The organism is Oscillospiraceae bacterium, from assembly GCA_025758045.1.
Lineage (GTDB): Bacteria > Bacillota > Clostridia > Oscillospirales > Ruminococcaceae > Gemmiger.
Genome location: CP107208.1, coordinates 169,931 through 282,972 on the forward strand (window position 1 = coordinate 169,931; position 113,042 = coordinate 282,972).

Sequence of the window (113,042 nt, forward strand, 5' to 3'; positions counted from 1 at the left end):
CAGACAGGAACGCGGCGGCGCTTGGCGGATTTTGCACGGTGTACAGATTTTTTGCGCGGTGCTTCGCCGGATTCGACGTGTACTTTTGCCAGTACAGCATCGGCCAGGCGGTCGCTTTCGGCGGCGGTCAGCGGTGTTTCCTCGGTGGGCAGGGCGTCAAGCTCGTTCCAAAATGTATGCAGATCAGCCATGTGTATAACCCCTTTCCTGTAATTGGCGGCGCAGGCGGTCGCGCCCGCGGCTCAGCCGGGTGTTTACGGTGGATACCCGCAGATCCAGCGCGGCGGCGATCTCCCTGCTGGATTGCATCAGGTAGTATTTGCGCAGAAATATCTCACGGTCGGGCGGCTCCAGCGCTGCCACCAGCACGGCCAGCTCGTCGGCGGCATCCCCGGCCGGGTCGGCGGGCAGGTCGGCGATGGTGGCGGCCAGTTCATCGGTCAGCGGCAGAGTGTCGCGCCGCTGTAAGGCGCGGTAACGGTTGATGGCGGTATTCCGTGCTGTGACGATGAGCCAGGCCCGCACCGGTGTGCCGGTGGCTTCCAGCCGGGCGGCATTGCGCCACAGCGCCACAAATACATCGGCGGTACATTCCTCTATATCCCGGTCGTGCCCGGGCAGGATGCGGCGGGCAATGCCCCGCACCAGCGCAGCGTAGTCCCGCATGGCCCACCGCAGCCCGGTATCCGGGTCCTGCCGGATGGCCTGCAACAGCGTGGGCGTGGTGTTTGTTTGCATGAGCTTCAACTCCTTTTGTTTTGGCGCCTTTCACTCTTATAGACAAGCGGGACGGAGAAAATCTTACAGGAAAATGGGGAAAAGTTTCGGGCCGATGACGAGCATCGTCCCCTACAGAAGTGGAGCGTGAGGCAACAAAAAACTCCCCGATCTTCATCGGGGAGTTTATGTACAAATTATTGGTTATCGCCCATGCGGTCGATCTGATCCTGCAATAGCTGGGATACTGGGCGGTTCACGCTGCGCAGGCGGCGTACCGGCTTGGCGGGCGCACGGTGCGGCGTTGCCTTGACCCGGAACTTCTCCGGCTTGGGCGGTGCGGCCTGGGGCTGAGGCTGCTGCGCAGGCTGGGGAGTCTGGGGTACAGGCTGCGGCACAACCGGTACGGCGGGCGCACTTTCCGTGGGCAACGGCTCCACGGGAATATCCGTCTCCGGGGTGCCCTGGGCATAATCGCGCATTTCCACGCCCAGCTCCTTCAACTCGGCCTCGGTCTCATCCAACGCCTGGTAGATGGCCAGAGTCAGGTTATCGAGGTCCAAAGTGGCAGCGCTCAAACGCTGATCCACCCGTGCCAGGCGGTCGCGCACCAGCATTACGCCGGAGGCAATGCCCCGGGCATTCTCGGCCATGCGGGACTTCTGGGTGTCGGCCTGCTGCTTCAGCTCCTTTTCGGCGCTCTCGGCATACAGCTTGGCATCGGCCAGAATTTTCTGGGCTTCCAGCTTGGCTTCCCGCACTACATCGGGCGTGGGGGCCGGGGCTGCGTTCAACTGGCGGGCTGCAGCCAACTGCTGTGTCAGCGTTTCGTTCTGTTGCTGCAGGTCGTGGCATTTCAGCTGCCAGATGTTGGCATTTTTCTGGATCTCCCGGTGCTCGCTCTGCACGCTTTCAGCGACGGATTGAGCTTTTTGCAGCTGCTCGTCGCTTTCGTGGCGTTTGCTCTCGGCCAGGTCAGCCCGCTGGTTGGCGGCGGCTAACTCGGCTTTCAGGGCCTCGATGCGGGCTTCGGCATCACTGCGCTGGCTGCGCAGATCATCCAGCTGGGCTTGAAGCTGGCGCAGCTTTTCCTGGTATTCCAGTTCGTGCTGCTGGGCTTCGTTGGCGAGCGTGTTCATGTACGCCAGGACATCATTTTTATCGAAGCCGCCAAACATACGGGAGCGGAACCCCTGCTCCTGTATGTTCATGGAATCAGATGGCATGGCGTTTTACATCCTCTCGCGGAAAATTTAAAGTCAGGGGCGATCAGCTGCGCTTGTTCAGGATGCTGAGCAGATCGTCGAAGTAATCGCCGTCATCCTCTTCCTCGGCCGGGGCCTGCTTGGCGGCGGGCTGGGCGTCAAAGGACTGGGTGAAGATGGGGTTGGGCATGACGGGGTTGATGTCCTGCTGCGGGGCAGCGGTGCGCTGTGCGGGCTGGGCAACCTCGGCCTGAGCCGGAGCCTCAACAGGCTGGACGGCGGGGGCAGGGGCGACACCGCGCTTGGCATCGACATGGGCCTGGATGGGCTCGTCGACCTCGGGGGTGCTCTCGAAGCCGGTGGCAACGACGGTGATGCTCATCTCGTCGCTCAGGCGCTCGTCGAACGCAGTACCCCAGATGATGTTGGCATCGGGATGTGCGGACTGGGTGATCATGGAGGCAGCGGTCTCGACATCCTCCAGGCCGATGTCCGGGCTGGAAGTGATGTTGATGATGACACCGCGTGCGCCGGCGATGCTGGTCTCCAGCAGCGGGCTGGAGATGGCAGCCTTGGCGGCATTCTCGGCCTTGCCGGCGCCCTTGGCGACGCCGACACCCATGTGGGCGAAGCCGGCGTCCTTCATGATGGAGCGGACGTCTGCGAAGTCCAGGTTGATGAAGGCAGGAATGTTGATCAGGCTGGAGATGCTCTCAACGCCCTGACGCAGCACGTTGTCGGCAGCCTCAAAAGCGTTCATCAGGGTGATGCGCTCCTGGCTGATGAGCTTCAGGCGCTCGTTGGGGATGACGATCAGAGAGTCAACGTGCATCATCAGGGAGGCAATGCCCTGCTCGGCCAGGCTCATCTTGCGCTTGCCCTCAAAGGCGAAGGGCTTGGTGACGATGCCGACGGTCAGGATGCCCAGATCGTGGGCAGTCTCGGCCACGACAGGGGCAGCGCCGGTGCCGGTGCCGCCGCCCATACCGGCGGTGATGAAGACCATCTGGGCGCCCTTCAGGGCGTTGGAGATCTCATCCTTGCTCTCCTCGGCAGCGCGCTGACCGATCTCGGGATCAGCGCCGGCACCGCGGCCCTTGGTGAGCTTTGCGCCCAGCTGGACCTTCTGGGTGGCCTTGGAATTCAGCAGAGCCTGCTGGTCGGTGTTCATTGCGACGAACTCGACACCGGAGAGGCCGGACTCGACCATGCGGTTGACAGCGTTGCCGCCGCCACCGCCCACGCCGATGACTTTAATGTTGGTCACATTTTGCATTTCTTCGTCAAGAACGAATGCCATGAGTGTATCCCCCTAAGTGTTTGTTTAAAGTGGCACAGGACCCAGGGCAGGCCCTGTAAATGGGCACACTGGTCCGTGGATTTTTTGCATATAACTGATTATTAGAATACCAAATTTTCCTGTCAATTTCAATACCTGCGCCAGAATTTTGCAAAAAAATGCCCTCATCACCGCAGAATCCACCAATACGGGCCGGGGGGATGCCCGGTTTTTGGCAGGAACGTAGAAAAATTATGTCTTTTCTGTGATGCAATCGGCCCCAAGGGTGCGCAGATCGCCGGGCAAATCGGCATAACCGCGGGGAATATGGCCGGGGTCCCGCAGGAGGGTCACGCCTTCGGCCCCCAGTGCAGCCAGCAGCAGGGCGGCCCCGCCGCGCAGGTCGGGGGCAGTCACCGCGGCTCCGTGCAGGGCTGCGCGGCCGTCCATATAAAGTGTACGCCCGGCGGTGCGGCACCCTGCCCCCAGGGCGGCAAAGCCCTCGGCGCAGGCAAAGCGGCGGGCAAACAGGTGGTCGTAGATCTCGCTGGGGGCGTCGGCGGTCAGCAGCACGGCGGCAGCCAGGGGCGCGGTATCGGTGGCAAAGGCGGGCCAGGCGTTGGCGCAAAGCGTTTGCCCGCCGCGCAAAGGCCGGGCGGGGCTTCGGGCCAGCGTGACGGTGGTATCCTGGCGGGCAACATCCACGCCCGCCGCCTGCAAAAAGTCGAGAAAGGCCGCATAATAGGCGGGGGCGCAGTGGGTGACGGTCACCTCTCCCCCGGCGCAGGCCAGGGCGGCGGCGTAGGTGGCGGCGGCAATGCGGTCTGGCAGGGGCGTCCAGGCGGTGCCCTGCAAAGGCTTGCCGCCCTGTATCACCACCACCGGCGTACCGGCCCCGGTGATGTGCGCCCCGCAGGCACGCAGAAAGTTCGCTAGGTCGCATATTTCTGGCTCGCAGGCAGCCCCGCGCAGGATGGTTGTGCCGCCCGCCTGGGTCGCGGCCATCATCAGGGTCATGGTAGCCCCCACGCTGGGCAGGCGCAGGGCGAAATCTACCCCGTGGAGCGGTCCGCGCCGCCGCAGTGTCACGGCGATGCCCTCCAATTCCACCTGGGCACCCATGGCCGCCAGCCCGGCCAGGTGGATGTCGACGGGACGGGGGCCCAGCTTGCAGCCACCGGGCAGCGGCAGGCGCACCTCGCCCACCCGGCAGAGCAGCGGTGCCAGGTAGAACACCGAGCTGCGCATGGCCCCGGCGAGGTAGTCGGGAATCTCCCCTTGCAGGTCTTGGCCGGGGGCAACGAACAGGTCACTCCCCTGCCGTTCGGCCTTGGCACCCACGGATTGCAGCAGCGCCAGGCTGGTGGCGACATCGGCCAGGGGCGGCACGGCCCGCAGGCGGCTGGGGGTACGGCACAGCAGGGTGGCAGCCAGCAGCGGCAGTACGCTGTTTTTGGCGGCGGCGGGCCGTATGCGGCCGTGAAGCGTCCGCCCGCCGGTGATGGTGATAAGTTGCATGGGTACCCCCTTTTACGCTGGCTGTGCGTGGAAATTGTAGAGGATGTAGGGGCGAACAACGTGTCAAGCCCGCGGGCGGATGCGAGCATCCACCCCTACAAATCCAGCCACATGGCCTGCTGTAGGGGCCGATGCTTGCATCGGCCCGTAAACCCTGCGGCAACGCAAGGCTCTGCGGGCGACACTGCTCGCCCCTATACTTATATGTCACAAATCGCGCCGGCATTACAGCAGAATCGGCTGCAACTGCACACCGCGCAGGGCGCTTTCCAGCGTATCGGGGATGAGGGTGAAATCGCTTTTGAGGCTGCAGGGCTTTTTGTAGCTGTCGTCCTGGCCGAAGGGCACAAAGTAGTAGTTCCGCCGCTGCAGCAGCTGGGCAATAGCCGGGGCGCTGCCCGAGAGCGCATCGTTGGTGGAGGGCGCCAGAACAACGGGCCGTCCGCCCCGCAGCAGGCTTTTGGCGGCCAGGGTTACCGGCGTGGCGCTGAGGCCCGCTGCCAGCATGGCCATGGTGGTGCCCGTGGCCGGGGCGATGATAAGTGCCTGGGCCATCCCTTTTGGGCCAAGTGGTTCCACCTGCTGCAGGGTGGTCAGCGGTGTTTCGCCGGTCATCTCCTGCAATTGGGCGCGCAGGGCGGCGGCCGTGCCAAAGCGGGTATCCAGCGCGGCGGCGCTGCAGCTTAAAATGGGCAGCACCCGCCAGCCCAGCGCCCGCAGGCGGCGCACCTGGGGCAGCACAGCCGAAAAGCTGCAAAAACTGCCGCATAAAGCAAAGGCCACGGTGCGGGGGCCGTCAGGCCGGTTCATCATGCAGATCACCTCTTTCTTGCAGGATGGTCAGTACGGTTTGGGCGATGAGCGCCCCGGCGGTATCGGGGGCGCACTTGCCGGGCAGGGCCAGGGCGTGTTCGGCCCGGATGCCCAGGGCTTCGGCGGCGTCAAAGTCGGTGCCGCCGGGTAGGCTGGCCAGGTCGATGACCAGCGCCCCGCGGGGCAGCTTTTCCAGCATTTTGCGGGGCAGCACCGGCGCGGGGATGGTGTTGATGACGGTATCATGCTTTGCCAGCAGCACGGGCAGGCGGTCCAGCGGGGCAGCGCGGTGCCCGGCACACCGGGCGTTGGCCCGCTGCACGGCATTGCGGGCGGCAACGGTGGTATGCCCGCCCAGCAGGTCCAGCCGCCGCGCTACCGCCCGGCCGATGCGTCCGTAGCCGAGAACCAGGAAGTCGCTTTCCCAGATGGTGCGGCGGCGCAATTGCAGCAGCAGGGCAAGGCAGCCCTCTGCGGTGGGCACGGCGTTTAAACATTCCAGCTCGGGCCGCTGGAAGTAGTCCAGCAGCGGCAGACTGGCCTGCCGGGCGGCGGCCTGGATGGGTGAACCGGGGCGTCCGGCCAGCAGCAGGGTGCCGGGGCGCACCCCCTGCAGGGTGCGGGCGACGGCATCGCTGACACGTTCCTGGGACATGGGCAGCAGGACAAAATCGGCCTGGCAGGCGGCCTCCGGCCCGATGATGCGGAACCCCGCGGCCTGCAAAGTCTGCGCCGCCGCCCGCTGGCGGGCATCATGCCCCACCACGCAAAAGGTTTTCATAGGCTGTTCCCCCTTTGGGTGTGCTTTCGCCATAGTATGCATGGATTGAGGCGGATGGTGCGGATACAAAAAAGCTCCCTCACAGAGGAGCCTTTTGCGCCGCGTGCAAATAAAAAATCCCGACCCCTCAAAAAGGGATCGGGAAAAATCGAATGGTTTAATAATACTTCAACCCGTTGCACTGGCCACGCCAGACGGCGATGGGGTCGATGGGGACGGTGCCGATGCGCATTTCCACAACGGTGGTCTTGCCGCAGGTGGCAAGGGTCTGGCCTTGCTTGACCTGCTGCCCGGCCTTGATGTCAATGTCGCTCAGCCCGTAGAAGATCGTGCGCACGCCCGCGCCGTGGTCGATGACCAACGTAGTTCCGTAGTCGCCGCCCAGGTCCTCGGCCAGGTCGATCTTGCCGCTGGCGGGGGCAATGACCAGCTCACCGCGGGTGGTGGACAAAATTACGTTCGTACTGGTGCGGCCGCCTGCGCCGGTGTTGGTGCTGCGCTCACTGTAGCGGCGGCCCACATACTCGGTCGCGCCGAAGGTCAGCGTGGTGTTGAGGCGGTTGAGGAACGGCTGTACGAACCCGGCATCCGCCCAGCTGATGCCGGTGGGCGCTGCGGTGAACAGCTTGCTGACCTTGGTGGGGGCGTCGTCTTGCCCGAGGTAGGGCGTGGCGCGCTGGGACTGCGAGGAGTAATCCTTGTAGCTGAATCCGCCGTCGGTCACTTTCAGGTACAGTGTGGTGGAGTAGCGGCCCACCTGCACGTCGATGGTCTCGGTGCCTAAGGCTGCGTTCCAGGGGATGGGCAGGTAGCACACCCAGCCGTTGGAGGACTGGATAAAGCCCTGATTTTTCAGCGTGGTGGTCAGGGTGGGGGCGTCGTTCTCGTAACTGCCGGTCACACGGATGGCGGCTACGCCGCCCTGCTCGATGGTATTCTCGCTTAAATAAACGGACGGCTCGATGGCAATATCGAAGGTGAACAGCCAGGTCTCGGAGCCGGTGATGTCGGCGGCGCCTGCTGCGCGGGAGCCGGTAACGCTGGCCACCAGCTTGGCGGTGTAGGTGCCGGTCTCGTCAAAGCAATAGCCGCTGAACTCCGACAGCGTACCCTCGAACACGGTCTCCTTATTGGCGTCGGTCACGGTCAGCTGGGTGGCATAGTTGGTGGAGCTGATCGTAATATCCGGCGACAGCGTGGAGATGGGATCCTCCAGCACAGCGGGGACGGAACTATAAGTTTCGGCGTAGGTACGCTTGAACCAGTTGCCGATGACCGGCACATGCCACTTGTAGGCCGAAGGCTCCAGTGTCTGCCCGGCGAAGGTCACGCTGATGGAAGGCAGCATATCGGGGGTGGCGCTGCGGTACAGGTAGGCCACGCCGATGCCGGCCACCACCAGCACAAACACCACCACCAGCAGCAGCCACCTGGCCATGCCGGTCACGCCGCTGCGCACAACATCCCCCACGGTGGCGGGGGTGTCATCCTCCGCCGCATCGTCTTCGGACGAGGTGTCGGTATCCTCCCCGGCGGGAATATCCATGTTGGCGGTGATCTGCTCCACCGAGAGCTGCACCGTGCGGGTCATGTCCAGCAGGCGCTTTTCATCGATGGACGGCAGCTCCACGGTCTCCTCGTCGGCCTCAGCGGCATCCAAGGCAGCGTCTTCGTCAGCTGCGGCCTCCTCCGTGGGGGCCTCTGCGGGGGCATCCTCCTCTGCGGGGGCGCTGTCCTCAGCAGGCGTTTCCGGCTCTGCTTCGGGTTTGCCTTCTTCGGCGGGGGCTTCCTCGGGTGCTTCCGGCGCTTCGGGGGCGGCATCTGCCGCTTCTTCAACAGGTTCCGCTTCGCTCTCCCCTGCCGGTTCGGCGGGGGCATCCTCGGCAGCGGCCGTAGCGACGGCTTCTTCCGCCGGCGCGGTCTCCGCAGGGGGCGCGGCTTCGGGCTGCGGGGCTGCCTGGGGGGCAGTATCTGGTGCGGCCTGGGCCGGGATGTTGTCGTTTTTCTTGCTCATCTGTACTCTTCCCAAAATCCTCTTGGTGTTGCCCCATCGTGGAAAAACAGGCGGTAGCCGGGGCCGGGCTGTACCCAATGAAAAATTTATTCAGACTCGCGGTATTGCAGACCACTGCGGCCCGCCATGGCGGGCTCCGGGTCTACCGATTTGCTGCCGATGCGCAACTCAAAGATCAGGTCGTGGTCGGTGCCCGCCATGCCTACGGGGGAGCCGGCTTCGATCGTCTGGCCGCGCTGGGCGGTGACGGTCTTTAACCCGAACAGATAGCTTTTCACGCCGCAGCCGTGGTCGATGACCACCGTGCCGCCGGTCAGGGTCAGGGTATCCGCCAGCACGACGGTGCCGCTCTGGGGTGCGGTGATGGTCTCGTTGTCGGGGGCGGAGTAGGTCAGCCCGGTGGATTGGCCGCTGCGCTGGCCGTCCCGCATCTGGATGTCGCCGTAGTGCACGGCAATGGCGCTGCTGCTGGGGGCCACGAACAGCCCGTTCCACAGCTTTTGGCCGGTGCTGTTGGTGTACAGCGGCCAGATGGCGTTGCGGTACTCCTCGGCCCCGCCCACGTCTTCCTCGGCGGGCAGTTCCACCGTCTTGTGCTGGGTGTTGGTCACGGTCAGGGTCAAGTCGCGGGTCAGGCTGCCGCAGGTCAGCTGCAGGGTATGGTCGCCGCCCTCGGCGTTATAGGTGATAGGGATATACCCCATGTAGCCGCCGGCGGTGCGGCGGAACCAGACGGTGCCCAGGTCGGTCTCCAGGCTCGGCTCACCATCCAGAATACCGGTGAGATACAGCGCCACCACGCTGCCCTGGGCGGCGCGGTCGCTGCTCAGGGTCACGGTGGGGGCCATCGACATGGTGTACCCGGCGCGGTAGGCGTACCAGCCCTGGGCGTCGGCGGGGGGCTCGTTCTCCTGGTGGTAGGCTTTTACAATAATTTGGTAGTCGCCGTTGGCGGCGTAGGTATAGGTGTTGCAGGTGGAGGCATCGCCGGTCCAGGCCGTGCCGTCGGGCGCGGTGATGGTCACTTCGGCGCGGGTGACCCAATCCGGCAGCACCAGCTGGGGCGCGGTATCGGTAAAGGCGCCCAGCTTTTGCACGGTCAGGTTGGTGGGGCTCTGGTAGTGCTTGCTTACTTTGTCGCCCAGCACGGGGATGGTCCAATCCCACCCGTTGGGGGTGAGGGCGGTGTCCCCGAAGGTGACAGCCTCCTGCGGGAGGTCTTTTTCGCCGGTGCGGCTGTAGAGAAACGCGGCGGTGCCGCCTAAGATCAGCGCGACCATGGCAATGACCATAGCAAGCCAGAGCAGCAGTTTGCGCATAGTTTTCTCCTATAGGCAGTAGCGATGGAAAAGCCGGACGCACAAGGCGGCGCCCGGCTGAGAGACTCAGTTTTTACTCGGCGTCAGCGGCGTCGGCTGCGGGCTGGGCGGGGATCTTTTCGTAGACGGTGTCGTCCTGGAAATCGTCATCATCGTCGTAATCGTCACCGTCATCGCTGAACAGCAGGCGCTCGTACTCGTCCAGCTCCTTCTCGCGGTGATAGAGGTAGAGGGCGGCGGCGGTCAGGGCACCGGCAGCAGCAAAGAAAAAGGCCAGCACAGCACCGAACGTGGATTTCTTCATCATGGGGAAAACTCCCTTCCTGGCGGTAAGAATACCGTAGATTCGTAATTTTTTCTTTCGGGCGGTCTGCGAGGCAGATACCGCTATGCCCCTATTATACCCGACCCGGGGCCGGAATACAACACAAGAATTGTAAAATTTGAAAGTTCCTTGGTTGTGCCATGCCTGCTTTAACGATTTAAAGAGCTGACTTGACATTCGTGGGAAAATGGGGTTTACTTTACTATAGTAGATTGTTGAAAGCCTCCCTCTGTGAGGGAGGTGGCCCGAAGGGCCGGAGGGAGAGACAATTCCTATATTGCCTGCTAAATCGTAGGCTCTCTCCCCCCACCGCCTATCGGCGGAGCCCCCTCCCAGGGGGCCTTTTCAAGCATCCGCTTGGACCCACGTATGATATATTATACTTACAAAGGATTGAAAATCTATGCAAAAAGACCTGACCACCGGCAGTGTATTCAAAAATGTGCTTTATTTCTCGCTGCCCTACCTGCTGTCGTATTTTTTGCAAACGCTGTACGGCATGGCAGACCTGTTCATCATTGGCCAGTTTGAGGGCACAGCCAGCATCACGGCGGTGTCCATCGGCAGCCAGATCATGCACATGATCACGGTCATGCTGGTGGGGCTGGCCATGGGTGTTACCGTGGGCATCGGCCGGGCAGTGGGCGCCCACGATGACCGGGGCGCAGGCGCGGTCATCGGCAACGCGGTCATGCTGTTTCTGGCGGTGTCGGTGGCTATGGCCGCAGTGCTGACGGCGCTGGTGCAGCCGATTTTAAGCATGATGTCCACCCCGGCCGAGGCTGTGCCCGGCGCGGCGGCTTACCTAACCATCTGCTTCATCGGCATCCCCTGTATTACGGCGTACAATATTATTGCGTCCATCTTCCGCGGACTGGGCGATTCCCGCAGCCCGATGTACTTTATCGCGGTGGCCTGCGCGGCCAACATCGGGCTGGACTACCTGTTTATGGGGGCACTGCACATGGGCCCCGCCGGTGCGGCGCTGGGTACCATGCTGGCCCAGGGTATCAGCGTTGTCGTCTCGCTGGCGGTCATTCTGCGGCGCAAAAGCGGCATCCGGCTGTACAAAAGTGACCTGCAGCCGCAGAAAAACGTCATTGGCCGCATCCTGCGCATCGGCGTGCCGGTGGCCTTGCAGGACGGACTTATCCAAATCTCGTTTTTACTCATCACGGTCATTGCCAACCGGCGCGGCCTGACGGACGCCGCCGCTGTGGGCATCGTGGAGAAGATCATCAGCTTCATCTTCCTGGTGCCGTCCTCGATGCTGTCCACGGTGTCGGCGCTGGGGGCCCAGAACGTGGGCGCAGGAAAGCACGACCGTACCGCCGGGACACTGTACTACGCCATCGGCATTTCGCTGGCCTTTGGGGCTATCGTGGGTGTGCTGGTGCAGTTTATCGCCCCCAATGCCGTGGCTCTGTTTACCAGCGACGCGGCTGTGGCTGCGGCGGGCGGCTGGTATCTGCGCGGGTATATCTGGGACTGCTTCTTTGCGGGTATCCATTTCAGCTTCAGCGGGTATTTCTGCGCTTACGGCCGCAGCGAGCTTTCGTTCCTGCATAACATTTTGGCCATCGTGCTGGTGCGTGTGCCGGGGGCCTATTTCATGTCCAAGCTGTTCCCGGACAACCTGCTGCCCATGGGCCTTGCCACGGCGGTCGGCTCGCTGCTGTCGGTGCTCATCTGCCTGACAGCCTACCTGCTGCTGAAACGCAAAGGCACCTTTGGAGGGAAAGCAGCGTAAACTACTATCATCACTATCATTTTCATCATTATCATCATTTGCATCATCACCAGCATAGTTTGCTTATTATCCATATTATCCTTACTATCCAAACTATCCTATCCATCCTACCCATCACAACCATCCTATCCCGCATCATATAGAATTATTATATAATATAACATAAGTTACAATAGGATACTTATGATGCTTAGGAGGGATGTGATGGGTAAAGATGGAAAGGATAGTAATGATAGTAATGAAAATGATAGTAATGATAAATAGGATAAATAAGCGAAATAGGATAGTGAATTTATAGTAGGCATATAACTGCAAAAAGCTCCCTCAATACGAGGGAGCCTTTCTGTTTTATTACCGTTTTACATATGCCCCAAACGCGTTGGGCACGGGGTACACCTCGGCCAATTGTTCGGGGGCGGCCCAGACGAAACCGTCCGGCAGTGCGCAGGCATCGGCTCGTCCGCGCCAGCCGGAAAGCTGCCACACCCGGTGGGTGAACACATGCTTCGCGGGCGGCAGCGGCTCGGTCAACGTGGCCTGTACGCCCAGCTTCGCCAGCGCGGCGGTCAGCTCGTCCTTGGTCAGTGCCTTTTCCCAGGCGGCGGGCTGCCACAAACCGGCCAGCAGCCCCTTGGCAGGGCGGCGCTGCAAAAGCAGCCCTGCGTCGCTCTCCACCAAAGCCACCGTCACGGGCACCGTCGTCTTGGCCTTGGGGGCGGGCTTTACCGGCAGCTCCCCTGCCCTGCCGGCGGCGTACCCTAAGCAGCGGTCGGCCAGCGGGCAGGCCTCGCAGTGGGGCGTGCCGGGGATGCACACCAGCGCCCCTAACTCCATCAGCGCTTCGTTGTAAGGGCCGGGCGTGGCCTTGGGCATCTGGTCCAGCACACGTTGGGTAAACAGCCGTTTGGCGGCAGGGGTCATCACGTCGGCGTCATCGTTGTACAGCCGGGCAAACACCCGCAGCACGTTGCCGTCCACGGCGGGTGCCGGGATGCCAAAGGCAATGCTGGCAATGGCCCCGGCGGTGTAATCCCCGATGCCGGGCAGGCTGCGCAGGGCGTCGTAATCGGCGGGCAGGTCGCCGCCGTACTGCTCGCAGACGATGCGGGCGGCCTTTTGCATGTTGTTGACGCGGTTGTAGTACCCAAGCCCCTGCCACAGCTTGCGCAGGGCGTCCGGCTCACAGACGGCCAGGTCGGCGGGGGTGGGCAGTGCCGCGATAAAGCGGTTGTAATACGGGATGGCCGCGGCTACGCGGGTCTGTTGGAGCATGATCTCGCTGACCCAGATATGGTAGGCAGAAGGCTCCTGCCGAAACGGCAGGAGCCTTTTATTAGCCTGAAACCATTGCAGCAGCGGTGCAGCAATGGGCTGCATTAAAAACCACCGCAGGTACGGGGGAACGGGATGACATCGCGGATGTTGGGGATGCCGGTGACATACATCAGCAGACGCTCAAAGCCCAGGCCGTAGCCGGCATGCTTCACACTGCCGAAGCGGCGCAGGTCGAGGTACCAATCGTAGTCAGCGGGGTCCATGCCCAGCTCTTTGATGCGGGCGGTCAGTACGTCGAGGCGCTCCTCGCGCTGGGAGCCGCCGATCAGCTCGCCGATGCCGGGCACCAGCATATCAGCGGCGGCCACGGTCTTGCCGTCCTCGTTCTGGCGCATGTAGAAGGCCTTGATCTCCTTCGGGTAGTCGGTGACAAAGACCGGCTTCTTGAAGATCTGCTCGGTCAGATAGCGCTCGTGCTCGGTCTGCAGGTCGGTGCCCCACTCGACTTTATACTGGAAGTTGTCGTTGTTCTTCTTCAGCAGCTCGATGGCGTCGGTGTAGGTGACGCGAGCAAAGTCAGAACCGGCGACCAGCTCCAGGCGCTCGATCAGGCCCTTGTCAAAGAACTGGTTGAAGAAAGCCAGCTCATCGGGGCAGTTGTCCAGCAGGTAGCGGATGACGTAGCGGGTCATGGCCTCGGCGGTCTCCAGGTAGGTGTTCAGGTCGGCAAAAGCCATCTCCGGCTCGATCATCCAGAACTCGGCCGCATGGCGGGTGTCGTAGCTCTTCTCGGCGCGGAAGGTGGGGCCGAAGGTGTAGACGTTGCCCAGGGCCATGGCCATGGCCTCGGCCTCCAGCTGGCCGGAAACGGTCAGGTTGACGGGACGCTTGAAGAAGTCCTTGGTGTAGTCCACGCCGCCTTCTTCGTTGCGGGGGATGTCGTTGAGGTCGAGGGTGGTCACCTGGAACATCTCGCCGGCACCTTCGCAGTCAGAGCCGGTGAAGATGGGGGTGTGTACGTAGGTGAAGCCGTGCTCATGGAAGAACTGGTGCAGGGCAAAAGCAGCCTGGCCGCGCACACGGAACGCCGCGTTGAAGGTGTTGGTGCGGGGGCGCAGATGGGTCATGGTGCGCAGGTAGTCCATGCTCATCTTCTTTTTCTGCAGCGGGTACTCGGGACCGCAGGGACCCAGCACGGTGATGGTGTCGGCGTTGATCTCAAAGGGCTGCTTGGCGTTGGGGGTCAGCACCAGGGTGCCGGTGACCTCAAAGCTGGTGTACAGGCCGCACTTGGCGATCTCGGCATAGTTGGCCAGTTTGTCAGCCTGGAAAACAATCTGGACGGGCTTATAGCAGCTGCCGTCGGACAGCGAGATAAAGCCGATATTTTTAGAATCGCGCACAGTTTTGGCCCAGCCGCAGACAGTGACCTTGGTACCATCGGCAGGGGTAGCGGTGTACAGCGATGCAAGTTCCGTTCTCTGCATGGAAATTCCTCTCCTCTATAACAATAATTATATTTATTATAACTAGTGTTGCAGGAAAAGTAAAGAACTGATTTTTACGGCTGCTGTCCGCCCAGCAGCTCCGCCAACGCCAGCGCAGCGAATTCCCCGGCCCGGAGGGCCTCCTCCAGCGTATTTCCGTGGCCGCCGATCTCGATCAGCAAACTGCCGGTGGTCAAATCCTGGTTGTAAAACCGGTAGCCGCATAACACCGGCCGCGTCAGGCCGGGAAAGCGGCTCTCCATGGCTTCCTCCCAGGCGGCGGCAAAGCGCAGGTTCAGCCGCCAGTTGGGCAGGTTGATGGTGCTGCCGTTGTCGCACCCGGCAATGATCATCACCTGGGCGGTGCTTGCGCCGTCGATGGTGCACACCGGCTTGACCAGCGTGCCGTCGGCATCCTCGATGGCATCCCGGTGGACGTCCAGCACCACTTTGATCGACGGATACTGCCTCAGATACTCCTGGGCCGTGGCGCGGCTGCGGTCGTAACTCTCGGTGTAGCTGGGGGAATCGTGCAGCGTTTCGTCGTGCAGCGTGTGGATGCCCGCCGCGTTCAGCACCTCGGCCATGCGGGCACCCACGGCGCACATGTTCAGCGCGGTGTTGCGGGTACGGGCGGCAGCACTGCGGTCGTATAGTAAATCGGGCCAGGTCTGGTAGGTCTCGGTGGCGTGGGTGTGCAGGATCAAAACCTGCGGCTCATCGCTGTTTAGTTCCACGGCAAAAGGCAGGTTGGCGGTGGTCACTGCCGCCCGCAGGTCGGCGTCGGCGCAGGCGGTGCTGTTGCGGATGCTGCCCGCCGAAAGTGAGATGCTGCCCTCTCCCCTGCCGTGGCGGAACTGCTCGGCCCGGATAAGCCCGGCGTCCTCGATTTGCGGTGCGGTGCTGGGCTGCGGCGTAGGGCTTGGTTCCGGCGTGGGCGAAGCTGTGGGTGTTGGCGCCGGGGCCGGCGCAGGCGTAGGCTGTACCGGTGCCGTTGTGGGGATGGGCTGCGGCCCGGGGCGCGGCAGGGCGCAGGCCACTGCGGCCGCCGGGGACTGCATGGCCAGCAAGGCATGCTGCAAAATAGCCCGCTCCGGCAGGCAGGCCGCTGCCGCCAGCACCGAGGCGCAGGACGCGGCAAACACCACCCCGCCCGCCAGCCAGGCGGCGGCACGGTGCATAAAATCCATGCGGGCACCCCCTTTCCCAACCAATTTATGCGAAAAATCCGATTTTCATGAAGTTTTTTTTGAAAAACACTTGCAAGACCGAAAAAAATGTGGTAGGATAACTTGTACTGTTATGGGGAACCAAGGAGGTGGAACGAATGCCTAACATTAAGTCTCAGAAGGATCGTGTTGTCCAGTCTCAGAAGGAGGCCATGGCCAACAAGGTCGTCAAGTCCAACCTGAAAACAGTGATCAAGAAGGCAGACGCTGCCATCGTCAGCAACGCCGCTGATAAGGACGCTGTTATGAAAGCCGCTGTCTCTGCTATCGACTCTGCCAAGAGCAAGGGTGTCATCCATAAGAACACCGCTGCCCGTAAGGTCAGCCGTCTGGCTAAGCGCGCTAACAAGGCCGCTCAGTAATTGATCGCATGAACAATGCCCGCCGAGAAATCGACGGGCATTTTCATTTGTATATGGAGTTTGTAGTGGATTGTGCCTTCAGAGCGAATCTTTATGTCATCATTTCATCTCAAACAGCGCTTTCTTCTTCATCCAGTAATACACCCCGCCCACGGCGTCGGCCAAAAACCAGCCGATGGGCACGCTCCACCAGATGCCTGTCACCCCGATTGCCGGGATGGCGGACAGCGCATAGGCCAGCACCACGCGGGTGCCCAGGGATACCACCGTCAGCACCACCGACATACCGGGCCGCCCCACAGCGCGGTACAGCCCGTAGAACAGGAACAGACAGCCGATGCCCGCATAGAACGCGCCCTCAATGCGCAGGTAGTGTACGCCCTCGGTGATGACGGCGGTCTCCGAGCCGTCGATAAAAATGCGCATCAGCAGCGCGGCAAACACAAACACCAGTGCGCTGACCGCGATGCTGAACCCGATGGCCGCCGCAAACGCGCCCCGTATCCCCTTGTGGATGCGGTCAGTCTTCTGTGCGCCGTAGTTCTGGGCAATAAAGATGGAGAACGCATTGCCGAAATCCTGCACCGGCAGATAGGCAAAGGCGTCGATTTTGACCGCCGCTGCAAACGCCGCCATGACCACCGTGCCAAAGCTGTTGACCAACCCCTGCACAGCCAAGATCCCTAAGTTCATGATGGATTGCTGGATGCAGGTCAGCGCCGAGAACCCGGCGATCTCCTTCATGCGGTTGGCCTTGAACTTGCTGTGGGCAGCCTGCCGCACCAGCGGGAACCGCACCCAGGTGTACACGGAAATGCCCACGCCGGAGACATACTGCGCAATGACCGTCGCCTCGGCCGCGCCGCCCACACCGCGCCCCAGTCCGCAGACGAACCACAGGTCCAGCGCGATGTTCAGCCCGGCGGACAGCGCCAGAAACAGCAGCGGTACCATCGAGTTGCCCAGCGCCCGCAGCAGAGAGGCAAAGTAGTTGTACAGGAAAATCGCCGCCAGCCCGGCAAACACGATCTTTAAGTAAGTGCGCATCAGCGGCGCAATCTCGGCGGGCAGGCGCAGGAACCAGATAATGCCCTCAAAACCCAGGTACACCGCGCCGGTCAGCACGGCGGTCACGATGGCCAGCAGCACAAAGGCGGCCAAAACGCCCTCCCGCAGGCCGGTGTCGTCCTTTTGGCCAAACTTGATGGAAAACACCGTGCCGCTGCCCATGGCCAGCCCCAGCAAAATGGACGTGAGAAAGGTCATCAGCGTAAAGGCCGAGCCGACCGCCGCCAGCGCGTTGGTGCCGATGAACCGCCCGACAACCAACGTATCAGCGATATTATAGCATTGCTGCAGCAGGTCGCCTAAAATCATGGGCACCGCAAACCGCAGCATCGTGGGCATAACAGGCCCCTGGGTAAGTCGCTTTTGCATGGGAGTGGGTTCCTCTTTTCCTATAAATACACTTTTTCCAGTATACCACAAAGCTGCATAAAAAGCGAATTTTATTAAGGAAAGCGCCCTGCCTGCCCGGCAGAGCGCCTATAACGGCAAAATTTAATTCTGGTCCCTGCTCTTTCCCACCAGCGCCGCCGCCACGGCAAAAATCAAACTGGCAGCAATCCCCCCGGCGGCAGCGGTCAGCCCGCCGGTAAAGGCACCCGGCAGACCGCACCGATCCACGGCCTGCACCACGCCTTGCGCCAGCAGATGCCCGAACCCCAGCAGCGGCACACTGGCCCCGGCCCCGGCGAACTCGGCCAGGGGCTTGTACACGCCCACGGCGCTTAACACTACGCCCGCCACCACGTAGCCGGTCAGGATGCGCGCCGGAGTCAGCTTGGTATAATCAATAAACAGCTGGCCGATGACGCAGATCGCGCCGCCCACCACGAACGCCCAAACATAGTTCATACAAGTCCCCCCAACTCCACGCAGTGGGCGATGCCGGGGATGGTCTCGCCCTGCAAAAAGGTCGTCTGGCTCATCAGTGCGCCGGTGGATAAGAACAGCACCCGCTTGAACCGCCCGTCAAACAGCCGGGGCAGCACCCAGGCACACAGCACGGCGGCACTGCACCCGGCCCCGCTGCCGCCCGCCTGCACGTTCTGGCTGTCCACATCGTACAGCAGACAGCCGCAATCGTAGTGGTTGGGCAGGGGCACGCCCTCTTTCTCCATCTGCTCGCATAGCAGATCGCTGCCCACCTGGCCCAGATCGCCGGTAAAGATGGCATCAAAATCCGCAGGGGCCGCGCCGGTGGCGTCAAAATAGCGCAGCAGCGTGCTGGCGGCTGCGGGCATCATGGCGGCGCCCATGTTGTTGATGTCGGTCACGCCGTAATCCTGCACCCGGCCAAAGGTGGCGGACAAAATCTGCACGCCCCCCTGCCCCGGCCCCCGCAGCAGGCAGGCCCCCGCCGCCGTGGCGGTCCACTGGGCCGTGGGGGTGCGCTTGGCGCCGTACTCCAGCGGCGTGCGGAACTGCCGCTCTGCCGCGCAAAAGTGGCTGCTGGTCATGGCCAATATCTGCCGCCCCAACCCGGCAGCCGCAAAGGCGGCCCCCAGACAAAGTGCCTCGGTCATGGTAGAGCACGCCCCATACAGCCCCGCAAAGGGGGTGGCCAGCGTGCGCAGCGTATAGTTGCTGGCTGTGCACTGGGCCTGCAGGTCGCCCGCAAAGGTCAGGTCTACATCCTTGGCCGCAATGCCCGCCTTGCGCAGGCAGATGCCCGCGGCTTTTTGCTGCAGCATGCCTTCGGCCTGCTCCCAGTTGGCGCAGTTTTCATCGGCAAAGGCGGCGTCCTGGGTCAGGTAGTCAAAGGCCGAGGCCAGTGGGCCTTCACCCTCCTTTTTGCCGCCCGCGCTGCCCCAGGCAGAGATCACCGGCGGTGCATCAAAAAGGATGACATCCTTGCGTCGTTTCGGCATATCAGCCCACCTTTCCCACCAGCCAGTACACCACGCCCCACACAAAGGACGCCAGCGTGCCAAAGGCAATGACCGGCCCCGCGATGGTAAAAATTTTGGCCCCCACGCCGGTGACCCAGCCCTCGGCCTTGAACTCAATGGCCGGGCTGACGACAGAGTTGGCGAACCCGGTGATGGGCACCAGCGTGCCCGCGCCCGCCTTGGCTGCCAGTTTTTGGTACCACCCCGGCAGGGTGGCCAGCGCCGATAAAAATATGAGCGCAATGCTTGTCAGCATACCGGCCATCGTTTTGTCGTACCAAAGTAAAAACAGCTGGCGCAGTGCTTCACCCAGCAGGCAGATGGCCCCGCCCACAAAAAACGCCCACAGGCAGTCCTGCACAACGGGCGATGGGGGCGAGGCACGGCGTACCATTTTATCATACTCTTTGGGGTCCAGTTTCATCCCGTTTCCACTCCCTTTCGGGGGTAGTATGGGCTTAATTGCCGTAAAATATTACGCTGCCGCGGTAATAAGGCTGGGGCACCATGCGGCTGTACAGGGTTTGCAGCGCGGTATTTAACGTGCCGTCAGTCAACAGTGTCTCGCCGCAGGGCAGCTGCAAAATGCTGTACCGCTCACCGAACACCCGGCTTTCCAGCGCCGTAGCCCGTGCCCCGGCCCGCAGGTAAAACCCGATGCGCCGCCGGGCAATGGCCGCATCCGGGGCTTCGGCGGGGTGCTCGCACTCCAACAGCAGTGCGGCCAGCCGGGGTGCGTAGTGGGCCTGCAGCAGGTGCAGCGCCCGGGTGCCGATGCCGCTGCCCCGCAGGTCGCTGCGCACGGCAAAGTAATCCACCAGCCCGGCCTGCTGCCCCGGCAGTACCACCTGCCAGGCGTAGGCCAGCACGGCCCCGGCGTCATCGGTAAAGGTCAGCGGTTCATACAGGCCGACGGCCAGCAGTTCTTCCATCGCCGCAAAGGGCTTCAGCTCCCCCGGCGGAAAGTCCCGCGCCATGCGGCTCTCATACAATTGCCTGGCCCCGGCAGCATCCAACAGACGAATTCGCATATCCGTACCCCTTTCTGATTGAATTACAACGCGAAATCTTGTATAATACAAACAAGCATACGTGCAAGTAGGGGCGGATGCTTGCATCCGCCCGCAGGGCGATGCGGGCATCGCCCCCTACAGAAGTGAAACATAGAATATAGGAGGCTCTTTCTTATGGAATGGACCGACATCAGCATTACCGTTGCCAAGCGCGACGCCGATACGGCCGAGGCTATCGCCACCATGGTAGCCAACGGCGGCATTTATATTGAGGATTACAGCGACCTGGAACAGCAGGCGTGGGAGATCGCCCATGTAGACCTGATCGAGCAGGAACTGCTGGACAAACCCCGGGACGTGGTCATCGTACACATGTACCTGGCCCCCGATGAAAACCCCGCCGAAGTGCTGCCCCTGTTTGAGGAGCGCCTGAAAAACAGCGGCATCGACTACCAGCTCAACACCACCGGCGTGGAGCAGGAAGATTGGCAGAACGGCTGGAAAAAGTTCTACCACGCCATGGATATTGGCGAGCGCCTGGCCATCGTGCCCGGCTGGGAGGACTACGACACCGACCGCATCAAGATCGTCATGGACCCCGGCATGGCCTTTGGCACCGGCACCCATGAGACCACCTCCCTCTGCCTGGAAACGCTGGACAGCCTGGTCAAGGGCGGTGAGCGCGTGCTGGACATCGGCACCGGCTCCGGCATTCTGGCCATTGCCGCGCTGAAACTGGGCGCTGAGGTGGCCGAGGGCGTGGACATCGACCCCATGTGCGTGCGCACCGCGGGCGAGAACGCCCAGCGCAACGGCGTGGCCGACAAGTTCACTGTGCTGGTGGGCGACCTGTCCGACCAGGCCAGCGGTGAGTACAACATCATCACCGCGAACATCGTAGCCGCGGCGATCCTCTCGCTGGCACCCCACGTGCCCGTGCTGATGGCCCCCGGCGCCCGCTTTATCGCCAGCGGCATCATTGACGAGCGCAGGGACGAGGTGCTCACCGGCCTGAAAGCTGCCGGCCTGACCCCCATCGAGGTCAAGGAGAAGCGCGGCTGGGTCTGCATTATCTGCAAAAAGTCTGACGAGAAAGAGGCGTAAACCATGCCCCACCGTTATTTTACCAATGAACTGGCCGCCGGCCGTGCCGCGCTGACCGGCAGTGACGCCCACCACCTGGCGGATGTTATGCGCGCCAAACTGGGTGAGGAAGTGGTGCTTTGCGGCCCCGACGGGCTGGAGTACCTGGGCACCGTTACCGCCATCCAGTCCGGCCGGGTGGAGTTCACCGTGACAAAGGGCACCACCAGCAAGGCCGAGCCGGACGCGGCCGTGACGCTGTTTGCGGGCTACCCCAAGCAGGGCAAGCTGGAGGAAGTCATCCGCCACAGCGTCGAGCTGGGCGTAACGGAAATCGTCCCGTTTTTCAGCCGTTACTGCGTAGCTACGCCGAAAAAAGAGGACGCCAAAAACGAACGCTACAACCGTATCGCCGCCGAGGCCGCCAAGCAGGCGGGCCGCGCCATGCTGCCCCATGTGTCCATGCCGCTGCTGAACTTTGCCGCCGTCTGCGATGCCTTGCAGGAAGATTACGACCTGGCACTGTTTTTCTATGAGGGCGGCGGCGCTCCCCTGCGTACCGTGCTGCGGCCCGGCTGCGCCAAGAAAATTGCCATCGTCACGGGCAGCGAGGGCGGCTTCTCGGTAGAAGAAGCCGAGGCCGCCAAGGCCGCCGGGGCTGTCACGGTGGGCTTAGGCCCCCGCATCCTGCGGTGCGAGACCGCTCCCCTCACCGCCCTGACCGCCGCCATGCTGCTGACCGGCAACCTGGAATAAGCGGCACCCCATACTATTCTTCTGCCGCCGCACGCGTGAAACAAAGGAGAACGCTATGGACAAGAAAAAGCTGTACACCGTTCTGAAAGCGGTTTTCTGGTGTGTGATCGGCGCGTTTCTAGGCTCTACGATCTATACCTGCTGGGACTACCACGCCCGTCCCGGCCTGTACGCGCTGACCTCCGCACCGTGGTATACCTCCATTGTGATGTATGGCATCCTTACGGCCATTGCCGCTGCCGTGCTGCTGGCGGCGATGTACATGGTAAAAAAGAAGCTGAAATAAAAGCAAGCCCCCGGCCATCGGCCGGGGGCTTGCGCGTTATATAGGCAATATAGGTAATAATCACCCAAACAGCTTATCTTTAGGGTACAGCCCGTCCTTGCTCATCCGGCGCAGGGCGGCTACCAGTTCGGGCTTGTCCTCGCGGTAGGTGATGCCGTGCCACTTGTCGGGGCTGGTTAGTACATGTACGTCGGCATCGCCGCGCTGCAAAGCGGCGGTCACCACGCTGGGTAAGTAGTACTCGCATTTCAGCGGGTTCACCGGCAGGTTCTCCTTCAAAAAGGCCACAAACCCGGCCTTGGCCTCGGCCACGTAACCGGGGGTGAAGCCCCACAGATTCATCGAGACGACCGTGTCGGCGGGCAGGTCGGTCCAGTTGGCACCGCCATCCTCGGTATAGTGGATGCCGCCGTCGTAAGGCTCGATGCAGGTGCGCTCGGTCACGCTGACCAGGTTGCTGTTCTCATCGGTCACGCAGACGCCGCGGCTGACACTGCCGTTGGCGCTGACCGTGTTGCCCAGCAAAAAGCCCACCATGCTCCACGCATAGCGGTCGCCGTCGGCGTGGCTGCTCAGGTAGTCGTACACCAGCTTAAAGCCTTGCGGGCCGTAGTAGTCGTCGGCGTTGATGACCGCAAACGGTGCGCTGCCGATGGCCTGCTCGGCAGTCAGGATGGCATGGGCAGTGCCCCAGGGCTTCACGCGGCCATCGGGCACGGTAAAGCCTTCTGGTAGGCAGTCCAGCTGCTGGTAGGCATAGCGCACCTCAAACCCGGCCTGCAAAGCGCGGGCACCCACGGCGGCCTTGAACGGCTCCTCAATCTCGTGCTTGATGATAAAGACGACGGTCTCGAACCCGGCGCGGCGGGCATCGTACAGGCTGTAGTCGATGATGGCCTCCCCGCTGGGGCCGACCGGGTCGATCTGCTTCAGCCCGCCGTAGCGGCTGCCCATACCGGCAGCCATAATGACAAGAATCGGTTTTTCGCGCATGGGAAAAACCTCCTTTATACAAAATCATTCCGGCTTCTATGATACACTCTTTTGGCGGCGGGTGCAACCCCCGGGGCAAAACCGGGCAGCTTCGGCAAAATGTTTGGTGCTTCCCTATGGCAGTGCAGGGCAGAAGATGCTATAATAAGGCCATAGAGTAATGGGAGGAAGTTACCATGCAGCAAACACGAAAACCCGGCCCGCAGCGGGCCCTTGTGCTGGCCGGCGGCGGTGCCAAAGGCAGCTACCAGGTGGGTGTGTGGCAGGCGCTGCAAGAGCTGGGCTGGACGCCGGATATTATCACGGGTGCCAGCGTCGGTGCACTGAACGGCTGCCTGTTTACAATGGGAAAAAGCAAGGAGGCCGAGGACCTTTGGCGCAGGCTGGAGATCCATGACGTGCTGGAAGTGCCCGACAGCCTGAAGCCCGAGGAATTGAACAACTTCTTTCTCGACGTGGTGCGCAGCGGTGGCCTGAACGTGGAGCCGCTGGCCGAGACCATCGACCGGCTCATTGATGAGGACGCGGTGCGCCGCTCCCCCATCCGCTTCGGCCTGGTGATGACCGAGCTGGGCACCATGCGCCGCGTGCAGTGCCCGGTGGAAAAGATCCCCGAAGGCCGGATGAAAGACTACCTGCTGGGGTCCAGCGCCTGCTTTCCGGCGCTGCGCCCGCGGGAGATCGACGGCGTGAAGTACATCGACGGCGGCTGGCGCGACAATATGCCGCTGGACCTGGCCGCCGCCATGGGCGCCGGGGAACTGCTGGCCGTGGACGTGAACGGCGTGGGCATCACCCGCCCCAATACCACCGGCCTGCCCACCCGCATCATCCGCAGCCATTGGAATTTAGGCCCCACGCTGGATTTTGCCCCCGAGCGCGCCGCCCGCAACATTGCCCTGGGCTACTTTGATACGATGCGGCTGTTTGACCGCATGGGCGGCACAGCCTACGGCATCCTGCCGGACAGCAGCGCCTTTTTGAAGAACTTCGCCGAACGTTACCAGCTGCGCCTGGCCGAGGTCGCCGCCCGCTCCCCGGCTATCGACCTGGTGGAAAAGACTGCGCGCCAGCTGGCCAACTACCCGGCCCCCTTTGCGCCGAACCCCAGTGCCCCCACCGCGGCTGCACTGGCCCCGCTGGAGCTGGCCGCCGAGCACCTGAACGTGCCCGCGGATATGCCCTACACCCCCAAGCTGCTGGCTGCTACAGTAATGGGCAGCTTTGAGAAAGACCCGGCTGACCGCTTCCCCGCCCTGCTGGACGGCAAGGACGGCAGCCTTGTGGCTGAGAAAGCCATGGCGGCCGCCGCGCCCGAGGAATTTGTAACGGCGCTGGTTAGCCGTACCCTGGCGGATGTGCCGCTGTTTTAACAAAGGACGATGCTGCGCATTTTTGCGGCGGCATCGGAAAAAACAAGGAGGTCTGCATGCATATCTTTACTGGTGTTTCGGCATCGCCCGGCGTTGTGATCGGCCCTGTGGAACAGATCGACCACGGCACCACCGGACTGCACCGCATCGTCTGCGACCCGTTTCGGGAGCGCGCACTGTATGACGTAGCGGTGGTGCTGGCGAAAGATGAGCTGCGCCGCCTGAGCCAGCGCGCCAAAGGCCCCGATGCGGACATTCTGCTGTTCCAGATCGCCCTGCTGGAGGATGAGTCCTTCACCAATGAGATCGGCGATTACATAGCCGCCGGTGCGGGCGGTGCTGCTGCTGTCGAGCGGGCCGAGCAGATCTTTGCCCGCCGCCTGCGGGACGTGGACGATGAGTACATCCAGGAGCGCAGCGTGGATGTCTGCGATGTCTGCCGCCGCGTGGTGGATATTCTGGACGGCCGCCCGCGCCGCCGCCTGCACTTGAAGCGCCCCAGCATTCTGGTGGCGGACCGCTTCTTCCCCAGCGACCTGTTCAGCCTGGACCGCCGCATGATCCTGGGGCTGGCCAGCAACCAGGACAGCACCATCAGCCACGCGGCCATCATGGCCCGCAGCATGGGCCTGCCTGCTGTGCTGCAATTGGGTGACGGCGTGGCCGCGCTGGCCGCCGGCAAACGGGCCATTCTGGACGCCAACCTGGAGGACGGCACCGGCAGCCTGATTGTGGACCCGGACGGCGCGCATATCGCCCAGGCGGATTGCAAAATTGCGCTGAACCGTCTGCACGGCAGCGTGGCCGACCCCGTGGCGGCCCAGCCCTGCCTGACCAGGGATGGCACGGCGTTCCGCCTGCTGACGATGACGAACCTGTACGGCACCGAGGACAAGGCCCTGCCGTTGACCGCGGTGGGCACCGGCCTGCTGCGCACCGAATCGGTGATCTTGAACGAGCTGTCCGAACAGGAGCAGTTGAACCTGCTGAAAGAACATCTGGAAGCAGCTAATGGGGCCATGCTGGCCGTACGCACCTGTGATTCCAACGCCGACGATGAGGCCCCCTGGACCGCGACCGTCAAGGACAGCCTGCAAAACCACCGTCTGCTGTGGCCGCAGATACGGGCGCTGCTGCAAGCCGCGCCCTGCGGCGACCTGCGTATCCTCTTTCCCATGATCGCGGGGGCCGAGGACTGGGACGCCTGCCTGCAGGAGGTCACCGCCTGCCGCGATGAACTGCAAAGCCGCGGTGTCGAGGTGGATCGCCTGCCGCCGATGGGCTGCATTGTGGATATGCCCTCGGCTGCACTGCTGGCCGGGGAACTAATTGCCCACGGGGCGCAGATTCTTGCCATTGATATTGAGGATCTTGCCCGCTACACGCTGGGCCTTGTGAAGGACCCCGCCGCCGCGGCCCGCCGCGCCGCCAGCCCTGCTGTGCAGCGCCTTGTCAAAGAGGTACTGCGCCAGGCCGAGGGCACTAGCGTGCGGGTCTACCTCTGCGGCATCACAGTCGCCTCGGTAGACCAGATGCCCGCCTACCTCCACCTCGGCGTCCACCACTTCGCCGCCGAACCCGCCGCCCTGCTTCCACTAAAAAAGCGGCTGATGGAAGAGGATTTGAGTAAAAAATAATTACATTGAAACTGGCTTCCTTATCACGGGAGCCAGTTTACTTTATTTATATGGCAAATTCAAGAATTCATCAAGTGTTTGTGATACAAGCAAAATAAAAAAGGCTCGGACAAATTCTTGAAATTTGTCCGAGCCTTTTTTACGAATGGTTAAGACGTAAACCGATCCTTCAAGTTCTTGAAGAAGCCTTTGCGCTTTTCGTAGTTGTCGTCTTTCAGGCTGTCCTCAAAGGCTTTCAGGGCTTCGCGCTGGGTGCGGTTCAGCTTCTTGGGAATCTCCACATCCACGATGACGTACTGGTCACCGCGGCCGCGGCCGTTCAAATACTGGATGCCCTGGCCGCGCAGGCGGAACTTGGTGCCGCTCTGGGTGCCTTCGGGGATCTTCTGGGCGACCTTGCCGTCCACGGTGGGAACCTCGATCTCGGCACCCAGCACAGCCTGGGAGTAGGTGATGGGCACGCGGACGTACACATCGTAGCCGTCGCGCTCAAACACGGCGTCGGTCTTGACCGTCACATGTACGATCACGTCACCGGCAGGGCCGCCGTTGCTACCGGCATCGCCTTGGCCGCGCAGTGCAATGTTCTGATCGTCATCGATACCGGCCGGGATCTTGACCTCCAGCGTCTTGCGGGCGGAAGTCTTGCCGGTGCCGCGGCAGGTCTTGCAGGGGTTCTTGATGATGGTACCGCGGCCGCCGCAGTGCGGGCAGGGCTGCTGGCTCTGCATCACACCAAAGGGGGTGCGCTGCTGGGTCACAACATAGCCGCGGCCGTTGCACTGGGTGCAGGTCTCGGGGCTGCTGCCCGGCTCACAGCCGGTACCGTTACAATCGGGGCAGGTCTGCTGCCGGTTCAGCGTGACCTTCTTGGTGCAGCCGTGAGCTGCTTCCTCAAAGGTCAAAATCACGCTGGCCTGGATGTCGTGACCTTTGCGGGGGGCGTTGGGGTTCGCGCGGGAAGAACCGCCGAAGCCGCCAAATCCGCCGCCGAACAGGTCGCCGAAGATGTCGCCCAGGTCTACGCCGCCGGCACCGCCGAAGCCACCGCCAAAACCGCCACCGAAGCCGCCGCCGGGCTGGCCGGCCCCATAGTTGGGATCGACCCCGGCAAAGCCGAACTGGTCATAGCGCTTGCGTTTTTCCGGGTCGGAAAGTACATCGTTCGCCTCGTTGACTTCCTTGAACTTCTCCTCGGCGGTCTTGTCGCCGGGGTTCAGGTCGGGGTGGTACTTTTTGGCGAGCTTGCGGTAGGCGCTTTTGATCTCGGCATCGGTGGCGTTTTTGCCGATCCCCAGCACCTCGTAATAATCACGTTTTTCTGCCATAGAATCTATCCCCTCTATTTGGGTTTAATGTTTATCTGCCGTACTGTAGGGGTGGATGACGAGCATCCGCCCCTGCAATATTGGAGCAGAAAAAATTTTCTCTAAAACCCCCAAGGGCCGCCGCCGGGGGTGCCTGGCGGCGGCCTAAAGGGGTTACTTTCTTACAGATCAGACCTCGTGGAAGTCAGCGTCAACGGCGCCGTCATCCTTGGGCTGGGCACCGGCATCGTTGCCGGGCTGTGCACCGGGCTGCTGGCCCTGTGCCTGGGCGGCCTGCTGGTAAACCTTCTCGCTGATGGCGTAGAAAGCCTTCTGCAGGTCATCCTGCTTTGCCTTGATGTCGTCCACAGTGCCGGACTTCAGGGCTTCTTTCAGGGCAGACAGCTTGGTCTCGACTTCGCTCTTCTCAGAGGCGGAAACCTTGTCGCCGAACTCGCCCAGAGCTTTCTCGGTCTGGAAGACCATCTGGTCAGCGTTGTTGCGGACGTCGATCTCTTCACGGCGCTTCTTGTCCTCGGCGGCATACTGCTCAGCGTCCTTGACAGCCTTGTCGATGTCGTCCTTGCTCATGTTGGTGGAAGCGGTGATGGTGATGCTCTGCTCCTTGCCGGTGCCCAGGTCCTTAGCGCTTACGTGCACGATACCGTTGGCATCGATATCGAAGGTGACTTCGATCTGCGGCACGCCACGGGGAGCCGGAGCGATGCCGTCCAGATGGAAGGTGCCCAGGCTCTTGTTGTCGCGGGCAAACTCACGCTCGCCCTGCAGGACGTTGACCTCAACGCTGGGCTGGTTATCAGCAGCGGTGGAGAAGATCTGGCTCTTCTTGGTGGGGATGGTGGTGTTGCGGTCAATGATCTTGGTGCAGACACCGCCCAGAGTCTCGATGCCCAGGCTCAGCGGGGTAACATCCAGCAGCAGCAGGCCCTTGACATCGCCCTGCAGAACGCCGCCCTGAATGGCAGCGCCGACAGCGACACACTCATCGGGGTTGATGCCCTTGAACGGCTCGCAGCCCAGTTCTTTCTTGACTGCATCATAGACAGCGGGGATACGGGTGGAACCGCCGACCATCAGAACCTTGGCCAGATCGGAAGCCTTCAGACCGGCATCGGCCAGAGCCTTGCGGACAGGGGTCATGGTGCGCTCGACCAGATCAGCAGTCAGTTCGTTGAACTTGGCGCGGGTCAGGGTCATATCCAGATGCTTGGGGCCGTTGGCATCAGCCGTGATGAACGGCAGGTTGATGTTGGTGGTGGTAGCGCTGGACAGCTCGATCTTGGCCTTCTCGGCAGCTTCCTTCAGGCGCTGAGCCGCCATCTTGTCCTTGCGCAGGTCGATATTGTTCTCGCGCTGGAAGTCCTCAGCCATCCAGTTGATGATGCGCTCGTCGAAGTCATCGCCGCCCAGGTGGGTATCACCGTTGGTGGACAGAACTTCGGTAACGCCGTCGCCCATCTCGATGATGGAGACATCGAAAGTACCGCCGCCCAGGTCGTAGACCATGATCTTCTGGTCGGCTTCCTTATCGATGCCGTAGGCCAGAGAAGCAGCAGTAGGCTCGTTGATGATACGCTTGACGTTCAGGCCGGCAATGGTACCGGCATTCTTGGTGGCCTGACGCTGGCTGTCATTGAAGTAAGCAGGAACGGTGATGACGGCCTCGGTGACAGGCTCGCCCAGGTAAGCTTCGGCGTCAGCCTTCAGCTTGCTCAGGATCATAGCGCTGATCTCTTCGGGGGTGTAGTCCTTGCCGCCGGCGTGGACCTTCTCGGCAGTGCCCATCTTACGCTTGATGGAGGAGATGGTGTTCTCGGGGTTGGTGATAGCCTGGCGCTTTGCAACCTGGCCAACCAGACGCTCACCGGTCTTGGTGAAGCCGACAACAGACGGGGTGGTGCGGGCGCCTTCAGCGTTCGCGATAACAACGGGCTCGCCGCCCTCCATAACAGCTACGCAGCTGTTGGTGGTGCCAAGGTCAATACCAATAATTTTACTCATACTATAAAACTCCCTTCAAATTTGCTTTGAATGTGGTGAATGTCTAAATTTATGTGAACGGGCCTTGCGGCCCAATCAGGCTTATTCTGCAACGACGACCGTTGCGTGGCGGATGATCTTATCGCCGATCTTGTAGCCTTTCTGGAAGACCTGCACGACGTCGCCGCTCTCCTGCCCTTCGGCGGGCGGGACCTGCTGCACGGCGTTCATGAAGTTGGGGTCAAAGGGCTTGTTCAGCGCTTCAATCTCGGTGATGTTCAGGTTCTCCAGCGCTTTGGCGGCTTTGTCCAGCGTCATCATGACGCCTTTCTTGTAGTTCTCATCGGCGCACACGGCGTTGGCGGCCATGTCCAGTGTGTCCAGAATGCCCAAAATCTGGGTGACAGCGTGGGAAACGCCATCATTGAACTTCTGGTCAGCTTCGCGTTGGCTGCGCTTGCGGTAGTTATCGTACTCGGCAGCGGTGCGGAGCAACTGGTTCTTCAGCTCCTCGTTCTTCTTTTCGCTGGCTTCCAGTTTGGCTTCCAGCGCAGCCTTTTCGTGGTGGTGTTCGTGTTTGCTCTCGTGCTTCTCTTCATGCTTGCCCTCGGCCTTAGGTTCGGTCTCAGGGGTCACGGTCTTTTCCGCTTCGGATGCGGCCGCAGCTTCTTTTTTATTTTCTGCTTCGTGGCTCATTGCGGGTCCTCCTTACAAATTTGTTTATTGGCCCTGCCCGGCCATGCTCTGCCCTAACTTGGTGGCAAAGTAGTTCAGGATCGGCAGCAGGCGGTGGTATTCCATCCGCGTGGAACCGATCAGTGCGACCGACCCGGTCAACCCGCCGCCCGCTAAGTACCGCTTGCTTACGATGCAGGCACCCGGCATCGCGGGATCAAGGTCGCTGCCAAGCGTTGCGGTGATCTTGCCGCCCTCGGGGCGGATCAGCTCAGCGGCGGCCTCGTTATCGGAGAAGATCTCCAGCAGCGTACCCAGGTTCTGGCGGACATCCGGCATCTTTGCCAGATACTGCGCGCCTTCCAGGCAGGCTTGCGGGCCGGTGGTTACCAGCGCACAGGCGGCCATCACAACGGGCGCCAGCCGCTCCCCTGCTGCCAGTACCATGCTGGCGGTCAGCATCGGGTTCAAGTCCTGCGGGGCCACAAAGGTCAGCCCACGGTTGAGCAGCTGCGCCAGATTGGCGGCGTCGTCCCGGGTCAGGCCGGTGTCCACCCGCGCCACGCGGGTACGCACACCGCCTGCGCTGGTAACGGCCAGCACCGCGGCGGAGTAGCGGCCCACCTGCACGACCTCAAAGTGGGCGATGCAGAGATCCGGCGCCTGGGGCGTGGTGGCGGCGGCGGCGCAGCCGGTCAGATCAGCCAGGCTGCGGGCGGCTGCGGGCACCAGCTTTTCAGGCTCGGCATCCATGCAGGCGAAGAGGTCATCGATGTGCCGGCGGTCGTCATCGCTCAGCGTGGTGGCGGAAGGGGCATCGATCAGGTGATCGAGGTAGTAACGGTAACCCTGTGCGCTGGGCACCCGCCCGGCACTGGTGTGGGGCTGCTCCAGCAGGCCCAGCTTTGTCAGGGCGGCCATCTCATTGCGCAGGGTGGCACTGGACAGTGCCATGTCAAAGTAGTTTGCCAGCAGGCCGGAGCCGACAGGCTCGCCATCGTTGGCATACAGGGCAACAATAGCTTCTAGGATACGCTGCTTGCGGGCATCCATGGCCATGCTGCTCATCTCCTTTGCTGCGAAGTTTCAATTTTGTTTAGCACTCTTTATCTCTGAGTGCTAAATTTATTATATGCCAGTTTTACAAACTGTCAAGGGGTTTCGGCAAACTTTTTTCAAGTTTAACAGTTTCGTCACAAACCGCGCAGCTTCTTGACTTTTCCCGGCTCGGGCACTACACTGGATTTAACCGGGACGTCCTATATAAATAAGGAAAGCGTAAAAAAATCCGCCCTGTGCAGTGGGTACTGCCAGGGCGGGGGCGGCGTTATTCTTCCATCCACTTGGCCAAAAAGGCGGCCGCCGTGGTCACAGCGTGTACGGCTTCTTCCTCCGGCAGGGCGTCCCGCCCGGTGCCGGGCAGCAGCACGCCGCCCTCGATGTCGCCATGTGCTAAGATCGGTGCGGCGCATAAAATCGGCCGCTCGCTGCGTTCCAGCATCGGTAGGCGGCGGGTGCGGTCGGCGGGGGCTGTGTAGACGCTGCGCGCCGCCAGCAGTTGTTCCAGCTCCGGCGAGATGGCGCGGCCCAGCAGCTCTCCCCGGCCCGGCCCGGCAGCCGCTACGATCTGGTGGGTGTCGCACACCACCACCGGCCGCCCCAGGCTTTTGGCCAGCACCTCGGCATACACCTTGGAGAGCGACCCCAGCCCCGACAGCGGCGAATACTTTTTAAAAACGACCTCGCCGTCCGCTGCCGTAAAGATCTCAAGGGAATCACCCTGGCGTATCCTCTGCGTCCGCCTGATCTCTTTTGGAATGACGATGCGGCCCAATTCATCGATGCGGCGCACAATTCCGGTTGCTTTCATAAAACGTCCCTCCGTTGCGGTTTTGTTGCGATTTGTGGTAGTATTTGCTAAAACCGCTGGATTATGCGGTATTGCCGAAAGGAGTTCTCCCCATGGATTTTTTGCAGACGACCCTGTGTTACCTGGAAAAAGACGGCTGCTATTTGATGCTGCACCGTGTAAAAAAGAAAAACGACGCCAACCACGATAAGTGGGTCGGCGTCGGCGGAAAGTTTGAACCGGGCGAGGATGCCCTTGCCTGCGTAATGAGGGAAGTGACCGAGGAGACCGGCCTGACGATGCAGGCCCCGGCCTACCGCGGCATAGTGGATTTTTATTGTACCCCCTGGCCAGCTGAGCGGATGCACCTGTACACCTGCACCCAGTTTGCCGGCACCATGACCGATTGCAGCGAGGGCACGCTGGAATGGGTGCCCAAGCAGGCCGTACAGGATCTGCCCATCTGGCAGGGCGATAAGATTTTCTTCGACCTGCTGGCGAAGGATGCTCCGTTTTTCCATCTGGAGCTGCATTATGAGGGGGATACCCTGACCAAAGCAATATTGGACGGAAAAGAACTGTAATTTGGCCGCATGGATTGAATTGCACGCCTGTATGGGTCGATGCTCGCATTGCGAGGTCGCGCAGCGATCAATGCTCCGGTGGAACATTGAACCGCACGAGCGCACCGGCTATGCTGGTTGGCGTTCATCGTTTTGACCGCCAAGCGGACCCGCGGGCGGATGCAAGCATCCGCCCCTGCAAAGCACGGACCCGTTCCGTTACTCCATCCCCTCCAAAAACTTCTCGATCTCCCGCACATAGTCCCCTGCTTTCAGCGCCCTAAAATCCGCCTCGGTCACGGGAGTCTGGTTCATCAGGTCTGCCAGCAGGCCGGTGATGTGTACGTCCTTTGCCTGCTGGAAGTCCTTGAAGATCGTTTCAAACATATCCCGCGCGTAGGCGGCTCCGTCCATCGTCACGGTCTGTGCAGGGTGTTTCGCCGTAAAGATGGGCATTTTCTCTGAATACAACATCACATATCCCTCCCATTAGGTGGGCAAATCGTGAATTAGTGCAAACTAACTGCATTGCCCCTATTATACGTCACCTCCCCCGTCGTTTCAGCAACAAAATAACACAAAAGGGCCGCCGCACAGGGAAAAATCCCCGCGCAGCGACCCGTTTATTATAATAAGGTTACGCCATGGCGTTGCGCACGGCGGTGTAGTCGTCCATGGCAGCGCCCTCGGCGTACAGCGAGTACTGCATGTCGCCGTCAAACCAGCGGGACCAAAGGCCGCCGTTTTCGGTGGTGATGGCGGTCACATCGCCCTCGCGGCCGTTGCCTAAGGTCGTGCCATTCTCCCACACGCCGGAAATATCGCCGGTATCCTTGGCGGCGCGCAGCGTGTAGGTGCCGCCGTTGTAGGTGAAGGTATACTGGCCGATAGGGTTCTTCTCTTCGTCGTCGATGGTCGCCCAGGCTTCGTCGGTCAGCTCCAGGTCGGCGGGGTGCTTCATGGCCGAGCCGATGGCCTCGTTCACCTCGTCCAGGCTGGCGCGGTCGGTGATGGGGCTGGGGATCTGGGTGTTGTCCGCGGCATCCTCGGCGGTCTCGGTCACGCTAGACGTGCTGGTGCTCTCGGGGGTAGTCGTGGAGGAGTCGGCTGTTTTGCTGCTGCAGGCGGTTAAGACAATGCTCATTGCAGCGGTGCAGACAGCGGTAGCAAGAAAAGCGGAAATAATACGTTTCATAGTTGTGTTCTCCCTACTGATGATAAAAATTCCTCATACCCTGCATTGTGTGCAGGAGGTTGCGGTTTATGTATTCGATAGGGCCCTTACACACCTATAAACCGAAAAATTCCGCCCGGCGTTACACCAAGCGGAAAACTTTTTTATAAAATTTTTAGCGGGCCAGCCAGCCGCCGTCCACGGCCAGGGTGTAGCCGTTCACGTAAGCGGCGGCGTCCGACGCCAGGAAGATGGCCGCGCCGCCCACATCGGCAGGGGTGCCCCAGCGGCCTGCCGGGATGCGGGCTAGGATCTCCTCGCTGCGATCTTCATCCTGGCGCAGCTGGTTGGTGTTGTTGGTGGCCATGTAGCCCGGTGCGATGGCGTTTACGTTGATGCCGTACTTGGCCCACTCGTTGGCCAGGGCTTTGGTCATGCCCATGACGGCGCTTTTGCTGCTGGTGTAGGCGGGTACGCGGATGCCGCCCTGAAAGCTGAGCATCGAGGCAATGTTGATGATCTTGCCGCCCTTTTTGTCGGCGACCCACTGCTTGGCCACGGCCTGGGAGAGGAAGAACACCATCTTCTCGTTCAGGAAATCCACGGCGTCCCAGTTCTCGGGGGTGACGTCGATGGCGTCGCACCGCTTGATGATACCGGCGTTGTTGACCAGAATGTCGATGCGGTCAGCGTGGGCGTGGACCTGCTCCAGGATAGAATCGATGGCGGCAAAGTCCGAAAGGTCGGCGCGAACCTCGGTAAACTGGCCGCCCTCAGCGGCGATCTTGGCGGCGGTCTCGTCGCAGCTGCGGCGGGCTACGCCGAAAACGTGGGCACCGGCAGCTGCCAGCGCCACGCAGATGCCCTGGCCCAGGCCGGTGTTGGCGCCCGTGACCACAGCGTTTTTACCGTTTAGCGAAAAGAGATTCATAATATCATTCATTGTGTTTTCCTCCTGTAGTGCTTGACCTTTGTACTGTCAACATGGTACTATTATAAAAAGATAAAGTACGAAATACAAACAAAACAGGGCAATAAACTATCAAAAATGTACCAAACACAAAATTCGAACAGGCGGGGGAAAATGGAACAGATCAAAGCGAACGAAACGCTGGTAGACAGTTCTCTGCGGGAGACTAAGATGCACGGCACCGTGGATTTCCCGGTGGGCGTGTATCTGGACGACTTCTCGGACTTCAAAAACGGTTACATCTGCTGGCACTGGCACGAGGAAATTCAGATCTCCTGGATCATCGAGGGCGAGTTCCTCTGCCAGATGGAGGGGCGCACGGTGCATCTGCACCCCGGCGAATTGATATTCGTCAACCGGGGTGTGCTGCACCAGATCTACCCGGTGCAAAAGGGGTACGGCAAGCTGTACGCCTTTATATGGGACCCGGAGTTCCTCAGCGGCAGTGCGGACGGTGCGGTGTATCAGGAGGCCTTTGAGGCGATGCTGAAAAGCGGCCCCCGCTGCCTTACCCTGGTCGAGACCGCGCAGGCTCCCGGCAGGCAGGCCGTGGGCGAAGCACTGCGGGCCATTGTGGCGCTGTACACGCAGCACCCGGTACTGTATCATTTGCAGATAAAAATTTTGCTTAGCCAGATCTGGCTGCTGCTCTGCCGCCAGGAAGGCGAAGCGCCCGAACCGATGACCCCGGAGCGGGAACGGGACGAGGAACGCTTGAAGCGCGCCATGAACTACATGCACGCCCACTACGGCGAGCATTTCAGCCTGGAAGAGCTGGCCCGGCAGGCCTTGACCAGCCGCAGCGAGTTATGCCGGTGTTTCCGCCGGATGCTGGGGATGCCGCCCAAGGAGTTTTTGATGCAGTACCGCATCCAGCAGGCGGAAATTTTGCTGAAGAATTCGGCGTACAGCATCGCCGAGGTGGCGGAGTTTACGGGCTTTAGCAGCCCCAGCCATTTTGGAAGCTGCTTTTTGCGGTATGTGGGGTGTACACCGAGGGAGTATAGGAAAAATTTGTAATTTTTTGCTTGCGCGGCTTTGCGGCCCTGCCTACCTTGCGGCAGGGCCTTTTATAACGGCATCTTGCCTTTAAGCCTTCCTTTTTGGACACCCAAAAAGGAAGCGAAAAAGGTGCCCGCTACTTCCGATAGCGCGGGAGGCCCGGCTTAGGGGCTACTCGCCCCTAAGAACCCCAATAATGTGGTCGAGCGGCCCAAAAGCTAAAAATTGCAGGAGTGCTGAATTTTCTTAACGCTTTTAGACCGCTCTCCTTATTGACCCCTTCAGGGCCTAAATTCCTCTATAAATCTGCCAATTACCCCCGCATAAACCCGCAGCACCCAAACTCTGCAAAATCCAGAAAGCCCAGTGATTTATAAAACGCCACAGTTTTAGGCGTATTATCCGTCACCAATTGGATCTGCCGGACATTCTTATATCGTTCCAGCACCGCCTTAAGCAGCGCAGTGCCGATGCCCTGTCTTTGTCTTACCGGGTACACCAGAATATCCTGCACAAGCACAATGGTGGTACCATCGCCCACCACCCGCACAATGCCGAGCAGTTCCCCGTTTTCATATGCCGCCAAAACAAGCAGAGAATTTTTGTACCCGCACTCCAATGCAGGCATATCTTCCGTATACGCGGTCCAGCCAACTTGCGTATACAGCTGCAAAATTTCATCGGCCTTGAATTTAGTATATTCTTTTATTTCCATGTTTCTCTCCGTGATTCCTAAATTATATTCCCAGTATACCATAACCCCCTATACAACGCAAAAAATCTCCCTGGCTGCATCGTCTCAAACACAGCCAGGGAGATTGCAATTTTACAAAATCTTACAGCTCGCAGGGGGTAAAGCCGTTCTTGCCCAGCACCTGCACCTTGGTGTAGCCAAGCTCTTTCAGGTGGGCGGCGGCTTCCTCGAAACCGTAGGTCAGGGCCTTGGTGTCGTGGGCATCGGCGGTGATGACCACGTTGCCGGAGAGCACCAGCCACTCCTTCAAGATAGCGTCCGAGGGAAAATAATCCTTGCGGAAGCCGCGGTAGGCGGCGGAGGTGTTTACTTCCAGCACGCAGCGGCTGCGGGCTGCGGCCATCAGAGCCGAGGTAGCCGCAGCGGTGTAGCGCGGGTCGTTCTCGTCAAAGAACTTGTTGCCGTCATTGATCTTTTTGATCAGGTCAAAGTGGCCCAGGATGGTGGGCTTCTTCTCGGCAACCTTGGCTACGTTGGCAAAGTAGGCCTCAGCCACAGCCAGACCGTCGCCGTCAAAATCGTCGTCGATGCAGGCGCGCAGGTCTTCCTCGCGCCAATCGATCTCGTAATATTTGCCGGTTTTGGGGCCCTTGACATAGTGAGCACTGCCGATGAAGTAATCGTAAGCATAGGGGTCGTCGTCACTGAAAAGATCCCATTCCAGCCCGCACAGGATGTCCATTTTGCCGGCATAGCGCTCTTTCAGCTTGGTGATCGTTGCCTTGTACAGCGACGTGCGGCTCTGGGTCATGCAATACTCCAAGTCGCAGGGGGTGTGGCTGTGGCCGCTGAAACCCAGCGTCTGCAGGCCAGCCTTCCATGCGGTTACTGCCATTTCCTCCAGCGTATTTTTGCCGTCGCACAGTTTTGAATGAACGTGAACGGAACTTTTCAGGTACTCCCCGGTCATATTACTGCATCCTTTCCTGCTTAACCTTATGGTCGATGACATGCCGCTTTTCCAGCTCTTTGGTAATATCCTCGACCGAAATGCCCAGTTCGATCATCAGCACCATGACGTGGTACGCCAGGTCGCTGATCTCGTAAATCGTCTCTTCTTTATCGCGTTTTGCGCCGGCGATGATGACCTCGGTGGATTCCTCGCCGACCTTTTTCAGGATCTTTTCCAGACCCTTATCAAACAGATAGGTGGTGTAGCTGCCCTCTTTCGGGTCGGTCTTGCGGCCCTCGATGAGTTCGTACAGCCCCTGCCAAGTGAACTGCTTCAGCTCGTCCGACACATACACCGGGTTGAAGAAGCAGCTCTCGGCCCCTGTGTGGCAGGCGGGGCCGTTTTTGATAACGTCAATGACCAGTGCGTCCTTGTCGCAATCGGCAGTGATGGATACCACACGCTGCACATTGCCGGAAGTCTCGCCCTTACGCCAAATTTCCTGGCGGCTGCGAGACCAGAACACGGTGCGACCCTCGGCAATCGTCAAGGCCAGGGTCTCGGCGTTCATGTAAGCGAGGGTCAGTACCTCTTTGGTGTAGTGATCCTGCACGATGGCGGGGATCAGACCGTTCGCATCAAATTTCAGCGTCTTAGTGTTTTCCGTAATTTCCATAGCGAAATACTCCTAACAATAAGATAGTTTTATTGTACTATTTTCTGTGCATTTTGGCAAGTGGTTTTCGCGGTCATACCCGCATTTCTATACCATTGCTTCGCAGGTACTGTTTCAGCGCGCCAATCTCCACCTGCTTGGTGTGGAAGATGGACGCCGCCAGCCCGGCATCTACGGCGGGGTGATTGCGGAACAGCTCCACAAAGTCGTCCATCTTACCTGCGCCGCCCGAGGCAATGATGGGCACCGCGCACCGCGCGGCCACGGCGTCCAGCAGCTCCAAATCGAAGCCGTTCTTCACGCCGTCGGTATCGATGGAGTTGACCACCAGCTCACCTGCACCGTTTTTGACGCCCTGCTCCAGCCAATCCAGCGCATCGATGCCGGTGTTCTCGCGCCCACCTTTGGCGAACAGCATAAATTTGCCGTCCACACGTTTAATATCGGCGGAAAGCACCACGCACTGGTTGCCGTATTTCTGCGCTGCCGCCGGGATGATGCCCGGGTTGCGGATGGCGCCGGAATTTACGCTGACCTTGTCGGCACCGCATTTCAGCACGCGGTCGAAGTCGTCCAGCGTGTTGATGCCGCCGCCCACCGTCAGCGGGATAAAGATCTGGCTGGCAACTTCCCGCAAAATATCGGTGAACAGGCCGCGGCCCTCAACGCTGGCGGTGATGTCGTAAAACACCAGCTCGTCTGCGCCGGATGCGTTGTAGTAGCGCGCCATTTCGACAGGGGCGGCCATGTCCTGCAGGCCCTCAAAATTCACGCCCTTGACAACGCGGCCGTTTTTGACGTCGAGACACGGAATAATTCGCTTTGTTATCATACAACTTCCCTCCCCTGCCGATTTAGTCCTGGTACAGGCGCACGGCCTGCGCCAGGTCGATGGCCCCGGTGTAGATGGATTTGCCTAAAATGGCGGCGTGGCAGTGCATTTTTTGCAGCTCGGCCAGTTCGTCCAGCGCCGCAATGCCGCCGGAAGCGGTAATTTCCAGCCCGGGGATGGTCAGCAGTTCGCGGTACAGGTCCATGTTGGTGCCCTGCATCGTGCCGTCCCGGGAAATATCAGTGGCGATGATAGCCTTGACGCCCACCCCGGCGCAGCGGCGGCAGAACGTCACGCCCGGTTCGGGGGTGACTTCCTTCCAGCCATTCACGGCTACCAGGCCGTTTTTCATGTCGACGCCCACGGCAATCTGTGCGCCGTACTTCTGCGCCATCTCGGCGGTAAAGGCAAAGTTTTTCACGGCGATGGTGCCCAGGATGCAGCGGTCCACGCCTAAATCCAGGTAGCGCTTGATGCGCTCCTCGTCCCGGATGCCGCCGCCGACCTCGATCTTTAAGCCGCCCTGTTTGGCAATGGCGGCGATGGTCTGCAGGTTGGCGGTGGTGTCGTCCTTGGCGCCGTCCAGGTCAACAACGTGCAGGTACTTGGCTCCGGCGGTCACAAAGGCTTTGGCCTGGGCCACGGGGTCGGCGTTGTAGACGGTCATCTGGTCGTAGTCGCCCTGGTAGAGCCGCACGGCCTGGCCGCCCCGCAGGTCAATGGCAGGATATAATTTCATAGTGTCCCTCCGTTCAGCTTACAGTTCGGCAAAGGCTCTCAGCAGCCGAAGGCCGGTATCGCCGGATTTCTCCGGGTGGAACTGGGTGCCGTAGACATTGCCGCTGCGCACCGCGCCGGTGACAGGGATGCTGTACTCGCTGGTGGCAAGGGTCGAAGCAGCGCAGTTTTTGGCGTAGTAGCTGTGCACGTAGTAGACGTACTCGCCGTTTTTCACGTACTTGAACAGCGGGTCGTTCTCGCGTCCGGGCACGATGTCCAGTGCGTTCCAGCCGATGTGCGGTACTTTTAAGCTGGCATCGGTCAGGTCGTCCGCCAGTGGGCAGACCTCGCCGGGGATGAGGCCCAGGCCGATGTGTTCGCCGTACTCGAAGCTTTTGTCAAACAGCAGCTGCATGCCTAAGCAGATGCCCAGCAGCGGCTTGGTCTCAACTTCCTTTTTTAGTACGGGCACCAGGCCGGTAGCCTCCAGCTTGGCCATGGCGTCGCCGAAGGCACCCACGCCGGGCAGCAGGATATGGCTGGCGGCATGCAGGTCGGCGGCTTCATGGGTCACCCGCACCTCAGCCCCCAGGCTCCGCACGCTGGACGACAAGCTGAACAGGTTCCCCACGCCGTAATCAACAATAGCAATCATATAGTTCCCTCCCCTATGGTAAAGCTAAAATTGCAGCGATTTCCGTAAACAGCAATTGGGCGGTATCATATTGATAAATTCGCCCGTCAGCATCGGCATAGCGGATAAAAGTGCCAGTAGGGTTGGCCGCATTTTTTTCAGGAATATCTACCTGCCACATGGTCAGCGAAGCGCCATCGCCAAAAACGAGTTGGCATTCGTCGCCATCGGGGACGTCCTTTTGCACCTTCCCCGCCCCGGCCGTCGTGATGCGGCGGCACAGGCGGCTGGCCTGGTCCGTGGTGACGGGCACATCCTTGTCCTGCCAGGTCATGCGCAGGGACATTTTGTTGGATGCGGCCAAACTGGCGGAAAAATCATTGATAAAACGTCGATACAGCAATTGATACCGTGCCGCATACACCAACATGCCGACGCAGGTTGCTGCCACCAGAAACCCAAAGGCCCCCAGAACGGCCGCACCCGGCGTAATGTGCTGCCGCCGGGCCGGTCGGCGCTGGATGCGGTCATACATGTCCATATCAGGCACCTAAAATCTCATCCAACGCCGCAAAGAAGCGCTGCATTTCGGCGTCGGTGCCGATGGTGATGCGCAGGTAGTTGGAAATGCGCGGTGCGTTGAAATGGCGGATGAGGATGCCCTGCGCCCGCAATTTTTCAAAAATTTCCTTGCAGGGCATGCGGTCGGTGGTGGCAAACAGGAAATTGGCGGCCGAGTCGAACACGGTAAACCCGCGCTGGCGCAGGCCTTTGGTGGCGGCGGTGCGGGTGGCCAGCAGCTTGGCGGTCACCTCGTGGAAGTAGGCCTCGTCCCGGATGGCGGCCGTACCTGCGGCCTGGGTCATCGAGTTGACGTTGTAGGGACTGTAGCTGAACTTGACGCGGTTCATGTCGGTGATCAGCCCCGGCCGGGCGATGCAGTAGCCCAGCCGGGCGCCCGCCAGGTTGTGGGTCTTGGAAAAAGTGTGCGTGATAACGAGGTTCTCGTACTTTTCCAGCAGCGGCAGGCAGCTGGACCCGGCAGGGGCAAACTCTACATAGGTCTCGTCCACCACCACAATGTTGTCGGGATTGGTACGCAGCACTTCCTCAATGGCGGCTACAGGGGCCAGCAGGCTGGTGGGGGCGTTGGGGTTGGCAATCACGATCGTCTCGTGCAGGCCGCAGTACTTTTTCAAGTCGATGGTCAGGTCGTCCTCCAGCGGGATGACATGCTGCGGAATGTGCAGCAGATCGCACAAAACCGGGTAAAAACTGTAGGTTACATCGGCAAAGGCCAGCGGCGTGTTTTCATCGCAGAACGCCCGCAGGGCCAGCAGCAGGTTCTCGTCGCTGCCGTTGCCGCACAAAATATTCTCCGGCTGCACGCCCCAGTGGGCAGCGATGGCCTCGTTCAGTGCGCGGTTGGACAGGTCCGAGTACAGCCGCAGCCCCGGCACCGCCGCCGCCACCGCCGCCGCTACACCGGGCGCGGGCGGGTATGGGTTTTCGTTGGCGTTGAGCTTGACAAGGTTGTCAATTTTCAGCTGCTCGCCGGGCACATACGGCTCCAGCGCAGCCAGCGTTTTGGTAAAATAGCGGCTCATGGGCTCACTCCCCCTTTTGCTCATCCTCAAACCGGATGGTCACGCTCTTGGCGTGGGCGTGCAGGCCCTCGTGCTCGGCAAAGTTGGCGATGCGGGCCTGGACCTCGCCCAGGGCTTCGCGGGTGTAGTAGATGAAGCTGGACTTCTTGACGAAATCATCCACGCCCAGGGGGCTGCTGAACCGCGCGGTGCCGCTGGTGGGCAGGGTATGGTTGGGGCCGGCAAAGTAATCGCCCAGGGCCTCGGGCACGTTCTTGCCCAGGAAAATGCTGCCCGCGTTCTGGATGTCGTTCAAAACGGCAAACGGGTCGTCCACGCAGATCTCCAGATGCTCCGGCGCAATAATGTTCACGGCGTCGATGGCCTTCTTCATGTCATCGGTGACGATGATCTTACCGTTGGTGTCCACGCTGGCGCGGGCAATGGCGGCGCGGGGCAGCTGCGGGATCTGCACTTCCAGCTCGGCCTGCACGGCCTTGGCCAGGTCCCAGCTGTTGGTGACCAGCACCGGCGTGGCCAGCTTGTCGTGCTCGGCCTGGCTCAACAGGTCGGCGGCGACCCAGGCGGGGCTGCAGGTGCCGTCGGCCAAAACCAGTATTTCCGACGGGCCGGCAATCATATCGATGCCGACTTTACCAAAAACCTTGCGCTTGGCGGTGGCCACGTAAATGTTGCCGGGGCCGACAATCTTATCCACAGCGGGCACGCTCTCGGTGCCGTAGGCCAGGGCGGCCACGGCTTGGGCACCACCGGTCTTAAAGATGCAGTCGATGCCGGCAATCACCGCCGCCGCCAGGATACCGGCGTTGACCTTGCCGTCCTTGCCGGCGGGGGTGGTCATGACGATCTGTTGCACGCCCGCGACCTTAGCGGGGATGACGTCCATCAGCACGGTAGAGGGGTAGGCTGCCGTGCCGCCGGGCACGTAAACGCCCGCGCGCTGGATGGGGGTGTACTTCTGGCCCAGCACCATGCCGGGGCGGTCGTTCAGCACAAAGTTCTTGTGCAGCTGCTGCTCGTGGAAGTGGCGGATGTTGGAAACAGCCATTTTCAGTGTGGTAATAAATTCCGGGTCGCTGGTTTCCAGTTCGGAAAAGGCCTCGTCGATTTCGGCCTGGGTGACCTGTACGCTGGTTAGCTGGGCGTGGTCAAACTTGGCGGCGTAATCCAGCAGGGCGGCATCGCCGCGGGCGCGCACATCGGCAATGATGGCGTCTACGGTGGCCTCCACGTCGGCTTCGGCGCGGATGTCACGGTTCAAAATTTCTTCGGGCTTTACTTCATCAAAATCATACAGGCGAATCATTGTGCAAGGGCCTCCTTCATTTTGGTAAGCAGCTCAGTAAGCTGGGCGTATTTGAACTTGTAGCTGGCTTTGTTGGCGATAAACCGGGCCGAGATAGGCATGAATTCTTCAATCACGGTCAGGTCGTTTTCCTTTAAGGTGGTGCCCGTCTCGACAATATCGACGATGACGTCGGAGAGCCCTAAAATCGGCGCAAGCTCGATGGAGCCGTTGAGCTTGACAATGTCGATATCGCGGCCCCGGCGCTCGTAGTGGTCGCGGGCAATGTTCACGAACTTGGTCGCTACCCGCAGGGCGCGGCTTTCGTCGTCCACAAAATTCCTGGGGCCGGCCACACACATGCGGCACTTGCCCATGCCGGTGTCCAGCAGCTCGTAGACGTCCGCGCCGGACTCGGTCAAAATATCCTTGCCCACGATGCCGATGTCGGCCGCGCCATGTTCGACGTAGATGGCTACGTCGCTGGGTTTGACCAGGAAGTACCGCACCCCGGCTTCGGGGTTCTCCACCACCAGTTTGCGGGTGTCGTTGTAGTCCTCGTTGGCGCTGTAACCTGCCCCGGCCAGCAGAGCGTAGGCTTTGTCGCCCAGGCGCCCCTTGGGCAGGGCAATGTTCAGCCAGGTCTTTTCCCCGCCCTGCTGCTGTACTGGCGGCAGCGGTGCGGCCAGACGTTCCAGCTCGTCTAAGTACATCGCAAAGCCGATGGCCTTAGCGCCGGGGGTAAAGCGCTGCATCAGGTAGTCGTACTGGCCGCCTTTGAGCACCGCGCGGGGGATGCCCGCCGCGTAGCCGGTAAAAACGATGCCGTTGTAATACTCGGCTTCATCGGCCATGCTCAGGTCCAGCTGCAGGCCGCGGCCGGCTTCGCCCAGGGCGTTTTGCAGAGCCAGCAGTTCGGCCAGTGCGGCTTTCTGCGCGGGGCTGATGGCGGCTGCCTTGGCGGCGGTAAGGGTGGCCCCGAACGGCCCGTGCAGGGTAAGCAAACAGCAAAGGGCATTGGCTCCGGCTTCATCAGCACCGGCCTGCAACGCAGCCTTGCGCAGCTCGTGTTCGTTTTTGGCGCACAGCAGTTCCACCAGCCGGGCGTGGGCCGTGGCAGGCACATCCAGCACATCCAGCAGGCCGGTCACAAAGCCCATGTGGCTGACTTCCAGTACGGTGGGAACATCCAGCGCGGCCAGGCTGGCCAGTGCCAGGCGCAGCACCTCGGCCTGGGCGGCTTCGTCCACCTCGCCCATGCACTCCAGGCCCATCTGGTGGATGGTCTGGAAGGTGTGGCTCTCGCGGCTGGCACGGCAGACTTCCTCATTATAATAAAAGCGTTTGCACTCGCCGGGGGCGGGCTGGGCCGTCTTGGCGATGGACAGCGTCACGTCCGGCTTGATGGCCCGCAGTTTGCCGTCCAGGTCGGTAAAGGTGATGACCTGCGGGTCCGGCAGAAAGCGCTGGTACTCCTGATACAGGGCGTACTCCTCAAACCGGGAGGCGCGGTATTTGCGATAGCCGCCCTGCTCGTACAGGGCACGCAGGCGGAAGGTTGCCTGCTCGGCGGGGGTGAAATTTTGTAAAGTCAGCTCCATAATACGTCTCCTACCTCTCTTTTCCATAACAACATTATACTTTAGCGCAGTAAAGATGTAAAGCGTTAAACAAGAAACCTGTACAAATTTGGGTGCGGCTGCTTGGCGAAAACGGCAATAAAATAGCAAAAAGGCGCACCTTTGCAACCAAAGATGCGCCTTGCGGTTTCTTATCAGCCCTTGCAGCCCTGTTCGTCCCAATCACCAAAATCAGCCGGGTCGGCAATCTTGGTAACGTCCAGCTTGCCGTCCTCGGTCTTGGGAACTTCCACGGCACCCAGCTCAACGGGGTTGGCGTTGGGGGTGTCATCTCCAGCGGGGGCCTGCACAGGGGCGGCCTCCGCTTCGGGAGCTTCTTCTACGGGAGCGGCAGAGGTTTCTTCAGGTGCAGCGGGGGCTTCTTCGGCCTCGGCAGACGCATCGTCAGCGGGCTCGGCGGTCTCGGCAGTGCCATCCTCGGCGTCTGCTTCATCCTCCGGGCCCCAAATATGCTCGTACTCCTCGGTATGCTCGTTACGGTTCAAAAAGTAAGCCGCGGCGCCCACAGCGGCAGCGCCAATCGTCAGTCCAACCAGCTTTTTCAGTAAAGACATCGTATGATCCTCTCAATCGCCTTACGGCACGGCATTTTCCGGGAAAACATCTGTGTTTCAACGGAATACGTACATCATAGCGCAAACACCGCCATTTTGCAAGGGGCTATTTTTAAAATTTGTGCAAAAAGTTTGCCTTTAGTTTTGCCCATGCTCCTGCAGCCAGGCGCGCAGTTCAGGGGTATCGGCCCAGTAGCGGCTGCCCCAATGGGAAAAATCCCACTGTGCATCGTAAGGATTGCACTCGTAATCCACATAGTAAAGCACGCCGCCCCACAGGATAAAATTGGTGGGGAAGTAATCGATATTCAGCCCGGCAGGGTACAAAAGGCGGCACAGCGCCCGCATCTGCTCTTCGGCTTGCGGCGGCAGCGTGCCCGTTTGCAGCTGTTCCAGCACCGTTGGGCCGGGGATGTACTGCTTCACCAGCCGTTCCTGTACTTCGTCCACCGCCAGCAGACGCGGCATCGGGATGCCCAGGGCTGACAATGTGCGGTAATCCCGCAGCTCGCTTTGCAGCTTATCCCCAAACTGGTAGTAGCTGCACGGCTCATGGTGGATCTGTTTGACCACTACAGGCCCCTCGCTCCCCTGCGCCAGATAGGAGTAACCGCCTTTCCCCTTGCCAAGCAGTCGCGTTACCGTATAGGGTTGCCCGTTTACCTGTAATGTATCCATGCTGCACCTCCGTTACAACTGCTGCATCCAGCTGCGCTTTTTGAACAGCCGCAGCGAGAGCGCCAGGCGGACACATTCTTCCAGCGAGAGTAAAAAGTACACCGGCGCGACGGGCAGTTTCAGCACAAAGGCCGCCAGAAACCCCAGCGGCACACCGAAGCCCCAGGTACCAATGAGGTCGATGGCCAGGGTGTAGTTGGTCTTGCCGCCGCTTTTTAAAATGCCGCCGCCCAGGATCATGTTCTGCACCTTGACCGGCGAGATGACGGCGAACACTACCAGCAATAAGTAGGCCGTGGCTCGCACCTCCGGCTCGACACGGTAAATCGTGGTGTACAGCCGCCCGAACACCAACAGCAGCGCCGACAACACCAGCGAGGCCGCCAGCCCGCAGCGCATCAACCGCTGGGCGTCGCGGTAGGCGCGGTCGTACTCCTGCGTGCCCAGCGACTTGCCAATAAGGATGGCCGCCGCCTTGGACAGACCAGACAGTGCGCCCACCATCAGGCATTGGATGGGCGTGGTCATCGTCATAGCGGCGCAGGCCTGGGTGCCGATGTTGCCGTAGATGGCGGAGTAGACGTTCTCGCCCAGGCTCCACAAAAATTCACTGGCCAGCAGTGGCAGCAGAATTTTAGCGTAGGTAAGCAGTTCCGGCCGGGTGAAGCCCAGCGTGAACCGCAGCCGCCACTGCTTTTGCCGCAGCCGCACGGCCAAAAACAGGTAGACAAGTAAGCAGGACACCACCTGCGCAGCCACGCTGGCTACTGCCGCGCCCTGCACCCCCAGTGCGGGCAGCCCGCCGTGGCCGAAGATAAGCAGGTAGTTCAGCCCCGTGTTGATGCACAGCGAGGTCATGCTGGCAATGAGCGGGAAGACGGCGGCCTCCATGCAGCAGAGCAGCGTCTCCGCCATGCCGGACAGCGCCGCCGGGAAGAACGACCAGGCGTAAGTCTGCAAATACGTCTGCCCCAGCGCGCGGGTGGCATCGTCCTGGGTGTAGAGGCTCAGAATCGGCTCGGCAAACCGGGTGGAGACCAGCGTAAACACCGCCGCAATGGCCAGCGACACCAGCAGGTTGACGCTGTAGCTGCGGGCTGCGTTTTTACGGCTGCCCTGCCCCAGATATTGGGAAATAAGGATGGCCCCCGCTGCCGTGACGGCGCTGAGCACCACATTATGAATAGATGCAAACTTGCCGCCCAGCCCGATGCCCGAAATGCTGGCGCTGCCCAGCTGGCCGATCATGACCTGGTCAATGATGCTGAAGGAGGCCCGCAGCATGCTTTGCAGCGTGACCGGCAAAGCAATGTGCATCAGGCTGCGGGCAAAGGCGCGGTCGCCAAAAAAGCCGGTAATCCCGCCCCCGGAAACAGAAGAAGAACGAAAACCCATACAGACACCTCTTACGAATTACTACGCTGTCATTATACTATGATTTTCCTTGCATTTCATCCATAAAAGTCTTATACTTATAACAAAATCCTATGTTTTTGCAAACGAGGTGCCGCCTATGTCCTATCTGCCCCCAAACCCTGCCATTCTGCCCGATGGGCAGGAGGTAAAAGTCCACGGCAGCGAAGCCTTCCCTTTTGCCGTCTACTGCGGTATCATCCCCACGTTTATCCCGGCCTATCCCCTGCACTACCACGAGGAAATGGAGCTGATTTACTGCGAAACCGGCAGCGGCAGTATCACCATTGACCGGGCGACGGTTACCCTGCACCCCGGCGATGTGGCAGTGATTTTACCCGGGCAGATCCACGCCATCGCGGCGGCGGAGGCCGGGACGTTCCGCTATTACAACATCCTGTTCCGCTTCTCGCTGCTGGAGCCGCCGGACAGCGAGACCTACCGCCGCTTTTTGGCCCCGCTGGCGGACGGCCGCATGGAAGTGCCTGCCCATATACAAAAAGACAGCCCTCTGGGCAGGGAGCTGCCTGTAAACGTAAAAATGCTGATTGAAAACCGCAAAGAAAACACGGCACTGCGCATAAAAGCCTGCCTGTACGGCGTGATGGATGCGCTGTGCAAAGCTGCCACGCCTGCCCGGCACCCGGCCGGGGCCGAGCACCGGGACACCCGCCTTCTGCGCCAGACCGTGCAGTACGTGGACCGTCACTATGCGGAGAAAATCACGGTGGCGGCCATCAGCGCCCAGTGCGGCTACAGCAGCAGCCACTTTATGAAGCGGTTCCACGACCTGACCGGCACCAGCTTTGCGCAGTACCTCATCCACTTTCGGCTGGAAAAGGCCGCTACCCTGCTGCGGGGCAGCCGGTACACTGTGCTGGAGATCGCCGCACGGTGCGGGTTCAGCAATGCATCCTACTTTACGCGGGCGTTCACCCGGCAGTATGGGGTGTCCCCCACCGCTTATCGGCAGGGCGGCGATAGAACAGACGATTAGCCAATCTTTTCTACCTTGATAACCGTAACGGCGATGGGCGTATCGTCCAGCGCGTGGACGGCGGTGCGCCAGTAGTAGAGCGGCTCGCCGGTGGAAAACTCAAACACCATCTCATCCGGGGCAATGCCGGTAAAGTTGACCTCCATCTTGTAGGTCTCCTGGTTGATAAGCCCGTGGCGGGCATAGATATAACTGTGGTCGAACCCACTGCCCGTCAGGGTGACGCGGTAGCTGCCGGGGAAGAGCATCCAGGCTTCGGTCAGCAGTTCGCCGCCCTCGTTCAGGGTCACGGTGTCGGCGTCCGCCGTGCCGTTGATGACGCTGGATTTTTGCAGCGCCATCGTGTGGGCGGGGATGTCAACAGCAGGCTCCTCGGTCAGGCCATGGATCGGCTCCACGCTGCCCAGCAGGATGCCGTCCAGCCGGTAATAGTGCAGCGCGTAGTCGCTGCGGGCCAGCTCGTCCTCATCGATAAAGGCGTAGAGCGTGTCCGGCGCGAGGGTGTTCATCTCCCCTGCCAGCGTCACCGCCGCCAGGTTGCCGTCCATGTGGCCCATGTAGAAGCTGTTGGAGGTCCAGCCGTGGTCGGCGGCAAAGGCAACGAGGTCCCAGAAGTCGTCGTGTTCAAAGTCGAAGCTGGCAAAGGCCAGGCGGCTGAACTGCCCGCTGGCAGCCAGTTGCTCCCAGGCCGGGTCGGTCAGTTGGGTGGTGTCCTCGTAATAAGCGGCATCGTGGTAGGTGGTGTAACGCTTGGTAAGCTCGGTACGCAGGCCAAAGCCCTGGGCGGCAGCGCAGACAGCCAGCAGCACAGCGGCCGCGGCACCGTTCCAGAACCGCAGCACCAGCCCGCAGGCCGCCACGGCCAGCAGCATGCCGGCCAGCCAGGCCAGACGGGCGCAGCTGGAGAACATGGCCCAGAAATCCATCAGCACCTGCGGGATGGGCACGGTAAACAGCGTGCGGCCCCCGAAGGTGACGGTGTTGCCCATCGAGGCGACGGCGTCCAGTACCAGCAGCACAACAGCGGCAACCACAATATGGGTATGGCGGCGGAAGAACTCTGCCGCTTTTTTGCGTTGTACCAACAAACCGGCCAGTGCCAGCACGACGGCCGCGGTGGTGCCCAGGCCCGCGTACACTTCCTGTTCCCAGCTGGCACCCAGACCCGGCACAAACAGGTTGGCTAGGTCGGCACCGCTCAAATAGCCGTTGGAGTAGCCCGCAAAGTTGGCGGCAAAGGCTCCCAGCACAACCAGTTCGGCCAGCGCCACGGCGCAAAAGCTGACGATGGGCAGTACAACGGCGGCGGGGCCGCGCTTTTCCAGCCCGCGCTGCACACAGGTGGCCACCAGCACCATACCCACCATGGGCAGATAATACAGATGGATGCCCGCACACAGCAGCCCCAACACACCCCACCACAGGCAGAGTTTTCCGGTGGACGGCCTATTTTCGGATTGCTCGGCACACAGCCACACCCACAGGGCCAGCAGCACCAGCCAGTTGGCGGCCAGCGCCGTGTGGGCAAACATGCGGATGTTCAGCGCCGGGAACAGCACCAGCACCCCGGCGCCCAGTACGCTGGCCCGGTTTTTTGCGGTATCCTGCGGGCGCACGCCGCCGATGCGGGCAATGAGCGCCTGGGCCAGACCGCCCTGCATGGTATAGCAGAACAGCCCCCACAGCCCTAAGTACTGGAAACGCGCGGGCAGCACCCCGCCCAGCAGCTTGCAGACCACGGCCAGCAGCGGGATGGAATCGGTGTACAAAATGCTGGTGCGGTAGGGGTAAATGGCACTGTAGTTTGCGCCCAGATACGGCAGGTGCCAACCGCTGCGGCGGTAAAACACCCAGCCCAGATAATGCTGGGACGGGTCCGGGCTGGGATTGTTCAAGATCCAGTCCACACAGACAGGATCCAGCACCCGCACGCCGTATAGTACGAGAAAAACCAGCGCCCCAAGCAGGGCGCCGGTCAGACTCCAGCGATGTTTTTGCAAAAATGCCTTTGTCTTTGTCATACGGTCCCCCGCTTAGCGCACAAAGGTGGTGGAAAGGGTGGTGGACCAGCTTTCGCCCTTCTTCAGGCTGGCGGCGCAGGGGCGCTGCTCCCACTCCAGGGGGCCGTTCTCCTCGCCGGGCAGGCTGTGCCAGGGCTCGATGCAGATAAAGTGCAGCGGCTTTTTGGCGGCGGACCAGATCAGCACGTAGGGGTAGCCCTCCACGTTGCAAATCACGCTGCGGCCGGTGTCCTTCTCCACAACGGAGACATGGGCGGTCTTCAGGTTGACCATGCAATGGCTGTCACTGTCGAACAGGTCGTCGGTCAGGGGGATGGTCTCGGTGTTGCGGGCCAGATAGTAACTCTGGCCATTCAGCAGGCCATTGGGAATGGCGCTGACGCACAGCGGGGACTCCAGCCCGTCAAAGCGGATCTCGTAATCCTCGGTGGTATGGCGGTCGTCAAAGGGCAGCGCAAAGGCGGGGTGATAGCCGATGCCAAAGCGCAGCTGCTCCTCCACGGGGTTCTCCACAGTCAGGGTGTGGTGGATGGTCTCGCCGTCCAGCACAAAAGTGGAGCGCAGCACAAAGGCGTAGGGCCATTTGGGCAGCGTTTCGGGGTTGGCGTGCAGCTCAAACTCCAGTGTGTCGGCGGTGTGACGGGTCATGGCGTGCTCCACATCGCGGGCAAAGCCGTGCTGGCCGCCGGCGTATTCCACGCCCTTGGCAATCATCTTGCCGCCGGTCAGCTTGCCGGTGTAAGGGAACAGAATGGGCGCGTGGCGGCCCCAGACGGAGGGATCGCCGGACCAGAGCAGCTCGGCTCCGGTGGGCTTGTGGATGACGCTGACAGCCTCGGCACCGTGGGTGTCGACGGTCAGACGCAGGGTATCATTTTCGATCGAGTACCGCATAGGATAAGTACCTCCTGCCGAAATTTTTACGGTTTTACTATAAAACCGCACAGCCCCGCGGGGCGGGAATTGTGCGGTATGGCCTTAGAAAATCAGTTGCAGCACCATGCCTGCCGCGGCGCCAACGGCCCACAGCAGCCCGGTCATAAACAGGTTTTGCTTCCAGCTGGGGTTCACACGCCACAACACGGCCAGGCCCACGCCTGCGCCGGCGGTCAGCCCGGCAAACAGGCTGCCAAAGGTGATGGCCCCCTCCATATACAACTGGGCCAGCAGCACACTGGCGGCGCAGTTGGGCACAAGGCCGACCAGCGCGGTCAGCATCGGCTGGAAGATGCCCATGCCGCCTAAGATACCGGTGATGGCGTCCTCGCCCACGGACTCAAAAATAAGCCCGATCAGGAAGCTGAAGAGCAGAATGAACACGAAAATTTCCAGCGTGTGGCGCAGAGCGGCCAGGAAGATGCTGCTGGTCTCCTCGTGCTCCTCGTGGCAGTCCACCTCATCGGCGTGGCCCTCGTACCCGCCGTACAGCGAGTGGGGCAGCACCTTGCGCAGCGGAAAGTCCAGCAGCACGCCGCCTACGATGGCAAAAATGATCTTGCAGACGATCAGCAAGACCAGGGTGGTCCACTGGCTCGGCTCAGCGGCCAGCAGCGGAATGGCCTCGTCGCTGGTGGCGATAAATACGGCCAACAGTGTGCCAGGGGTGATGACCCGGCTGGCGTAAAAGTTGGATGCGACTGCGCTGAAACCACACTGGGGCACACAGCCCAGCAGTGCGCCGGGCAAAAAGCCCCAGCGACCGCCGCCGGCGAGGGCGTTTTCAATGTTCTCGCCGTGGTGGCGCTCCAGCCATTCGATCAGCAGATACGCCAGATACAAAAAGGGCAGCATTTTTACGCCGTCGATCAGCGCATCCAACAGTGCATCAAGAAAAATTTCCATTCAGACCTCACTATATACTTTTTATGGGATTTGCGGTGCCGTAGTATTGTTTGTGCAAACTACAGCTTTATACAAAGCTGCGCAGCAGCCTTACGGCCGGGCGCACCACTTTATCGGGGATACGGGCGCGGAACCGCGCTACCGTGCGGGCAGAAAATGGCATCTCATCGCTGAAAGTTTCCATGCCTAAAAAATACTGCAGGTAGGGGCTTTCCCGCACCAGCTGCACCACCTCGCGGTCCGAGACCTCGTAATGCAGCTGGATAACACGGCAGCCCAGCGCGATGCGGGCTGAGATGGCCGCTTTGCCGCTGGGGGCAAACAGTTCACTATAGCCCTGCTCAAAACGGTCCCAATCGATGGCTTCGGCCAGGCGGACCCAGCGGTTTTTATCGCGCAGTTCTCCATGGTACGGCGGCAGATAGTCATAAATCGACATCTGCTTTTCTTTGGCACGGTACACAGGCGTAACCCCTCTCTACAACAATACGGAAATTTAATACCGCTGGAACAGCGGGAAGATCATAGCCAGCACGCACCACGCGGCCTGGTACAATACCAGTGCGGGCAGCGGCAGGGTGGCCAGGCCGCCGGTCAGGGTCAGCAGTACGCCCAAAACGCAGCTGATAAGCACCGAGGCAGTGACGACGACGGCGGACTTGCGCTCGCCCTCGGCAGCACCGGCGGCAGCTTCCAGGCCGCCCACAAAGCTGGCAAAGCTGCCCAGATGCAGCATGTTGCCGTCGCTTTCCGGCAGCCAGGCGGTGGCCGGGTTCATCAGCTCATGCTCGGCGGTGTTCAGCACCTTCACGGCCCCGGCGGGCAGGCTGTAGGCAGCCTCCAGCAGGGCGGTATCGCAGTTGAAATCGTCGCAGTCGACGATCAGCGACAGGCCGGAATGGCGCAGGCTGTCCAGCACGGCGGCGGTGTCCGGGTCACGCTGGTAGGCCACCTGGAACATGGCAAACAGTTTGCCGGAGACGGCCAGGTAGATCATGCGGCGCTGGTTGACGGTATGGTGCTGCTCGTACTCCAGGCTGGGCAGCTTGACGCCGTAATCCTGCATCAGGCTGCGGTTGCCTACCAGCACGCGGCGCTTGTTGACCCAGCCGATGTAGCCCTTGCCGTAGACGGCCTCGCGGTCATCCACCTTGGCAATCATGCTGCGGTCGCCCAGCATATTCAAGAAGACATCCCGCAGCGTGGGGCAGGCCTCAGCCATGATGGAGGCGGCATAGACGATGGCCAGGTCGATGGGGGCGTTTTTGATGGGCTTGATGCCCGCCAGTGTGACGCACCCCTGGGGGAAGAGATCCCGCGCGGTGACCTGGATGACGTTGATGCGGCCCAGCTGACGGATGTCACGCCAGCCCGGCACGACCGCGCCCACCTGGGCGGCGCTGCGCTGCATCAGGCGTGCGGGCAGGGCGGCCAACAGCGTGCCCGCCAGCGGCGCGGCCAAGCACAAAATGCTGGCCAAAATGGTGACAGCGCTGGTCAGGTTGTGGGTGCGGATGACAGTGATCAGGAAGCCCAGCAGCGCGCAGCCGCCTGCGGCCCAGGCAAACTGCTGCTGGTTTTTATCACTGGTACCGGCAGCGGCGCTGCTGGCCAGGAAACCACGGAAGATCTGCGTTGGGCGGCTGACCAGCACCGACGGGTGCGGCTGGGCCAACCCCTGAGAGGCCGCCCGCAGCGCGCCGGCGTCTTTCAGCCGGTAGGCTACGGCGTGGTCTACATTTTTGCTGACGAGCTGGAAGTTATCCCGCACGGTGGCGGCGTTCATCCGCTTGCCTACGGTGTTGACGCAGAGTACCAGCGCGGCAGGCCCGGCCAGCAGGGTGACCTCGTTCGTGTAGCCTTTTGTGACCAGCACGATGAGCGCCTGCAGCAGCGCACCCACTACGGCCAAAGCGGTCAGGCTGTCGGGGGTCGGCTTTTTGGCCAGACCCTGCAAACCGTTCAGCAGTGTTTTCCAGTTGATACCGGCGGCCGCGGCCAGCAGCACCAGGGCTACGGCCGGGTAGACGGTTTCCCCGGCCAGAACGCCGGGCATGGCGGGCAGGGCGGCGGCAATGAACGCCAGCACCAGCAGCACCAGAGCCGCCGCGCCGCTTACGATGCAGGCGGTAGTCAGATGCAGCAGGTTCTCGTCCAGCTCCTTGCGCACGGCGGGGGCGTCCTCGGCGCTCTCGTAATCGCGGCGGCGGGACACGGGGATCTCGGCAGTGTCAAAGGGCTGGGCAGCGGAATCCGCCGTTTCATCGTCGGCCTTGCCGCCCAGATGGAACCCGCCCAGGCGGAACTTGTCCAGCAGGCCGGTGTGAGCGGTGCTCTCCCCTGCTTCCTCCTCCAGATTGGAGGTGAGCCGGGCGGCCATCTCGTCGTAGCGAGTGGTCTCGTCGGAGATCGCGCCGGTGTTGATGGCGTTGGCGATGTTATCCACAAAGGAGCCGGTGGCAGGCTCGACGGGAGCCTGGCCCAGGTTTTGGGTAAAGCCGGTGTGGGCCGGTGCGGCAGGGGCCGCGTAGCTGCCCAGATCCTGCGTGAAGCCGGTATGGGCGGGCTGTGCCTGCGGGGCCTGCCGGAACGGCTGCGTCTGGGCAGGCTGGGCGGCGGCATCGGGCGTGACCGGCGTTAGGCGGATGCGCCCGGTCAGGGTATCCACCAGATCGTCCACGGCATCGCGGGTGTGGTGATAGCTGTCGGCCATCAGGGTCGGCTCGTCCACAGCAGGAGCCGGGGCAGCCGTATCGGGCTGCGGTACGGTATCGACCTGGGGCGCGGGCTGCGGCGCTGCGGGTTGGGCAGGCTGCGGCTGGGCCGTATGGGGACGCACGGCGTTGTAAGCGCTCATGAACTGCTGGGTGCTGTCCGACGGCGTTGGCGCGACTGAACCGAGCTGCATCGTAAAGCCGGTGGTGGTCTGGCCGGGCTGGATGGCCTGGGTGCTCTCCAGGCCGGGCAGGTCCAGCGGCTCACCTACCGGTCCCTGCAGCGGCGAGGGCTGAGCCGGGGGCGGCGTGCTGCGCTTTTGGCCGGGGGTGAATTCCACGGTGCTGCGCTTTTTACGGTAGATCGTGCTGGTAGCGCCCGGGTCGCGGGCAGGGGTGCGGCTGTTTTTTTGCTCGTTGACGACGCCTCGCAGCATTTGCAGTGTGTCGCCTGTCAGGGTAGCACCGACCAGCGTGCTGCTGGAAGATTCGCTTTGGGGCTGGGTGTATTTGCTGCGCCAGACGTTGGTGTTGGTCTCCGGCTCCGGCTGGATGGCCGGGCGCAGCGGAGTCAGCGTCGGCTCGTCCTGCCGCTCCTCGGGGATCATCAACTCGTCGGTGGCGTCGGTATCGGCGCTGCTGCCACCGCCAAACAGGCTGTTCAAGAAGCCGTGCTTGCGGGCAGGCTTCGGCGGCGGGGCCTGCTCGGCCTCGGCTTCATCCGGGAAATATTCATCCTCGGTCTGGTAGGAACTTTGCGCGGGAGCATCGGTGTGGCCGCCGCTCAGCGAGACGTTGATCGGCTCGAAATGGTCGGTATCGTCGGCGGGTTTCAGGCCGAAAGGCCAGCGCTTTTTCTTGCCGGTGTCGTGGAAACGGCCCTTTTCATCGGGCACGACGGCGACGGAATCGGCGAAGAAGCGCTGGAAATCCGCTTTGCCCTCGTTCAGCGCGGTGGTGTTGGAAACATCCCCCTCCGGGGCCATCTTGCGCAGAAAGTCCTTGATGATGCCGGTGCGGGTGGTGTCCTGGGTGCTGCCCTCGGTGGGGGCGGATTGCTGCACCGGCCGGGCAGGCTGCACATTTTGCACAGACTGCACGGGCTGGGCCGGACGCATTGGGGCCGTAGGGGCGGCAGCCGGCTGGGCATCCGGGACAGATTGCACCGGCCGCTGGGGGGCTGCCGCACGGGGCGTTTCCGTTGTGCGGCGGGGTGCCGGTGCGGGCATGGAGGCAGGTGCAGAAGTTGCCCCGGCACTGCGCATAATTTCATCAAAATCGTCAGGACCGCTGAAATCGGAAAAAGCGATCTGGCTGTCCTGGGTCGGCGTGTTCTGCAGCGGCGTGGTGGAAATACCCACGCTGCGCAAAATTTCATCGACCTGATGATCGGTGACGCTGGCGCGTACGCCGTCCGCCGCCTGGCGCTGGTTCAAATCCGCCAGGATGCGGTCTACCGAATCATTGGTACGTTTGCTTGGCATTTTTATGCTCCCTTTATAAGGTAGAGATACAAATTACTTCTTGGCGGTGCGGCGGCGCAGTACGTCGTAGCACAGGATGCCGGCAGCCACGCTGACGTTGTAGCTGTCCACGCCGGTGGACTGGCCGGGGGCCATCTCCAGCGTGACGGCGGCGTCGCAAAGCTTGCGGGTCAGGGCGGAAGGACCGCCGCCCTCGCTGCCCAGCACCAGGGCCACCGGGCCGGACAGGTCGGTCCTGGCCAGCGGTGCACCGCCCAGGTCAGCGCAGTAGACGAAGATGTTATGCTCCTTAATAGTGCGGATGGCCTGCGCCAGGTTGGACACGCGAGCCACCGGCAGGCGGGCCGCTGCCCCGGCGCTGGATTTCATCACAGTGCCGGTCACGCCGACGCCGCCGCGCTTGGGGATGACCACGCCGTGGGCGCCGCACAGGTAAGCCGAGCGGATGATGGCACCCAGGTTGTGGGGGTCCTCGACCCCATCGCACAGCACCAGGAACGGTGCTTCGCTTTTGGCCTCAGCAGCGGCAAACAGATCCTCCAGCGAGGCATACTGCACCTCGGCGGCGCGGGCGGCCACGCCCTGGTGGTCGTCGGTGCCGCAAATCTTTTGCAGCTTATGGCCGGGTACCCGTTTGACCACCGCGCCGGTCTGCTTGGCCAGGGCGGTGTAATAGCCGGCAACCGGCTGCGGCAGCGAGTCTGCCAGATAGACAGTATCCACCGCGCCGCCGCTTTTCAGCAGCTCGGTCACGGCATTTTTGCCCCATACCAGCGTGTCGGTGCGCGGTTCAGCCTGCTCGCGGGCAATCTTTTCCATAGGGTACCTCCTGCGGGGCATTGCCCCGGTAATTGTCGAAAAATGCACCAGCGGTGAAAAGGCTGGCTATACAGATAACAGTATAGCACACCCCGCGGCCTTTTGTCACCTTTATTTTGCGCTTTTTAGCGGGTCTGTACTGCTTTTTTACAACTGCTGCCGCCGCAATGCGCCAAAAGTACAAAGACCCCCTGGCGGGTGCGCGATAAAGCGTTGTTTATACAAACCGTAGTGGAAAACCCACTTTCCCCTTGTTGAAAACTCTGTTGAAAAGGTGGAAAACCAGCATAGCAGCCAAGTTTTCCACAAAAACGGGGGTGCGTTTTCCACAAGGGGTGGAAAAGTTATCCACATAACAGGTTGGATAAACCCTTTTGTCAAGATGGGAAAAAAGCTGATTTCTTGCCTCCAATTCCCCCGTTAAGCTGACAAAACTGCCAAATTTTTGCAAAGGCTGGCAATCTTTGGTACAGTGCGCCAAAAGTGCATGAAGGTTCTGAAATTTAGCTGTTGATTTTTTGTCAAAGTCGGGTTATAATAGGACTATCGGTGGGCTGAACGCCAGTGCCACCGCTTAACAATCATGTGGAGGTATGTGATATGCTGGTAAATGCTACCAATATGCTGCTGAAAGCACGCGATGGCCACTATGCCGTCGGTCAGTTCAACATTAACAACCTGGAATGGACCAAGAGCATTCTGCTCACTGCACAGGAGATGAACTCCCCCGTCATCCTCGGTGTTTCTGAGGGTGCCGGCAAATATATGACCGGTTTCAAGACCGTTGCCGCCATGGTCAAGGCCATGGACGAGAGCCTGGGCATCACCGTTCCCGTTGCCCTGCACCTGGACCATGGCACCTACGAGGGCGCTAAGGCCTGCGTTGCCGCCGGCTTCACTTCCATCATGTTTGATGGCAGCCACTACGACATCGATGAGAACGTTGCCAAGACCACCGAGCTGGTTGCCCTGGCCCATGACCACGGCCTGTCCATCGAGGCTGAGGTCGGTTCCATCGGCGGCGAGGAAGACGGCGTCATCGGTATGGGCGAAGTCGCTGATCCCGCTGAGTGCGCCAAGATCGCTGCCCTGGGCATCGACTTCCTGGCTGCCGGCATCGGCAACATCCACGGCAAGTACCCCGCCAACTGGCAGGGCCTGAACTTCGAGGCTCTGGACAAGATCCATAACGCCACCGATAACATCCCCCTGGTGCTGCACGGCGGCACGGGCATCCCGGCTGACATGATCCGCAAGGCCATCAGCCTGGGCGTCTCCAAAATCAACGTCAACACTGAGTGCCAGCTGAGCTTCGCCGATGCTACCCGTAAGTACATCGAGGCCGGCAAGGACCTGCAGGGCAAGGGCTTCGACCCCCGCAAGCTGCTGGCTCCCGGCGCCGAGGCCATCAAGGCCACCGTCCGCGAGAAGATCGAGCTGTTCGGCTCCGCCAACAAGGCCTGATTTTAATACGCAAATCCAAAAGCCCGAAGGTGCAATGCCTTCGGGCTTTTTGCTGTTTACACACCTCCCCGTCCTCCGGCATACCGTGGTACAAGGAGGTGTTTACTATGCCAACAGGCAGTATCCAAGTTTATGCGTCTGTGGCGGGGCAGGCGGCGCCGCTGGCAGGCGTGCAGGTGGCGGTGCTGGATGAATCCGGTGTGACCGTGGCCCGCCTGACCACTGACGAAGCCGGTGCGGCAGAAGCCACAAACCTGCCCGCGCCCAACGCCAGCTACAGCTTGCAGGAGACCAACACGACGGTGCGCCCCTATGCCGTCTACCGCCTGCGGGCCGATGCCAGTGGCTGGCAGAGCCAGATTTTGGACGGCGTGCAGGTATTTGACGGCCAGCAGACGGTGGCGCGGCTGGAGTTTTTGCCCGGCGGCGGGGACGGAAACGCTCTGCCCGCACGGGAAACCGCGCCCCAGACCGTCACCATCCCACCCCATGTGCTGTTTGCCGGCGACGGCGGCAGCGGCCCCGCGCCCGAGGAGCGCCTGCCCGGCAACGTGCTGAGCGAGGTGGTCGTGCCCCGCAAAATCACCGTGCATCTGGGCCGCCCGGCGGCCAGCGCCCGCAACGTGACGGTGAGCTTCCAATCCTATATCGCCAATGTGGCGTCCAGCGAAGTCTATCCCACCTGGGTAGGCCATGCAGTTTACAGCGCTCCCCTGCCACGGCGGGCCAGCCGCGCCTGTACGGCGGCAAAGTCGGCGCGGGAGACAAGCCCCTCATGGGTACCTGGCACCACGATCCATTGCGACCGCGGCAGCCGCACGCTGCGGGCAGACTTGTAGCTGACTTTGCGGCGGCGGCCCTGCTCTAAATCGCCTGCGTAGGTACGGTTGGTCAGCATCTGGTGCAGGGTGGCGCGGCTCCACTGGCCGCTGCCGGTGTGGGCCGGTCCGCCGTGCTGCTGGCGGTAGACGCTGGGCGGCGGGACGCCCTCGGCGTTTAAAATATGGGCGATGCGCGCGGTGCCGTACCCTTGCAGATACAGCGCAAAGATGTGCCGCACCACGGCGGCAGCTTCGGGGTCAGGCAGCAGGCGGCTGTGGTCGGCGGGGTCTTTGCAGTAGCCGTACAGCGCAAAGGTGGCGATGTAATCCCCCTGCCACCGCTTATGCGTCAGCACCGAGCGCACATTGTCGGACAGATCCTCAAGATACCACTCGTTGATAAGCCCGTTGATTTGCCGGGCTTTTTTCCCGGCACGGTCCTGGGTATCCACGTGGTCCACCACGGCGATGAAGCGGATGCCCCACTCAGCAAATTTGCCGTGGAGGTACTTTTCCACCAGCTCCATATCACGGGTAAAGCGGGATTGCGTTTTGGCTAAAATCACGTCAAATTCCCGCCGTTCGGCCGCCGCCAGCATCTGGTTGAACGCCGGACGGCGCCGGTCGGCGCCGGAGTAGTCCTCGTCGATGTAGACTTCCTGCACGGTGTAGCCGTGCTCAGCCGCATAGCGTAACAGCATCGAGCGCTGGTTCTGTATGCTCTCGGATTCGGGCCCGGTTTTGGCCGCGTCCTCCTTGCTAAGGCGGCAGTAGATGGCAGCTTTTATGCGGCATCCCCCCTTCGCCTAAATATATGCGGTACATACAAAAAAGGCTCCCTCTGTGAGACAGACTCCCCCGATACGGGAGCGTTGTCGCCGAAGGTGAGCTGCATTCCCGATACAGAATACACGCACAAACGAAACGATTTTCCGAAATTGGCCTAAAAGGGTGACGATTGGAAAAAAAGAACGGCACACCGGTCAGGGTGTACCGTACGAGCTATGAAATTAGTGCCCCTCTTTGTCGATCATCTTGCGGATGGCATCGATGGCGACGCGGATGGCGAGGTCGGTATCGTGTACCTGGGCATTGGGCAGGCCCTTTTTGGCGCGCTCCTGGTTGGCGACCACCAGGAACAGCGAGCCGACCCGCACGCGGCGGTAAGCGCCGGCAATGAACAGCGCGGCGGACTCCATCTCCGACGCGATGCAGCCCATGCGCAGCCAGGCTTCCCACTTGTTCAGCAGCTCGTAAGAGACGGGGTGTTTTTCGGGCTGGTGCTGGCCGTAGAAGGAATCCTTGCACTCCACCACGCCGGTGTGGTAGGTAACGCCTACGTCCCTGGCGGCGTCCACCAGGGCGTTGGTCACGCCGAAATCAGGCACGGCAGGGTACTCGATGGGCGCGTACTCGCGGCTGGTGCCCTCCATGCGGATCGCGCCGGTGGCAATCACGACGTCACCGCCGCAGACATCCTCCTGCATGCCGCCGCAGGTGCCTACGCGGATGAAAGTGTCAGCCCCGCAGTTGGTCAGCTCTTCCAGCGCGATGGAAGCGGACGGGCCGCCGATGCCGGTGCTGGTAACGCTGACGGGTACGCCGTTGAGGGTGCCAGTGTAAGTAACGAACTCGCGGCTGTCAGCCACCAGACGAGGGTTATCAAAATATTTGGCAATTTTGGCGCAGCGCTTGGGGTCGCCGGGCAGAAGCACATAGCGGCCCACATCGCCGGGACCCAGCCCGACATGATACTGCTTGCCGCTGCCTTCAGTATAATCGACCATAGGTTTCAACCTCCTGAATAGATATTTGAGTATATTATACAGCGTTTTGGGGGAGGTTGCAACCAATTAAATATAGAAGAACACAGGTGTGAAATGGATAGTGTTTTTCTTCTATCAGATATTCAAGCGAGATTTCCCGCTTGCGGCGGCTCCGTATGCTCCGGGCTGCGTCTATGGCAGCGTGGCGAATAACAGTCTTGCAAAAGGCATCGTGTGTATGCCGGATATGTTCTTGATACTTTTCGTGTTCGGTCATGGAAAATCCCCCTTTCTGAATAATGGCAGAGGGCGGCAGCATCTTGTGCTGTCGCCCTCTTGATTACCGAACAGCAAAGACGGGCGGGGCTGTCAACGGCGGCGCATTTCCGCCGTTCATCTTGACCGTTGACAGGCTCGGCTGGGTTTGCTATCTGCTCACGGCAATTCACTCTCATTGATAGGAATTGCTTCAAGTTCCGTATTCAAATTGTTCCAATAAGAGCCAATATCCGCACTTGTGAAATACTTAAAACCGCCTGCTTCTGACTTCAATTCGCCGTTTTTAACTCCATAGCAGGCGTAAATCAAATCGTAGCTTGTTCCATCTGAGAGGTTAAATCTAAAGCTGGTCACATCTGCTCCGGCAGTTTCCTCAGTTGTTTTGTCTTTTAAGGATAAGCCCTTGAACTTATCATACAGGGTCTTTATATCATTTTCAGCAACGACTACTTTCTTTTCTGCTGATGCAGGCACTCCGTCATAGTGGTACATTTCAACGCTTTCGACATCTTCAACCTCAAATGGGAAGTCGATTTTGACAGGCGCATAAGCAATGTTTATAGGTAACAGAAAGAGAGCTGTAAAAATTGCAATGATACAAAGAGCGATGGAAACGAGAACAGCAATCGTTATCTTTTTTCTGCCTCTCTGCTTTTCTTTTGCCTCATGGCGCATAATAACGCTTTCGCTTTCTTCGTGAAGAACATCTTCGTTCGTGTGAGAAAGCAATTTCTGATAAATTGCGTTACAGTCAGCACAGGCGTTCAAATGCTCTTTTACCATCTCTGCGCTTGCTTCGCTGCAAGCACCGTCAACATACAGCGGAAGAATATCTCGAATAATATCGCATTGTTTACTCATGCTTTTCATCCATCCTTTCTTGAATTTTTAGCTTTGCACGATGATAAGTAACTCTCGCCCATGATTCTGTTTTTCCAAAAATTGCAGCGATTTGTGAAAAAGATAGTTCCCCGAATACGCGAAGCTGAAAGACTTCTTTGTATGGTTCTTCCAAACGGTGAAGAACGAGGTGTATGCGGAACGTCATGTCAGAATCTGCAACTGAGTTCTCAACATTTTCATTTGATGGCAAGTCATTGATTTCACTCACATCAGCTACTCGCTGACGGCTTCGCATTTCATCATGGTAAAGATTTTTTGCTATGGAGCAAAGCCATGTCAATTCATCTGACTTACCTTTGAATTGTGATGTTGTAGAAACAGCCTTATAGAATGTGTTCTGCGTGATTTCCTCTGCTATCTCACGATTTTTGGCAAGAGAAATAGTATACGAGTATACCTGTAAATAGTAGGCTTTATAGAGCTTTTCATAGTCCATACTTGTCATCACCTCCTTCAGCTTCATAGGTTAGACGGAGAAAGCGGAATTTCGTTACAAAGAAGTTTGAAATTTTTATACCTTTACGCTACTCTTGCTTTCTGCGGACTATTGGTAGACGCGCATTAACGGCAAGCAAAGAGATTGCTGTGTCAGCTTGATATGTTCAAATGCTAATTAAGTATAGCATACAGCTATGAATTTTTCTATTGCGTTCCCCTGACTTCGGAATAGTGGCAGGGCTGGCTGTCTTTGTTTTGCTTTGTGCTTCTCTACCGTACATGAGCATTAGCGCAGGGGATGTTCCCAGCAGAATACACGGCCAGAGGAGCTTCCCATGAAAGCGAATATTCCGCAGGCGAAGCCGCAGAACGCTTTTGCCTGTGCAGAGATAGCGGATGACAAAACCGGCGGACACACCCTGTGAGAGGATGGTCGCCAGGGTCGCGCCCTGAACACCCATATGAAAACCGTTTATGAATAGCGCATCCAGCACAATGTTCGTCACGGCGCCCACAGCTACATTATAGGGCGGAAACAGGGAAAGCGGAAGATAGGGGGCAGTTTATGAGTTGCTCATAAATTTCATAGTGACACCGATTTGTTTCCTGTACATAGGGGGCCTTTTTAGCGGTCCCCTTGCTTTTGCCCCGTACCTATGCTACAATAACGCGAGTATGCGAAAAAAGGAAAGGAAAATCCTCCGACCATGGACGAAAAAATGTCATCCTCCGGCACCACGGACCTGACCACCGGACGGCCGCTTTGGCGTATTCTGGTGTTTGCGCTGCCGCTGGTGCTGGGCACGGTGTTCCAGCAGCTGTACAGCTTTGCCGATACAGTCATCGTGGGCCGCTGCCTGGGCACCGACGCACTGGCTGCTGTGGGCAGCACCTACTCGCTGAACTTTTTGATTTTGGGCTTCATCCAGGGCGCGTGTGTCGGCTTCGGCATCCCGGTGGCTGAGGCCTTCGGCGCGAAAAACCGGGACGACCTGCACCGCTACCTGGCCAACGGCGCGTGGCTCTGCGTGGCGATAAGCGTGGTGTTTACGATTTTAACTACCCTGCTGGCCGCGCCGCTGCTGCAGCTCATTCACACGCCGGACGATATTTTTGCGGACGCCGTCAAGTACATCCGGGTCATCTTTCTGGGCATCCCGGCCACGGTGCTGTACAACTACTCGGCCAGCGTGCTGCGGTCGCTGGGCGATTCCAAGCATCCGTTCTACTTTTTACTGGGGGCCAGCATTATAAACATCGGGCTGGACTGGGCGCTCATCGTGCCGGTGGGCATGGGCGTGGACGGCGCGGCGCTGGCCACCGTCGTCAGCCAGCTGCTCAGCGGCCTGCTCTGCACCTGGTGGTTCTTCGCCAAGGTGGAGGGCATCCGGTTTACCAAAGAGAACACCCGCCTCTCCCCTGCCCACTGCAAGCGGCTGGCGGTCATCGGCCTGCCCATGGGGTTTGAGTATTCGGTCTCCGCTATCGGCGCGGTCATCATGCAGGACGCCATCAACCTGATGGGCAGCGTGGTGGTGGCCGCCCAGACGGCGGGCGAAAAAATTCGCCAGATGTTCACCCTGCCGATGGAAAGCGTGGGCATGGCCATGGCCACCTACGTGGGCCAGAACCACGGCGCGGGCCGCAACGACCGCATCAAACAGGGCATCCGGGACGGCTGCCTCATTCAAATTGTGTACAGCATCGCCGCCTGGTTTGTCATCTGGCTTATCAAACCCTTTGCCGTCGGCCTGGTGCTGGGCGATGCCGACCCGGCCGTAACGGCGGGGGCGCTGGACTATCTGGCGGTCATCAGCACGCTGTTTGTGATCCTGGGCTTCCTGATGATCTTCCGCAACACGCTGCAAGGTTTGGGCTACAGCACCATGGCGGTCATCTCCGGCGTGGGTGAGCTGATCGGCCGCAGCTTTGGCGGCTGGCTGGCCCTGCATGGGCTGGGCTTTTTGGGCATCAGCCTGGCCAACCCCATCGCCTGGGGCTTTGCGCTGTGCTACTGCGCGTTTATGGTAACGCGGATGCTGCGCAAAGAGGATAAGCAGGCGGCAAAATAAGTGATAAAGGCTCCCCTCAAGGGGAGCCTTTGCATCCACCGCACCTATTTTGCACTGCCCAAAAACTACTTTTTGGCCCCTTATATACTATAAAACTAGAAAAACACCCCAGTGTTTTTAACTGCTTATAACTGTTTTTACAGTTATAAAAACAGTTAAATATAACTTAGATATGTAATTTATATAACTGTTTATCTAGTTTTGCAGTTATATAAAGGGGCGAATACACCCCCTGCAAACACTGCACCGCAAAAAATATGCGCCCTGCCAGTTACGGCAAGGCGCTTTTGTTTTGCTTAGGGGCTTATCAGCCTTATTCTTTGGTGGGGCGGACCTTCTCGGCAATCAGGCAGAGTACCACGGTCAGCACCATGTCCGGCAGGGTGTAGCCTACCGGCGTGTCCACGCCCATCAGCAGGCGGTAGGCGATGAAGCCCACCAGCCAGATGACCAGGTTGCGTGCATCGGCCGCTACGGCAAAGCGGTCGCGCTTTAAGATAAAGTGGTCAGCGATCTGCACCGCAATCATCGGCGCAAAGACCGAGCCGATCAGGTACAAGAAGCCGGTGATGTCGTCCATCGGGAAGAGGATGGCCCCGGCCACGCCGATGACCGTCACCACGATAGCGGTCTTTTTGCCGTTCAGTTTGGGGGTCAGGCTCTCGGCCGAGATGCCCGCCGACCAGGCGTCCAGAAACGTGGTGGTCACGGTGGAGAACACCAGAATCACCAGCGCGGCAATGCCCAGCCCGGCCTTGACCATGATGACGGCAATGTCATACTCGCCGGTGAAAATCGCCGCGCCCATGCCGATGACGTACATCCAGCAGGACACCAGCCCGTAGACGATGACGCTGACCCAGGTGGCCTGGGTGGGCTTCTCGGCATCGCGGGTATAGTCGCTGATCAGCGGCAGCCAGGACAGGGGCATTGCCACGGCCAGCTCCACCGCTGCGCCAAAGGTCAGGCTCTCACCGTCCACAGCGGGCATCACATTGCCGGAGAAGAAGATGACCTTACACAGCACCAGCGTGAGGATAAACAGCGCGGCCATCGTGATTTTGTTGATCCAGCCCAGGTCGGTGATGCCCACGGCGATCCACAGAATAATCAGTGCGCCGATGACCAGGCACCACACCCAGCGGCCAATGTCGAAAATGCCGCCCACAGCCAGTGCGCCATCGTAAATCATGATGGCCGTCCAGCCCACCAGCTGCAGCACGTTTAAAAAGGCAAACAGCAGGCCGCCCTTCTGGCCAAAGCTCATCTTGACGGTCTCCATGGCGCTGCGGCCGGTGCGCCCGCCGATAAGGCCCGCCAGCAGCATCATGGCACAGCCGATGATGTGGCCGATGAGAATGGCGGCAAAGCCCTTGGCCATGCCAAGCGGCGCAAACGAGGTGCCGGTCAGAATTTCGGCCAGGGACACGCCCGCGCCGAACCAGATCAAACCGTTCTGAAAGGTAGAAGTCTTTTTCACTGCACGAACTCACCTTTCAGCTCAAACATGTGGTCCATGGGGCCGGAGCCTTTCCCTAAGTCCAGCATGGCGGCCAGTGCGCCGGAAATGTAGGCTTTGGCACGCTCCACCGAGGTATCCAGGTCGTACCCCTTGGCCAGGTTGGAGGCAATGGCGCTGGACAGGGTGCAGCCGGTGCCGTGGGTGTTGGGGTTATGGATGCGCTTGCCCCGGAACCACTTGCCGGTGCCGCCCTGCCACAGCAGGTCGTCGGCATCGTTGATCTGGTGGCCGCCCTTGCACAGCACGGCGCAGCCGTACTTCTCGCTGATGACCCTGGCGGCGGCCTCCATGCCGGCGGCGTCGGTGATGGTCATGCCGGCGAGGATCTCGGCCTCCGGGATGTTGGGGGTCAGCACTTCGGCCAGGGGCAGCAGCTCGGCGGTCAGGGCCGCCACGGCGTCATCCCGCAGCAGCTTGGCGCCGGAGGTGGCTACCATCACGGGGTCGACCACGATGTGCTTGGCCTTGTAAAAGCGCAGCCGCTCGGAAATCGTAGCGATCAGCTCTGCCGAGGATACCATGCCGATCTTGACGGCATCGGGGTAGATGTCGGTAAAGACGGCGTCCAGCTGCTCCGAGAGGAACTTGGGGGTCGTCTCAAAAATGTCGGTTACGCCGGTGGTGTTCTGGGCGGTCAGGGCGGTGACAGCGCTCATGGCAAAAACGCCGTTGGCGGTCATCGTCTTGATGTCAGCCTGGATACCGGCGCCTCCGCTGGAATCACTGCCAGCAATGGTCAATGCTGTTTTCATCGTAGATACTTCCTTTCTTATATGCACAGCAAGGTTTTGTAACGCGGCGCAAGGTGGTGCCCCCAATGCACCGCGGGGGAGTTTGCCCAAACAAAAACGCGGATATGCCGGCGAAGACATATCCGCGTACTAACTCAAACGAGCAGGCGTCAAGGTATCTCCCTACGTTGGCATTATCCAAATCAGGTTACGGGTCAGGGCGCAACAGCCCACTCTCAGCCTGCTTAGTGCAAGCTCCCCCTTGTGAACCTATCTACTATACCACGCTTCGCCCCGCTTTGCAAGGCCGCTATAAAAATCTATAGTAACTTATTGTAGGTGTTACAATGATGGAAAACGGCGCGGCAATTCAAATTTGCAGCTACAGCGATAAAGGGTAAAAGTGCAGGTCACCGGATTTTTTCGGCGGCCTGCTTTTCATCTGCGGCAAAAGGCGATATAATGGGAACAGGGAAAGTATTTTTTTGCAAAATGGAGGGACGTATTATGTCGCTGGAAAAAGCAAAGAAGTATCTGGAAAGCAAAGGCTGCCTGAACTGGAAGGAGTGTGCAACGCCCAGGGCTGGGTGAATGTGTGCAAAACGCCGGAAGGCTGAAATGATACGACACACTGCATTGTAGGGGCGGATGCTTGCATCGACCCCTACAGTGTAACGGGAATGAATCATTAAAATTCTATAAAAAGGAGTCCCCTTATGTTCCGTAAAATACGCCGCTTTAAGCAGGAAATGCCTGCCGAGGAATGTCGCGAACTGCTCAAAACCCAGGTGCGGGGCGTGCTGTCCCTGCTGGGGGCCGACGGCTACCCCTACGGCCTGCCCATCGACTACTGGTATAACGAGGCCGACGGCAAGCTCTACTTCCACGGCGCGAAAGAGGGCCACAAGATCGACGCCATCCGCGCCTGCGATAAGGCATCCTTTTGCATCCACGACGAGGGCGTGCGCATGGACGGCGAATGGCCGCTGCACTTCCGCAGTGTTATCGTGTTTGGCCGCATTGCGCCGGTAACGGACGAAGCCGCCACCGCGCTGGCCTGCAAAGAACTCAGCCGCAAATTCACCCCGGACGACGAATATTTTAACAAAGAGTACGCCGCCGCCAAGGACCGTGTGCTCTGCCTGGCGCTGACGCCGGAGCACATCACCGGCAAGCGCATCAAGGAGAACTGAGCATGCCTAAACAAAAACAGCCCACCGCCCTGGCCGTCGCCCAGGAGGCCGCCATCCTGACCGTGGCGGTGGCTATCATCGCGGCGGCGGTCTACTTTTTCCTGGTGCCAAGCCATGCGTCGGTCAGCAGCATTTCGGGTTTGGGCATCGTGCTGTCCAACTTTGTGCCGCTGCCGCTGTCTGCCATCACGATGATCTTGAACGTGGTGCTGCTCATCATCGGCTTTTTCACCTGCGGACGGGAGTTTGGGGCCAAAACGGTCTACACCAGCATCCTGCTGCCGGCATTCATCGGCCTGTTTGAGCGGCTCTTCCCCGACATCGGCTCGCTGACCGACAGCCAGGAATTGGACGTGCTGTGCTACATTCTGGTGGTCAGCGTGGGGCTGAGTATCCTGTTCAACCGCAACGCGTCCTCCGGCGGGCTGGACATCGTGGCCAAGATCATGAACAAGTACCTGCACATCGAGCTGGGCCGGGCTATGTCGCTCTCCGGCATGTGCGTGGCGCTGTCGGCCGCGCTGGTCTACGATAAAAAGACCGTGGTGCTCAGCGTGCTGGGCACCTACTTCAACGGGCTGGTGCTGGACCACTTTATTTTTGACCACAATATCAAGCGCCGCGTCTGCATCATCACCCAAAAAGAGGAAGAACTCCGCCATTTCATCCTAACCGACCTGCACAGCGGGGCCACGGTGTATGAATCCTACGGTGCCTACAACATGGAAAAACGTCGCGAGATCATCACCATCGTGGACAAGGGCGAGTACCAGAAGCTGATGGACTTCATGAACCGCGAAGACCCCCGGGCGTTCATCACCGTGTACACGGTATCGGACATGCGCTACCAGCCGAAACCCTAAAAAGCCAAAGAACAAGCCCGCCAGCTGTTTTGCTGGCGGGCTTTTCTGTATGTGCTTCATTCCCCAAACACCTTGGTGTAGTCGGCCTTGAACTTCTCAATGCCGGCATCGGTCAGGGGGTGGTGGAGCATCTGCTCGATGACCTTATAGGGCACCGTGGCGATGTCCGCACCGGCCAGGGCGCAGTCCGTCACATGGATGGGATTGCGCACGCTGGCGGCGATGATCTGCGTCTCAATGTCCGGGTAGTTCAGGAACATATCGTGGATGGTCTCCACCAGCTCAATGCCAGGCTGGCCGATGTCATCCAGCCGCCCCAAAAACGGGCTGACGTAAGTGGCTCCGGCGCGGGCGGCCAGCAAGGCCTGGTTGGCGCTGAAGATCAGCGTGCAGTTGGTGGGGATACCCTCGGCCGACAGCACCTTGATGGCCTTGAGGCCCTCGGCGGTCATGGGGATCTTCACGACCATGTGGGCGGGGTCCAGCGCGTAGATGGCGCGGCCCTCGGCAATCATGCCCTCGGCATCGGCGGTGGTGGCCTTCACCTCGCCGGAGATGGGGCCATCCACGATGGTGGCGATCTCGGCCAGGGTCTCGGCGTAGTCGCGGCCCTCCTTAGCAATCAGGCTGGGGTTGGTAGTGACACCGGCGATAATGCCCATGTCGTTGGCCTTGCGGATCTCCTCTACATTGGCAGTGTCAATGAAAAATTTCATGGTATGGTTCCTCCTTTATTTACTATATTGTTGTGGTTATTGCAGGGGCGCCCGCGGGCCCGCAATGCGAGCATCGGCCCCTACGGTACGCCTTATTTTTTCTGTCCATAATACGCATTGGGTCCGTGCTTGCGCATAAAATGCTTGTCCAATACATGTTGGGGCGCAGGCTGGGCGCCGGGGTCGATGGTCAGGGTCAAAACGGCCATCTTGGCCACCTCCTCCAACACGGCGGCGTGGTAGACGGCCTCGGCGGCATCCTTGCCCCAGGTAAACGGCCCGTGGCTGGCGCACAGCACGGCGGGCACATGCACCGGGTCGATGCCGCGCCGGGCGAAGGTCTCCAGAATCACCTTGCCGGTGTTCCGCTCGTAATCCTCGTCAATTTCTTCGGGCGTCAGCTCCCGCGTGCAGGGCACCGGGCCGTAAAAATAATCGGCGTGGGTGGTGCCAAAGGCGGGTAGGTCCCGCCGCGCCTGGGCGAAGGCCACCGCGTAGGTGGAGTGGGTATGCACGATGCCCCCCAGCTGCGGGTAGGCCTTGTACAGCTCCAGATGGGTCTTGGTGTCGCTGCTGGGGTTCAGCCCGCCCTCGACCTTGCGGCCGTCCAGGTCCAGCACCACCAGCTTGTCCGGGGTCAGCTCCTCATACGCCACACCCGACGGTTTGATGACCACCAGCCCGGCCTTGCGGTCGATGCCCGAGACATTGCCCCAGGTGTAGGTCACCAGCCCCCGGCGGGGCAATTCCATGTTTGCCGCATAAACCTGTTGTTTCAGTTCTTCCAGCATAGGCTCGACCTTTCCGCGTGTTGGGCTGTTTCTTTGCCCCTATTATACCAGCAGTTGCGCAAAGTTTCCAGCCCCTTTTTATTCCCGCCAAAATCTGCTATAATAGGCCCAAAACGGATAAAGAGAGGAACACACTATGCAGGAAGAAGCCTTGCAGGGCAACGAGAACATCGAGCAGGCCATTGCCGCCTTACAGCAAAACGCCACCCCGGAGCTGCTGGCCCACGCGCTGACGGCCATCCGCCGCCGCATCCGGGAAAACGGCCAGTTTGTGGTAGCCGTGGAGCCCAACCCCGGCACCACCCAGATGAGCTTAAAAGTCGTGCAGACCCCCGACGGCCGCGCCTGGTGGTACGCCTTTACCAGCTTTGAGGAGGAAATGCGGGGCGCAGAACAGGTGCAGTCCACCTTTATGGCGGACATTGGAAAATTGTTGGAAACCGCCCTGACCGTGCCCGAGATCGAGGGCATCATCCTGAACCCCTGGCACCGCACCCTGATGCTGGATAAGACCTTGATCCAGATCATTCTGCCGGAAAGCCCGGTGGTAAGCTGAGGACGCGCCGATGAAGATTCTGGTAAGCGCCTGCCTGCTGGGCGAAAACTGCAAATACAGCGGCGGCAACAATTACAGCGAAAAAGCAGCGGCCTTTGTGCAGGGACATGAGGTCATCCCCGTCTGCCCTGAGGTACTGGGCGGCCTGTCGGTTCCCCGCACCCCGGCGGAGATCGTAAACGGAGAGGTCGTTACGAAGGACGGCGTCAGTGTGGATGCGGCATTCCGCGCCGGTGCGGCTAGAGCGTTGGCCATTGCCAAAGAAAACGGTGTGGAACTCGCCATCCTGCAGCCGCGCAGCCCCAGTTGCGGTGCTGCCGAAGTATACGATGGAACCTTCACCGGCAGAAAGATCCCCGGCCAGGGCGTATTTGCGGCCCTGCTGCGGGAAAACGGCATCCCCGTGCGGGATGCAGATACTTTAGGCAATACCGCACAATTCTAAGTGCCGATGCGGCGAGCGAGAAGTACAAGCTGCTAAGCAAAAAGCGCAGATAATACTGGATGTATTATCGAGCATTTTTGCGACGCAGATTGTGCTCCGCAGCCGCAGCAGCGGTGCTTAAGCTGTAAAGCGGGAATTGTGCGGTGTTGCCTTTATAATAAACTTGTCGAAATACGTAAAACAGCCCCGACTGTCTGCCCTACCTGGCCGGAACAGGCACTCCGCGCGAATATTCTCGCGCAGATCAGCCTTGCGCTTAACCGCATCTGGACCGAGTGGTATCCCAGCCGGGGCTATAGTTTTAATATCACCGGCTCGCCGGGTGTCGACCAGGCCTACGTTTCGGGCCGCACGGTGTTTGCGGTGATGGAAAAACTGACCGCCGAACTGTTCAACACCTACGTGCGCCGCAGCGGCGACCGGGAACCCTACTACACCGAGTATTGCGACGGCAAAACCGTCACCTGCCCGGGCATGAAGCAGTGGGGCACCGTCGACCGCGCCAAAGAGGGCAAAAACGCCCTGCAAATTCTGCGCTACTACTACGGCAGCCGGGTGGAGTTGGTCACCACCAATAACATCGCCAGCATCCCCTCCAGCTATCCCGGCAGCCCCCTGCGGCGGGGCAGCACCGGCACCAATGTGCGCATCATCCAGCGGCAGCTTTCCCGCATTGCCAAGGATTACCCGTTCTTCGGCAAGCCCACCGTGAACGGCATATTTGATGAGACCACCGAAAATGTGGTGAAAAAATTCCAGAAGCAGTTCAGCCTGACGGCGGACGGCGTGGTGGGCAAAAGCACCTGGTTCAAAATCAGCTATATCTACGTCAGCGTCAAGAACCTGGCGGAGCTGACCAGCGAGGGCGAGACCGCCGACGGCACTCAGAGCACCGGCGGCTGGCCCGGCACCACCCTGCGGCGCGGCAGCACCGGCAGCAATGTGGAGCAGGTGCAGTTTTGGCTGTCCGACCTGGCCCAGTTTGACAGCAGCCTGCCCGCCGTGACGGTGGATGGCAGCTACGGCGCAGCCACCGAGCGGGCGGTGAAAGTCTTTCAGCAAAAGCAAAGCCTGACAGCGGACGGTGTGGTGGGACAGACGACCTGGAATGCCCTGTATGCCGCCTGGCTGGAAGCCCAAAGTGACCTGGGCGGCACCGCCTGGCCCGGCACTGCCCTGCGGCGGGGCAGCACCGGCATGGAAGTGCGGCTGGTGCAGTTCTGGTTGCGGCTGGCAGCGGACAACTACAGCGGCCTGTCCCACGTGACCGTGGACGGCAGCTATGGCCCAGCCACCGTCAGGGCGGTGACGGCGTTCCAGAACCGGTTCTCGCTGGCGGCGGACGGCGTGACCGGGCGCAGCACCTGGAACAAATTAAAGGAAGTCGCCCTGGCCGTGGCCAACAAAATTGTGGACTACGGCGTAGCGCCCGGCCAGTTCACCGCCACGGTGCGCCAGGGCAGCAGCGGCACCGCTGTGCGGGCCGTGCAGTTCTACCTGCGGCGGCTGGCGGCCTATTACAGCGATGTGCCCACCGTGACGGTGGACGGCACCTTTGGCGCGGCGACCACCCGCGCGGTGCGTGCCTGGCAGGAGCGGGCGGGCCTGACCGTGGACGGTACCGTCGGCCGCCTGACCTGGCAGAGCATCTACGACGCTGTGCAGGCCTTGGAGACCAGCGGCCCTGTGGTACGGGTGGTGGGTCTTACCGCCCCCACCGAAACGCTGAGACCCGGCGACAGCGGCCCGGAAATATTGCAGCTGAACCGGCTGCTGCTGTTCCTGAACCAATGGATACCCGAGATCAACTTTTTGGCCGGCACCGAGCCGTCCGATACCTTTGACTCGGAGCTGGAGATCGCCGTGCGCAGTGCCCAGCGCTACTTTGGGCTGGCGGAGACAGGCGAGGTGACGCCCGCAACCTGGACCATTTTCCGCGATGCCGCTTTGACGCTGCTGGCCGTGACCCCCGCCGCGGCCGGGCCGGAACCGGGCGGCGAGTGGCCTGCCTCGGCCCTGGCATTGGGCAGCGCAGGCCCGGCGGTATTGCAGGTGCAGCAGTGGCTCAACCTCATCGCCGCCGTGAACCAGGGGGCAAACTTTGTCCCCGAGACCGGTGTATTTGACGAAGCTACGCAATCGGCGCTGGAAAGCTACCAGCTCACCGCCGGCCTGCAGCCCTTGGGCGTGGTGGACGCCGACACCTGGGAAAGCCTGCGCCTGGCCGCCCAGGGCATTTGCCGCAAGTGCCGGAACGAGGAGGGATAACTATGGCAAAACTGTTCGTGTACGATGCCTTCAACAACCGCTTCTACACCTATGACCTGAACGAGAATGACCCCATGCCATACAGCTACGGCAGCACGCTGAAATTGCGGGAATTCCGCGGTTCCAGCGGGGCCAATGTGCTGTGGACCACCACCGCCGCCATGGAGGCCTGGAACCTGACCCGCCGCACCTACGGCAAATCCATCCCGGTGGGCTACGCCTTCAAGCGCATCTGGGAGGGTGGCCACGGCACCACCAGCCAGCACTACGCGGGCGTGGCCTTTGACGTAGGCCAAAGCAGCGGCGCGGACGCCCGCAAGGCCATCTACAATGCCGCTGTCGCCACCAAGGCGTGGGGCTATGTGGAGCCGCTCTCGATGACGCCGACCTGGGTGCACTTTGACCGCCGCTACGGCAAACCCGCCTGCGCCAAAACTACGGCAGGCTACCCTACGGTACGCCGCGGCAACCGCAGCACCTATGTGCTGGTGCTGCAGGACGCCTTGAACGCCCTGGGTTACACCACCGGCACGCTGGACGGCGTGTTCGGCGCCAGGACCGAGACCGCCCTGAAAGGTGTGCAGCGCCGCTTTGGCCTGACGGCAGACGGAGTCTGCGGATGCAACAGCTGGAAAAAGATCACCGAGGCCGTCGTCGGCATCGGCCGCACCTCGACCGTGATTGATAAATAAAGCAGGGTCTGGTATACTAAAGGCAATACCGCACAATTCCCGCCTGACGGCTTAAGCACCGCTCCGGCGGATCTCCGCGCCAAGAGCCGCCGCAAAGCGTCGGTTGCGCTCCGAAGCGCCTCGCTGCGGCTCGGTGTGCGGCACGGCAACTGCGTTGCCAAAATGCTCGATAATGTCGGGTTGCGGTACCCGCATCGTGCTTCGGGGACAAAAGCCCCTCGCACTCTGCGACCGCTGCCCCTGCTTCGGTTCGCTGTATCCGCCACCGGCGGCGCTCACCTTTGCAGCACAAAGTATTATCTGCGCTTTTGGCTTAGCAGCTGCCGCACCTCGCTCGCCGTATCGGCACTTAGAATTATGCGGTATTGCCTAAAAGTACAGCCGCAGCCTTATGCCTGCCCGGCAGGGCGCGGCAAAGACAAGAAGCAAGGATGTGTTGGGAATGGATATGATGGAGTTTCTGCGCACGCGCCGCACCTACCGCCGGTTCGAGCAGCGCCCCGTGGCGCCTGAAATTCTGCAGGAGTGTGTGGACGTCGCCCGCATCGCCAGCTGCGGCGCCAACCGCCAGACGGTGAAGTATATCATCGTGCAAAGCCCCGAAGCTGTGGCCGCCGTGCAGCCGCTGGTACACTGGGCCGCCTATCTGCCCCGGGAGCAGGGCAACCCCAAGGCCGACGAGGTGCCGACGGCGTTTATCGCCGTATTACAGGATGAAAACCTGCCCGGTGCCAATGATATGGACGCGGGCCTTGCCCTGGGCAGCCTGACCGCTGCCGCCTGGGCCCACGGTGTGGGCAGTTGCATCATGGGGGCCATCGATCGTCTGGCCCTGACAAAGCTGCTGGCTCTGCCAGAAAAGATGCGCCTGTGCTGCATGGTTGCCCTGGGTTACCCCACCCACAAGAGCCACTTGGTGGAAATGCAGAACGGCAGCGTAAAATACTACCTGGATGAGGCCGGCGACTACTGCGTCCCCAAGCGCCCGCTGAGCAAAGTTTTGCTGAAAACGCTGTAATAAGAAAAAACCGCAGTTGAAAAATAAAAAGTCCAGAACTGTTGGCTGAACCAGCCACACAGTTCTGGATTTTTTGGTTATAGGAATGAGTATGACAAACTGGAAGTTATTGGCTTGGCAATGCAAAATACAGCATCCGTCTTTATTTGTTTTCTTTGATTACTCTGCAGGGATTTCCCACTGCAATTACATTGTCGGGAATGTCTTTCGTTACAACGCTGCCCGCTCCGATTACGACATTATTTCCAATCGTAACGCCGGGCAGAATAATAGCGCCGCCGCCAATCCAGACATTGTCGCCGATAATAACGGGCGCCGTTTTGGTTTTACAAAACTCAAACGAGCCATCCGCTTTCGGTTCACCAAAACGCTCCACCGCATTTGTCGGATGAAATGCCGTATAAATCTGCACATTGGGTGCAATTAAGGCATTATCCCCGATACGAATTATATTGTCATCCAAAAAAGTGCAATTCATATTTACTTCGCAGTTATTCCCGAAATAAATATTGTTTCCATAATCTACATAGAACGGTGCGGTAATCCACAGGTTTTTACCTTTTCCGCCAAGAAGCTCATTCAGAATTCTTTCTTTTTCTGCGGCATCTAAGGAATCGGTTTGATTATAATTTCTTGCCAAATCCTTGGCTTTATGCCACTGTGTCAACAGCTCGGCATCACCACAGTCATAAAGCTGACCTGCCAGCATTTTTTCTCTTTCAGTCATACTTACCTCCTCAAATTTCGATTGTTCGAGCTTTTCAAGTACTAACGTACTTAATTCTGTTCAATAAGTGATTTATAGTAGTTACCAAAGTCAGCAAGTGAATTAACAATCGGAAGCATTTTTGTTCCGAGTTCCGTTAATCCGTATTCGACTCTCGGTGGCTGCTCATGGTAATCGTGGCGATATGCCAGTCCATCACTCATCATTTGTCTTAAACTATCTGTCAAAACCTTTTGTGAAATGCCATCTATACTTCGTTGCAGCTCATTGAATCTCCATGGACGCTCTTTCAAGTTACGCAAAATCAGCAGTTTCCATTTTCCACCGATAAGAGATACTGCTGTTGCAACCGGGCATTCCGGCAATTCTTCTTTTGCGCGCATAATTCTCACCTCAGTGTCTAGTATAACACATTCGATTTTGAATGTACAGTTACAAAAAGGTGCGTACTTGTTTTTGTATGTGTATCACACTATACTAATACTTGGCAACCGGAAACCACAAATGAACTAGAGAGGTATTATTATGGCAAATTACACAAAAACAACGATTGGAAAGGAAAACCGAATTGAACTGCATGAAAAGTTGTCTTTAACAGGTGCAGAAATCAGCTTAAACGAACTTCCTGCAGGAGCAAATGTCCCATTTGTTCATTCTCATAAGGAAAACGAAGAAATCTATGGAATTCTTTCGGGTAATGGCAAAGCCATAATTGATGGAGAAGAAATCAGCCTTTCTACCGGAGATTGGCTGAAAATCGCACCTGCTGCAAAGCGTCAGCTTTTTGCATCTGATGTTTCCGGAATTACGTATATCTGCATTCAGGTAAAAGAAAATTCTCTGGAACATTTTACAGCAGAGGATGCCGTAATCGGCTAATTAAAAGTATTTATTTGCAAAAATGCACAGTTCCCGATAAGCTGGGAGCTGTGCATTTCTTTTTTCTTCAATTTTACAATTTCTCTATTTTTCAAACAAGAACTTCTCGATTTCAAATGGCGATAAATAAATCTCTCCACCATCATCAGTTTAATTTTCGTTTAGATTAACGATTTCTTTTTCCTGTATTCTCTGTCCCTCGGATTTCCTCATGATAGAAATAATCTACGATCACCGGATGTCCCTGCGGGACTCTGCCATAAGGCATTTCATTATCCACAAAGGGACAATCATACTTCTTAGCCATTTCCGCAGCTTTTACTTCAAGCACTTCAAAGTAGCTGCGGTTATGCTTGTTATAGATCTCATCGTAAAGCGGTACAAGATCAGGATATTTTTCGGCGATATAATCCATAATTGTCTTTTTGAAACCGCCTCGAAGATTGAGATTTTCGAGCCAGAACAGATCGCACTGATCCTTTACCCTCTCAAAGATTGCTTCAAAATTCGTGATACCGGGGAATACCGGAGATACGAAACAGACTGTACGGATACCTGCTTCATATACCTGCTTCATTGCAGCGATACGGCGCTCAATGCTAGAAGCAGAGTCCATATCGTTCTTGAAATTTTCATCTAGTGTGTTGATCGACCATGAAACGGTTACTCGTCCAAGCTTCTTCATCAGATCAATATCCCGTACCACAAGATCCGACTTTGTGCAGATCAGAATATCTGCGTCACTGCCGATCAGCTGCTCCAGAAGTTTTCTGGTATTCCCGAATTGCTCCTCCTGTGGATTGTAGCCATCTGTCACAGAACCGATGACCACCCGCTGTCCGGCATATTTCTTCGGATTCTTAATTTCCGGCCAATGCTTCACATCAAGGAAAGTGCCCCATTCCTCCTTGTGTCCGGTAAAGCGCTTCATAAAAGAAGCATAGCAATACTTGCAGGCGTGTGTACAGCCTACATATGGATTGACCGAGTAACCGCCTACAGGCAGACTGGACTTGGTCATGATGTTCTTTGTTTCCGCCTCATTAATGAGGATTCCATTTATTACTTCTGCCATGATCTCTGTACCTCTAACACTTTATTGAATTCATCCGGCATTTCCTGAATCATATTTTCATTCCCTATGATAGGGACAAGATCTTCCTTCATAAATACCGGAATGTCAAGCATATGCGCCTGATCTGTCAGAGACCATGCCCACTCCGGCTCCGTATGAACCTTCCTGCTCTGAACTCCAGTCATGGTGCCGACAACGATCCAGTTGATCCCGGAAAGATCAACTGAACCTGGATTGTCGAATAGCGGCTCAAAGGTAACATGATAGTGTTTTGCTCTGACATTTTCCCGTAGTGCGTCAATACGCCACAGTTCTGCTTTTCTAGTCACCGTAACACCAAACCATGCGTTTTCCAAATCTGTATCAAAATCCAGCAGATCTGGTCGCTTTGTAAGGAACAGGAACTGATGCTGTGGATTTTCACGGATTTTTTCAAATACCTCGTCTCTCCATTCTGACTTCCAGCCGGAAAGATCGCTCATGCCGGTAAGAAGAAAGTTCTGCGGACGTTTCTTTTCCATCATCTTGAGCTTACCCGGAAAGAATTCAGGGTCAGCAAAGTCATCAATCATATGCCAGCGTTTCACATTATTGCGGGCATAGCAATATGCACACCCCACTGTACATCCGATGACGATATTCATGTTTTGAATCTGATCTTTGATACAAATACTCATGATTTCTGCCACTCCTCAAGATTCTTTCTGATACGGTCGAGGCATTCCTCAAACTGGGTAATTTCTTCCTCCGAAAAACCTTTGTAGTAAATACTGCCCATTTTATCAGATACAGAATCGTATTTGTCTTTTAAGGCATGTGCTTTTTCAGTCAGAAACAGGAGTGTTTTCCTTTTGTCCGTTTCAGACTGAACACGTCTTATCAGCCCTTGATTTTCCATTCTTTCCAGCATCGTAGTAAGAGAAGTTATCGCTAATCCACATTTAATCGAGAGTGACCTGATTGAGATTCCATCTTCCTGCCACAGTACATAAAGAATACGCCCTTGGGCTCCGTTAAACGCATCAATATTCTTTTCGCTGAGAATCTTCTCAAAGATTCGATCTCCAAGTTGTTTTATTTTTGTGACAAGAAATCCGCCATTCATGTTCACACAAAAACTCCTATATAGTATTTTATCAAATAATACTATATAGGAGTTTTACTGTCAACAGTTTGTATGTCTAAGTAGAAGTAAATTTCGATTTACCCCAGCACGGCGAAGCTCTGGGCGCCCAGGTGCAGCTCGCCGTCCTTGACGGCGGCTTCGCCGATGGCGTACAGCACGCGGGTGCCGTCCTTCAGCTTCAGCGGCAGGCCGGCGGCGGCCCCAGCGGGGTTGACGGCGCAGGTCAGCTTGCCGCGCTGCCAGGCAAACGGGCGGTAGTCGCCCTTGGCCTTGGGCGCGTACAGCACCTTGAACGAAGCGTCGGAGTCCAGATCCCGGTGGGCATGGCGGAAGGCCAGCAGGCTCTTCACGGCATGCAGCAGGCTGTTGGGGTCGGCCTGCTGGGCTTCGACCGTGGGGGCGTCGTCGGCGGTATCCACCGGCAGGTACAGCGCATCCGCTGCGGCGGTGGAGAAGCCGTGGTTGGCGGTGCCGTCCCACTGCATCGGCGTGCGGGAGCCGGTGCGGAAGTAGCCGCCCTCCTTGCTGGGCAGGGGCAGGTAGCGCATGCCGATCTCATCGCCGTAATACACGAACGGTGCGCCGGGCAGAGTGAACAGCGTGGCGTAGGCCAGCCGCAGTTCGTCCACCGTCAAACCGGCCGAGGGGCGGATGGTATCGTGGTTGCAGGTGATAAAGCACCACAGGCCGTCCTTTTTGGTGGCCTTGTAGCTGGGCAGGTAGTCGTCCAAAAACTTATCGATGCCGGTGCCGGAGTCCTTGCAGAAGTAGGCCTTGCCGATGTTGTGCGGGTTGGAGTCGGTGGCACCGTCGTAGTTGCGCATCAGCCAGCTGTAGCCGTTGCCCTGCCACTCCAGATAAAAGTCCATATCGAAGCCGTTTTTCAGCGACATGCGCGGGCCGTTCCACTCAGCCACCAGGGCGGCTTCGGGGTACTCCTTGCTCAGCATGGCGGCTATGTCGCGCCAGATGGCACAGGTGTACTTTTTGTGCTTGGTGTCGTTTTTAACAAGGCTGGAAGCCATATCCACGCGGAAACCATCACAGCCCATGTCCAGCCAGAACCGCATGACGTCCTTCATGGCCTCCACGGTAGCCAGGCAGGCGAGGTCGGTGGTGGGCTTTTGCCAGGGTTGGTTGATTTTGCCGTAGCCGTAGTTCAGCGCGGGCTGGCACTTGAAGAAGTTCAAAATGTAGGTACCGTTGCGCGGGGTCTCGCCGCCGATGAAGGGCATGCCGTCGCCGGAGGCAAAGCAGGAATCGGTCCAGATGAAGCGGTCGGAGTATTCGTTGTGCTCGGGCCGGCAGCTGGCCTTGAACCAGGCGTGTTCCTCGCTGGTGTGGCCGGGCACCAGGTCGAACAGCACGTGGATGCCCTTCTCGTGGGCGGCCTTGAACAGCGCGGCGGCGTCCGCGTTGGTGCCATAGCGCGGCGCAATTTTTTTGTAGTCGCGCACGTCGTAGCCGGCGTCTTTAAACGGAGAGTCGTAGCAGGGGTTGATCCACAGCGCATTGCAGCCTAAGTCTTTGATGTAATCCAGTTTGGCAATGATGCCGGGAAAATCTCCGATGCCGTCCCCGTTGGTATCGTAAAAACTCTGGGGATAGATCTCGTAGAATACCGCATCTTTCAACCATTGTTTCATGGGGAAGTCTCCTTTTGTATTATAGTATAATAGAATATAGAGCGGCAGCTTTTCGCGCAAACGCTTTCCTTTATACTATAACCACCGCCTCGCTTTGTCAATGAATTTTTGTATTGTCGAAGGTGACGAAAATTTACCAATAGTTTTCGACGGATTTGCTATATACCCAACATGTTGACAAAATATGAACAATCCGTTGACAAACGAAGAACAGCGGTTTAAAGTAATAGAACAAGCGATTGTAAAAATATGTAAGAAATGAGGGAGATTATACAAATGAATACGCTTGTGATTGTTCTGATCGCAGCTGTCGTCCTGGTATGTGCGTATGCCGGGTACGGCCGCTGGCTCGCTAAAACCTGGGGTGTTGACCCCAACGCCAAAACTCCGGCTGTGCGGCTGGAGGATGGCAAGGACTACGTGCCCACCGATGGCTGGACCGTTTTCAGCCATCAGTTCTCTTCCATCGCAGGTGCCGGCCCTGTTACCGGTGCTATCCAGGCTGCCGCTTTCGGCTGGCTGCCCGTCCTGCTGTGGGTGCTCATCGGCGGCGTCTTCTTCGGCGCTGTTACCGACTTCGGCGCCCTGTATGCTTCCGTCAAGAATGACGGTAAGTCCATGGGCCTGCTGATCGAGAAGTACATCGGCAAGACCGGCCGTAAGCTGTTCCTGCTGTTCTGCTGGCTGTTCTGCTGCATCGTTATCGCTGCTTTTGCTGACATGGTCGCCGGTACCTTCAACGCTTACGTCACCACCGATGGTGTGACCAGCCTGTCTGATGCCGCCAACACCAACGGCGCTGCCGGCATGGTCTCCATCATGTTCATGGTGTTCGCTGTCATCTTCGGCCTGCTGCAGAAGAAGTTCCGCTTCACCGGCTGGAAAGAGTCCGTCATCAGCATCGTCTTCATCGTGCTGTCCTTCGTTGTCGGCATGAACTTCCCCATCATTCTGGGCAAGGCTGCCTGGAGCTACATCACCTTCGTCTACATCTTCTTCGCTGCGGTCCTGCCCATGTGGCTGCTGAAACAGCCCCGTGACCACATGACCACCTTCATGTTCATCTGCATGATCGCCGGTGCCGTTGTCGGCCTGCTGGTCGCTCATCCCACCATGAACCTGCCCGTCTTCACCGGTTTCAACAACGAGAAGCTGGGCACCATGTTCCCCATCCTGTTTGTTACCGTGGCCTGCGGCGCCGTTTCCGGTTTCCACAGCCTGGTTTCCTCCGGCACTTCCTCCAAGACCGTTGAGAACGAGAAAGACATGCTCAAGGTCGGTTACGGCGCCATGGTGCTGGAAAGCCTGCTGGCTGTCCTGGCCCTGTGCGTTGCCGGTGCTGCTGCCGCTGCCGATGGCACCCCGGCCGCCGGTACCCCGTTCCAGATCTTCAGCCGCGGCGTTGCCGGCTTCTTTGAGATGTTCGGCGTGCCCGTTTCCATCGCTACCGTCTTTATGACGATGTGCGTTTCCGCCCTGGCCCTGACCAGCCTGGATGCCGTGGCCCGTATCGGCCGTATGAGCTTCCAGGAGCTGTTCAGCACCGATGATATGGAGCACGCTGAGGGCTGGCGCAAGCTGTTCTGCAACGTTTACTTCTCCACCATCATCACTCTGGCCTTCGGCTTCCTGCTGACCCAGATCGGCTATGCCAACATCTGGCCGCTGTTCGGTTCCGCCAACCAGCTGCTGAGCGCTCTGGTCCTGGCTACCCTGTGCGTATTCCTGAAGGTCACCGGCCGCAACAACAAGATGCTGTTCCCGCCGCTGGTCATCATGCTGTGCGTCACCTTCACCGCGCTGGTCCAGCGCCTGATCGCCATGGTCAAGGCCATCTCTGCCGCTGTTTCCACCACCATCCCCGCTGGCGAGACCACCTGGGGTGCTGTGTTCATCGCCAACGGCCTGCAGCTGATCCTGGCTGTGATGCTGATCGTTCTGGGCCTGAACATTGTGCTGCACAGTGTCAAGAGCTACAGCAAGAGCGAGAAAAACAGCGAAAAAACTGCTGCCTGAGCTTAATACCTATTGACAAAGCCTGCATAGTGATGTAATATTTATGCATGAGTATGGGCCGCAATGGCGCGGCAGCACGCTGCGCCGTGGATGCTTATAGCCAAGGCTTCAAGTCCCGGCTTTCCGTAAGGAGCCGGGGCTTTTTGCGTAAGGTGGTTCTGCCTCTCCCCTGCCGGGAAAGGCGGACCTGCCCATAGAGGGAATTATACAGGAAAATAAAGGAGAACATCATGAAACTGAAAAAGACTTTGGCCCTGGGCCTGGTGGCTGCCATGGCCGCCAGCTTTACCGCCTGCGGCTCTACCGCGGCCGAGAGCGCCGCTGATTCCACCGCTTCCGGCGAGGCCGCCGCTGAGGCTGCCGCCGATGCCCCCGATGGTGACGGCGACCCCACGACCCTGACCGTTGCCATGGAGTGCGCTTACGCCCCCTACAACTGGACCCAGAGCGATGACTCCAACGGCGCTGTTGCCATCCGCGGCTCCAGCGACTACGCCTACGGCTACGACGTTATGATGGCCAAAAAGATTGCCGACGCCTTGGGCCAGAACGTCCAGATTGTCAAGCTGGACTGGGACAGCCTGATCCCCGCCGTCATGAGCGGCGATGTGGACTGCGTCATCGCCGGTCAGTCCATCACCGCTGAGCGCGCTGCCCAGGTCGACTTCTCTGACCCGTACTACTACGCTTCCATCATCACCCTGACCAAGAAGGACAGCCAGTATGCTTCCGCCGCCAGCGTGGCCGATCTGGCCGGTGCCACCGCTACCAGCCAGCTGGGCACCATCTGGTATGATAACTGCCTGTCCCAGATTCCCGATGCCAACATCCTGCCCGCCCAGGAAACTGCCCCCTCCATGCTGGTGGCCCTGAGCAGCGGCGCCTGCGACATCGTCGTCACCGACCGTCCCACCGGCCAGGCGGCCCTGGTTGCTTATCCTGACTTCACCCTGCTGGACTTCGGCGGCGGCGACAACGACTTCCAGGTCAGCGATGAGGACATCAACATCGGTATTTCCATGAAGAAGGGCAACACCGCCCTGAAGGATGCCATCAACGAAGTGCTGGCAACCATGACCGCTGACGACTACAACACCATGATGGACGAAGCCATCAGCGTACAGCCCCTGAGCGAGTAATCCCCGCCATCCATACCCCTGCCGCTTTTTTCGGCGGCAGGGGTTTCGGCGGTTCTACCCCTACGGTGCATGAAGAATAAAGGAGAATCCCCATGCAAGACTTTTTGACAAACTGCGCCAATGTGTTGCAGAAATACGGCTTTTCGTATCTGCGCGGCGCAGGCACTACCCTGCTGCTGGCACTGGTCGGCACATTCTTTGGCTGCCTGATCGGTTTCGCCGTGGGCGCTTTGCAGACGATCCCCATCGATAAACAGCGCGACCCCGTCTGGAAGCGGGTGCTGCTGCGCATCCTGCGGGTAGTGCTGCGCTGCTATGTTGAGCTGTTCCGCGGCACGCCCATGATCGTGCAGGCCGTTTTCATCTACTACGGCCTGCTGCAGGTGTTCGGCATTAAAATGGGCATGTGGACGGCCGGTTTCTTCATCGTATCCATCAACACCGGTGCTTACATGGCCGAGACGGTCCGCGGCGGCATTGTCTCCATCGACCCAGGCCAGACCGAGGGTGCCATGGCTATCGGCATGAACCACTGGCAGACGATGCTGCATGTCATCCTGCCCCAGGCCCTGCGCAACATCGTGCCCCAGATCGGCAACAACTTCATCATCAACATCAAGGATACCTCGGTGCTGTCGGTCATCTCCATCACCGACCTGTTCTTTGTGCACAAGAGCGTGGTCGGCGCGCTGTACACCTACTTTGAAAGCGCCGTTATCGTCATGATCATCTACCTGTCGATGACGCTGCTGGCCAGCTACCTGCTGCGTGCCTGGGAGAAGGCCCTGGACGGCCCCCAGAACTACGACCTGAACACCACCGATACCCTGGCCTACACCAGCGGCATGTACAACGCCCCGGACCCGGACCACAAGTCCCAGAATCTGGATATGAAAGGAGAGGCATCCCATGTCTGAACCCATCATTGAGGTGCGCCACCTCTCCAAAAGCTTTGGCACCCACGTGGTGCTGCGCGATGTTGACTTTACCGTCAACCACGGCGATGTTACCTGCGTGATCGGCGCCTCCGGCAGCGGAAAATCCACGCTGCTGCGCTGCATCAACCTGCTGGAGACCCCCACCCACGGCAGCGTGCTGTTCCATGGGCAGGACATCACGGCCAAAGGCTCTGACCCCTGCGCCTACCGCGCCAAGGTGGGCATGGTGTTCCAGAGCTTCAACCTCTTCAACAACATGACCGTGCTGGACAACTGCACCGCCGGCCTGCGCTACGTGCTGCACCAGGACAAGGAGACCGCCCGCAAGACGGCCTTGAGCAACCTGGAAAAGGTGGGCATGGCCCCCTACGTCAACGCCAAGCCCCGCCAGCTTTCCGGCGGCCAGAAGCAGCGCGTGGCCATCGCCCGTGCGCTGTCCATGCAGCCAGAAGTGCTGCTGTTTGACGAGCCTACCTCCGCCCTGGACCCCCAGATGGTGGGTGAAGTGCTGAGCGTTATGCGCCAGCTGGCCAAGGAGGGCCTGACCATGATCGTCGTCACCCACGAGATGGCCTTCGCCCGCGATGTTTCCAGCCATGTGGTCTACATGGCTGACGGTGTCATCTGCGAGGAAGGCACCCCCGCCGACATCTTTGAGCATCCCCAGAACCACCGCACCATCGAGTTCCTCTCCCGCTTCCGCGAGCAGTAAACAAACCATAGGTAAGGCCCTCTCCCCTATCCCAGGGGCGGGGGCCTTTTTGCGTAAGGATGGTGTTATGTAGGGGCGAACCCGCAAGCCTTGCCTTATAACACCTTGACAATCTCCAGCTTAACGGTTATAATTATAACCGTTCTAAAACAAACACTCTGTGAGGTGAGCCACTTGATCCCGGTACTGGCCTTTGTACAGCACTATAAAAAGTTCTATACATCCCAGTTTGAATCCGCCGCGGTCCGCCATGGGCTGAACCAGCTGGAGATCGACATCCTGCTGTTCCTGCATAACAACCCGGATTGCCGCACTGCCAGCGACATCTGCCGCTACCGCGGGCTGGCTAAGTCCAATGTGTCCAAGGCGGTGGAGCATCTGCGCACCATGGGCCTGCTGACGGTAAGCCCGGCCGCCGATAACCGCCGCCAGCGGATGCTGGGCTTTACCGACGCTGCCGCGCCGCTGGTACAGGAGCTTCACGCTATCCAGCAGGCCGCCACCGCCGCCGTGACCGCCGACCTGACCCCCGCCGAGGCGCAGGCCATGCAGGACTATATGGCCCGCATGGATGCCACCCTCTGCCGCCGCCTTGCAGAAAAAGGAGAAACACTATGACCTATCTTGTGGCATTTATCGTTTGCTTTATCGCCGGTATCGGCGCGGGCTTGGGCACCGGCTTTGCGGGCATGAGCGCCGCCGCCGTCATCAGCCCGATACTCATCACCTTTTTGGGGATGGACCCCTACATGGCCGTGGGCATCGCCCTGGCAAGCGACGTGCTGGCAAGCGCCGTCTCGGCCTATACCTACAAGAAAAACGGCAACCTGGATGTGAAAAACGGCGCTGTGATGATGGCCGCCGTGCTGGTGTTTACGATGGTGGGCAGCTTTGTAGCCAGCAAGGTGCCCGGCACGACCATGGGCAGCTTCTCGGTGTTTATGACGATGCTGCTGGGCGTCAAGTTCATCGTGCGGCCTGTCATGACCACCAAGGAGGCCATGCAGGGCGTCAGTGCCCAGAAGCGGCTGGTGCAGTCGCTGGTCTGCGGCATGGGCGTGGGTTTTATCTGCGGCTTTATCGGCGCAGGCGGCGGCATGATGATGCTGCTCCTGCTCACCTCGGTGCTGGGGTACGAGCTGAAGACCGCCGTGGGCACCAGCGTGTTTATCATGACCTTTACGGCCCTGACGGGTGCGGTCAGCCACTTTGCCATTGGCGGTGCGCCGGACCTGTTCTGCCTGGTATGCTGTGTGCTCAGCACCCTGTTGTGGGCGCGCATCGCGGCCAAGTTTGCCAATAAGGCCGAACCAACCACCCTCAACCGCGCCACCGGCGTAGTGCTGGTGATTTTGGGCGTGGCCATTTTGGGTGTGAAGTATCTGTAACGGCCCGTACAGCATAGAAATAGCTCCTACCCCACTCCGGGCAGGAGCTATTTTTATTGCAGCAAACTCTCCACCACCTGCAGCCCATCCTCTGTCAACGCTTCCCCGCCCGGTGCATCAACCACGGCGACGGTAACATAATCCACAGTCAGTGCGGCCTGCTTTTGCAGGTAGGCCAGCGTCTCCCCTGCCCTGAGCAAATCCGTGGCGGTAAAATCGGTCAGCGTCCGGGCACTGTATTTGCGCCAGGCATCGGGCACGGCGGTCAGCCGGTCGGGGTTCTGCCGCACAAAAGCGGCCCAGACGGCGGCGCGGGCGTTGGCGGCGGTCGTCTCGCTCATCTGGCTTTGCAGGTCGGCGATCAACTCCACCGCGTCGGTGGCACTGACAGCCTGCACCGCCTCCTTGCCGTAGCCCAGCGCCAGCCGTGCGGCGGGCTGCAGCAGCGAGGACGTATCAAACCGCACCGCCGTGCCGCTGCCCACGCAATCCACCCAGCAGGAGGGCGTGGCCGCCAGATAGTACAGCGGCGGTAGGGCGGTCTCGCCGGTGGAAAGCGCGGCCCTCAGCAGTTGAGCGGCCCGTCCCGCCCCGGCCGAAAGCGTACATTCCGCCAGTGTGGTAGTGCCAGCCGGTGCGTTGACCAGCAGCTGCCCCGGCAGGGCACAGAAGGTCACGCTGTGGGCCGGGCCGTCCGCCCGCACCAGCACAAAGGCCGGCTCCTCTTTCTGCACCACCAGCAGCATCCGCCACACGCTTTGGGCACCCGGCTCGATTTGCAGCTGGCTCTGGTTGGCGGCGGCCTGCCGCAATTCTTGCTGGGTCTGCCGCTGCCGGGCCAAAAAGCCCACCACAAGGATCAGCGGCAGCAAAAGCAGCAGGGTCAGCCACAGGCTGCACCAAAAAAATCCGGCGCGTGAACGCATAAAACCCACCTCACTGTGAGAAACTTCCCTTATAGTCTGGGCGGCACAGCCCGGCGCTATACAAAAAGGAGGTCTGTTTTATGCTGCACGAACCGTTTGGCCCCCATGGAGCCGAGGAAGAAACCGAGGAACTTTGGACTGACCTGAGCGAGGTGCCCGAAACTGCCTACGAGCAGGACCCGAAGCGCCGCATCAACAGCGATACGGATATGCCGTTTGACCCGTCGCTGCTGCCCACCGACCCCAGCCTGGGCGAAGGCCCGCTGTAACCCACGCAAAAAGCCCCCGGCAAGAGGCTGCGGCCTCTCTGCCGGGGACTTGCTGTTTTTATTGGTGTAAAGCGGTTATTCCGGGATGACAAAGGCCACGCCCACCGCGCCGGGGCCGATGTGGGTGCCGATGGTGGGGCCGATCTGCCCCACGCGCCCGCCGGTCAGGTGCAGGTTTTGGTGCAGATAGTGGTGCACCGGGGCGGTAAGCTGCTTATCGTCGCTATACAGCAGCGTATAGCCGTAGGCCGGGTCCACGCCGCCCTGCTTGTCCAACTGGCGGTACATGGCTACCAGCGCACCGGGACGGCCGCGGCCTTTGTCTACCAGATGGATCGCACCGTCGGACAGCGCCAGCACCGGTTTGATGCCCAGTGCACCGCCCACGATAGCCACGGCGGCAGGCAGGCGGCCGCCCTTTTGCAGGTGCTTCAGGCTGTCCACGATGGCAACGACCCGCACCCGCTTTTTAAAGGTCTCCAGCTCGGCCGCAATGCGGGAGGCGGAAAGCCCCTGCTCCCGCAGGCGGATGGCCTCCCGCACGATGATGGCCTCGCCCTGGGTCGCGGTCTCGGAGTCGATGATGTAGACTTTGACGTCGGTCTCGGCGGCGGCCAGGCTGGCGCACTGGTAGGTGCCGGAAAGCTTTTGCGCGATAGTGATGACAATGACCTCATCCCCTGCATCGGCAGCTTCCTCAAACAGCTCGATAAACGAAGCCGGGCTGGGCTGGCTGGTGCGGGGCAGCTTGCTGTCCTCGGCCAGGCGGGTGAAGAACTCGTCCTTGGTCATGCTGCCGTCATCCACGGTGGCGGTGCCATCGGCAAAGGTGATGCCCATGGGCACAACGGTCACGCCGGGGGTCTCCAGGTCGCGGGCGGTCAAATCGGCCGCCGAGTCAGTGACGATACGGATCATAGTCGGATTCCTTTCTCATACTTCCCTATACGGAAAAACTCTTTTCTTCAATGCCCAGCAGATCGGCGGCGGCATCGGGGTCTAACTGCTGCACCGATTCCAGCTTGCGGGTGATGGCGCGGCTGCGCGGGCCGATCAGCTCCTCCAGGTCGGAGCCGGTCTGGTTCAGGTGGCGCTGCATCTGCTGTAAGCCGACGCCGAACTTCTCAAATTCTGTCTTGACAGCGCCCAAAATCGTCCACACCTCGCCGGAACGCTTTTGGATCGCCAGCGTGCGGAAGCCCATCTGCAAAGCGTTCAGCAGCGCCGCCATGGTGGACGGGCCTGCTACCGTGATTTGATAATCCCGCTGCAAAACTTCCGTGATTCCGCTGGAAACCACCTCGGCATACAGCCCCTCAAAGGGCAGAAACAGGATGCCGAAGCTGGTGGTGTAGGGCACCTCGATGTACTTATCGTGAATGTCCTTGGCCTCCTGCCGCAGCACCGACTGCAGTGCCTTGCGCATGGCGGCCGCCGCGGCAGCGTCGCCGCGCTCCAAAGCCGCCTGCAGGTGGGCGTAGGTGTCACCGGGGAACTTGGCGTCGATGGGCAGCCAGATGTTGCCGTTCTGCCCCGGCATCTTGATGGCAAACTCTACGCGGTTGGCGCTGCCGGGCACAGTGGCCACGTTCTCGGCATACTGACCGGGGGCCAAAATCTGTTCCAGAATCGCGCCAAGCTGTACCTCGCCCAAAATGCCGCGGGTCTTTACGCCGGAAAGCACCTGCTTCAGGCTGCCCACATCGGCGGCGAGGTTCTGCATCTCGCCCAGGCCCTTGTAGACCTGCTCCAGCTGGGTGCTGACGGCGCGGAAAGACTCATTGATGCGCTTTTGCAGAGTGTCCTGCAATTTTTCCTCGACCGTGCCGCGGATCTCGTCCAGCTTTTGGTTGTTGTCGGCCCGGATGGTGTTCAGCCCCTGCACCAGCGCCCCGCGCACGCCGTCCAAGCGGGCAGCGTTGGAGTCCTCAAGGTTCTTCAGGCGGGTCTCCATCATCGTAAGCTGGGCAATCAGCGCATCGTTGGCGGCCTTCTGGCGGGCGGCCCCGGCGCGGTCGATGGACTCCAGCCGGGCGGTGCTGGCGGCGGCGTTCTGGCGCTGGTTCTCGGCCAACACGGCGGAAAAGTCCCGCAGCGTGGCGGTGGTGGTGCGGGCACTCTCGCCCTGCATCGCCCGCAGCTGTTCAGCCAGCAGGTCGGTCTCGCCCTGCAATACCGGGGTCATCGCGTTGACAACGTCATCGGCGGTAGGCCCCTGGGGCTTCTGCGGGCGGCTGCTGCGCACCAGTAAGATGGCCAGCAGCACATCACCCACCAGCGCCAGCACCAGAACAAAATAAAGTAAGATTTCCATGTTGTGTTCCTTTTTTAGGCGGAACGATGGGTATTATACCACAACACTCAGCCATTACCAAGTACAAGTGTTCAAATTTCGACTATTTTTAAGACAAAATTAACATTTTCTGTCGATTATCTCAACGAATCAGCAGCAGTGCCGTGGCCAGCACACCCATGGCGGCGGCCAAAACCTCGGTCTCCCAGCTTTTGCGCTCCACCACCGGGGAAGCCGGATTGTACCACACCAGCACGGTCTTGCCCTGCTGGCCGTCGTGGTGGAACCAGAAGGAGTCGTTGGTGTGGCGCTCCATCCGCTGGCCGTTTGCGGTAAATACTACCCGGTAGCAGTATCCGCCCGCACCCACGCGGGGATTGATGAGGGCGTCGCGGCGGGACGGCTGTGCGGGGGTATCGCTCTGGCTGGACTTGCAGCAATCCAAAATCTGGGCGGGCAGCAACGTGCCGCCGCGCACGATGCGGTATTTCTCCCAAAGCATCAAAAGCACCAGCACCCATAGCAGGATACCCAGCACACGGTAAAAAAGCAGTAAGGCAAAAGGCATAAAAGTCTCCTTATAAAAACGATTGGTTAATAGCAAGGCTGCAGGGGCGTACAGTGTGCTCCCGCGAGCCGGTATTTGCCATCGGCCCCTGCAAGAGTTGAACTTACCTATTATAATACCGCCCTTTTGCTTTGGGTGCAAGGGCAAAGATAATTTAAAAGATAATTTAATGCGCTAAAGTGTTGACTTGTTTGGGCAGATTTGCTAAAATACAAATAATGATGCACATCTGTGCAAAACAAAATGAACAAATAAAGGAGGCGCCTATGCGCCCTGACATGAACCAACAAAACGAACGCTGCACCGATTTGTATGAAGCCATCCTCCGGCTGGAAAACCTGGACGAGTGCATCCGCTTTTTTGACGACCTGTGCGCTGTGACCGAGCTGCGCACTATGGAGCAGCGCTATGCCGTGGCAGGCTGCCTGCTGCAGGGCAAGGTCTACAGCGAGATCCGCCGCGAAACCGGTGCGTCCAGCGCCACCGTCAGCCGCGTGAACCGTATGCTGAACTACGGCACCGGCAGCGTGGCCGCCAGCGTCAAGCACGATCTGGAGCAGAAGAGCCAAGAGGACGAGAACAAATAAGGACAACACCCAAGGAAAGGAGTTTTCCATGTCTGTTTCTATCACTGATTTCGGCAAACTGACTACCGGCCAGCCGGTGCAGCTGGTCACCCTGAAAAACGATAAGATCGAGGTGCAGCTGTTGACCTATGCGGCCATCATCCACCGCATCATTGTGCCGGACCGCAAGGGCAGCCCCACCGACGTGGTGCTGGGCTACCCCACCGCCCGGGATTACGAACTGAACACCGACAGCATGGGCGCTGCCGTGGGCCGCTTTGCCAACCGCATTGGCGGCGCGCAGTTTCCCCTGTATGAGGAGATCGTCCATGTAACGCCCAACAGCGCGGGCAACTGCCTGCACAGTGGTCTGCACGGCTTCAACCACGCCCTGTTCACTGCCGAGGTCACCCGCGGTGAGACCGACAGCGTGACGATGACTGCCCACAGTCCTGCCGGCACCGACGGATTCCCCGGCAACTTTGATTTGGAGATCCAATACAGCCTGGTGAAAGAGGGCCTGATGATCCGTTACAGCGCCACCACCGATGCCCCCACCGTCTGCAACATGACCAACCACAGCTACTTTAACCTCAACGGCCACGGCAGCGGCTCGGCCCTGGGCCACCGCATCAGCGTGGACGCCGACGCCTATCTGGAAGCTGACGAGAACAGCGTGCCCACCGGCCGCAAACTGCCGGTCAAGGGCACCCCGATGGACTTTACCGAGGAAAAGACCCCCGGCCGGGACATCAACGCCGACTACCCTGCTCTGGTGCAGGCCAAAGGCTACGACCAGTGCTACATCATCCGGGACAGCGGCCTGCGCCACGCCGCCTGGGCTACCGGCCCCGAGACCGGCATTCGCATGGAGGTGCTGACCACCCTGCCCGGCATGCACTTGTATACCGCCAACTATCTTGCACCCCAGACAGCCTGCAAGGATGATGCCCGCTACGAAGCCCGCGATGCCGTCTGCTTCGAGACCGAGGATTTCCCCGACGCCCCGAACCATCCCGATTTCCCCGATACGACCCTGCTGCCGGATGCCCCGTACAGCTCCACCACGATCTATCGGTTCGACATCGCACCTATGTAAAACGTAACGCAATAAAGCAAAAGACCACCGCGTCTGCGGTGGTCTTTTGCTTTGTACAAATAGAAATGTTATACAATACGTATTTATCCAAATTGTATTTGCAAACGATTAGTATAATCAGGCCTGCTCCAGACGATACAACCTGCCACTGAAGGGCGGCAGAGTCAGCTTCAGCTCGCCGTCGGTCTTGCGGGCGCAGCTGCGCTTGGGGGCGGCGGTGCTGCCGCCGAAGGTCTCCCAATCGGTGTCCAGCAGCAGGGTCAGCTTGCCGGCAACAGGCAGCGTGAGAGTGTAATCCTCCAGCTCCGTATCGCCGAAGTTGAATGCCGCCAGCACAGCCGCCTCGCTCCCCTGCCGGAGAATGGCGCAGGCATCCAGCTCGGGGTGGGAGCAATCCAGCCATTGGAAGGCGGCGGGGTCGTACTCCCGCCGCCAGAAGGCATCCTCTGCGCAGTAGGCCCTGTTCAACGCCTGGCGGAAGCGGCGGAAATCGTTATGGTTGGGGTAATCCAGCACCATCCAATCCTGCTCGCGGCTCTCGTCAAACTCCCGCAGCTGGGCAAATTCATTGCCCATAAAGTCCAGCTTTTTGCCGGGGTGGATGGCCATGTACAGGTACAGCGCCCGCGCCTGGGGGAACTTGCCCTCGTAGTCGCCGTACATTTTCTGTACGATGGTGGCCTTGCCGTGGACGTTCTCGTCGTGGCTGAAGGGCAAAATGTAATGCTCGTTCCAGGCGTACATCATCGAGAAGGTCAGCTTGCCCAGATTCTCTTTGCGCTCCTCGGAAGTCTTTTTAAAGTAGTCCAGGGTGTCGTTCATCCAGCCCAGGTCCCACTTGTAGTCAAAGCCCAGGCCGCCGTACTCCACGGGAGCGGTGACTTTGGGATAGTTGGTGGAGTCTTCGGCAATCAGCAGGGCGGTGGGGTGGCGTTGCTGCAGGCCCTGGTTCATGCCCTTCAAAAATTCCAGCGTCGAACCGTTGACGCCGCGGTTGGGGTCACCCTGCCAGTAGATCAGGCGGGAGACTGCGTCCATGCGCAGGCCGTCAGCGTGGAACACCTGCAGCCAGTAGTCGGCGCAGGACTGGATAAAGCAGCGGATCTCGCCGCGGGAGTGCATGAAGTTGCAGCTGCCCCACTCGCTTTGGCCCACGGCTGCGGCGGGGTACTCGTACAGCGGGGTGCCGTCAAATTCTTTCAAGCCGTAGCTGTCGATCGCAAAGTGTACCGGCACAAAGTCCAAAATGACGCCGATGCCCTCTTTATGGCAGGCGTTGACGAACTCGGCCAGCTGCTGCGGGGTGCCGTAGCGGCTGGTGGGGGCGTAAAAGCCGGTGATCTGGTAGCCCCAGCTGCCGTCAAAGGGATGCTCGGCCAGAGGCATCAGCTCAATGTGGGTAAAGCCGTTCTCCTTGCAGTAGGCAGGCAGCAACTCGGCCAGCTCGGCGTAGGTGTACCAGCTGCCGTCCTCTTTCTGCCGCCAGCTTCCGGCGTGGACTTCGTAGATATTCAGCGGCTTATCGAAGCATTTCGTGCGGCCGGCCATCCACTTGTCATCGGTGAAGCCGGTGGGGCGGTCGGCAATGATGCTGCGGCCGTCGGGGCGCAGGGTCATGGCGGCGCCGTAAGGGTCGCAGTGGGCCACGGTCTGACCGTTGGCACCGCGCACCCAATACTGGTAGACCATGCCCGCATTGGCACCGGGGACATCGCACTCCCAAACGGCGGACGGGGTGCGGTGCATGTCATAGGTGCCGACCTCGGTCTCCACCGCAATATGCTGGGCGGACGGTGCCCAGACCGCAAAATGGGTGCCCCCAAAGTAGGTGTGGGCGCCAAAGAACTCGTAAGCATCAAAGGCGTGCCCGGTGTAAAAATCCTGCATATTCATAGGGAAAACCTCGATTTTGATAGACGCAGAGGAATGTCGAAAAGCCTCCCTCTGCGAGACAGACTCTCCCGATACGGGGAAGGTGGCATGAAGTGCCAGAGGGGGCCGAAGGAAGTTGTTCTTATGGCAACACCGCACAATTCCCGCCTAACGGCTTAAGCACCGCTCCGGCGGCTGCGGCACGGCAACTGCGTTGCCAAAATGCTCGATAATACACAAAGTATTATCTGCGCTTTTGGCTTAGCAGCTGCCGCACCTCGCTCGCCGTATCGGCACTTAGAATTATGCGGTATTGCCTTATAAAAAATTGTACCACACCCGGGGGCGTGGTACAAGCACATAATTGAACACGATGTTCAATATTTACTTTTAAATTTTCAGCAGGGTGCGGGCGATGTTGAAGTAGACCAGCAGCGTGGTGGTATCCACGATGGTGGTGATAAGCGGCGACGCCATAACGGCAGGGTCGACCTTCAACTTCTCGGCGATGACGGGCAGCAGGCCGCCGATGAACTGGGACAGGATGACGGTGCAGATCAGCGTCAGGCAGACGACAGCGGCCACCGGGGCGGCGATGCGGTCGAACACGATCAGCTTGGCAAAGTTGCACAGGGCCAGTGTGCCGCCGCAGAGAATGGCGATGCGGAACTCTCGCCACAAAATCTTGGGCAGGTCGTGGGGCTCGATGTCGCCGACGGCCATACCACGGATGATGGTGGAGGTGCTCTGGCTGCCCGCATTACCGCCGGCATCGGTCAGCATGGGGATGTAGGCGGTCAGCACGGTCACGGCGGCGAGGGCGTCCTCGTACCCGCGGATGACCAGGCTGGAGAAGGTGGAGGAGATCATCAGGAAGAGCAGCCACGGGGCACGACTCTTGTACAGATCCCACATGGATTGTTTAAAGTAAGGCTTGTCGGACGGGCCGATAGCGTTCATCTTGGCGATATCTTCGCTGGCCTCGTCCTGCATGATGGAGATAGCGTCATCGATGGTGACGATACCGACCAGGCGCTTCTCGTTATCCACAACGGGGATGGCCAGGTAGCCGTACTTCTCGAACAGCTGGGAGACATCCTCCTGGTCGGTGGTGGTGCTGACGCTGACCACGTTGGCGTCCATCATGTCGCGGATCTTCTCGTTGGCGGGGTCTTTGGCCAGGATCAGTGCCCGCAGCGAGACAACGCCGATGAGGGTACGGTCACGGTCGGTGACGTAGCAGTTGTTGATGGTCTCCTTGTCCACGCCGTTTTTTCGGATGGATTCCATGGCTTCGGACACGGTCATGTCCGGGCGCAGCTCCATCAGCTCGGTGGTCATCACGCCGCCGGCGGAATCCTCGGGGTACTTGAGCAATTCGTTGATCATGCGGCGGGTCGCAGGGTCGGCCTGGGCCAGGATACGCTTGACCACGTTGGCAGGCATCTCCTCGACAAGATCCGTCGCATCGTCAACGAACAGGTCATCCACAACGGCCTTCAACTCTTTATCGGTCAGACCGTCGATGAGGTTCTGCTGGCTTTCGGGCGTCAGCTCGGCAAAAATTTCAGCTGCCAGGTCCTTGGGACACAGGCGGAACAGCACCGGCATCTTCTCCGGCGGCAGGTCCTCGAACACGGCGGCCAGGTCAGGGGCGGGCAGGGTGGACATAACGTCCCGCAGGCTCTGGTACTTTTTGGCATCATCCAGGTTGGCCAGCATGGCGCGCAGGGTTGCGATCGTGGTATCAGACATAAAAAGCTGCCTCCTTTTCAGGCGGCAGCCGTACACATTTTAGCTTTATGGGCAAAGCATAGCAACGCAAAGCCAGACCCCATGCTACACCCGCACGCGGTCAGACTTACCCAAAGTGAAAAATATGATGGCTGCCTTATTGGAAATACATCGGTTCACAGGACTGGGACTGGGGGTATCCATTGAGACAACCACCTCACTTGTGTATGATTTTTTGGCAAAGTGCGACACTTCACACCTGTAATTAGGATACCATTTTAACCCCTGTTAGTCAACGGTAAATTTCGCTATTTTGCAAAAAAATATGTGCCCGCAGAAATTGCAGGCACATGGGAAATTGTTGCAGAGAATGTAAGGGCGAGCAGTGCTCGCCCGTGGGGTTTGCGTTGCTGCACAGTCTGCAGGCGACCATTGGCCGCCCCTACAGAGCGTGGCGTTTACGGCCGCAGGGGCGGATTCTGTATCCGCCCAAGAACTTTATGCCAGCAGTTCCTTCACGGTGGCAGCCAGCTTTTCATCCTTGCAGGCGGGGAAGAAATACTCGGCAAAGTGCTCGCCGGAGAGGGCACCCTTGACCAGGTCGCGGGGCAGGTCTTTCAGGATGTCGTTCAGGTCGCGGAAGGCGATGGCGCGCACGCCGTCCAGGATCTTCTTGTTGCGCTGCTCAGGCTCCACGCGCTCCTTGGGGTAGCCCTGGCCGTGGCCGAAGCCGAACAGCTTCTCAAAGGTGTACTCCAGGTTCAGCTCGCCGCCCCAGCCGAAGCCCTTGGCAAAGGGCAGGGCCACGGCGTTGCCGTCGTTGACGTGGGCAAAGGTGTAGGCGTCCACGGGGTCCTCGACATGGCCGCAGACCACGCCGGGAAAGCTGTTCAGTGCCAGCATGGCACCCTCGCCGGTACCGCAGCCGGTGATGACGTAGTCGGCTGCGCCGGAATTCAGCAGCACAGCGGCCAGGATGCCGTTCTGCACGTAGGTCAGCTGGGCAGCGTCATCGGCGGCGTACATGCCGTAGTTGACAACCTCGTGGCCCATCGGTTCCACGACCTTGCGCAGGGTGGATTCCACCAGGGCGCTCTTGGCGGCCTGGCTGTTTTCCATGATCAATGCGATTTTCATTTTACAGTTCCTTTCTTGCAAAGGGCAAATCTTACAAAATCATTATACCAAGGGCCACGCAGGAACGCAAGGCACTCCCCTGCCCCGCTTACATCACCAGCTGGCGGAAGTAGTGGGTGTTAATGCTCTTGTCATCCTCGGCCATCTTGGCAATGCAGGCGTCCAGCGTGTGGGCTACATCGTCCAGGCTGCGCCAGTTGGGGGCGTCGGGCTTGACCTCACGTTCCAGCCAGGGCGCGATCTCGGTGTGGGAGGCGGCACCCTCGATGAGGTAGGCACCCTGCCGGGCGGGCTGGGTGTCAGGCTGGTAGTTGTCGGCGGTGCCGAAGGTGGTCAGCACAAACTGGCCCTTGCGGTTGCGGCCACCCACCAGCAGGCGCACGCCCACGGGCTGGGTGGTCACGGCGGGGGCTTTCTCGCACAGGATCTTGACGACCTTTTCCAGCGTGAGGTAACGCACGTCGTACTGGTCCAGCGCGTTGATGATCTGCACAGCGGCCAGGGTGTCGCCCGCAAAGCCCACCAGCACATTACGGTTCACCTTGCGGACCTTGGGCAGTTCGTCGCTGATGATGTGGGGCTTATCGCCGGTGATAGGCTCTTCGACATAGCGGCCATCGCTGACCATGGCGCAGAAGGCATCGCCGCAGACGGCTAAAATTGCACTCATATTGGTACTTCCTTTTATTATAAAGATTCTACTGCCTATTGTAACAAAAAAAGGGGCGCACCGCAAGGTACGCCCGGGGATAAGCAGGTTTATTTGCTGATCTTGATGAGGTCTGCGCCGGGTTCGACGGTGCCGGAAGCAACGACCTCGACACCGGCAAAGTCGTCGGTGTTGGTGATGACGGTGATGACCACAGCGGGGTGGCCGGCAGCGGCAATCTTGGTAAGATCCATCTCCAGCAGCAGGTCGCCCTTCTTGATCTTATCGCCCACCTTGACCTTGGGGCTGAAGCCGTCGCCCTTCATCTCGACGGTATCCACGCCGACGTGGATCAGCACCTCGACATCGCCGATGCCCTGGATGCCCAGTGCGTGGCCGCTGTCCGGGGCCTGGGTGATCTCGCCGTCGATGGGGGCGTAGACCTTGCCCTCGGTGGGGTCAATGCCGCAGCACTGGCCCAGGATGCCCTGTGCAAAAACCTCATCGGGGATCTGCTCCATCGGCACCACGGCACCCTTGGCATCGGCAGCCAGCACCAGCGGGAAAGCCGGGGCGGCGGGGGCAGCGGGTTCAGCAGACTTTTTCAGAAAATCAAAAAATCCCATCTCAGATATTCTCCTTTACAATGTCCCGGAAAGTGGGGGACGGTTTGTTAAAAGTATACCGCAATTGGATGCGAAAAGCAACGGAAATTTGCGGCTGTTTAAATGGCTCCCCTCAAGGGAAACCTTTTTGTATCTGCCTTGTCACAACAACTCCTTCACCGCGCGGATGGCCTGCCAGGTGATGGCGGCCATTTCCTCCGGCGGGGGCTGGCAGCCGGCATCCTGCCAGGCTACGATGCTGCCAAAGCAGCCGTTTACCGCAAAGGCCAGCAGATATTGCTGGCGCTGGGTGCCGCCGCCGTTGGCCTGCAGCTGCCCTAAGCAGCGGCGGGCGATCAGCTCCTTGGCGTTGCGGGTAAAGTCCGACTCCCAGTTTTTGCCGTAGAAGGCATGGCAGACTTCGGGGTTGTCGTTCATGTAGCTGAAAAGCGCGGTCAGCGCGGGGGGAACATCCTCCCGGCTGATGTTGGGGATCAGGTTATCCATCAGGCTTTCCAGCCGCGCCAATTGGACAGACTCCATCTGTTCCATCAGGGCGTAAATATCGGCATAGTGGAAATAAAAGGTGCCGCGGCTGATCCCGGCAAGCTCGGTCAGTTCCCGCACCGTGATCTCCCGCAGGCTTTTTTGCTGCAGCAGATGGACCAGGGCTTCGTACAGTCGTTGCTTGGTTTGGCGCACACTTCGGTTGGCATCTCCCTTAGCGTTCATTGCGCACACCACCTTCCGGCGTATTTGTATAGTTAAAGAATAGTCGTTTTGAGGCGATTTGTCAAGGATTTTTACGACTTTTTGCACGAAATGCGCCGTAAAAATTGGAAAAATATTGTGCGGAATGTGCTTTGCACCCCGCGCCCCATGTGCTACAATAGACCAGAGGTGATTTTATGACGCTTGACCGGCCCCATGCCCGGCAGGCATTTGCCGAATATACATCCCATTACAACGCCGCCGACCCGAAAGTGAAGCTGAAGATCGACCACACCTACCGCGTGGCCGCCCTGTGTGAGCGCATCGCCAACAGTCTTTCCCTGCCCCCGCAAGATGTCGATTTGGCCTGGCTGTGCGGCCTTTTGCACGATGTGGGCCGGTTCGAGCAGCTGCGCCGCTACGGCACGTTTATCGACGCTAAGTCCATCGACCACGCCCTGATGAGCGTGACCGTGCTGTTTGAGGAGGGCCGCCTGCGGGACTACATCGCCGGCACCGACGAGGACGCGCTGCTGCGCACGGCCATCCGCCTGCACAACGCCTATCGCCTGCCGGAGGAGATGGACGACCGCACCCGGATGTTCTGCCAGATCTTGCGGGACGCGGACAAAATCGACATTCTGCGGGTGAACGTGGAAACGCCGATGGAGCAAATTTATAACGTCAGCACCGAAGCGCTGCGGCAAAGCCCGGTCTCCCCTGCCGTGCTGGACGCCTTTTACGAGCACCACTGCGTACTGCGCACACTGAACCACTACCCTGCCGATAACGCCGTGGGGCATGCTTCGTTTGTATTTGAGCTGTGCTACCCAGAAAGCCTGCGCGCCGTAGCCGAGCAAGGCTGGCTGTGGAAGCTGCTGGATTTTAAGACCGAGAACCCGGACACCGCGAAGGCTTTTGCCGGGATGAAAGCCGAGATGCAGCGGTGGCTGGAAGAACATGCTAAATAGGGGCGAGCAATGCGCGCCCCTACGTGTGCTGCAAAGGAAAGTGCAGTTTTTCGACAAGCTGGGCTCCCTCTGCCGGGAAAGTAGTTGCAGGGTTTCCTTAAGGCAACACCGCACAATTCCCGCTTTACAGCTTAAGCACCGCTGCTGCGGCTGCGAAGCACAATCTGCGTTGCAAAAATGCTCGATAATACACAAAGTATTATCTGCGCTTTTTGCTTAGCAGCTTGTACTTCTCGCTCGCCGCATCGGCACTTAGAATTATGCGGTGCTGCCTTATATACCTGATTACTTGAATAGTAGTTTTTAGTGCAAAGGCTCACACATAATAAAGTACGTATATACGTATAAAATGCAAATGATGTTGTTAATAAACTATATGTTTTAAAATATAACAAAAGGTTTATTAGAGATATATTATACATAAGTACGTACTATTTTGTAAATAACCGGAAGCAAAAGTACGAACTGGTATTCAAGTTATTTATATATAAGAGTACTTTGCGACCACCCTTGTAACCGCAATTTCGGTAAAACAAAACCCCCATGCCGGCACGGACATGGGGGCTTGCTTATTTATTAAGGCAATACCGCATAATTCTAAGTGCCGATACGGCGAGCGAGGTGCGGCAGTTGCTAAGCCAAAAGCGCAGATAATACTGGATGTCTTATCGAGCATTTTGGCAACGTAGATGCCGTGCCGCAGCCGCCGGAGCGGTGCTTAAGCCGTCAGGCGGGAATTGTGCGGTGTTGCCTTAAGTATGAGGTTTTACAGCCCCTGCACCAGAATGACCAGGATCAGCACGGGCAGTGCAAAGCGGAAGTAGTTCTTCAGCCAGCAGGGCATCTTGAAGCCGCTGCCGGTGTTGCACTCGGCCAGGTAGTTGTCAAAATTCCAGCCCCAGCGGGTGACGCAGAACAGCAGGTAGATGAGGCTGCCGCCGGGCAGCAGTAGGTTACTGACGAGGAAATCCTCGAAATCCAGCACGGTGCTGCCAGCGCCCATGGGCTGGATAAAGCTCCAGGCGTTGTAGCCCAAAGCGCAGGGCAGGCCCAGCAAAATCAGCGCGACGCAGCCGATCAGACAGGTCTTGCGGCGGTCCCAGCCGAAGTTGTCCATGCAGGAGGCAATCAGGTTCTCGAACACCGCAATGACGGTGGAGAAGCTGGCGAACGTCATAAACAGGAAGAACAGTGTGCCCCAGATGCGGCCGCCGAGCATGTTGATAAACACACTGGGCAGCGTGATAAAGATGAGGCTGGGGCCGGCATCCGGCGAGATGCCGAAGGAAAAGCAAGCCGGGAAGATGATAAGCCCCGCGCAGATGGCCACAAAGGTGTCCAGCACGCAGATGCGCACGGCCTCACCGGTCAGGGTAAAGCGGCGGTCCATGTAGCTGCCGAAAATTTCCATGGCGGCAATGCCCAGGCTTAAAGTGAAGAAGGACTGGTTCATCGCGGCGGTGATGACGTTGCCAAGCCCCTGCTCGCAGGCGCGCTGCCAATCCGGCAGCAGGTAGAAGGCCAGGCCCTCCTTGACGCCGGGCAGCACAAAGCTGTGGGCAACCAGCACCAGAATCAGCACCAGCAGAGCGCCCATCATCCATTTGCCGATGCGCTCCAGACCGCCCTGCAGACCCTTCTGGCAGACGAGGAAGCCCAGCACGGTGATGACCACCATCCAAAGCACCTGCTCGCCGGGGGTGGCCAGCGCATCGCTGAACACCTGGGCTGAGGCGTCGGGGGTCAGGCCGGTGAAGCGGCCGGTCAAAAACTTAAAGAAGTAGTCCAGCATCCAGCCGGCTACCGTGGTGTAGTACATCATCAGCAGCGCACAGCCGATCATGCACACCCAGCCGTGCAGGTGCCACTTGGTGCCTTTCGGCTCCAGCGCTTTGTAGGCTTTTACCGCGCTGTTGTGCCCGGCGCGGCCCACGGCCAGCTCCATGGTAAGCACAGGCACGCCCATTAGCACCAAAAACAGCAGGTAGAACAGCACGAACACACCGCCGCCGTTCTGCCCCGTTACCGTGGGAAAGCGCCACACGTTGCCAATGCCGACCGCACAGCCGGCGCTGACCAGGATGAAACCAAGGCGGGAAGCAAAGCCCTCTCGCTGTTTGCCAGAATCCATAAAAAGCCTCTTTTCTTGTGATATTGCCGTATGGGTTTACAATAAAACACGCACCAGCTATTATACCTGTAATTTTGCAGGGTTGCAAGGCGTACACCCCGGTGTTATAATAAAAAACAGCGAAAAAGTGAGAAAAGGAGAGCTTTTATGCTTCGTTTTGAATGTGATTACGGCGAAGGCGCTGCCCCCGCGGTGCTGGAACTGATGCAAAAGACCAACTTTGACCAGACCCCCGGCTATGGCGAGGACAGCTATTGCGCCGCCGCTGCGGACAAGATCCGCGCCCTGTGCGACGCCCCGGATGCCGCCGTGCACTTTTTTGTAGGTGCGACCCAGGCCAACCTGACGGTCATCGATGCGGCCCTCAAGCCCTGGCAAGGTGTGCTGTGCGCCGACAGCGGCCATATCCATGTACACGAGACCGGCGCAGTAGAAGCCACCGGCCACAAGTGCCTGGCCCTGCCCAATAAAAACGGCAAGATCACGGCACGGCAGATCCGACATGCGGTGGAAGAACACCGCGCCAACGCCAGCCACGAGCATGAGGTGCAGCCCGGTATGGTCTACATCTCCAACCCCACCGAGGTGGGCACGCTCTACACAAAGGCCGAGCTGACCGACATCTCTGCCGCCTGCTATGAGCTGGGGCTGTACCTGTTTGTGGACGGCGCCCGCATGGCCTACGGCCTGATGAGCGAAGCCAACGACCTGACCCTGCAGGACTACGCCGCCCTGTGCGATGTGTTCTACCTGGGCGGCACCAAGTGCGGCGCACTGTTTGGCGAGGCCGTTGTTATCACCAACGACACGCTGAAAGAGGATTTCCGCTATGCCATCAAGCAGCACGGCGGCATGCTGGCCAAGGGCCGCCTGCTGGGTGAGCAGTTCCTGGCCCTGCTGGACGGCGAGGACGGCACCGGCAACAGCCTGTACTTTACCCTGGCTGCCGAGGCCGACCGCCAGGCTATGGCCATCCGCAAAGCCTTTGAGGAAAAGGGTGTGAAGCTGCTGCATGATTCCTACACGAACCAGCAGTTCTTTGTGCTGCCGGACGAATGGCACGAGGTCCTGAGCAAGGACTTTGCCATGACCCATATGGGTAAGCCCGACAAGACCCACACCGCCGTGCGCATCTGCACCAGCTGGGCCACCAAGGCCGAGAATGTGGAGACGCTGATCGAGGCAGTGAAGAAGCTGTAATACAGTGAAAGCCTCCCTCCCAAGGGGGTAATGCACGGCGCAGCCATTTAAAAACAAAAGCTCCCGGACTTTTAATGTTCGGGAGCTTTTCTTATCATAAAAACAATTACTTCTGGATCCGCTTATCGCACTTGACGGCCAGCTTGGTGCCTGCGGTCTGCAAGATCTGCACCAGCACCACCAGCAGCGCCGTGGCGAAGAACTCCAGCACCACGTTAAAGCGGTAGTAGCCGTAGTTGATGGCAATCTTGCCCAGGCCGCCGCCGCCGATGATACCGGCCATGGCGCCGTAGCCCATGATGGTGGTGGCCGCAATGGTGATATTGGCTACCAGGCTGGGCATGCTCTCAGGCACCATCACCTTGGTGATGATCTGCAAAGGTGTAGCGCCCATGCTCTGGGCGGCCTCGATGACGCCGGGGTCGACCTCGCGTATGCTGGTCTCGATCAGACGGGAGACGAACGGGAAGGACGCAATGACCAGCGGCACGATGGAAGCTACGGTGCCGATGGAGGTGCCCACGATCAAACGGGACAGCGGGATGACAATAATCATCAGGATCAGGAACGGCACACTGCGCAGCAGGTTGATCAGGCCGTTCAGCAGCGCCATGACCCACTTGGGCAGCGGGCGGATGCCGTTGGGTTCGCCGGTGACCAGCAGCACGCCCAAAGGCAGGCCGATGACCAGCGCCAGCAGGGTGGCAACAACTGTGGACCAGACAGTCTCCCAGGTTTCAAACGGGATGGTGGGCAGGATCTGCAAAAAAGTCTGCCAATCTTTGCCTGCAAAAAATTCAGCCATCAGTTGTTCACCTCCTCATAGGTAATGCCAGGATAGTTCTTGATGTACTCCAGCGCGGCTTCGGCGTGTTCGTCCTCGGGCAGGGCCAGCAGCATGCTGCCCAGCGTCTGGCCGTTGACGATGCGGGTGTCGGCACCCATGATGGAGACCAGGGCACCGCACTCGATGGCAAGGCTTGCCACCAGCGGCTTGTCGGTGGTCTGGGTGCCGCCGAAGGCAACGCGCACCAGCTTGTGGCCGGGCAGGTTCTCGGCTTTGGGGGCACCGGCAGGATACACCAGCCGCTTGGCGGCGGCGCTGGAGGGATGGCTGAAGATCGCCTGGACCTCGCCCTCCTCCACCACGGTGCCGTTGTCCAGGATGGCTACACGGTTGCAGACTTCCTCGACCACGCTCATCTGGTGGGTGATGATGACCACCGTGATGCCCAGCTCCTTGTTGATCTTGCGGATCAGTTCCAAAATCGCGTGGGTGGTGTTGGGGTCCAGGGCGCTGGTGGCTTCGTCGCACAGCAGCACCTTGGGGTCGGTAGCCAGCGCACGGGCAATGGCGATGCGCTGCTTCTGGCCGCCGGAAAGCTGGGCCGGGTAAGCTTCGGCCTTATCAGGCAGGCCGACCAGCTCCAGCAGCTCGCGGGCGCGGGCCTCGGCCTTTTCCTTGGGCACTTTTGCCAGTTCCATCGGGAACATGATATTGCGCAGGCAGGTGCGCTGCATCAGCAGGTTGAACTGCTGGAAGATCATGGTGATCTCGCGGCGGGCGGCACGCAGCTCGGCTGCAGACAGCTCCTGCATCTGGCGACCGTTGACAACGACCTTGCCCTCGTCCGGGCGCTCCAGCATATTGATGCACCGCACCAGCGTGGACTTGCCGGCGCCGGACATGCCGATGATGCCGTAGATGTCGCCATCCTGAATGGTCAGGTTAATATCATTTAGCGCGACGACCGTACCGCCCTGCGTGGCAAAGCGTTTGGTCAGGTGTTGCAGTTCGATCATGGGTCTCTCCCCTTATTCTTTACAAAGATAGCGAATGGGCGGCAAAACCCATTCGCTATCAATTTTACACTACATCCCGGCAGGTTGCAAGGATTTTTAACTTTTTCATTAGAAGATAGGCACAACGGCACCGTCGTAGGTGTTGTTGATGAAGTCCTTGATGGTGTCGCTGGTCAGGGCAGCGTACAGGGCCTGGATGGCGGGGGCGTTCTCGTTGCCTTCCTTCACGACCAGAACGTTGGCGTAGGTCTGGGCAGCCTCAGAAGAAGCATCCTCGATGGCCAGGGCGTCGGTGCCGACGGAGAAGCCGGCCTCCATTGCGTAGTTGCCGTTGATGACGGCGAAGTCAACGTCGGCGACGGTGCGGGGCAGCTGAGCAGCCTCGATCTCCTCGATCTTGACGTTGTGGGGGTTCTCCTCGATGTCGTTGACGGTAGCGGTCAGGCCAGCGCCGTCACGGACGGTGATGATGCCCTGGGCGGCCAGCAGCTGCAGGGCGCGGGCCTCGTTGGTGGTATCGTTGGGCACGGCGATGGTAGCGCCGTCAGCGATGTTCTCCAGGTCGTTGCTCTTGCCCGGGTAGATGCCGAACGGCTCGTAGTGGATGGCGCCGACGCTGACCAGATGGGTGCCGTTCTCCTCGTTGAAGCTCTCGAGGTAGGGGGTGTGCTGGAAGTAGTTAGCGTCGACCTCGCCGCTCTCGGTGACCAGGTTGGGCTGGACGTAGTCGCTGAACTCGACAACTTCCAGGGTGATGCCCTGCTCGGCCAGGATGTCCTTGGCAGCGTTCAGGATCTCGGCATGGGGCGTGGGGGAAGCGGCAACCTTCAGGGTGGTGCCGGCCAGGTCGGTGGTCTCCTCAGAGGCGGCCTCGCTGGTGGAAACAGCCTCGCTCTCGGCGGGGGCGGTGCTCTCAGCAGCGGAAGAGGAAACGGAAGAACCGCAGGCGGCCAGGCTCAGGGCCAGGGTACCGGCCAGGGCAACAGAAATCAGCTTTTTCATAGTAGGTGTCTCCTTTTCATGTGTGGTTTCATGTGTGAATGTGTTGGTTCCGGCAGTCATGTCCCTCAACAAGTACAGCGGCACATTCGCACACCGGGCTGTTTGTAGATCGCAGTCATACAAGTTCCTCCCTCGGTTTTATCAAAGCGGTAAAGGCGGCATGCTGCCACAAGAAAAAAGCAGGGCTCCGAATCGCTTCGGCGCCCTGCTGCATGCTACCCTTATGCGCCAGATTTTGCGCACGGGGAAACAGGCACAGACTGCCGAAGCAAGCTGCACATGCACATGCACATCATCATAGTGTTGCTGCGGCTCATGGTCGTGTACCCCTTTCCTCAAGATTTGCTCAGCACCCGGCTGGCTTTGATGTTTGCAGTATACGCCCCTTTTACGGGAATGTCAACACTTTCCCTGCACATTTATGCAGGAACGTTGCAATTTTGACAAATTACACAAACCCACCGGTTTGGCAGGTTATGGACTTGCCAAATTCCTACAAAGATGCTATACTATTTGCTATAGTCACACAACTTGAAAGGGGAGCCCCTGTATGAAATTTTCGACCCGTGACCGCTATGCCCTGCGGCTGATGGTGGAACTGGCCAACCGCGCCGGTGCCGATGCCCTTGTGCCACTGAAGGAAATCAGCGACGCACAGCAGATCAGCTTAAAATATCTGGAGCAGATCGTGACCCCCCTGACCAAGGCCGGGCTGGTGCTTAGCGTGCGCGGTGCCCAGGGCGGCTACCGCCTGGCCCGCCCGGATACCGAGATCACTGCCGGCGAGATCCTGCGTGCGGTGGAAGGCGAGCTGACGGCTATCCCCTGCCTGGCCTCCAGCGTTGAGTGCCCCCGCCGGGGCCAGTGCCACACGCTGGATTTCTGGAGCGGGCTGAACGATCTTATCAACAAATATGTGGACGGCGTGACCCTGCACCAGCTGCGGAACCTGCCGGAAGAAGCATAAAGATATAAAGATATAAAGAAATACAAAGAAAAGGCAAGTGCATGTTGTTTGCACTTGCCTTTATTTTTATGCGTTTTGGCCGTCCGGGTTGAGCGTTTCGCCGCTGTTATCCGGTGTTTCCGGGTTGGAGGTCACTTCCGGCTCCTGGGTGGGGGCGGGTTCCGGCGTAATGATAATCTCCGGCGTCGGCGTAGGTGTCGGCGTAGGTGTAGGCGTAGGTTCCGGTGTGGGTTCAGCCGTCGGTTCCGGGGTGGGCGTCGGCTCGACGGTCGGTTCCGGCGTCGGGGTCACTTCAATGTACTCGTAGGCATCCTCGCTGTCCAAGGTCTCCTCGGATTCCGGCTCGGAGGTCTCGGTGCTGGTCACGACCGGCGTGGTATACGTCACCACGTCCTTTTCGCCGGTGTGCTTGGCAACTTTCGTCACGGTGGGGCGGTCATCCTCGGTAATGCAGCTGTGGGTGCGGATGTAGTCAAACAGCGCTTCCATAGCTGCACGGGTCAGATGGATGCCGTCGCTGGACTCCACATAGCCGCTCTTGGCGTAGCCGGTGGCGGAGTCCTTCAGCACCTCGGCGCTGTTCAGGAACTTCCAGCCCTTCTCTTTGCACATTTCGACGAGGGCCTTGTTGTACTCGTCCACCTGGGTCTGGGTCAGGCTCTGGTTGGAGTGCTGCTGCCCCAGCGGCGGAATGGCGTTGATGAGGATGTCCACACTGGGGTATGCCTCGACGATGCTCTCAATGCCGGTCTGGTAGTTTTTGACAAAATCAGCCGCCTTGTAGCTGGGGTTGAGGTCGTTGGTGCCAAAGGTGATGATGACCCGCTTGGGCTGCATGCCTGCCACAGCCTTGGCCATGGTGACGTAGCTGCCGGAGTTGTTCAGCTCCACGCAGGCGTAGGTGGCCAGGCTCTTGGCGCTCATGCCCACCGAGCCGATGGCGTTATCGTAGGTGCAGAAGTCGAACATGCGGTACATGCGGGCGGTATTGCTGTCGCCCAGGAAAAGCGTTTCGTCCACATAGGTCTGGCCCGCATCACTGCTTTCCGGCAGGATGGTGGCCGAGTAGGCCGTGGTGTCGATGGTGTTTTCCTCTTTATTGTAGCCGCTCTCGGTAATGATGGACTCAGGCTCTACGGCAGAGTCGGAAGCGGCGTCCTCGCTGCTTCCGAACCCGCCCACCAGGAAAAAGGCAACACCTACGCTGGCCAGCAGCATCAGGCTGCAAATGACCAGCACAATGTACATTTTTGCCCGGAGATCCAGCCGCATTTTGGGTTCTGATTGTTTCGTTTTGCCTGCCATTGGCTGATCCTTTCCGATAGGAGGTTGAACTTAAGATAAAAACGCGTACCTGCTATTGTACACCATTTCGGGCGCTTACGCTACCCTTTTCGCAATTTTTACAAATTTTCACAGATGCAGCCGCTTGGCGATCTCGCTGCGCAGGTCGCGCCCCTTAAAGATGACCAGCCCCAGAAAGGTCACCACGCTGATGATCAGGCAGTTGACCCAGGGGATGCTGTGGCCGTCGATGCGGCCGCGGTCGATGCGGAAAAACAGCAGGATATACGGCAAAAGCCCGACGCCGATGTTCATCAGCAGATACACCAGCGCGTTGGCGGTGAACCGGCTGTGGAGAAACGCAAAGATAAAATTACATACCAGCGTTACACTGCACAAAATCGGCACCACAAGGTCGAGACTATAGCCGGTATAGCCGGTGAACCAGTCGGTAAACACGATGAGCGCCGAGACGAGCAGCAGCAGGTTGAACACCAGCCGGGGACCGTTGTAGCGGCGGCGCAGAAGCACCCGCAGCACAGACAGCCCGGCTACGCCCCACACCAGTATCAGCAGGCTGAAATGCAGGTGGGCGGTGTCCAGCAGCAGGAAGTCGATCGCCCCGGCAACGACAGTCAGGGCAAGCACAACAAAAGCAACGATCTTATAAAACAGGCTGGCGCGGTGGATGCGCGGTGCCGTGGGCGGGAACCAGGGACTCCCCTGTTCCCCGTGCAGGCGGTTCTGGCACAGCGGGCAGTAGCCGGTGTCGCCGCCCACCTGGATATGACAATGCGGGCAGGTCTTCATTTTTCTACCTCCGTTGCATACAGCGTTACCTGCAGCCCGGCCTCGGCAAAGCCGCGGTAAAGCCGGCGCAATACGTTGGTGCTGCGGTGGGACGACGCCGTGCCCAGCACCAGATCATCCCCATAGGATGCCACACAGGTAAACAGATCCTCGCAGCTGGAAAAGGCGGCGAACTGCTTGATGTACGGCTTCATCGCATCGGGCAGCGTGACGCGGCCCATGTTGGAGATGACCGCTGTGACGTGCTTTTTCTCCAGCGCGGTAAAGAACTTTACGGTCAGGTTTTTGACAACCAGCGGCACCGGGCGGATGCCGGGTACATGCTCCAGCTTTTCGTACTCGTCCATTTGTGCCTTGATGTTTTCGGGCAACAAGGCTTCTTTCAGCTGGGCGTCAAAGGCGGCGGCCGCCGTCTGCATCGTGTCGGTCTCGGTCAGCGTCAGGATGACATAGACCGAATTGAAAAAGTTGCGGGCCGTCTCGCTGGGGTAGTAATTGCGCAGGTTGACCGGCAGACTGATGGCGATGGGCTTGCTGCGCTCCAGGGCGGGCATCTCAGCATAGATGGCCAGCATCAGCGAAGCGCCGAGATAGCTGGTCAGAGAGACGCCCAGCTCGTGGGCGCGGGCCAGCACCTCTTTGGTGCTTAAATGTCCCTCAAAAAACTGCAGCTGGTCATACGGCAGGCGCTTGCCCCGCAGGTGGTAGGCATTGGGCAGTTTGGGGGCCTTGCCCTCCCGCTTGGTAGCACCGTAAAAGTTGCGGAAACTATCCTGCTCCAGGGCAGCGGCAGAAGCGCTGTTGGGAGTGGGCACGTCCTGCATCTCGGCGGGGTGAACCAGCGCCAGATAGTTGCGGACGATGGACTTTAAAAACAGGAACCCGCCGTTGCCGTCGGTCAACGCATGGAACATCTCCAGATTGATGCGGCTGCCGAAATAGGTCACGCGGTAGATCAGCCGATTGCGGCGCTCCGGCACATACAGGGGTGCGCAGGGGGCTTTGTCCTCGGGGTGGCAGGTGGGCAGCTGGTCGGTGGATTCAAAATAGTGCCAGAATAAACCACGGTGCAGCGTTACCTGGAACTGCGGCCATTCCGGCGCAGTGACGCGCAGGGCTTCGTTCAGCAATTCTGGATCGATCTGCTCCTGCAAGGTGCAGGAGATGCGGAAGACCCGCGGGTCGCGGCGGGTATTGGTTGCCAGAAACACCTTGGCCACGTTATCAACTTTATACCATTCCTGGGCCATGGACAGCCCCTCCTTACATCATGCGCTGCACAAACCGTCCGGCAGACTCCATCGCTGCCACGGCACGGTGGATGGGCATTTGCTGGAACACGTGCCAGCACTCCGCGTACACTTCCAACACAGCGTAGCCGCCTGCCCTGTGGATGGCCTCGGCCAGCTGCTCACTGTCAGAGCGCAGAATTTCATTGGTGCCTACCTGTACCAGCGTGGGCGGCAGACCGCGCAGGTCGGCAAACAGCGGGCTGTAGCAGGGCTTGGCCCAGTCAGCATCGGGGCCGGTGTAGGCGGCGCGTACAGCTTCGATATATTCGTAGGTCAGCATCGGGTCCAGCGCTTTGCAGCTTTTGTAGCTTTTGCCGCTGGCGGTCATGTCGGTCCAGGGGCTGAACAGCAGCAGCGCCCGCGGCTGGGCACGGCCCTGCTCCTTGAGCTTCAGGCAGAGTTCCAATGCCAAATTGCCGCCGGCGGAATCGCCCGCAACGACGATGTCCCGGGCACCGTAGCCCATGTACATCAGGTAGTCCCACATGGCCAGCGCGTCCTCAACGGCGGCAGGGTATGGATTTTCGGGCGCTAAGCGGTATTCAAACGACAGCACGTCAAATCCTGTACAGAGTGCCAGCTTGCTGGCCAGGATGCGGGCATAGCCCAGCTGGCCGCAGGTGTAGCCGCCGCCGTGGCAGTACAGCACAGCGTGGTGTCGGTCATGGCCATGCTCCAGGCTGACCCACTCGGCGGGGATGTTGTTGACACTGAGGGCGTCGTTGCGGATGCCGATGGACGGCGTGACCAGCCGGGCAAACAATTCCTGCGCCGCGCGTTGGTGCTCCAGATCCTCCGGCGTGGTGGAGGTATGGTCGGTGGCGCTGTGTACGGCCTTGATGGCGCGCATCATCGGCCCCAGGTCGTCGGCGTTCTGCCCATGCTGGGGGATCAGCGTTTTGATGACGGCCTCCAACCGCAGGGACAGATCCTTCTTTTTTGGCATGGAAAATTCTCCTTACAGGCGGGCCAGCAGCCGCACCCACAGGGTGCGCAGCAGCGGCGGATGGGCGGCGGGCAGGCAGCAGAGCCGGTGGACTTTCTCCAGCGGCGGGAAGCTGCCCTTTTTGGCATAGCGGCGGTACAGCACGGCCAGCTGGCGGTCTTTGGCGGCACCGGGCAAATGCAAAATGCACACGGGGTCCAGTGTGTAGTTGGTGGAAACAAAGTAGAAACGTCCGCCCAGCCAGTAGCGGAACAGGTAGGCGTTGGCGGCACGCACGGGCTGCCCGGCCAGCAGGCTGCGGTAGGCGGCTCCGCACCAGATGGCTTCGTCGCCCTCCCGCGGCGTCAGGCCGATGGCCTGCAATTGGTTAAAGTATTGGCGGCAGAGTGCCATGAAATCGGCGAGCCGCGCCTTGCTGCCGGCCACCAGCTCGCCGCCAAAGTGGGTCAGCACATGGGGCGCACCCTGCGGCTCCACAGCATCGTAAGCTTTGCCGATGGCGGCGGTCATGCCCTGGCTGGCGGCGTGGGGCACCTGGTACATAAGGACGGCCTCGCCGCACTCCCGCCACAGATCATCCAGCGGATGCTGGGTGTAGGTATCCAGGTCCAGCATGGCGGCGTTGGCAAAGTCCTTATTTGCCAGCACCCATTCCATCGCGCAGAGCTTGTAGTAGGCCAGCGCCCAGTTGGTATCCGCCGGGACGCGGTAGCTGGTGAAGGGGCAGTCCCAAATTTCAATGCCCGCATTG

The 113,042-nt window shown here is 59.5% G+C and carries 111 protein-coding genes, 1 pseudogene and 1 riboswitch (2 of these 113 running past the window's edge); of the genes and pseudogenes, 32 read left to right on the plus strand and 80 right to left on the minus strand.

Translation table 11 applies throughout. The annotated features are described in order from the left end of the window. The 10 genes from OGM81_00925 to OGM81_00970 all read right to left on the minus strand — a co-directional run. Window positions 1–191 carry the 5' end (the start) of a DUF4179 domain-containing protein gene (locus tag OGM81_00925; GenBank protein ID UYJ43745.1) on the minus strand. It extends 979 nt beyond the left edge of the window, so the window shows 191 of its 1,170 coding nt (coding positions 1–191); its start codon is at window positions 189–191; the stop codon falls past the left edge of the window. After that, window positions 184–738, minus strand: a complete 555-nt coding sequence (locus OGM81_00930) for a sigma-70 family RNA polymerase sigma factor (protein ID UYJ43746.1) — start codon at window positions 736–738, stop codon at window positions 184–186. The genes OGM81_00925 and OGM81_00930 overlap by 8 nt, the downstream gene beginning before the upstream one ends. Before the next feature lie 176 nt (window positions 739–914). Beyond that, complete coding sequence (locus OGM81_00935) at window positions 915–1,943, minus strand: hypothetical protein (protein UYJ43747.1); 1,029 nt, start codon at window positions 1,941–1,943, stop codon at window positions 915–917. A gap of 43 nt (window positions 1,944–1,986) precedes the next feature. After that, window positions 1,987–3,222, minus strand: a complete 1,236-nt coding sequence (gene ftsZ / locus OGM81_00940; GenBank protein ID UYJ43748.1) for a cell division protein FtsZ — start codon at window positions 3,220–3,222, stop codon at window positions 1,987–1,989. A gap of 231 nt (window positions 3,223–3,453) precedes the next feature. Further along, entirely contained in the window at window positions 3,454–4,719 is a 1,266-nt protein-coding gene (locus OGM81_00945) for a UDP-N-acetylglucosamine 1-carboxyvinyltransferase (protein UYJ43749.1), read from the minus strand. 225 nt (window positions 4,720–4,944) lie between these two features. Beyond that, window positions 4,945–5,532, minus strand: a complete 588-nt coding sequence (locus OGM81_00950) for a dipicolinate synthase subunit B (protein ID UYJ43750.1) — start codon at window positions 5,530–5,532, stop codon at window positions 4,945–4,947. Further along, window positions 5,516–6,313 (minus strand): dipicolinic acid synthetase, encoded by a 798-nt coding sequence (locus OGM81_00955; GenBank protein UYJ43751.1) that lies wholly within the window; start codon window positions 6,311–6,313, stop codon window positions 5,516–5,518. The genes OGM81_00950 and OGM81_00955 overlap by 17 nt, the downstream gene beginning before the upstream one ends. A gap of 157 nt (window positions 6,314–6,470) precedes the next feature. Then, entirely contained in the window at window positions 6,471–8,327 is a 1,857-nt protein-coding gene (locus OGM81_00960) for a M23 family metallopeptidase (protein ID UYJ43752.1), read from the minus strand. Window positions 8,328–8,413: 86 nt separating this feature from the next. Next, the gene (locus tag OGM81_00965; GenBank protein ID UYJ43753.1) at window positions 8,414–9,646 is read right to left on the minus strand and encodes a M23 family metallopeptidase; all 1,233 of its coding nucleotides are present in this window, start codon (window positions 9,644–9,646) and stop codon (window positions 8,414–8,416) included. A 73-nt stretch (window positions 9,647–9,719) separates the two neighbouring features. Further along, on the minus strand, window positions 9,720–9,953 hold the full coding sequence (locus OGM81_00970) for a phosphatase (GenBank protein ID UYJ43754.1): 234 nt from the start codon (window positions 9,951–9,953) through the stop codon (window positions 9,720–9,722). A 421-nt stretch (window positions 9,954–10,374) separates the two neighbouring features. Between OGM81_00970 and OGM81_00975 the strand changes: the two genes are divergently transcribed. Continuing rightward, the gene (locus OGM81_00975; GenBank protein UYJ43755.1) at window positions 10,375–11,721 is read left to right on the plus strand and encodes an MATE family efflux transporter; all 1,347 of its coding nucleotides are present in this window, start codon (window positions 10,375–10,377) and stop codon (window positions 11,719–11,721) included. Between the two features lie 351 nt (window positions 11,722–12,072). Here OGM81_00975 and OGM81_00980 read toward each other — a convergent pair whose 3' ends face one another. The 3 genes from OGM81_00980 to OGM81_00990 all read right to left on the minus strand — a co-directional run bounded on the left by OGM81_00980 (window position 12,073) and on the right by OGM81_00990 (window position 15,673). Then, on the minus strand, window positions 12,073–13,098 hold the full coding sequence (locus OGM81_00980) for an A/G-specific adenine glycosylase (protein ID UYJ43756.1): 1,026 nt from the start codon (window positions 13,096–13,098) through the stop codon (window positions 12,073–12,075). Beyond that, window positions 13,098–14,483, minus strand: a complete 1,386-nt coding sequence (gene asnS, locus OGM81_00985) for an asparagine--tRNA ligase (GenBank protein ID UYJ43757.1) — start codon at window positions 14,481–14,483, stop codon at window positions 13,098–13,100. Before asnS ends, OGM81_00980 begins: the two co-directional genes overlap by 1 nt. A 74-nt stretch (window positions 14,484–14,557) precedes the next feature. Beyond that, the gene (locus tag OGM81_00990) at window positions 14,558–15,673 is read right to left on the minus strand and encodes a stage II sporulation protein P (GenBank protein UYJ43758.1); all 1,116 of its coding nucleotides are present in this window, start codon (window positions 15,671–15,673) and stop codon (window positions 14,558–14,560) included. Between the two features lie 137 nt (window positions 15,674–15,810). Between OGM81_00990 and rpsT the strand changes: the two genes are divergently transcribed. Then, the gene (gene rpsT, locus OGM81_00995; protein UYJ43759.1) at window positions 15,811–16,074 is read left to right on the plus strand and encodes a 30S ribosomal protein S20; all 264 of its coding nucleotides are present in this window, start codon (window positions 15,811–15,813) and stop codon (window positions 16,072–16,074) included. A 99-nt stretch (window positions 16,075–16,173) separates the two neighbouring features. Here the strand turns inward: rpsT and OGM81_01000 are convergent, their stop codons facing one another. The 5 genes from OGM81_01000 to OGM81_01020 form a co-directional block, all read right to left on the minus strand. After that, window positions 16,174–17,511 (minus strand): MATE family efflux transporter, encoded by a 1,338-nt coding sequence (locus OGM81_01000; protein UYJ43760.1) that lies wholly within the window; start codon window positions 17,509–17,511, stop codon window positions 16,174–16,176. A 123-nt stretch (window positions 17,512–17,634) separates the two neighbouring features. Then, a complete protein-coding gene (gene spoVAE, locus OGM81_01005; protein ID UYJ43761.1) occupies window positions 17,635–17,991 on the minus strand; it encodes a stage V sporulation protein AE in 357 nt (118 codons plus the stop codon). Next, a complete protein-coding gene (locus OGM81_01010; GenBank protein ID UYJ43762.1) occupies window positions 17,988–19,007 on the minus strand; it encodes a stage V sporulation protein AD in 1,020 nt (339 codons plus the stop codon). The genes spoVAE and OGM81_01010 overlap by 4 nt, the downstream gene beginning before the upstream one ends. A gap of 1 nt (window position 19,008) precedes the next feature. Next, window positions 19,009–19,452: a SpoVA/SpoVAEb family sporulation membrane protein gene (locus OGM81_01015; GenBank protein UYJ43763.1), complete on the minus strand. Its 444-nt coding sequence runs from the start codon at window positions 19,450–19,452 to the stop codon at window positions 19,009–19,011. A 34-nt stretch (window positions 19,453–19,486) separates the two neighbouring features. Beyond that, window positions 19,487–20,059: a hypothetical protein gene (locus OGM81_01020; GenBank protein UYJ43764.1), complete on the minus strand. Its 573-nt coding sequence runs from the start codon at window positions 20,057–20,059 to the stop codon at window positions 19,487–19,489. A 156-nt stretch (window positions 20,060–20,215) separates the two neighbouring features. On the opposite strand from OGM81_01020, the gene prmA reads away from it, so the two are divergent. Genes prmA through OGM81_01035 form a run of 3 tightly spaced genes read left to right on the plus strand, consistent with a single transcriptional unit; the run spans window position 20,216 to window position 22,166 of the window. Further along, window positions 20,216–21,145, plus strand: coding sequence for a 50S ribosomal protein L11 methyltransferase (gene prmA, locus OGM81_01025; protein UYJ43765.1), 930 nt, complete (start codon window positions 20,216–20,218; stop codon window positions 21,143–21,145). Window positions 21,146–21,148: 3 nt separating this feature from the next. Beyond that, window positions 21,149–21,880 carry a 16S rRNA (uracil(1498)-N(3))-methyltransferase gene (locus OGM81_01030; protein ID UYJ43766.1) on the plus strand — a complete coding sequence of 244 codons (732 nt, stop codon included), beginning with the start codon at window positions 21,149–21,151 and terminating at the stop codon, window positions 21,878–21,880. A gap of 55 nt (window positions 21,881–21,935) precedes the next feature. After that, on the plus strand, window positions 21,936–22,166 hold the full coding sequence (locus OGM81_01035; protein UYJ43767.1) for a hypothetical protein: 231 nt from the start codon (window positions 21,936–21,938) through the stop codon (window positions 22,164–22,166). Between the two features lie 60 nt (window positions 22,167–22,226). Here OGM81_01035 and OGM81_01040 read toward each other — a convergent pair whose 3' ends face one another. After that, window positions 22,227–23,159, minus strand: a complete 933-nt coding sequence (locus OGM81_01040; protein ID UYJ43768.1) for a sugar phosphate nucleotidyltransferase — start codon at window positions 23,157–23,159, stop codon at window positions 22,227–22,229. A gap of 176 nt (window positions 23,160–23,335) precedes the next feature. Between OGM81_01040 and OGM81_01045 the strand changes: the two genes are divergently transcribed. Both OGM81_01045 and OGM81_01050 read left to right on the plus strand, forming a co-directional pair. Beyond that, entirely contained in the window at window positions 23,336–24,532 is a 1,197-nt protein-coding gene (locus OGM81_01045; protein ID UYJ43769.1) for a patatin-like phospholipase family protein, read from the plus strand. Between the two features lie 56 nt (window positions 24,533–24,588). Next, a complete protein-coding gene (locus OGM81_01050; protein ID UYJ43770.1) occupies window positions 24,589–26,169 on the plus strand; it encodes a PEP-utilizing enzyme in 1,581 nt (526 codons plus the stop codon). Window positions 26,170–26,318: 149 nt separating this feature from the next. Here OGM81_01050 and dnaJ read toward each other — a convergent pair whose 3' ends face one another. From dnaJ to OGM81_01075, 5 genes are all read right to left on the minus strand, one after another. Further along, a complete protein-coding gene (gene dnaJ / locus OGM81_01055; protein UYJ43771.1) occupies window positions 26,319–27,497 on the minus strand; it encodes a molecular chaperone DnaJ in 1,179 nt (392 codons plus the stop codon). A 168-nt stretch (window positions 27,498–27,665) separates the two neighbouring features. Beyond that, window positions 27,666–29,498 (minus strand): molecular chaperone DnaK, encoded by a 1,833-nt coding sequence (gene dnaK, locus OGM81_01060; protein ID UYJ43772.1) that lies wholly within the window; start codon window positions 29,496–29,498, stop codon window positions 27,666–27,668. An 81-nt stretch (window positions 29,499–29,579) separates the two neighbouring features. After that, window positions 29,580–30,173, minus strand: coding sequence for a nucleotide exchange factor GrpE (locus OGM81_01065; GenBank protein UYJ43773.1), 594 nt, complete (start codon window positions 30,171–30,173; stop codon window positions 29,580–29,582). A gap of 24 nt (window positions 30,174–30,197) precedes the next feature. After that, complete coding sequence (hrcA, locus tag OGM81_01070) at window positions 30,198–31,211, minus strand: heat-inducible transcriptional repressor HrcA (GenBank protein UYJ43774.1); 1,014 nt, start codon at window positions 31,209–31,211, stop codon at window positions 30,198–30,200. Window positions 31,212–31,479: 268 nt separating this feature from the next. Next, complete coding sequence (locus tag OGM81_01075) at window positions 31,480–32,022, minus strand: AbrB/MazE/SpoVT family DNA-binding domain-containing protein (GenBank protein UYJ43775.1); 543 nt, start codon at window positions 32,020–32,022, stop codon at window positions 31,480–31,482. 92 nt (window positions 32,023–32,114) lie between these two features. Here OGM81_01075 and OGM81_01080 point away from each other — a divergent pair, with 92 nt between their 5' ends. Continuing rightward, a complete protein-coding gene (locus tag OGM81_01080; GenBank protein ID UYJ43776.1) occupies window positions 32,115–32,585 on the plus strand; it encodes an 8-oxo-dGTP diphosphatase in 471 nt (156 codons plus the stop codon). Window positions 32,586–32,783: 198 nt separating this feature from the next. Here the strand turns inward: OGM81_01080 and OGM81_01085 are convergent, their stop codons facing one another. From OGM81_01085 to kduD, 3 genes are all read right to left on the minus strand, one after another. Continuing rightward, window positions 32,784–33,038 carry a hypothetical protein gene (locus OGM81_01085; GenBank protein UYJ43777.1) on the minus strand — a complete coding sequence of 85 codons (255 nt, stop codon included), beginning with the start codon at window positions 33,036–33,038 and terminating at the stop codon, window positions 32,784–32,786. A 163-nt stretch (window positions 33,039–33,201) separates the two neighbouring features. Next, entirely contained in the window at window positions 33,202–33,759 is a 558-nt protein-coding gene (locus OGM81_01090) for a hypothetical protein (GenBank protein ID UYJ43778.1), read from the minus strand. Between the two features lie 154 nt (window positions 33,760–33,913). Next, complete coding sequence (gene kduD / locus OGM81_01095; protein ID UYJ43779.1) at window positions 33,914–34,681, minus strand: 2-dehydro-3-deoxy-D-gluconate 5-dehydrogenase KduD; 768 nt, start codon at window positions 34,679–34,681, stop codon at window positions 33,914–33,916. A 141-nt stretch (window positions 34,682–34,822) separates the two neighbouring features. Between kduD and OGM81_01100 the strand changes: the two genes are divergently transcribed. After that, entirely contained in the window at window positions 34,823–35,728 is a 906-nt protein-coding gene (locus tag OGM81_01100; protein UYJ43780.1) for an AraC family transcriptional regulator, read from the plus strand. 295 nt (window positions 35,729–36,023) lie between these two features. Here OGM81_01100 and OGM81_01105 read toward each other — a convergent pair whose 3' ends face one another. The 13 genes from OGM81_01105 to OGM81_01165 form a co-directional block, all read right to left on the minus strand. Continuing rightward, window positions 36,024–36,425, minus strand: a complete 402-nt coding sequence (locus OGM81_01105) for a GNAT family N-acetyltransferase (protein ID UYJ43781.1) — start codon at window positions 36,423–36,425, stop codon at window positions 36,024–36,026. 121 nt (window positions 36,426–36,546) lie between these two features. After that, window positions 36,547–37,374, minus strand: coding sequence for a histidinol-phosphatase HisJ family protein (locus tag OGM81_01110; protein ID UYJ43782.1), 828 nt, complete (start codon window positions 37,372–37,374; stop codon window positions 36,547–36,549). Between the two features lies 1 nt (window position 37,375). Next, on the minus strand, window positions 37,376–38,032 hold the full coding sequence (gene hisIE, locus OGM81_01115; GenBank protein UYJ43783.1) for a bifunctional phosphoribosyl-AMP cyclohydrolase/phosphoribosyl-ATP diphosphatase HisIE: 657 nt from the start codon (window positions 38,030–38,032) through the stop codon (window positions 37,376–37,378). Window positions 38,033–38,105: 73 nt separating this feature from the next. After that, complete coding sequence (gene hisF / locus OGM81_01120; GenBank protein UYJ43784.1) at window positions 38,106–38,864, minus strand: imidazole glycerol phosphate synthase subunit HisF; 759 nt, start codon at window positions 38,862–38,864, stop codon at window positions 38,106–38,108. Window positions 38,865–38,886: 22 nt separating this feature from the next. Next, window positions 38,887–39,603 carry a 1-(5-phosphoribosyl)-5-[(5-phosphoribosylamino)methylideneamino]imidazole-4-carboxamide isomerase gene (gene hisA / locus OGM81_01125; protein ID UYJ43785.1) on the minus strand — a complete coding sequence of 239 codons (717 nt, stop codon included), beginning with the start codon at window positions 39,601–39,603 and terminating at the stop codon, window positions 38,887–38,889. An 18-nt stretch (window positions 39,604–39,621) separates the two neighbouring features. Beyond that, on the minus strand, window positions 39,622–40,239 hold the full coding sequence (hisH, locus tag OGM81_01130) for an imidazole glycerol phosphate synthase subunit HisH (GenBank protein UYJ43786.1): 618 nt from the start codon (window positions 40,237–40,239) through the stop codon (window positions 39,622–39,624). Between the two features lie 13 nt (window positions 40,240–40,252). Then, the gene (locus OGM81_01135; GenBank protein UYJ43787.1) at window positions 40,253–40,759 is read right to left on the minus strand and encodes a hypothetical protein; all 507 of its coding nucleotides are present in this window, start codon (window positions 40,757–40,759) and stop codon (window positions 40,253–40,255) included. Between the two features lies 1 nt (window position 40,760). Next, window positions 40,761–41,825, minus strand: a complete 1,065-nt coding sequence (gene hisC, locus OGM81_01140) for a histidinol-phosphate transaminase (GenBank protein ID UYJ43788.1) — start codon at window positions 41,823–41,825, stop codon at window positions 40,761–40,763. A gap of 4 nt (window positions 41,826–41,829) precedes the next feature. After that, window positions 41,830–43,131 carry a histidinol dehydrogenase gene (hisD, locus tag OGM81_01145; protein ID UYJ43789.1) on the minus strand — a complete coding sequence of 434 codons (1,302 nt, stop codon included), beginning with the start codon at window positions 43,129–43,131 and terminating at the stop codon, window positions 41,830–41,832. Next, the gene (hisG, locus tag OGM81_01150) at window positions 43,128–44,711 is read right to left on the minus strand and encodes an ATP phosphoribosyltransferase (GenBank protein UYJ43790.1); all 1,584 of its coding nucleotides are present in this window, start codon (window positions 44,709–44,711) and stop codon (window positions 43,128–43,130) included. Before hisG ends, hisD begins: the two co-directional genes overlap by 4 nt. 173 nt (window positions 44,712–44,884) lie before the next feature. Continuing rightward, window positions 44,885–45,304 carry a hypothetical protein gene (locus OGM81_01155; GenBank protein ID UYJ43791.1) on the minus strand — a complete coding sequence of 140 codons (420 nt, stop codon included), beginning with the start codon at window positions 45,302–45,304 and terminating at the stop codon, window positions 44,885–44,887. A gap of 138 nt (window positions 45,305–45,442) precedes the next feature. Then, the gene (locus tag OGM81_01160) at window positions 45,443–45,982 is read right to left on the minus strand and encodes a hypothetical protein (protein UYJ43792.1); all 540 of its coding nucleotides are present in this window, start codon (window positions 45,980–45,982) and stop codon (window positions 45,443–45,445) included. 12 nt (window positions 45,983–45,994) lie between these two features. Next, complete coding sequence (locus OGM81_01165) at window positions 45,995–47,377, minus strand: MATE family efflux transporter (protein ID UYJ43793.1); 1,383 nt, start codon at window positions 47,375–47,377, stop codon at window positions 45,995–45,997. Window positions 47,378–47,495: 118 nt separating this feature from the next. On the opposite strand from OGM81_01165, the gene OGM81_01170 reads away from it, so the two are divergent. Continuing rightward, window positions 47,496–48,392, plus strand: a complete 897-nt coding sequence (locus tag OGM81_01170) for an AraC family transcriptional regulator (protein ID UYJ43794.1) — start codon at window positions 47,496–47,498, stop codon at window positions 48,390–48,392. Here OGM81_01170 and OGM81_01175 read toward each other — a convergent pair. The 6 genes from OGM81_01175 to rlmB form a co-directional block, all read right to left on the minus strand. Further along, window positions 48,389–50,413, minus strand: a complete 2,025-nt coding sequence (locus tag OGM81_01175) for a DUF6311 domain-containing protein (protein ID UYJ43795.1) — start codon at window positions 50,411–50,413, stop codon at window positions 48,389–48,391. The genes OGM81_01170 and OGM81_01175 overlap by 4 nt on opposite strands. A gap of 12 nt (window positions 50,414–50,425) precedes the next feature. Then, window positions 50,426–51,307, minus strand: coding sequence for an aldose 1-epimerase family protein (locus OGM81_01180; GenBank protein ID UYJ43796.1), 882 nt, complete (start codon window positions 51,305–51,307; stop codon window positions 50,426–50,428). A gap of 84 nt (window positions 51,308–51,391) precedes the next feature. Continuing rightward, entirely contained in the window at window positions 51,392–52,255 is an 864-nt protein-coding gene (locus OGM81_01185) for an arsenic efflux protein (GenBank protein ID UYJ43797.1), read from the minus strand. Window positions 52,256–52,322: 67 nt separating this feature from the next. Then, window positions 52,323–52,718, minus strand: a complete 396-nt coding sequence (locus OGM81_01190; protein UYJ43798.1) for a transposase — start codon at window positions 52,716–52,718, stop codon at window positions 52,323–52,325. 33 nt (window positions 52,719–52,751) lie between these two features. Further along, entirely contained in the window at window positions 52,752–56,453 is a 3,702-nt protein-coding gene (locus OGM81_01195) for a hypothetical protein (protein UYJ43799.1), read from the minus strand. A 33-nt stretch (window positions 56,454–56,486) separates the two neighbouring features. Continuing rightward, the gene (gene rlmB, locus OGM81_01200; GenBank protein UYJ43800.1) at window positions 56,487–57,272 is read right to left on the minus strand and encodes a 23S rRNA (guanosine(2251)-2'-O)-methyltransferase RlmB; all 786 of its coding nucleotides are present in this window, start codon (window positions 57,270–57,272) and stop codon (window positions 56,487–56,489) included. A 600-nt stretch (window positions 57,273–57,872) separates the two neighbouring features. Between rlmB and fba the strand changes: the two genes are divergently transcribed. After that, the gene (gene fba, locus OGM81_01205; protein UYJ43801.1) at window positions 57,873–58,736 is read left to right on the plus strand and encodes a class II fructose-1,6-bisphosphate aldolase; all 864 of its coding nucleotides are present in this window, start codon (window positions 57,873–57,875) and stop codon (window positions 58,734–58,736) included. Window positions 58,737–59,436: 700 nt separating this feature from the next. Here fba and OGM81_01210 read toward each other — a convergent pair. From OGM81_01210 to OGM81_01230, 5 genes and pseudogenes are all read right to left on the minus strand, one after another. Continuing rightward, entirely contained in the window at window positions 59,437–60,333 is an 897-nt protein-coding gene (locus OGM81_01210; protein ID UYJ44945.1) for a recombinase family protein, read from the minus strand. A 234-nt stretch (window positions 60,334–60,567) separates the two neighbouring features. Continuing rightward, complete coding sequence (gene udp / locus OGM81_01215) at window positions 60,568–61,344, minus strand: uridine phosphorylase (GenBank protein UYJ43802.1); 777 nt, start codon at window positions 61,342–61,344, stop codon at window positions 60,568–60,570. A gap of 91 nt (window positions 61,345–61,435) precedes the next feature. Next, a pseudogene (locus OGM81_01220) lies at window positions 61,436–61,642 on the minus strand (sigma-70 family RNA polymerase sigma factor). Between the two features lie 116 nt (window positions 61,643–61,758). After that, the gene (locus OGM81_01225) at window positions 61,759–62,463 is read right to left on the minus strand and encodes a zf-HC2 domain-containing protein (protein UYJ43803.1); all 705 of its coding nucleotides are present in this window, start codon (window positions 62,461–62,463) and stop codon (window positions 61,759–61,761) included. Further along, complete coding sequence (locus tag OGM81_01230) at window positions 62,456–62,968, minus strand: RNA polymerase sigma factor (protein UYJ43804.1); 513 nt, start codon at window positions 62,966–62,968, stop codon at window positions 62,456–62,458. The genes OGM81_01225 and OGM81_01230 overlap by 8 nt, the downstream gene beginning before the upstream one ends. A gap of 682 nt (window positions 62,969–63,650) precedes the next feature. Here OGM81_01230 and OGM81_01235 point away from each other — a divergent pair. Beyond that, complete coding sequence (locus OGM81_01235; GenBank protein UYJ43805.1) at window positions 63,651–65,015, plus strand: MATE family efflux transporter; 1,365 nt, start codon at window positions 63,651–63,653, stop codon at window positions 65,013–65,015. Window positions 65,016–65,328: 313 nt separating this feature from the next. Here OGM81_01235 and cytX read toward each other — a convergent pair whose 3' ends face one another. Together cytX and thiD are read right to left on the minus strand one after the other, a co-directional pair. Further along, window positions 65,329–66,495, minus strand: coding sequence for a putative hydroxymethylpyrimidine transporter CytX (gene cytX / locus OGM81_01240; GenBank protein ID UYJ43806.1), 1,167 nt, complete (start codon window positions 66,493–66,495; stop codon window positions 65,329–65,331). After that, window positions 66,492–67,289 carry a bifunctional hydroxymethylpyrimidine kinase/phosphomethylpyrimidine kinase gene (gene thiD, locus OGM81_01245; GenBank protein UYJ43807.1) on the minus strand — a complete coding sequence of 266 codons (798 nt, stop codon included), beginning with the start codon at window positions 67,287–67,289 and terminating at the stop codon, window positions 66,492–66,494. Before thiD ends, cytX begins: the two co-directional genes overlap by 4 nt. Before the next feature lie 146 nt (window positions 67,290–67,435). Then, window positions 67,436–67,540: riboswitch (TPP riboswitch) on the minus strand. Window positions 67,541–67,984: 444 nt separating this feature from the next. Here thiD and OGM81_01250 point away from each other — a divergent pair. Together OGM81_01250 and OGM81_01255 are read left to right on the plus strand one after the other, a co-directional pair. Next, complete coding sequence (locus OGM81_01250; GenBank protein UYJ43808.1) at window positions 67,985–68,461, plus strand: pyridoxamine 5'-phosphate oxidase family protein; 477 nt, start codon at window positions 67,985–67,987, stop codon at window positions 68,459–68,461. Between the two features lie 2 nt (window positions 68,462–68,463). Then, entirely contained in the window at window positions 68,464–69,324 is an 861-nt protein-coding gene (locus OGM81_01255) for a YitT family protein (protein ID UYJ43809.1), read from the plus strand. 56 nt (window positions 69,325–69,380) lie between these two features. Here OGM81_01255 and fsa read toward each other — a convergent pair whose 3' ends face one another. Next, on the minus strand, window positions 69,381–70,040 hold the full coding sequence (fsa, locus tag OGM81_01260) for a fructose-6-phosphate aldolase (GenBank protein ID UYJ43810.1): 660 nt from the start codon (window positions 70,038–70,040) through the stop codon (window positions 69,381–69,383). 92 nt (window positions 70,041–70,132) lie between these two features. Continuing rightward, window positions 70,133–70,828 (minus strand): L-ribulose-5-phosphate 4-epimerase, encoded by a 696-nt coding sequence (locus OGM81_01265; GenBank protein ID UYJ44946.1) that lies wholly within the window; start codon window positions 70,826–70,828, stop codon window positions 70,133–70,135. 139 nt (window positions 70,829–70,967) lie between these two features. On the opposite strand from OGM81_01265, the gene OGM81_01270 reads away from it, so the two are divergent. The 5 genes from OGM81_01270 (at window position 70,968) to OGM81_01290 (ending at window position 75,810) form a co-directional block, all read left to right on the plus strand. After that, a complete protein-coding gene (locus OGM81_01270; protein ID UYJ43811.1) occupies window positions 70,968–71,387 on the plus strand; it encodes an SseB family protein in 420 nt (139 codons plus the stop codon). Window positions 71,388–71,397: 10 nt separating this feature from the next. Then, window positions 71,398–71,832 carry a DUF523 domain-containing protein gene (locus OGM81_01275; protein ID UYJ43812.1) on the plus strand — a complete coding sequence of 145 codons (435 nt, stop codon included), beginning with the start codon at window positions 71,398–71,400 and terminating at the stop codon, window positions 71,830–71,832. Window positions 71,833–71,970: 138 nt separating this feature from the next. Continuing rightward, entirely contained in the window at window positions 71,971–74,100 is a 2,130-nt protein-coding gene (locus OGM81_01280) for a peptidoglycan-binding protein (protein UYJ43813.1), read from the plus strand. A gap of 2 nt (window positions 74,101–74,102) precedes the next feature. Continuing rightward, on the plus strand, window positions 74,103–74,792 hold the full coding sequence (locus tag OGM81_01285) for a peptidoglycan-binding protein (protein UYJ43814.1): 690 nt from the start codon (window positions 74,103–74,105) through the stop codon (window positions 74,790–74,792). 442 nt (window positions 74,793–75,234) lie between these two features. Next, window positions 75,235–75,810 carry a nitroreductase family protein gene (locus OGM81_01290; protein ID UYJ43815.1) on the plus strand — a complete coding sequence of 192 codons (576 nt, stop codon included), beginning with the start codon at window positions 75,235–75,237 and terminating at the stop codon, window positions 75,808–75,810. A gap of 142 nt (window positions 75,811–75,952) precedes the next feature. Here the strand turns inward: OGM81_01290 and OGM81_01295 are convergent, their stop codons facing one another. Further along, entirely contained in the window at window positions 75,953–76,537 is a 585-nt protein-coding gene (locus tag OGM81_01295; GenBank protein ID UYJ43816.1) for a sugar O-acetyltransferase, read from the minus strand. A 50-nt stretch (window positions 76,538–76,587) separates the two neighbouring features. Further along, window positions 76,588–76,920, minus strand: a complete 333-nt coding sequence (locus OGM81_01300; protein UYJ43817.1) for a helix-turn-helix transcriptional regulator — start codon at window positions 76,918–76,920, stop codon at window positions 76,588–76,590. 142 nt (window positions 76,921–77,062) lie between these two features. Between OGM81_01300 and OGM81_01305 the strand changes: the two genes are divergently transcribed. Then, entirely contained in the window at window positions 77,063–77,416 is a 354-nt protein-coding gene (locus OGM81_01305) for a cupin domain-containing protein (GenBank protein UYJ43818.1), read from the plus strand. Between the two features lie 166 nt (window positions 77,417–77,582). On the opposite strand, the gene OGM81_01310 is transcribed toward OGM81_01305, so the two are convergent. From OGM81_01310 to OGM81_01325, 4 genes are all read right to left on the minus strand, one after another. Beyond that, window positions 77,583–78,491, minus strand: coding sequence for a radical SAM mobile pair protein B (locus OGM81_01310; GenBank protein ID UYJ43819.1), 909 nt, complete (start codon window positions 78,489–78,491; stop codon window positions 77,583–77,585). Then, a complete protein-coding gene (locus tag OGM81_01315) occupies window positions 78,479–79,168 on the minus strand; it encodes a radical SAM mobile pair protein A (protein ID UYJ44947.1) in 690 nt (229 codons plus the stop codon). Before OGM81_01315 ends, OGM81_01310 begins: the two co-directional genes overlap by 13 nt. Next, window positions 79,165–79,602 carry a radical SAM mobile pair system MarR family transcriptional regulator gene (locus tag OGM81_01320; protein ID UYJ43820.1) on the minus strand — a complete coding sequence of 146 codons (438 nt, stop codon included), beginning with the start codon at window positions 79,600–79,602 and terminating at the stop codon, window positions 79,165–79,167. Before OGM81_01320 ends, OGM81_01315 begins: the two co-directional genes overlap by 4 nt. Window positions 79,603–79,694: 92 nt before the next feature. After that, a complete protein-coding gene (locus OGM81_01325; GenBank protein ID UYJ43821.1) occupies window positions 79,695–81,263 on the minus strand; it encodes an alpha-amylase family glycosyl hydrolase in 1,569 nt (522 codons plus the stop codon). Between the two features lie 276 nt (window positions 81,264–81,539). Here OGM81_01325 and OGM81_01330 point away from each other — a divergent pair, with 276 nt between their 5' ends. From OGM81_01330 to OGM81_01355, 6 genes are all read left to right on the plus strand, one after another. Continuing rightward, the gene (locus OGM81_01330; GenBank protein UYJ43822.1) at window positions 81,540–83,279 is read left to right on the plus strand and encodes a carbon starvation protein A; all 1,740 of its coding nucleotides are present in this window, start codon (window positions 81,540–81,542) and stop codon (window positions 83,277–83,279) included. Window positions 83,280–83,509: 230 nt separating this feature from the next. Continuing rightward, window positions 83,510–84,418 carry a transporter substrate-binding domain-containing protein gene (locus OGM81_01335; protein UYJ43823.1) on the plus strand — a complete coding sequence of 303 codons (909 nt, stop codon included), beginning with the start codon at window positions 83,510–83,512 and terminating at the stop codon, window positions 84,416–84,418. 92 nt (window positions 84,419–84,510) lie between these two features. Further along, window positions 84,511–85,335 carry an amino acid ABC transporter permease gene (locus OGM81_01340; GenBank protein ID UYJ43824.1) on the plus strand — a complete coding sequence of 275 codons (825 nt, stop codon included), beginning with the start codon at window positions 84,511–84,513 and terminating at the stop codon, window positions 85,333–85,335. Next, window positions 85,328–86,068 (plus strand): amino acid ABC transporter ATP-binding protein, encoded by a 741-nt coding sequence (locus OGM81_01345; protein ID UYJ43825.1) that lies wholly within the window; start codon window positions 85,328–85,330, stop codon window positions 86,066–86,068. Before OGM81_01340 ends, OGM81_01345 begins: the two co-directional genes overlap by 8 nt. A 174-nt stretch (window positions 86,069–86,242) precedes the next feature. Then, on the plus strand, window positions 86,243–86,686 hold the full coding sequence (locus OGM81_01350; GenBank protein UYJ43826.1) for a MarR family transcriptional regulator: 444 nt from the start codon (window positions 86,243–86,245) through the stop codon (window positions 86,684–86,686). Beyond that, window positions 86,683–87,456, plus strand: a complete 774-nt coding sequence (locus OGM81_01355) for a sulfite exporter TauE/SafE family protein (protein ID UYJ43827.1) — start codon at window positions 86,683–86,685, stop codon at window positions 87,454–87,456. Before OGM81_01350 ends, OGM81_01355 begins: the two co-directional genes overlap by 4 nt. 53 nt (window positions 87,457–87,509) lie before the next feature. On the opposite strand, the gene OGM81_01360 is transcribed toward OGM81_01355, so the two are convergent. After that, window positions 87,510–88,382 (minus strand): hypothetical protein, encoded by an 873-nt coding sequence (locus tag OGM81_01360; protein UYJ43828.1) that lies wholly within the window; start codon window positions 88,380–88,382, stop codon window positions 87,510–87,512. Window positions 88,383–88,462: 80 nt separating this feature from the next. Here OGM81_01360 and OGM81_01365 point away from each other — a divergent pair, with 80 nt between their 5' ends. Further along, entirely contained in the window at window positions 88,463–88,651 is a 189-nt protein-coding gene (locus OGM81_01365; GenBank protein ID UYJ43829.1) for a hypothetical protein, read from the plus strand. Between the two features lie 75 nt (window positions 88,652–88,726). Here OGM81_01365 and OGM81_01370 read toward each other — a convergent pair whose 3' ends face one another. The 3 genes from OGM81_01370 to OGM81_01380 all read right to left on the minus strand — a co-directional run bounded on the left by OGM81_01370 (window position 88,727) and on the right by OGM81_01380 (window position 91,512). Continuing rightward, window positions 88,727–89,569 (minus strand): DegV family protein, encoded by an 843-nt coding sequence (locus OGM81_01370; GenBank protein UYJ43830.1) that lies wholly within the window; start codon window positions 89,567–89,569, stop codon window positions 88,727–88,729. A 25-nt stretch (window positions 89,570–89,594) separates the two neighbouring features. Beyond that, window positions 89,595–90,965: a DNA recombination protein RmuC gene (rmuC, locus tag OGM81_01375; GenBank protein UYJ43831.1), complete on the minus strand. Its 1,371-nt coding sequence runs from the start codon at window positions 90,963–90,965 to the stop codon at window positions 89,595–89,597. Between the two features lie 121 nt (window positions 90,966–91,086). Continuing rightward, complete coding sequence (locus OGM81_01380) at window positions 91,087–91,512, minus strand: hypothetical protein (protein ID UYJ43832.1); 426 nt, start codon at window positions 91,510–91,512, stop codon at window positions 91,087–91,089. A gap of 266 nt (window positions 91,513–91,778) precedes the next feature. Here OGM81_01380 and OGM81_01385 point away from each other — a divergent pair, with 266 nt between their 5' ends. Both OGM81_01385 and OGM81_01390 read left to right on the plus strand, forming a co-directional pair. Further along, on the plus strand, window positions 91,779–92,099 hold the full coding sequence (locus OGM81_01385; GenBank protein UYJ43833.1) for a YerC/YecD family TrpR-related protein: 321 nt from the start codon (window positions 91,779–91,781) through the stop codon (window positions 92,097–92,099). Between the two features lie 28 nt (window positions 92,100–92,127). After that, window positions 92,128–93,177 (plus strand): galactose mutarotase, encoded by a 1,050-nt coding sequence (locus OGM81_01390; GenBank protein ID UYJ43834.1) that lies wholly within the window; start codon window positions 92,128–92,130, stop codon window positions 93,175–93,177. A gap of 117 nt (window positions 93,178–93,294) precedes the next feature. Here the strand turns inward: OGM81_01390 and glgB are convergent, their stop codons facing one another. The 6 genes from glgB to OGM81_01420 all read right to left on the minus strand — a co-directional run bounded on the left by glgB (window position 93,295) and on the right by OGM81_01420 (window position 99,906). After that, window positions 93,295–95,070: a 1,4-alpha-glucan branching protein GlgB gene (gene glgB, locus OGM81_01395; GenBank protein ID UYJ43835.1), complete on the minus strand. Its 1,776-nt coding sequence runs from the start codon at window positions 95,068–95,070 to the stop codon at window positions 93,295–93,297. A gap of 369 nt (window positions 95,071–95,439) precedes the next feature. Beyond that, window positions 95,440–96,804: a magnesium transporter gene (gene mgtE, locus OGM81_01400; protein ID UYJ43836.1), complete on the minus strand. Its 1,365-nt coding sequence runs from the start codon at window positions 96,802–96,804 to the stop codon at window positions 95,440–95,442. 477 nt (window positions 96,805–97,281) lie between these two features. Beyond that, window positions 97,282–97,920 (minus strand): RpiB/LacA/LacB family sugar-phosphate isomerase, encoded by a 639-nt coding sequence (locus tag OGM81_01405; protein ID UYJ43837.1) that lies wholly within the window; start codon window positions 97,918–97,920, stop codon window positions 97,282–97,284. Window positions 97,921–98,008: 88 nt separating this feature from the next. Next, window positions 98,009–98,590, minus strand: coding sequence for a hypothetical protein (locus tag OGM81_01410; GenBank protein ID UYJ43838.1), 582 nt, complete (start codon window positions 98,588–98,590; stop codon window positions 98,009–98,011). A gap of 89 nt (window positions 98,591–98,679) precedes the next feature. After that, window positions 98,680–99,195 (minus strand): PTS glucose transporter subunit IIA, encoded by a 516-nt coding sequence (locus OGM81_01415; protein ID UYJ43839.1) that lies wholly within the window; start codon window positions 99,193–99,195, stop codon window positions 98,680–98,682. Between the two features lie 141 nt (window positions 99,196–99,336). Further along, a complete protein-coding gene (locus OGM81_01420) occupies window positions 99,337–99,906 on the minus strand; it encodes a TetR/AcrR family transcriptional regulator (GenBank protein ID UYJ43840.1) in 570 nt (189 codons plus the stop codon). 176 nt (window positions 99,907–100,082) lie between these two features. Here OGM81_01420 and OGM81_01425 point away from each other — a divergent pair, with 176 nt between their 5' ends. Further along, entirely contained in the window at window positions 100,083–100,856 is a 774-nt protein-coding gene (locus tag OGM81_01425) for an HD domain-containing protein (protein UYJ43841.1), read from the plus strand. A gap of 766 nt (window positions 100,857–101,622) precedes the next feature. Here the strand turns inward: OGM81_01425 and OGM81_01430 are convergent. After that, a complete protein-coding gene (locus tag OGM81_01430; protein UYJ43842.1) occupies window positions 101,623–102,987 on the minus strand; it encodes a sodium-dependent transporter in 1,365 nt (454 codons plus the stop codon). 147 nt (window positions 102,988–103,134) lie between these two features. Between OGM81_01430 and OGM81_01435 the strand changes: the two genes are divergently transcribed. After that, entirely contained in the window at window positions 103,135–104,187 is a 1,053-nt protein-coding gene (locus tag OGM81_01435) for an aminotransferase class I/II-fold pyridoxal phosphate-dependent enzyme (protein ID UYJ43843.1), read from the plus strand. A 106-nt stretch (window positions 104,188–104,293) separates the two neighbouring features. Here the strand turns inward: OGM81_01435 and OGM81_01440 are convergent, their stop codons facing one another. From OGM81_01440 to OGM81_01450, 3 genes are all read right to left on the minus strand, one after another. Further along, window positions 104,294–104,992 (minus strand): ABC transporter permease, encoded by a 699-nt coding sequence (locus OGM81_01440; protein ID UYJ43844.1) that lies wholly within the window; start codon window positions 104,990–104,992, stop codon window positions 104,294–104,296. After that, window positions 104,992–105,990 (minus strand): ATP-binding cassette domain-containing protein, encoded by a 999-nt coding sequence (locus tag OGM81_01445; GenBank protein UYJ43845.1) that lies wholly within the window; start codon window positions 105,988–105,990, stop codon window positions 104,992–104,994. The genes OGM81_01440 and OGM81_01445 overlap by 1 nt, the downstream gene beginning before the upstream one ends. A 108-nt stretch (window positions 105,991–106,098) precedes the next feature. Beyond that, complete coding sequence (locus tag OGM81_01450) at window positions 106,099–106,992, minus strand: MetQ/NlpA family ABC transporter substrate-binding protein (GenBank protein ID UYJ43846.1); 894 nt, start codon at window positions 106,990–106,992, stop codon at window positions 106,099–106,101. Between the two features lie 550 nt (window positions 106,993–107,542). On the opposite strand from OGM81_01450, the gene OGM81_01455 reads away from it, so the two are divergent. Continuing rightward, window positions 107,543–107,959: an Rrf2 family transcriptional regulator gene (locus tag OGM81_01455; protein UYJ43847.1), complete on the plus strand. Its 417-nt coding sequence runs from the start codon at window positions 107,543–107,545 to the stop codon at window positions 107,957–107,959. Window positions 107,960–108,025: 66 nt separating this feature from the next. Here the strand turns inward: OGM81_01455 and OGM81_01460 are convergent, their stop codons facing one another. The 5 genes from OGM81_01460 to OGM81_01480 form a co-directional block, all read right to left on the minus strand. Then, the gene (locus OGM81_01460; GenBank protein ID UYJ43848.1) at window positions 108,026–109,231 is read right to left on the minus strand and encodes an SGNH/GDSL hydrolase family protein; all 1,206 of its coding nucleotides are present in this window, start codon (window positions 109,229–109,231) and stop codon (window positions 108,026–108,028) included. Between the two features lie 141 nt (window positions 109,232–109,372). Further along, window positions 109,373–110,053 carry a DUF6320 domain-containing protein gene (locus OGM81_01465; GenBank protein UYJ43849.1) on the minus strand — a complete coding sequence of 227 codons (681 nt, stop codon included), beginning with the start codon at window positions 110,051–110,053 and terminating at the stop codon, window positions 109,373–109,375. After that, window positions 110,050–111,303, minus strand: a complete 1,254-nt coding sequence (locus OGM81_01470) for a hypothetical protein (protein ID UYJ43850.1) — start codon at window positions 111,301–111,303, stop codon at window positions 110,050–110,052. Before OGM81_01470 ends, OGM81_01465 begins: the two co-directional genes overlap by 4 nt. Before the next feature lie 13 nt (window positions 111,304–111,316). Beyond that, window positions 111,317–112,291, minus strand: coding sequence for an alpha/beta hydrolase (locus OGM81_01475; GenBank protein ID UYJ43851.1), 975 nt, complete (start codon window positions 112,289–112,291; stop codon window positions 111,317–111,319). A 12-nt stretch (window positions 112,292–112,303) separates the two neighbouring features. After that, window positions 112,304–113,042, minus strand: partial view of a hypothetical protein gene (locus tag OGM81_01480; protein ID UYJ43852.1) — the 3' portion only. 194 nt of this gene lie beyond the right edge of the window; the window shows 739 of its 933 coding nt (coding positions 195–933); its start codon lies off the right edge, out of view; it ends in the stop codon at window positions 112,304–112,306.

Bases quoted from the DNA above. Each gene is read 5' to 3' on its own strand.
- OGM81_00930 (UYJ43746.1), bottom strand. From the start codon at position 738: ATGCAAACAAACACCACGCCCACGCTGTTGCAGGCCATCCGGCAGGAC.
- OGM81_00935 (UYJ43747.1), bottom strand. From the start codon at position 1,943: ATGCCATCTGATTCCATGAACATACAGGAGCAGGGGTTCCGCTCCCGT.
- ftsZ (UYJ43748.1), bottom strand. From the start codon at position 3,222: ATGGCATTCGTTCTTGACGAAGAAATGCAAAATGTGACCAACATTAAA.
- OGM81_00945 (UYJ43749.1), bottom strand. From the start codon at position 4,719: ATGCAACTTATCACCATCACCGGCGGGCGGACGCTTCACGGCCGCATA.
- OGM81_00950 (UYJ43750.1), bottom strand. From the start codon at position 5,532: ATGATGAACCGGCCTGACGGCCCCCGCACCGTGGCCTTTGCTTTATGC.
- OGM81_00955 (UYJ43751.1), bottom strand. From the start codon at position 6,313: ATGAAAACCTTTTGCGTGGTGGGGCATGATGCCCGCCAGCGGGCGGCG.
- OGM81_00960 (UYJ43752.1), bottom strand. From the start codon at position 8,327: ATGAGCAAGAAAAACGACAACATCCCGGCCCAGGCCGCACCAGATACT.
- OGM81_00965 (UYJ43753.1), bottom strand. From the start codon at position 9,646: ATGCGCAAACTGCTGCTCTGGCTTGCTATGGTCATTGCCATGGTCGCG.
- OGM81_00970 (UYJ43754.1), bottom strand. From the start codon at position 9,953: ATGATGAAGAAATCCACGTTCGGTGCTGTGCTGGCCTTTTTCTTTGCT.
- OGM81_00975 (UYJ43755.1), top strand. From the start codon at position 10,375: ATGCAAAAAGACCTGACCACCGGCAGTGTATTCAAAAATGTGCTTTAT.
- OGM81_00980 (UYJ43756.1), bottom strand. From the start codon at position 13,098: ATGCAGCCCATTGCTGCACCGCTGCTGCAATGGTTTCAGGCTAATAAA.
- asnS (UYJ43757.1), bottom strand. From the start codon at position 14,483: ATGCAGAGAACGGAACTTGCATCGCTGTACACCGCTACCCCTGCCGAT.
- OGM81_00990 (UYJ43758.1), bottom strand. From the start codon at position 15,673: ATGGATTTTATGCACCGTGCCGCCGCCTGGCTGGCGGGCGGGGTGGTG.
- rpsT (UYJ43759.1), top strand. From the start codon at position 15,811: ATGCCTAACATTAAGTCTCAGAAGGATCGTGTTGTCCAGTCTCAGAAG.
- OGM81_01000 (UYJ43760.1), bottom strand. From the start codon at position 17,511: ATGCAAAAGCGACTTACCCAGGGGCCTGTTATGCCCACGATGCTGCGG.
- spoVAE (UYJ43761.1), bottom strand. From the start codon at position 17,991: ATGAACTATGTTTGGGCGTTCGTGGTGGGCGGCGCGATCTGCGTCATC.
- OGM81_01010 (UYJ43762.1), bottom strand. From the start codon at position 19,007: ATGCCGAAACGACGCAAGGATGTCATCCTTTTTGATGCACCGCCGGTG.
- OGM81_01015 (UYJ43763.1), bottom strand. From the start codon at position 19,452: ATGAAACTGGACCCCAAAGAGTATGATAAAATGGTACGCCGTGCCTCG.
- OGM81_01020 (UYJ43764.1), bottom strand. From the start codon at position 20,059: ATGCGAATTCGTCTGTTGGATGCTGCCGGGGCCAGGCAATTGTATGAG.
- prmA (UYJ43765.1), top strand. From the start codon at position 20,216: ATGGAATGGACCGACATCAGCATTACCGTTGCCAAGCGCGACGCCGAT.
- OGM81_01030 (UYJ43766.1), top strand. From the start codon at position 21,149: ATGCCCCACCGTTATTTTACCAATGAACTGGCCGCCGGCCGTGCCGCG.
- OGM81_01035 (UYJ43767.1), top strand. From the start codon at position 21,936: ATGGACAAGAAAAAGCTGTACACCGTTCTGAAAGCGGTTTTCTGGTGT.
- OGM81_01040 (UYJ43768.1), bottom strand. From the start codon at position 23,159: ATGCGCGAAAAACCGATTCTTGTCATTATGGCTGCCGGTATGGGCAGC.
- OGM81_01045 (UYJ43769.1), top strand. From the start codon at position 23,336: ATGCAGCAAACACGAAAACCCGGCCCGCAGCGGGCCCTTGTGCTGGCC.
- OGM81_01050 (UYJ43770.1), top strand. From the start codon at position 24,589: ATGCATATCTTTACTGGTGTTTCGGCATCGCCCGGCGTTGTGATCGGC.
- dnaJ (UYJ43771.1), bottom strand. From the start codon at position 27,497: ATGGCAGAAAAACGTGATTATTACGAGGTGCTGGGGATCGGCAAAAAC.
- dnaK (UYJ43772.1), bottom strand. From the start codon at position 29,498: ATGAGTAAAATTATTGGTATTGACCTTGGCACCACCAACAGCTGCGTA.
- OGM81_01065 (UYJ43773.1), bottom strand. From the start codon at position 30,173: ATGAGCCACGAAGCAGAAAATAAAAAAGAAGCTGCGGCCGCATCCGAA.
- hrcA (UYJ43774.1), bottom strand. From the start codon at position 31,211: ATGGCCATGGATGCCCGCAAGCAGCGTATCCTAGAAGCTATTGTTGCC.
- OGM81_01075 (UYJ43775.1), bottom strand. From the start codon at position 32,022: ATGAAAGCAACCGGAATTGTGCGCCGCATCGATGAATTGGGCCGCATC.
- OGM81_01080 (UYJ43776.1), top strand. From the start codon at position 32,115: ATGGATTTTTTGCAGACGACCCTGTGTTACCTGGAAAAAGACGGCTGC.
- OGM81_01085 (UYJ43777.1), bottom strand. From the start codon at position 33,038: ATGTTGTATTCAGAGAAAATGCCCATCTTTACGGCGAAACACCCTGCA.
- OGM81_01090 (UYJ43778.1), bottom strand. From the start codon at position 33,759: ATGAAACGTATTATTTCCGCTTTTCTTGCTACCGCTGTCTGCACCGCT.
- kduD (UYJ43779.1), bottom strand. From the start codon at position 34,681: ATGAATGATATTATGAATCTCTTTTCGCTAAACGGTAAAAACGCTGTG.
- OGM81_01100 (UYJ43780.1), top strand. From the start codon at position 34,823: ATGGAACAGATCAAAGCGAACGAAACGCTGGTAGACAGTTCTCTGCGG.
- OGM81_01105 (UYJ43781.1), bottom strand. From the start codon at position 36,425: ATGGAAATAAAAGAATATACTAAATTCAAGGCCGATGAAATTTTGCAG.
- OGM81_01110 (UYJ43782.1), bottom strand. From the start codon at position 37,374: ATGACCGGGGAGTACCTGAAAAGTTCCGTTCACGTTCATTCAAAACTG.
- hisIE (UYJ43783.1), bottom strand. From the start codon at position 38,032: ATGGAAATTACGGAAAACACTAAGACGCTGAAATTTGATGCGAACGGT.
- hisF (UYJ43784.1), bottom strand. From the start codon at position 38,864: ATGATAACAAAGCGAATTATTCCGTGTCTCGACGTCAAAAACGGCCGC.
- hisA (UYJ43785.1), bottom strand. From the start codon at position 39,603: ATGAAATTATATCCTGCCATTGACCTGCGGGGCGGCCAGGCCGTGCGG.
- hisH (UYJ43786.1), bottom strand. From the start codon at position 40,239: ATGATTGCTATTGTTGATTACGGCGTGGGGAACCTGTTCAGCTTGTCG.
- OGM81_01135 (UYJ43787.1), bottom strand. From the start codon at position 40,759: ATGGACATGTATGACCGCATCCAGCGCCGACCGGCCCGGCGGCAGCAC.
- hisC (UYJ43788.1), bottom strand. From the start codon at position 41,825: ATGAGCCGCTATTTTACCAAAACGCTGGCTGCGCTGGAGCCGTATGTG.
- hisD (UYJ43789.1), bottom strand. From the start codon at position 43,131: ATGATTCGCCTGTATGATTTTGATGAAGTAAAGCCCGAAGAAATTTTG.
- hisG (UYJ43790.1), bottom strand. From the start codon at position 44,711: ATGGAGCTGACTTTACAAAATTTCACCCCCGCCGAGCAGGCAACCTTC.
- OGM81_01155 (UYJ43791.1), bottom strand. From the start codon at position 45,304: ATGTCTTTACTGAAAAAGCTGGTTGGACTGACGATTGGCGCTGCCGCT.
- OGM81_01160 (UYJ43792.1), bottom strand. From the start codon at position 45,982: ATGGATACATTACAGGTAAACGGGCAACCCTATACGGTAACGCGACTG.
- OGM81_01165 (UYJ43793.1), bottom strand. From the start codon at position 47,377: ATGGGTTTTCGTTCTTCTTCTGTTTCCGGGGGCGGGATTACCGGCTTT.
- OGM81_01170 (UYJ43794.1), top strand. From the start codon at position 47,496: ATGTCCTATCTGCCCCCAAACCCTGCCATTCTGCCCGATGGGCAGGAG.
- OGM81_01175 (UYJ43795.1), bottom strand. From the start codon at position 50,413: ATGACAAAGACAAAGGCATTTTTGCAAAAACATCGCTGGAGTCTGACC.
- OGM81_01180 (UYJ43796.1), bottom strand. From the start codon at position 51,307: ATGCGGTACTCGATCGAAAATGATACCCTGCGTCTGACCGTCGACACC.
- OGM81_01185 (UYJ43797.1), bottom strand. From the start codon at position 52,255: ATGGAAATTTTTCTTGATGCACTGTTGGATGCGCTGATCGACGGCGTA.
- OGM81_01195 (UYJ43799.1), bottom strand. From the start codon at position 56,453: ATGCCAAGCAAACGTACCAATGATTCGGTAGACCGCATCCTGGCGGAT.
- rlmB (UYJ43800.1), bottom strand. From the start codon at position 57,272: ATGGAAAAGATTGCCCGCGAGCAGGCTGAACCGCGCACCGACACGCTG.
- fba (UYJ43801.1), top strand. From the start codon at position 57,873: ATGCTGGTAAATGCTACCAATATGCTGCTGAAAGCACGCGATGGCCAC.
- udp (UYJ43802.1), bottom strand. From the start codon at position 61,344: ATGGTCGATTATACTGAAGGCAGCGGCAAGCAGTATCATGTCGGGCTG.
- OGM81_01225 (UYJ43803.1), bottom strand. From the start codon at position 62,463: ATGAGTAAACAATGCGATATTATTCGAGATATTCTTCCGCTGTATGTT.
- OGM81_01230 (UYJ43804.1), bottom strand. From the start codon at position 62,968: ATGAAGCTGAAGGAGGTGATGACAAGTATGGACTATGAAAAGCTCTAT.
- OGM81_01235 (UYJ43805.1), top strand. From the start codon at position 63,651: ATGGACGAAAAAATGTCATCCTCCGGCACCACGGACCTGACCACCGGA.
- thiD (UYJ43807.1), bottom strand. From the start codon at position 67,289: ATGAAAACAGCATTGACCATTGCTGGCAGTGATTCCAGCGGAGGCGCC.
- OGM81_01250 (UYJ43808.1), top strand. From the start codon at position 67,985: ATGTTCCGTAAAATACGCCGCTTTAAGCAGGAAATGCCTGCCGAGGAA.
- OGM81_01255 (UYJ43809.1), top strand. From the start codon at position 68,464: ATGCCTAAACAAAAACAGCCCACCGCCCTGGCCGTCGCCCAGGAGGCC.
- fsa (UYJ43810.1), bottom strand. From the start codon at position 70,040: ATGAAATTTTTCATTGACACTGCCAATGTAGAGGAGATCCGCAAGGCC.
- OGM81_01270 (UYJ43811.1), top strand. From the start codon at position 70,968: ATGCAGGAAGAAGCCTTGCAGGGCAACGAGAACATCGAGCAGGCCATT.
- OGM81_01275 (UYJ43812.1), top strand. From the start codon at position 71,398: ATGAAGATTCTGGTAAGCGCCTGCCTGCTGGGCGAAAACTGCAAATAC.
- OGM81_01285 (UYJ43814.1), top strand. From the start codon at position 74,103: ATGGCAAAACTGTTCGTGTACGATGCCTTCAACAACCGCTTCTACACC.
- OGM81_01290 (UYJ43815.1), top strand. From the start codon at position 75,235: ATGGATATGATGGAGTTTCTGCGCACGCGCCGCACCTACCGCCGGTTC.
- OGM81_01295 (UYJ43816.1), bottom strand. From the start codon at position 76,537: ATGACTGAAAGAGAAAAAATGCTGGCAGGTCAGCTTTATGACTGTGGT.
- OGM81_01300 (UYJ43817.1), bottom strand. From the start codon at position 76,920: ATGCGCGCAAAAGAAGAATTGCCGGAATGCCCGGTTGCAACAGCAGTA.
- OGM81_01305 (UYJ43818.1), top strand. From the start codon at position 77,063: ATGGCAAATTACACAAAAACAACGATTGGAAAGGAAAACCGAATTGAA.
- OGM81_01310 (UYJ43819.1), bottom strand. From the start codon at position 78,491: ATGGCAGAAGTAATAAATGGAATCCTCATTAATGAGGCGGAAACAAAG.
- OGM81_01315 (UYJ44947.1), bottom strand. From the start codon at position 79,168: ATGAGTATTTGTATCAAAGATCAGATTCAAAACATGAATATCGTCATC.
- OGM81_01325 (UYJ43821.1), bottom strand. From the start codon at position 81,263: ATGAAACAATGGTTGAAAGATGCGGTATTCTACGAGATCTATCCCCAG.
- OGM81_01330 (UYJ43822.1), top strand. From the start codon at position 81,540: ATGAATACGCTTGTGATTGTTCTGATCGCAGCTGTCGTCCTGGTATGT.
- OGM81_01335 (UYJ43823.1), top strand. From the start codon at position 83,510: ATGAAACTGAAAAAGACTTTGGCCCTGGGCCTGGTGGCTGCCATGGCC.
- OGM81_01340 (UYJ43824.1), top strand. From the start codon at position 84,511: ATGCAAGACTTTTTGACAAACTGCGCCAATGTGTTGCAGAAATACGGC.
- OGM81_01345 (UYJ43825.1), top strand. From the start codon at position 85,328: ATGTCTGAACCCATCATTGAGGTGCGCCACCTCTCCAAAAGCTTTGGC.
- OGM81_01355 (UYJ43827.1), top strand. From the start codon at position 86,683: ATGACCTATCTTGTGGCATTTATCGTTTGCTTTATCGCCGGTATCGGC.
- OGM81_01360 (UYJ43828.1), bottom strand. From the start codon at position 88,382: ATGCGTTCACGCGCCGGATTTTTTTGGTGCAGCCTGTGGCTGACCCTG.
- OGM81_01365 (UYJ43829.1), top strand. From the start codon at position 88,463: ATGCTGCACGAACCGTTTGGCCCCCATGGAGCCGAGGAAGAAACCGAG.
- OGM81_01370 (UYJ43830.1), bottom strand. From the start codon at position 89,569: ATGATCCGTATCGTCACTGACTCGGCGGCCGATTTGACCGCCCGCGAC.
- rmuC (UYJ43831.1), bottom strand. From the start codon at position 90,965: ATGGAAATCTTACTTTATTTTGTTCTGGTGCTGGCGCTGGTGGGTGAT.
- OGM81_01380 (UYJ43832.1), bottom strand. From the start codon at position 91,512: ATGCCTTTTGCCTTACTGCTTTTTTACCGTGTGCTGGGTATCCTGCTA.
- OGM81_01385 (UYJ43833.1), top strand. From the start codon at position 91,779: ATGCGCCCTGACATGAACCAACAAAACGAACGCTGCACCGATTTGTAT.
- OGM81_01390 (UYJ43834.1), top strand. From the start codon at position 92,128: ATGTCTGTTTCTATCACTGATTTCGGCAAACTGACTACCGGCCAGCCG.
- glgB (UYJ43835.1), bottom strand. From the start codon at position 95,070: ATGAATATGCAGGATTTTTACACCGGGCACGCCTTTGATGCTTACGAG.
- mgtE (UYJ43836.1), bottom strand. From the start codon at position 96,804: ATGTCTGATACCACGATCGCAACCCTGCGCGCCATGCTGGCCAACCTG.
- OGM81_01405 (UYJ43837.1), bottom strand. From the start codon at position 97,920: ATGAAAATCGCATTGATCATGGAAAACAGCCAGGCCGCCAAGAGCGCC.
- OGM81_01410 (UYJ43838.1), bottom strand. From the start codon at position 98,590: ATGAGTGCAATTTTAGCCGTCTGCGGCGATGCCTTCTGCGCCATGGTC.
- OGM81_01415 (UYJ43839.1), bottom strand. From the start codon at position 99,195: ATGGGATTTTTTGATTTTCTGAAAAAGTCTGCTGAACCCGCTGCCCCC.
- OGM81_01420 (UYJ43840.1), bottom strand. From the start codon at position 99,906: ATGAACGCTAAGGGAGATGCCAACCGAAGTGTGCGCCAAACCAAGCAA.
- OGM81_01425 (UYJ43841.1), top strand. From the start codon at position 100,083: ATGACGCTTGACCGGCCCCATGCCCGGCAGGCATTTGCCGAATATACA.
- OGM81_01430 (UYJ43842.1), bottom strand. From the start codon at position 102,987: ATGGATTCTGGCAAACAGCGAGAGGGCTTTGCTTCCCGCCTTGGTTTC.
- OGM81_01435 (UYJ43843.1), top strand. From the start codon at position 103,135: ATGCTTCGTTTTGAATGTGATTACGGCGAAGGCGCTGCCCCCGCGGTG.
- OGM81_01440 (UYJ43844.1), bottom strand. From the start codon at position 104,992: ATGGCTGAATTTTTTGCAGGCAAAGATTGGCAGACTTTTTTGCAGATC.
- OGM81_01445 (UYJ43845.1), bottom strand. From the start codon at position 105,990: ATGATCGAACTGCAACACCTGACCAAACGCTTTGCCACGCAGGGCGGT.
- OGM81_01450 (UYJ43846.1), bottom strand. From the start codon at position 106,992: ATGAAAAAGCTGATTTCTGTTGCCCTGGCCGGTACCCTGGCCCTGAGC.
- OGM81_01455 (UYJ43847.1), top strand. From the start codon at position 107,543: ATGAAATTTTCGACCCGTGACCGCTATGCCCTGCGGCTGATGGTGGAA.
- OGM81_01460 (UYJ43848.1), bottom strand. From the start codon at position 109,231: ATGCGGCTGGATCTCCGGGCAAAAATGTACATTGTGCTGGTCATTTGC.
- OGM81_01465 (UYJ43849.1), bottom strand. From the start codon at position 110,053: ATGAAGACCTGCCCGCATTGTCATATCCAGGTGGGCGGCGACACCGGC.
- OGM81_01470 (UYJ43850.1), bottom strand. From the start codon at position 111,303: ATGGCCCAGGAATGGTATAAAGTTGATAACGTGGCCAAGGTGTTTCTG.
- OGM81_01475 (UYJ43851.1), bottom strand. From the start codon at position 112,291: ATGCCAAAAAAGAAGGATCTGTCCCTGCGGTTGGAGGCCGTCATCAAA.